Annotated in this window: 111 protein-coding genes, 1 tRNA gene and 3 pseudogenes; 73 read left to right on the top strand and 42 right to left on the bottom strand. The window is 62.2% G+C overall.

From position 1 onward, the window contains the following. Positions 1-112: 112 nt before the first annotated feature. Together NKH33_RS20905 and NKH33_RS20900 are read right to left on the bottom strand one after the other, a co-directional pair. Positions 113-550, bottom strand: coding sequence for a hypothetical protein (locus NKH33_RS20905; protein ID WP_352471736.1), 438 nt, complete (start codon positions 548-550; stop codon positions 113-115). Positions 551-676: 126 nt separating this feature from the next. Further along, positions 677-1,456 carry an SDR family oxidoreductase gene (locus NKH33_RS20900; RefSeq protein ID WP_352471735.1) on the bottom strand — a complete coding sequence of 260 codons (780 nt, stop codon included), beginning with the start codon at positions 1,454-1,456 and terminating at the stop codon, positions 677-679. Positions 1,457-1,576: 120 nt separating this feature from the next. Here NKH33_RS20900 and NKH33_RS20895 point away from each other — a divergent pair, with 120 nt between their 5' ends. Both NKH33_RS20895 and NKH33_RS20890 read left to right on the top strand, forming a co-directional pair. Continuing rightward, complete coding sequence (locus NKH33_RS20895; RefSeq protein ID WP_502896459.1) at positions 1,577-2,398, top strand: UDP-2,3-diacylglucosamine diphosphatase; 822 nt, start codon at positions 1,577-1,579, stop codon at positions 2,396-2,398. 127 nt (positions 2,399-2,525) lie between these two features. Next, the gene (locus tag NKH33_RS20890; protein ID WP_352921241.1) at positions 2,526-3,743 is read left to right on the top strand and encodes an MFS transporter; all 1,218 of its coding nucleotides are present in this window, start codon (positions 2,526-2,528) and stop codon (positions 3,741-3,743) included. Here NKH33_RS20890 and dgcA read toward each other — a convergent pair. After that, positions 3,714-4,697: an N-acetyl-D-Glu racemase DgcA gene (dgcA, locus tag NKH33_RS20885; RefSeq protein WP_352921239.1), complete on the bottom strand. Its 984-nt coding sequence runs from the start codon at positions 4,695-4,697 to the stop codon at positions 3,714-3,716. The genes NKH33_RS20890 and dgcA overlap by 30 nt on opposite strands. 78 nt (positions 4,698-4,775) lie before the next feature. Here dgcA and NKH33_RS20880 point away from each other — a divergent pair, with 78 nt between their 5' ends. From NKH33_RS20880 to NKH33_RS20865, 4 genes are read left to right on the top strand one after another with little or no spacing between them, the layout of a single operon-like run. Further along, positions 4,776-5,960 carry an ABC transporter permease gene (locus NKH33_RS20880; protein ID WP_352613793.1) on the top strand — a complete coding sequence of 395 codons (1,185 nt, stop codon included), beginning with the start codon at positions 4,776-4,778 and terminating at the stop codon, positions 5,958-5,960. A 1-nt stretch (position 5,961) separates the two neighbouring features. After that, positions 5,962-6,780, top strand: a complete 819-nt coding sequence (locus NKH33_RS20875; protein WP_352613792.1) for an ABC transporter ATP-binding protein — start codon at positions 5,962-5,964, stop codon at positions 6,778-6,780. Positions 6,781-6,793: 13 nt separating this feature from the next. Further along, positions 6,794-8,167 (top strand): MlaD family protein, encoded by a 1,374-nt coding sequence (locus tag NKH33_RS20870; protein ID WP_352816443.1) that lies wholly within the window; start codon positions 6,794-6,796, stop codon positions 8,165-8,167. A 37-nt stretch (positions 8,168-8,204) separates the two neighbouring features. Further along, a complete protein-coding gene (locus NKH33_RS20865) occupies positions 8,205-8,861 on the top strand; it encodes an ABC-type transport auxiliary lipoprotein family protein (RefSeq protein WP_352471800.1) in 657 nt (218 codons plus the stop codon). Between the two features lie 41 nt (positions 8,862-8,902). Here the strand turns inward: NKH33_RS20865 and NKH33_RS20860 are convergent, their stop codons facing one another. Beyond that, positions 8,903-9,358, bottom strand: coding sequence for a macro domain-containing protein (locus NKH33_RS20860; protein ID WP_352448960.1), 456 nt, complete (start codon positions 9,356-9,358; stop codon positions 8,903-8,905). A 131-nt stretch (positions 9,359-9,489) separates the two neighbouring features. Continuing rightward, complete coding sequence (locus NKH33_RS20855) at positions 9,490-15,876, bottom strand: apolipoprotein A-IV repeat region-like domain-containing protein (protein ID WP_352921236.1); 6,387 nt, start codon at positions 15,874-15,876, stop codon at positions 9,490-9,492. Positions 15,877-16,191: 315 nt separating this feature from the next. Between NKH33_RS20855 and NKH33_RS20850 the strand changes: the two genes are divergently transcribed. The 3 genes from NKH33_RS20850 to NKH33_RS20840 all read left to right on the top strand — a co-directional run bounded on the left by NKH33_RS20850 (position 16,192) and on the right by NKH33_RS20840 (position 18,059). Continuing rightward, on the top strand, positions 16,192-16,530 hold the full coding sequence (locus tag NKH33_RS20850) for an Hpt domain-containing protein (protein WP_352921244.1): 339 nt from the start codon (positions 16,192-16,194) through the stop codon (positions 16,528-16,530). 97 nt (positions 16,531-16,627) lie between these two features. Next, complete coding sequence (locus NKH33_RS20845) at positions 16,628-16,948, top strand: 2Fe-2S iron-sulfur cluster-binding protein (protein WP_023674833.1); 321 nt, start codon at positions 16,628-16,630, stop codon at positions 16,946-16,948. A gap of 82 nt (positions 16,949-17,030) precedes the next feature. Then, positions 17,031-18,059 (top strand): NAD(P)/FAD-dependent oxidoreductase, encoded by a 1,029-nt coding sequence (locus NKH33_RS20840; RefSeq protein WP_352613789.1) that lies wholly within the window; start codon positions 17,031-17,033, stop codon positions 18,057-18,059. A 26-nt stretch (positions 18,060-18,085) separates the two neighbouring features. Here NKH33_RS20840 and NKH33_RS20835 read toward each other — a convergent pair whose 3' ends face one another. Further along, a complete protein-coding gene (locus NKH33_RS20835) occupies positions 18,086-19,567 on the bottom strand; it encodes an MDR family MFS transporter (protein WP_352613788.1) in 1,482 nt (493 codons plus the stop codon). A 200-nt stretch (positions 19,568-19,767) separates the two neighbouring features. Beyond that, positions 19,768-20,385, bottom strand: a complete 618-nt coding sequence (locus tag NKH33_RS20830) for a DUF922 domain-containing Zn-dependent protease (protein ID WP_352766681.1) — start codon at positions 20,383-20,385, stop codon at positions 19,768-19,770. A gap of 96 nt (positions 20,386-20,481) precedes the next feature. Between NKH33_RS20830 and folP the strand changes: the two genes are divergently transcribed. The 3 genes from folP to folK are packed head-to-tail and all read left to right on the top strand — an operon-like array spanning position 20,482 to position 22,195. Then, on the top strand, positions 20,482-21,327 hold the full coding sequence (folP, locus tag NKH33_RS20825) for a dihydropteroate synthase (RefSeq protein ID WP_352540612.1): 846 nt from the start codon (positions 20,482-20,484) through the stop codon (positions 21,325-21,327). Between the two features lie 3 nt (positions 21,328-21,330). After that, a complete protein-coding gene (folB, locus tag NKH33_RS20820; protein ID WP_352471721.1) occupies positions 21,331-21,690 on the top strand; it encodes a dihydroneopterin aldolase in 360 nt (119 codons plus the stop codon). Beyond that, entirely contained in the window at positions 21,674-22,195 is a 522-nt protein-coding gene (folK, locus tag NKH33_RS20815) for a 2-amino-4-hydroxy-6-hydroxymethyldihydropteridine diphosphokinase (protein WP_352921233.1), read from the top strand. The genes folB and folK overlap by 17 nt, the downstream gene beginning before the upstream one ends. A 24-nt stretch (positions 22,196-22,219) precedes the next feature. Here folK and NKH33_RS20810 read toward each other — a convergent pair whose 3' ends face one another. Both NKH33_RS20810 and NKH33_RS20805 read right to left on the bottom strand, forming a co-directional pair. After that, on the bottom strand, positions 22,220-22,768 hold the full coding sequence (locus NKH33_RS20810; RefSeq protein WP_352471797.1) for a DUF924 family protein: 549 nt from the start codon (positions 22,766-22,768) through the stop codon (positions 22,220-22,222). A gap of 20 nt (positions 22,769-22,788) precedes the next feature. Next, on the bottom strand, positions 22,789-24,624 hold the full coding sequence (locus NKH33_RS20805; protein WP_352682898.1) for a monovalent cation:proton antiporter-2 (CPA2) family protein: 1,836 nt from the start codon (positions 24,622-24,624) through the stop codon (positions 22,789-22,791). Between the two features lie 134 nt (positions 24,625-24,758). On the opposite strand from NKH33_RS20805, the gene NKH33_RS20800 reads away from it, so the two are divergent. Beyond that, positions 24,759-24,923, top strand: coding sequence for a hypothetical protein (locus NKH33_RS20800; RefSeq protein WP_352921231.1), 165 nt, complete (start codon positions 24,759-24,761; stop codon positions 24,921-24,923). 63 nt (positions 24,924-24,986) lie between these two features. Here the strand turns inward: NKH33_RS20800 and NKH33_RS20795 are convergent, their stop codons facing one another. The 4 genes from NKH33_RS20795 to NKH33_RS20780 all read right to left on the bottom strand — a co-directional run bounded on the left by NKH33_RS20795 (position 24,987) and on the right by NKH33_RS20780 (position 28,764). Continuing rightward, entirely contained in the window at positions 24,987-25,541 is a 555-nt protein-coding gene (locus NKH33_RS20795; RefSeq protein WP_023674843.1) for a hypothetical protein, read from the bottom strand. Between the two features lie 87 nt (positions 25,542-25,628). Next, complete coding sequence (locus NKH33_RS20790) at positions 25,629-26,723, bottom strand: YcjF family protein (protein ID WP_352770349.1); 1,095 nt, start codon at positions 26,721-26,723, stop codon at positions 25,629-25,631. Next, a complete protein-coding gene (locus NKH33_RS20785; protein WP_352921228.1) occupies positions 26,720-28,198 on the bottom strand; it encodes a YcjX family GTP-binding protein in 1,479 nt (492 codons plus the stop codon). The genes NKH33_RS20790 and NKH33_RS20785 overlap by 4 nt, the downstream gene beginning before the upstream one ends. A gap of 62 nt (positions 28,199-28,260) precedes the next feature. Continuing rightward, complete coding sequence (locus tag NKH33_RS20780) at positions 28,261-28,764, bottom strand: SixA phosphatase family protein (protein WP_352471715.1); 504 nt, start codon at positions 28,762-28,764, stop codon at positions 28,261-28,263. A gap of 260 nt (positions 28,765-29,024) precedes the next feature. Here NKH33_RS20780 and dksA point away from each other — a divergent pair, with 260 nt between their 5' ends. After that, positions 29,025-29,441 (top strand): RNA polymerase-binding protein DksA, encoded by a 417-nt coding sequence (gene dksA, locus NKH33_RS20775; protein WP_023674847.1) that lies wholly within the window; start codon positions 29,025-29,027, stop codon positions 29,439-29,441. Positions 29,442-29,524: 83 nt separating this feature from the next. Here the strand turns inward: dksA and NKH33_RS20770 are convergent, their stop codons facing one another. Beyond that, a complete protein-coding gene (locus tag NKH33_RS20770; protein ID WP_352502494.1) occupies positions 29,525-30,277 on the bottom strand; it encodes a hypothetical protein in 753 nt (250 codons plus the stop codon). 203 nt (positions 30,278-30,480) lie between these two features. On the opposite strand from NKH33_RS20770, the gene cckA reads away from it, so the two are divergent. Both cckA and NKH33_RS20760 read left to right on the top strand, forming a co-directional pair. Then, on the top strand, positions 30,481-33,054 hold the full coding sequence (cckA, locus tag NKH33_RS20765; protein ID WP_352921226.1) for a cell cycle histidine kinase CckA: 2,574 nt from the start codon (positions 30,481-30,483) through the stop codon (positions 33,052-33,054). Between the two features lie 83 nt (positions 33,055-33,137). Beyond that, a complete protein-coding gene (locus NKH33_RS20760; RefSeq protein WP_352448746.1) occupies positions 33,138-33,848 on the top strand; it encodes a purine-nucleoside phosphorylase in 711 nt (236 codons plus the stop codon). A 46-nt stretch (positions 33,849-33,894) separates the two neighbouring features. Here NKH33_RS20760 and NKH33_RS20755 read toward each other — a convergent pair whose 3' ends face one another. Then, on the bottom strand, positions 33,895-34,290 hold the full coding sequence (locus NKH33_RS20755; RefSeq protein ID WP_352448747.1) for a hypothetical protein: 396 nt from the start codon (positions 34,288-34,290) through the stop codon (positions 33,895-33,897). 301 nt (positions 34,291-34,591) lie between these two features. Between NKH33_RS20755 and urtA the strand changes: the two genes are divergently transcribed. The 6 genes from urtA to NKH33_RS20725 all read left to right on the top strand — a co-directional run bounded on the left by urtA (position 34,592) and on the right by NKH33_RS20725 (position 40,779). Continuing rightward, positions 34,592-35,902: an urea ABC transporter substrate-binding protein gene (gene urtA / locus NKH33_RS20750; protein ID WP_352770357.1), complete on the top strand. Its 1,311-nt coding sequence runs from the start codon at positions 34,592-34,594 to the stop codon at positions 35,900-35,902. Positions 35,903-36,002: 100 nt separating this feature from the next. Next, entirely contained in the window at positions 36,003-37,619 is a 1,617-nt protein-coding gene (urtB, locus tag NKH33_RS20745; RefSeq protein WP_352921223.1) for an urea ABC transporter permease subunit UrtB, read from the top strand. Continuing rightward, the gene (gene urtC / locus NKH33_RS20740) at positions 37,616-38,848 is read left to right on the top strand and encodes an urea ABC transporter permease subunit UrtC (RefSeq protein ID WP_352921221.1); all 1,233 of its coding nucleotides are present in this window, start codon (positions 37,616-37,618) and stop codon (positions 38,846-38,848) included. Before urtB ends, urtC begins: the two co-directional genes overlap by 4 nt. Positions 38,849-38,855: 7 nt before the next feature. Further along, positions 38,856-39,602, top strand: a complete 747-nt coding sequence (gene urtD / locus NKH33_RS20735) for an urea ABC transporter ATP-binding protein UrtD (protein ID WP_023674855.1) — start codon at positions 38,856-38,858, stop codon at positions 39,600-39,602. Positions 39,603-39,672: 70 nt separating this feature from the next. Then, positions 39,673-40,368: an urea ABC transporter ATP-binding subunit UrtE gene (gene urtE, locus NKH33_RS20730; protein ID WP_352921219.1), complete on the top strand. Its 696-nt coding sequence runs from the start codon at positions 39,673-39,675 to the stop codon at positions 40,366-40,368. Positions 40,369-40,578: 210 nt separating this feature from the next. After that, positions 40,579-40,779 (top strand): hypothetical protein, encoded by a 201-nt coding sequence (locus NKH33_RS20725; protein WP_023674857.1) that lies wholly within the window; start codon positions 40,579-40,581, stop codon positions 40,777-40,779. A gap of 45 nt (positions 40,780-40,824) precedes the next feature. Here NKH33_RS20725 and NKH33_RS20720 read toward each other — a convergent pair whose 3' ends face one another. From NKH33_RS20720 to NKH33_RS20680, 9 genes are all read right to left on the bottom strand, one after another. Continuing rightward, positions 40,825-41,631, bottom strand: coding sequence for a DUF72 domain-containing protein (locus NKH33_RS20720; protein WP_352478977.1), 807 nt, complete (start codon positions 41,629-41,631; stop codon positions 40,825-40,827). Positions 41,632-41,659: 28 nt separating this feature from the next. Then, positions 41,660-42,130, bottom strand: coding sequence for a GNAT family N-acetyltransferase (locus tag NKH33_RS20715; RefSeq protein WP_352921217.1), 471 nt, complete (start codon positions 42,128-42,130; stop codon positions 41,660-41,662). After that, the gene (locus NKH33_RS20710; RefSeq protein ID WP_352593519.1) at positions 42,127-42,537 is read right to left on the bottom strand and encodes a DUF302 domain-containing protein; all 411 of its coding nucleotides are present in this window, start codon (positions 42,535-42,537) and stop codon (positions 42,127-42,129) included. Before NKH33_RS20710 ends, NKH33_RS20715 begins: the two co-directional genes overlap by 4 nt. Further along, entirely contained in the window at positions 42,537-45,458 is a 2,922-nt protein-coding gene (gene uvrA, locus NKH33_RS20705; RefSeq protein ID WP_352770370.1) for an excinuclease ABC subunit UvrA, read from the bottom strand. The genes NKH33_RS20710 and uvrA overlap by 1 nt, the downstream gene beginning before the upstream one ends. A 696-nt stretch (positions 45,459-46,154) precedes the next feature. Then, positions 46,155-46,553, bottom strand: coding sequence for a hypothetical protein (locus tag NKH33_RS20700; RefSeq protein ID WP_352770373.1), 399 nt, complete (start codon positions 46,551-46,553; stop codon positions 46,155-46,157). Beyond that, positions 46,550-47,155, bottom strand: a complete 606-nt coding sequence (locus tag NKH33_RS20695; protein ID WP_352455702.1) for an ATP-dependent Clp protease proteolytic subunit — start codon at positions 47,153-47,155, stop codon at positions 46,550-46,552. The genes NKH33_RS20700 and NKH33_RS20695 overlap by 4 nt, the downstream gene beginning before the upstream one ends. Before the next feature lie 26 nt (positions 47,156-47,181). Beyond that, positions 47,182-47,706, bottom strand: a complete 525-nt coding sequence (locus NKH33_RS20690; protein ID WP_352921214.1) for an SRPBCC family protein — start codon at positions 47,704-47,706, stop codon at positions 47,182-47,184. Then, positions 47,703-48,017: an ArsR/SmtB family transcription factor gene (locus NKH33_RS20685; RefSeq protein ID WP_352448759.1), complete on the bottom strand. Its 315-nt coding sequence runs from the start codon at positions 48,015-48,017 to the stop codon at positions 47,703-47,705. Before NKH33_RS20685 ends, NKH33_RS20690 begins: the two co-directional genes overlap by 4 nt. A gap of 82 nt (positions 48,018-48,099) precedes the next feature. After that, positions 48,100-48,489: a cupin domain-containing protein gene (locus NKH33_RS20680; RefSeq protein ID WP_352471700.1), complete on the bottom strand. Its 390-nt coding sequence runs from the start codon at positions 48,487-48,489 to the stop codon at positions 48,100-48,102. A gap of 208 nt (positions 48,490-48,697) precedes the next feature. Between NKH33_RS20680 and NKH33_RS20675 the strand changes: the two genes are divergently transcribed. Both NKH33_RS20675 and NKH33_RS20670 read left to right on the top strand, forming a co-directional pair. Continuing rightward, positions 48,698-49,210, top strand: coding sequence for a single-stranded DNA-binding protein (locus NKH33_RS20675; RefSeq protein ID WP_352448761.1), 513 nt, complete (start codon positions 48,698-48,700; stop codon positions 49,208-49,210). 122 nt (positions 49,211-49,332) lie between these two features. Then, positions 49,333-49,758 (top strand): OsmC family protein, encoded by a 426-nt coding sequence (locus tag NKH33_RS20670; protein WP_352770376.1) that lies wholly within the window; start codon positions 49,333-49,335, stop codon positions 49,756-49,758. Between the two features lie 8 nt (positions 49,759-49,766). On the opposite strand, the gene NKH33_RS20665 is transcribed toward NKH33_RS20670, so the two are convergent. Further along, a complete protein-coding gene (locus tag NKH33_RS20665) occupies positions 49,767-50,396 on the bottom strand; it encodes a MarC family protein (protein ID WP_023674869.1) in 630 nt (209 codons plus the stop codon). A 74-nt stretch (positions 50,397-50,470) separates the two neighbouring features. Next, entirely contained in the window at positions 50,471-51,001 is a 531-nt protein-coding gene (locus NKH33_RS20660) for a hypothetical protein (RefSeq protein WP_352471699.1), read from the bottom strand. A gap of 86 nt (positions 51,002-51,087) precedes the next feature. Here NKH33_RS20660 and NKH33_RS20655 point away from each other — a divergent pair, with 86 nt between their 5' ends. Beyond that, positions 51,088-51,915, top strand: coding sequence for a helix-turn-helix transcriptional regulator (locus NKH33_RS20655; protein WP_352471698.1), 828 nt, complete (start codon positions 51,088-51,090; stop codon positions 51,913-51,915). 147 nt (positions 51,916-52,062) lie between these two features. Then, a complete protein-coding gene (gene gyrA / locus NKH33_RS20650) occupies positions 52,063-54,867 on the top strand; it encodes a DNA gyrase subunit A (protein ID WP_352471697.1) in 2,805 nt (934 codons plus the stop codon). 53 nt (positions 54,868-54,920) lie between these two features. Here gyrA and NKH33_RS20645 read toward each other — a convergent pair whose 3' ends face one another. Beyond that, positions 54,921-55,073, bottom strand: coding sequence for a hypothetical protein (locus NKH33_RS20645; RefSeq protein ID WP_352502504.1), 153 nt, complete (start codon positions 55,071-55,073; stop codon positions 54,921-54,923). 195 nt (positions 55,074-55,268) lie between these two features. Between NKH33_RS20645 and coaD the strand changes: the two genes are divergently transcribed. The 8 genes and pseudogenes from coaD (at position 55,269) to NKH33_RS20605 (ending at position 61,470) form a co-directional block, all read left to right on the top strand. Beyond that, the gene (gene coaD / locus NKH33_RS20640) at positions 55,269-55,769 is read left to right on the top strand and encodes a pantetheine-phosphate adenylyltransferase (RefSeq protein ID WP_352448768.1); all 501 of its coding nucleotides are present in this window, start codon (positions 55,269-55,271) and stop codon (positions 55,767-55,769) included. A 75-nt stretch (positions 55,770-55,844) separates the two neighbouring features. Next, positions 55,845-56,435 (top strand): peptidylprolyl isomerase, encoded by a 591-nt coding sequence (locus tag NKH33_RS20635; protein WP_352471695.1) that lies wholly within the window; start codon positions 55,845-55,847, stop codon positions 56,433-56,435. 29 nt (positions 56,436-56,464) lie between these two features. Continuing rightward, on the top strand, positions 56,465-56,977 hold the full coding sequence (locus NKH33_RS20630) for a peptidylprolyl isomerase (protein WP_352471694.1): 513 nt from the start codon (positions 56,465-56,467) through the stop codon (positions 56,975-56,977). Beyond that, a complete protein-coding gene (locus NKH33_RS20625; protein ID WP_352682863.1) occupies positions 56,974-57,372 on the top strand; it encodes a hypothetical protein in 399 nt (132 codons plus the stop codon). Before NKH33_RS20630 ends, NKH33_RS20625 begins: the two co-directional genes overlap by 4 nt. 12 nt (positions 57,373-57,384) lie before the next feature. Beyond that, positions 57,385-58,470, top strand: a complete 1,086-nt coding sequence (queA, locus tag NKH33_RS20620; protein WP_352540593.1) for a tRNA preQ1(34) S-adenosylmethionine ribosyltransferase-isomerase QueA — start codon at positions 57,385-57,387, stop codon at positions 58,468-58,470. Continuing rightward, positions 58,460-58,730, top strand: a pseudogene (locus NKH33_RS20615) (hypothetical protein). Before queA ends, NKH33_RS20615 begins: the two are co-directional and overlap by 11 nt. Positions 58,731-58,738: 8 nt before the next feature. Then, entirely contained in the window at positions 58,739-59,869 is a 1,131-nt protein-coding gene (tgt, locus tag NKH33_RS20610; RefSeq protein ID WP_352921210.1) for a tRNA guanosine(34) transglycosylase Tgt, read from the top strand. Positions 59,870-60,090: 221 nt separating this feature from the next. Next, positions 60,091-61,470: a glycosyltransferase family protein gene (locus tag NKH33_RS20605; RefSeq protein ID WP_352921208.1), complete on the top strand. Its 1,380-nt coding sequence runs from the start codon at positions 60,091-60,093 to the stop codon at positions 61,468-61,470. A gap of 9 nt (positions 61,471-61,479) precedes the next feature. Here NKH33_RS20605 and NKH33_RS20600 read toward each other — a convergent pair whose 3' ends face one another. Beyond that, positions 61,480-61,899 carry a DUF4864 domain-containing protein gene (locus NKH33_RS20600; RefSeq protein WP_352471688.1) on the bottom strand — a complete coding sequence of 140 codons (420 nt, stop codon included), beginning with the start codon at positions 61,897-61,899 and terminating at the stop codon, positions 61,480-61,482. Between the two features lie 238 nt (positions 61,900-62,137). On the opposite strand from NKH33_RS20600, the gene NKH33_RS20595 reads away from it, so the two are divergent. The 15 genes and pseudogenes from NKH33_RS20595 to glpK all read left to right on the top strand — a co-directional run bounded on the left by NKH33_RS20595 (position 62,138) and on the right by glpK (position 78,605). Continuing rightward, entirely contained in the window at positions 62,138-62,374 is a 237-nt protein-coding gene (locus tag NKH33_RS20595; RefSeq protein WP_023674883.1) for an Lrp/AsnC ligand binding domain-containing protein, read from the top strand. Positions 62,375-62,546: 172 nt separating this feature from the next. Then, positions 62,547-63,959, top strand: coding sequence for a circularly permuted type 2 ATP-grasp protein (locus NKH33_RS20590; RefSeq protein ID WP_352770389.1), 1,413 nt, complete (start codon positions 62,547-62,549; stop codon positions 63,957-63,959). Positions 63,960-64,137: 178 nt separating this feature from the next. Further along, entirely contained in the window at positions 64,138-65,079 is a 942-nt protein-coding gene (locus tag NKH33_RS20585; RefSeq protein WP_352540590.1) for an alpha-E domain-containing protein, read from the top strand. A 61-nt stretch (positions 65,080-65,140) separates the two neighbouring features. Beyond that, a complete protein-coding gene (locus NKH33_RS20580) occupies positions 65,141-65,935 on the top strand; it encodes a transglutaminase family protein (protein WP_352455718.1) in 795 nt (264 codons plus the stop codon). 31 nt (positions 65,936-65,966) lie between these two features. Further along, the gene (locus NKH33_RS20575; protein ID WP_352540589.1) at positions 65,967-66,698 is read left to right on the top strand and encodes a proteasome-type protease; all 732 of its coding nucleotides are present in this window, start codon (positions 65,967-65,969) and stop codon (positions 66,696-66,698) included. A 58-nt stretch (positions 66,699-66,756) separates the two neighbouring features. Then, a pseudogene (locus tag NKH33_RS20570) lies at positions 66,757-68,167 on the top strand (pyridoxal phosphate-dependent decarboxylase family protein). 128 nt (positions 68,168-68,295) lie between these two features. Further along, positions 68,296-69,063, top strand: a complete 768-nt coding sequence (locus NKH33_RS20565) for a DeoR/GlpR family DNA-binding transcription regulator (RefSeq protein WP_023674889.1) — start codon at positions 68,296-68,298, stop codon at positions 69,061-69,063. A gap of 125 nt (positions 69,064-69,188) precedes the next feature. Continuing rightward, positions 69,189-70,715: a glycerol-3-phosphate dehydrogenase gene (gene glpD, locus NKH33_RS20560; protein WP_352921205.1), complete on the top strand. Its 1,527-nt coding sequence runs from the start codon at positions 69,189-69,191 to the stop codon at positions 70,713-70,715. Between the two features lie 39 nt (positions 70,716-70,754). Next, a complete protein-coding gene (locus NKH33_RS20555; protein ID WP_352540586.1) occupies positions 70,755-71,834 on the top strand; it encodes an ABC transporter ATP-binding protein in 1,080 nt (359 codons plus the stop codon). 9 nt (positions 71,835-71,843) lie between these two features. Continuing rightward, positions 71,844-72,911 (top strand): ABC transporter ATP-binding protein, encoded by a 1,068-nt coding sequence (locus tag NKH33_RS20550; protein WP_352471682.1) that lies wholly within the window; start codon positions 71,844-71,846, stop codon positions 72,909-72,911. A gap of 1 nt (position 72,912) precedes the next feature. Then, a complete protein-coding gene (locus NKH33_RS20545; protein ID WP_023674893.1) occupies positions 72,913-73,779 on the top strand; it encodes a carbohydrate ABC transporter permease in 867 nt (288 codons plus the stop codon). A 1-nt stretch (position 73,780) separates the two neighbouring features. After that, a complete protein-coding gene (locus NKH33_RS20540; RefSeq protein ID WP_352448784.1) occupies positions 73,781-74,695 on the top strand; it encodes a carbohydrate ABC transporter permease in 915 nt (304 codons plus the stop codon). 173 nt (positions 74,696-74,868) lie between these two features. Continuing rightward, positions 74,869-75,135, top strand: coding sequence for a DUF2160 domain-containing protein (locus NKH33_RS20535; RefSeq protein ID WP_031211283.1), 267 nt, complete (start codon positions 74,869-74,871; stop codon positions 75,133-75,135). A 78-nt stretch (positions 75,136-75,213) separates the two neighbouring features. Then, entirely contained in the window at positions 75,214-76,941 is a 1,728-nt protein-coding gene (locus tag NKH33_RS20530) for an ABC transporter substrate-binding protein (protein WP_352540584.1), read from the top strand. A gap of 146 nt (positions 76,942-77,087) precedes the next feature. Beyond that, positions 77,088-78,605, top strand: coding sequence for a glycerol kinase GlpK (glpK, locus tag NKH33_RS20525; protein WP_352613760.1), 1,518 nt, complete (start codon positions 77,088-77,090; stop codon positions 78,603-78,605). A gap of 51 nt (positions 78,606-78,656) precedes the next feature. On the opposite strand, the gene NKH33_RS20520 is transcribed toward glpK, so the two are convergent. Next, complete coding sequence (locus tag NKH33_RS20520; RefSeq protein WP_352540674.1) at positions 78,657-79,130, bottom strand: BA14K family protein; 474 nt, start codon at positions 79,128-79,130, stop codon at positions 78,657-78,659. A 308-nt stretch (positions 79,131-79,438) separates the two neighbouring features. Between NKH33_RS20520 and NKH33_RS20515 the strand changes: the two genes are divergently transcribed. Continuing rightward, a tRNA-Lys gene (locus NKH33_RS20515) sits at positions 79,439-79,514 on the top strand. Positions 79,515-79,601: 87 nt separating this feature from the next. Here NKH33_RS20515 and NKH33_RS20510 read toward each other — a convergent pair. From NKH33_RS20510 to NKH33_RS20490, 5 genes and pseudogenes are all read right to left on the bottom strand, one after another. Further along, the gene (locus NKH33_RS20510; protein ID WP_352540582.1) at positions 79,602-79,997 is read right to left on the bottom strand and encodes a hypothetical protein; all 396 of its coding nucleotides are present in this window, start codon (positions 79,995-79,997) and stop codon (positions 79,602-79,604) included. Between the two features lie 45 nt (positions 79,998-80,042). After that, positions 80,043-81,166 (bottom strand): annotated as a pseudogene (gene dprA / locus NKH33_RS20505) (DNA-processing protein DprA). Further along, positions 81,163-81,750, bottom strand: coding sequence for a glycerol-3-phosphate 1-O-acyltransferase PlsY (gene plsY / locus NKH33_RS20500; RefSeq protein ID WP_352682860.1), 588 nt, complete (start codon positions 81,748-81,750; stop codon positions 81,163-81,165). The pseudogene dprA and the gene plsY overlap by 4 nt, the downstream one beginning before the upstream one ends. 58 nt (positions 81,751-81,808) lie before the next feature. Then, positions 81,809-83,095, bottom strand: a complete 1,287-nt coding sequence (locus tag NKH33_RS20495) for a dihydroorotase (protein WP_352540579.1) — start codon at positions 83,093-83,095, stop codon at positions 81,809-81,811. Then, on the bottom strand, positions 83,095-84,057 hold the full coding sequence (locus NKH33_RS20490) for an aspartate carbamoyltransferase catalytic subunit (protein ID WP_352502370.1): 963 nt from the start codon (positions 84,055-84,057) through the stop codon (positions 83,095-83,097). The genes NKH33_RS20495 and NKH33_RS20490 overlap by 1 nt, the downstream gene beginning before the upstream one ends. A gap of 155 nt (positions 84,058-84,212) precedes the next feature. Between NKH33_RS20490 and NKH33_RS20485 the strand changes: the two genes are divergently transcribed. The 3 genes from NKH33_RS20485 to NKH33_RS20475 all read left to right on the top strand — a co-directional run bounded on the left by NKH33_RS20485 (position 84,213) and on the right by NKH33_RS20475 (position 86,881). Continuing rightward, the gene (locus tag NKH33_RS20485; protein ID WP_352471675.1) at positions 84,213-85,841 is read left to right on the top strand and encodes a DNA alkylation response protein; all 1,629 of its coding nucleotides are present in this window, start codon (positions 84,213-84,215) and stop codon (positions 85,839-85,841) included. Positions 85,842-86,000: 159 nt separating this feature from the next. Continuing rightward, positions 86,001-86,570 (top strand): hypothetical protein, encoded by a 570-nt coding sequence (locus NKH33_RS20480; RefSeq protein ID WP_352921201.1) that lies wholly within the window; start codon positions 86,001-86,003, stop codon positions 86,568-86,570. Next, positions 86,570-86,881 carry a DUF6105 family protein gene (locus tag NKH33_RS20475; RefSeq protein WP_352471672.1) on the top strand — a complete coding sequence of 104 codons (312 nt, stop codon included), beginning with the start codon at positions 86,570-86,572 and terminating at the stop codon, positions 86,879-86,881. The genes NKH33_RS20480 and NKH33_RS20475 overlap by 1 nt, the downstream gene beginning before the upstream one ends. Here the strand turns inward: NKH33_RS20475 and ruvX are convergent. Further along, positions 86,848-87,333, bottom strand: a complete 486-nt coding sequence (gene ruvX, locus NKH33_RS20470) for a Holliday junction resolvase RuvX (protein WP_352471671.1) — start codon at positions 87,331-87,333, stop codon at positions 86,848-86,850. The two genes, NKH33_RS20475 and ruvX, sit on opposite strands and share 34 nt — an antisense overlap. Before the next feature lie 116 nt (positions 87,334-87,449). Here ruvX and NKH33_RS20465 point away from each other — a divergent pair, with 116 nt between their 5' ends. The 6 genes from NKH33_RS20465 (at position 87,450) to NKH33_RS20440 (ending at position 91,830) form a co-directional block, all read left to right on the top strand. Next, a complete protein-coding gene (locus NKH33_RS20465) occupies positions 87,450-88,157 on the top strand; it encodes a metal-dependent hydrolase (protein WP_352816514.1) in 708 nt (235 codons plus the stop codon). 24 nt (positions 88,158-88,181) lie between these two features. Continuing rightward, positions 88,182-88,598: a hypothetical protein gene (locus NKH33_RS20460; protein WP_352471669.1), complete on the top strand. Its 417-nt coding sequence runs from the start codon at positions 88,182-88,184 to the stop codon at positions 88,596-88,598. Between the two features lie 75 nt (positions 88,599-88,673). Next, positions 88,674-88,961: an Asp-tRNA(Asn)/Glu-tRNA(Gln) amidotransferase subunit GatC gene (gatC, locus tag NKH33_RS20455; RefSeq protein WP_023674910.1), complete on the top strand. Its 288-nt coding sequence runs from the start codon at positions 88,674-88,676 to the stop codon at positions 88,959-88,961. Between the two features lie 7 nt (positions 88,962-88,968). Beyond that, positions 88,969-89,427: a GNAT family N-acetyltransferase gene (locus tag NKH33_RS20450; RefSeq protein WP_352471668.1), complete on the top strand. Its 459-nt coding sequence runs from the start codon at positions 88,969-88,971 to the stop codon at positions 89,425-89,427. Beyond that, positions 89,427-90,992 carry an amidase gene (locus tag NKH33_RS20445; protein WP_352613757.1) on the top strand — a complete coding sequence of 522 codons (1,566 nt, stop codon included), beginning with the start codon at positions 89,427-89,429 and terminating at the stop codon, positions 90,990-90,992. Before NKH33_RS20450 ends, NKH33_RS20445 begins: the two co-directional genes overlap by 1 nt. 28 nt (positions 90,993-91,020) lie before the next feature. Continuing rightward, positions 91,021-91,830 (top strand): YdcF family protein, encoded by an 810-nt coding sequence (locus tag NKH33_RS20440; RefSeq protein ID WP_352921198.1) that lies wholly within the window; start codon positions 91,021-91,023, stop codon positions 91,828-91,830. On the opposite strand, the gene NKH33_RS20435 is transcribed toward NKH33_RS20440, so the two are convergent. Continuing rightward, complete coding sequence (locus tag NKH33_RS20435; RefSeq protein WP_352502377.1) at positions 91,767-92,522, bottom strand: DUF599 domain-containing protein; 756 nt, start codon at positions 92,520-92,522, stop codon at positions 91,767-91,769. The genes NKH33_RS20440 and NKH33_RS20435 overlap by 64 nt on opposite strands. A gap of 170 nt (positions 92,523-92,692) precedes the next feature. Between NKH33_RS20435 and NKH33_RS20430 the strand changes: the two genes are divergently transcribed. The 4 genes from NKH33_RS20430 (at position 92,693) to NKH33_RS20415 (ending at position 96,173) form a co-directional block, all read left to right on the top strand. After that, positions 92,693-94,096 (top strand): L-serine ammonia-lyase, encoded by a 1,404-nt coding sequence (locus NKH33_RS20430; RefSeq protein WP_352502378.1) that lies wholly within the window; start codon positions 92,693-92,695, stop codon positions 94,094-94,096. Positions 94,097-94,181: 85 nt separating this feature from the next. Next, a complete protein-coding gene (locus NKH33_RS20425) occupies positions 94,182-94,619 on the top strand; it encodes a DUF1489 family protein (protein WP_352466463.1) in 438 nt (145 codons plus the stop codon). A gap of 124 nt (positions 94,620-94,743) precedes the next feature. Then, on the top strand, positions 94,744-95,475 hold the full coding sequence (locus tag NKH33_RS20420) for a vWA domain-containing protein (protein ID WP_352613752.1): 732 nt from the start codon (positions 94,744-94,746) through the stop codon (positions 95,473-95,475). Beyond that, positions 95,475-96,173: a DnaJ domain-containing protein gene (locus tag NKH33_RS20415; protein ID WP_352448805.1), complete on the top strand. Its 699-nt coding sequence runs from the start codon at positions 95,475-95,477 to the stop codon at positions 96,171-96,173. The genes NKH33_RS20420 and NKH33_RS20415 overlap by 1 nt, the downstream gene beginning before the upstream one ends. 48 nt (positions 96,174-96,221) lie before the next feature. On the opposite strand, the gene NKH33_RS20410 is transcribed toward NKH33_RS20415, so the two are convergent. Continuing rightward, positions 96,222-97,610: an SPOR domain-containing protein gene (locus NKH33_RS20410; RefSeq protein WP_352540574.1), complete on the bottom strand. Its 1,389-nt coding sequence runs from the start codon at positions 97,608-97,610 to the stop codon at positions 96,222-96,224. Positions 97,611-97,908: 298 nt separating this feature from the next. Between NKH33_RS20410 and NKH33_RS20405 the strand changes: the two genes are divergently transcribed. The 3 genes from NKH33_RS20405 (at position 97,909) to clpA (ending at position 101,314) form a co-directional block, all read left to right on the top strand. Continuing rightward, positions 97,909-98,238, top strand: coding sequence for a phasin family protein (locus NKH33_RS20405; RefSeq protein WP_352471661.1), 330 nt, complete (start codon positions 97,909-97,911; stop codon positions 98,236-98,238). A 274-nt stretch (positions 98,239-98,512) separates the two neighbouring features. Then, entirely contained in the window at positions 98,513-98,839 is a 327-nt protein-coding gene (gene clpS / locus NKH33_RS20400) for an ATP-dependent Clp protease adapter ClpS (RefSeq protein ID WP_023717744.1), read from the top strand. Between the two features lie 6 nt (positions 98,840-98,845). Continuing rightward, positions 98,846-101,314 (top strand): ATP-dependent Clp protease ATP-binding subunit ClpA, encoded by a 2,469-nt coding sequence (clpA, locus tag NKH33_RS20395; RefSeq protein ID WP_352448808.1) that lies wholly within the window; start codon positions 98,846-98,848, stop codon positions 101,312-101,314. 93 nt (positions 101,315-101,407) lie between these two features. Here the strand turns inward: clpA and NKH33_RS20390 are convergent, their stop codons facing one another. The 4 genes from NKH33_RS20390 to NKH33_RS20375 form a co-directional block, all read right to left on the bottom strand. After that, entirely contained in the window at positions 101,408-101,839 is a 432-nt protein-coding gene (locus NKH33_RS20390) for an HIT family protein (protein WP_352613747.1), read from the bottom strand. Between the two features lie 120 nt (positions 101,840-101,959). Next, on the bottom strand, positions 101,960-103,174 hold the full coding sequence (locus NKH33_RS20385; protein ID WP_352682816.1) for a GNAT family N-acetyltransferase: 1,215 nt from the start codon (positions 103,172-103,174) through the stop codon (positions 101,960-101,962). A 40-nt stretch (positions 103,175-103,214) separates the two neighbouring features. After that, a complete protein-coding gene (locus NKH33_RS20380) occupies positions 103,215-103,943 on the bottom strand; it encodes a glycerophosphodiester phosphodiesterase (protein ID WP_023674925.1) in 729 nt (242 codons plus the stop codon). A 14-nt stretch (positions 103,944-103,957) separates the two neighbouring features. Continuing rightward, positions 103,958-104,422 carry a RidA family protein gene (locus NKH33_RS20375; protein WP_352448812.1) on the bottom strand — a complete coding sequence of 155 codons (465 nt, stop codon included), beginning with the start codon at positions 104,420-104,422 and terminating at the stop codon, positions 103,958-103,960. Positions 104,423-104,560: 138 nt separating this feature from the next. On the opposite strand from NKH33_RS20375, the gene NKH33_RS20370 reads away from it, so the two are divergent. From NKH33_RS20370 to tsf, 5 genes are all read left to right on the top strand, one after another. Beyond that, positions 104,561-105,388, top strand: a complete 828-nt coding sequence (locus NKH33_RS20370) for a cell envelope integrity EipB family protein (RefSeq protein ID WP_023674927.1) — start codon at positions 104,561-104,563, stop codon at positions 105,386-105,388. 135 nt (positions 105,389-105,523) lie between these two features. Next, a complete protein-coding gene (locus tag NKH33_RS20365) occupies positions 105,524-106,822 on the top strand; it encodes a lysophospholipid acyltransferase family protein (RefSeq protein WP_352921194.1) in 1,299 nt (432 codons plus the stop codon). Positions 106,823-106,864: 42 nt separating this feature from the next. After that, the gene (locus NKH33_RS20360; protein WP_352682960.1) at positions 106,865-107,143 is read left to right on the top strand and encodes a DUF4031 domain-containing protein; all 279 of its coding nucleotides are present in this window, start codon (positions 106,865-106,867) and stop codon (positions 107,141-107,143) included. A gap of 204 nt (positions 107,144-107,347) precedes the next feature. Then, on the top strand, positions 107,348-108,145 hold the full coding sequence (rpsB, locus tag NKH33_RS20355; protein WP_031211288.1) for a 30S ribosomal protein S2: 798 nt from the start codon (positions 107,348-107,350) through the stop codon (positions 108,143-108,145). 119 nt (positions 108,146-108,264) lie between these two features. Next, positions 108,265-109,188: a translation elongation factor Ts gene (tsf, locus tag NKH33_RS20350; protein ID WP_352471655.1), complete on the top strand. Its 924-nt coding sequence runs from the start codon at positions 108,265-108,267 to the stop codon at positions 109,186-109,188. On the opposite strand, the gene NKH33_RS20345 is transcribed toward tsf, so the two are convergent. Continuing rightward, positions 109,189-110,127, bottom strand: coding sequence for a LysR family transcriptional regulator (locus NKH33_RS20345; protein ID WP_352921192.1), 939 nt, complete (start codon positions 110,125-110,127; stop codon positions 109,189-109,191). Between the two features lie 113 nt (positions 110,128-110,240). Between NKH33_RS20345 and NKH33_RS20340 the strand changes: the two genes are divergently transcribed. Together NKH33_RS20340 and NKH33_RS20335 are read left to right on the top strand one after the other, a co-directional pair. Continuing rightward, positions 110,241-110,669 (top strand): nuclear transport factor 2 family protein, encoded by a 429-nt coding sequence (locus tag NKH33_RS20340; protein WP_352921190.1) that lies wholly within the window; start codon positions 110,241-110,243, stop codon positions 110,667-110,669. Positions 110,670-110,724: 55 nt separating this feature from the next. Next, positions 110,725-111,831 carry an aldo/keto reductase gene (locus tag NKH33_RS20335; protein WP_352921188.1) on the top strand — a complete coding sequence of 369 codons (1,107 nt, stop codon included), beginning with the start codon at positions 110,725-110,727 and terminating at the stop codon, positions 111,829-111,831. The last annotated feature ends 125 nt before the right edge of the window (positions 111,832-111,956 follow it).

Here is a 111,956-nt window from a genome sequence, read left to right as displayed (position 1 = left end):
AGCTCGAAAGCGCTTGACCTCAACATGCCGAATAGAGAAGTGCTTCAGGACTGCTGCAACCCGGACTTTTTCAACACTATCGGTGGTTTGCGGACGATTAGGTATTCTTTCGCTAGTTCGCTGTGGGGCTGTTGCTCCTATAAAGTGCACGAAAGAAACTCTTGGAATAGCGATCGTACCAAGCGGCAGCCCACTCGCCGACAAGTCGCTCTGTCGACGACACCCTACGCCGGTAGTCGACTGTTCGGCGGATACCTCCTTCTTCCTCAAGCTCGATGTCCAGGTGAGTAAACTTTGGGGCCGCATCCGAAAACCTGAGATACATGTATGCAAACACCGCGATATGACGTTTACCCATTGATAAGCAACGATTTTCAATCGCCACCACCGCAGACTGGACTGTGGCGAAATCCTCTAGCCTAACCGCTCGTTCTAGACGAACGAAGTCAAGGAACAATCTCCGGTCGGTAATTGCAAGGTTGCCGTCGGCCGTGTCTCGAACCCCGTGCGACAGCAGTTTTTGCGCAACAAAGCGATAAATAGACGCCATTCGCCGGTCTCATTTTCATTTGCGAGGCAGGACATAGCATGCGGACTAACCCTAGTTCTTGTGAACTGGGCGCCCTTTTTGAGGTCGTCTCCCACTATTCAGTGGGCATTAAGCATTGGATTCTCGCTAGAACGCACTGACATAGAGGCCGCCGTCGACCGGTATGTTCTGACCGGTCAGGTAACCGGCATGGACCGAGCACAGGAAGGCGCAGATCTGGCCGAATTCCTCCGGTGTACCGAGCCGTTTGGCCGGAACGTTGGCTGCTGCTTGCGCTTTGCGCGCGGCGGCGGCGGCTGGATCTTCGGGCGTGCCGGCCTCGTGCGGGCCGCGCAGCCGGTCGGTGTCGAGTTTTCCCGGCAGCATGTTGTTGATCGTCACATTGCGGTCGATCACCGTCCGCGCGACGCCGGCAAGCAACGAAGTGAGGCCGGCGCGGGCGCCGGACGACAGGTCGAGGCCGGGGATAGGCACATAGACCGACAGCGAGGTGATGTTGACGATGCGGCCGAAGCCGCGCACCGCCATGCCGTCGATCACGGCCTGAACCAGTTCGACAGGGGTCACCATGTTCTGGGTGACGCCCTCGAGGATCTTTTCGCGGTCGAGCGCGCGGAAATCGCGAAACGGCGGACCGCCATTGTTGTTGACGAGGATGTCGGGATCGGGGCAGGCGGCAAGCAGCGCCTTCTGGACATCGGGCTTGGATACGTCGCCGACGATTTCGGTCACCTTGACGCCGAATTTCTCGCGCAGTTCAGCGGCGGTTTTGGCCAGCACGTCGGCGTTGCGGCCATTGATCACCAGATCGCAACCTGCCTCTGCCAGTGCCATGGCGCAGCCGCGTCCCAAGCCTTTGCTCGAAGCGCAGACGATGGCCTTCTTGCCGCGAATGCCGAGATCCATGGTGATTTTCTCCTCTGATTGCCGCGGCAACCTATCCGGATGGCTGGACCAATCGCAACCGTCATACGGTTGTTGCATGAATCGGGGCATAGGCTCAGGCGAAAGCAACGGTGACAAATGATGTACGGCGCAGAGCCTCGCACTTTCCGCAGCATGTTCATCTCCGACGTCCATCTCGGATCGAAGGCGGCGAAGGCCGAATTCCTGATCGATTTCCTGCGCCATCACGATGCCGATATCATCTATCTCGTCGGCGACATCGTCGACGGCTGGCGCCTGAGACGAAGCTGGCATTGGCCGCAAAGCCATAACGACGTGATCCAGAAATTGCTGCGCAAGGCGCGCAAGGGCGCCAGCATCACCTACATCGCCGGCAACCATGACGAGTTCGCGCGACAGTTCCAGGGCGTTCATTTCGGCGGCATTGTCGTCGCCGACCGCGCCATCCACGACACCGCCGATGGCAAACGCCTTCTTGTCATCCATGGCGACCAGTTCGACACCGTCGTCCATAATGCGCGCTGGCTGGCCTATCTCGGCGACTATGCCTACGACGCGGCGATGCTGCTCAACCGCGTCATCACACGTCTGCGCCAGGTGCTCGGCTTGCCTTATTGGTCGTTCTCGTCCTGGGCCAAGGTCAAGGTCAAGAAGGCGGTGAATTTCATCGGCTCGTTCCAGACCGTGCTGACCGAGGAGGCGCGCCGCTCGCATGTCGACGGCGTGATCTGCGGGCACATCCACCATGCCGCGATCGAAAGCTATGAGGACGTGCAATACATCAACACGGGCGACTGGGTGGAGAGCTGCACGGCGGTGGTCGAGCATTTTGACGGCAGGATGGAGATCCTGCACTGGGCGCATGTCCTGCCGGAGACTCCGGTCGGCAGCGAGGTGCTCGTGCCGATCGACATCAAGGGCAGGGCAGTCCAGGCGGCTTGACCAAATCCGGCCGCATCTCGCTTCAATCGGTTAGTCCAGCGGTTTCATCGACTTTTTCGCCGTGTTAAGCAGCGGCAGGTGTGGCGGGCCGACCCGGCTGAATGCCGTGCCGTCGGATCGCCTGTCAATGTCCTCGCTGCCGCCGCTTTCGCCCGAACAGCTCGTCAAGCCACGCCATTTCGAACTGCGCATGAGCTTGATCTTCTTTACGCTCTTTGTTCCGCTCGGGACGCATGTGCCGTATTTCCCGCTGTGGCTGCAGGCGAAGGGGTTCCATGCCGAACAGATAGCCGTGATCCTCGCCGCGCCGATGTTCCTGCGCGTGGCGACGACGCCTTTTCTTACTGCGCTGGCAGACAAAGCGAGCGACCGCGCCAATGTCTATGTTGCGCTGGTCGCCGCATCGCTGATCCTGTCCGCCGGCTACCTCCTGCCGCCGACCTACGCAACGGTACTTGCCGTGTCGCTGGCCCTGACGGTCGTCTGGACGCCGCATTCGCCGATTGCCGATTCGCTCGCCCTTTCAGGTGTTCGCCGCTTCGGCTCGAATTACGCAAGCATGCGCAAATGGGGCTCGATCTCCTATCTCTGCGCCAATCTCGCCGGCGGTTTCATCCTGTCGGCGAGCGGTGCCCAGGCTGTCCCGGCGATCATCTTCGCGGCGCTGTGTGCCGCGCTAGCCGCCGGACTGATTGCGCCGCGCCTCGGCCGTCCACGCCGCGCCTCGCCGCTTTCGGCCGCCGATATCCAGCAATCGGCACCGAAACTCCTCAACCGGTACTTCCTCTATTTTTCGACGGGCGTCGGCGTCATCACCGCCAGCCACGCATTTCTCTACGGTTTCGTGTCGATCTACTGGAAATCGATCGGCATCAGCGATTCGGTTGTCGGGCTTCTGTGGGGGTGGGGCGTCATCGCCGAGATATGCATGTTCGTCGTTTTCACCCGCGCTTTCGCCTCCTTCTCGGTCGTCTCGATCATGCTGATTGCCGGGATTGGCGCGATCGTGCGCTGGTTCGCCTTTCCGCTGATCTGGCCGCTTGGGCTTGGCGTTGGCGGGTTTTTCGCGATCCAGACGCTGCACGCGGTTTCGGTGGCGCTGGTGCTGATCGGCCTGCAAAAGATGATCGGTGAGACGGTCGCGGAAGAACGCACCGGGGCGGCGCAAGGCATCGCCTACTTCTCCAATGGCTTCTTCATGGCGGCGGCGACGCTGATTTCCGGTCCTCTTTACGACCGCTTCGGCGCGAATGGCTTCTTTGCGATGATCCCGATCGCCCTGACGGGCCTGGCTCTGATCGGGCTTGCCGCGCGTTCAGCCCCACAGCGCCCGCTCGGGCGGTGACACCAGCGAACCTTGGTAGACGAGACCGGGAACGCGGTCGCTGGCCAGCAGCAGCGGACCGTCGAGATCGACGAAATCGGCATCCTGCGCCAACAGCACGGCCGGCGCAATCGCAAGCGATGTGCCGACCATACAGCCGACCATGACACCAAGACCCAGTTCCCGGGCGCGGTCGCGAAGCACGAGTGCAGCGGTCAGGCCACCCGATTTGTCGAGCTTGATGTTGACGGCGTCGTAAAGGCCGACAAGCGCTTCAAGGTCCTTCGCCTCGTGCACGCTTTCGTCGGCACAGATCGGTACCGGATGTGCGATGTGGCGAAGAATACCGTCATGTCCCGCCGGCAGCGGCTGTTCGATCAAGGCGATACCGTGCTCGGCGGCAAAGGCGAGGTTTGCGACGATATTGTCGACATTCCAGCCCTCGTTGGCGTCGAGAATGATTCGGCTGTCGGGTGCTGCCGCCGTCACTGCACGGATGCGCGCGATGTCGTTGTCGCCGCCGATCTTGACCTTGAGTAGCGGGCGCTGGGCGTTGGCGCGGGCCTGCGCCGCCATCGCCTCCGGCTCGGCGAGCGACAATGTATACGCCGTCTCAAGCGATCGTAACGGAACGGTTCGTATCGTATGCGCCACCGGTGTTCCGCTGATCTTCGCTTCCAGGTCCCAGAGCGCGCAGTCGATGGCACTGCGTGCCGCGCCGGCAGGCATGGCATCGAGCAGGGCGATGCGGCTGATGCCGCGCGCGATCTCGCTGCGCATCGCCTCGATCGCGTCGCGCACACACTCCATGGTCTCGCCATAGCGCTTGTAAGGGACGCATTCGCCGCGTCCTGTACGGCCGTTTTCGGTGATGGCGCAGGAAATCACCTCCGCTTCGGTCTTCGAGCCGCGCGAAATGGTAAAGGTCCCGGCTATCGGAAAGCGCTCGGCCTCGACCGAAATGACACGCGCCATATTTTTCTGCTCCGGCTGTGCAACAAGGAGGATATCGGCAAATCGACAGGTCGGCCCCGTCAGGCTAAACAGGACGCCATGTTGACCATCCGCAAACGCGACGCAAGCGGCCCTGCCAAGGAGCCCGATCACCAGCCGCGCATCGCGATCGGCGAGGAGGGCGGCGTTCTCGGCTGCGCTTTCTCGGGAACCTGGACGACGCGCACCGTGGCGCTGGTCGATGCCGAGATGCGCAAGATCGAGAAGCGCAGCGGCTTCAAGACGCTGGCGCTCGACCTTTCACAAATCGAGAAGATGGACACAGCCGGGGCGTGGCTGATCGACCGCCTGGTCAGCAGCTTCGAAAAGAAGGGCGTCGAGATCACGATGCAGGGGCAGAGCGAGATAGCCTCGATCCTGCTTGGCGCCGTCGGGGACGCCGTTCGTCGCGAGCCCGAATCAGGTCCGGCAAAGCCGCCCAACTTCATCATTCGCGGGCTCGAGGCGGTAGGTCGGCGCGTTTATGAGATGCGCGACGATTTCCTGGCCGCAATGAATATCCTCGGCGCCACGATACGCGGCTCTCAGATGAAGCTTGGCCGCGGCCATGCCGTCAACATGGCGGCGATCTTCAACCAGATCGATCGCATGGGTGTCGGCGCTATACCGGTAGTCGTGCTGATGTCGGCCATCGTCGGTGCGATCGTCGCCCAGCAAGGCGCCTATCAGCTCAGTTATTTCGGCGCCGACATCTTCGTCGTCGACCTGGTCGGCGTGCTGATCCTGCGCGAGCTCGGCGTTTTGATGACGGCGATCATGATCGCCGGCCGCTCCGGTAGCGCGATCACCGCCGAGATCGGCTCGATGAAGATGCGCGAGGAGGTCGATGCGCTGAAGGTGATCGGCCTTAATCCAATCGGCGTGCTGGTGTTTCCGCGGCTGGTCGCGCTGGTCGTCGCGTTGCCTTGCCTGACGATCATCGCCAACTTTGCCGCACTGGGCGGCGGCATTTTGGCTGCATGGCTCTACTCCGATATTGCACCGGCAGCGTTCATCGACCGGCTGCGTGTCGCAATCGATCTCAGCACCATCTTTGCCGGCCTGATCAAGGCGCCGTTCATGGCCATGATCATCGGCATAATTGCCTCGGTCGAGGGCATGAAGGTTGGCGGCAGCGCCGAATCGCTTGGCCAGCATGTGACCGCCTCCGTGGTGAAGTCGATCTTCGTGGTCATTATCCTCGACGGGCTTTTCGCCATGTTCTATGCAGCGATCGAGTTCTGAGATGGCGCTGCCGGGCACAAACACGACCAAGGTGGCGGCGAAAGCCAAAGAAGACGAGATCGTGCTGTCGGCGCACGACGTCACGGTGTCGTTCGCCGATCAGGTCGTTCTCGACAAACTGTCGCTCGATATCTGGCGCGGGGAGATTCTCGGCTTCGTCGGTGCCTCCGGTGCCGGCAAATCTGTTCTCTTGCGCACCATCCTTGGCTTGACGCGCAAGCAATCGGGAACAATCAAACTGTTCGGCGTCGACGTCGAGAAGGCAACCGAAAGGGAGCGCCTTCGCATCGACATGCGGCTTGGCGTGCTGTTCCAGCATGGCGCCCTTTTTTCGGCGCTGACGGTCCTCGAAAACGTTCAGGTGCCGATGCGCGAATATCTCGATTTGCCGAAGAAGCTGATGGACGAACTTGCCATGCTCAAGGTCGAGCTGGTCGGACTGCCGCCGGATGCGGCGCAGAAATTCCCCTCCGAGCTCTCGGGCGGCATGATCAAGCGTGCTGCGCTGGCGCGCGCCCTGGCACTCGACCCGGACATCGTTTTTCTCGACGAACCGACGTCCGGGCTCGATCCGATCAGCGCGGCTGAGTTCGACGAATTGGTCGTCAAGCTGCGCGATACCATGGATTTGACCGTGTATATGGTCACGCACGATCTCGACACGCTGTTTACGGCGTGCGACCGCGTGGCGGTGCTTGGCAAAAAGAAAGTGCTGGTCGAGGGCACGATCGACGACATGCTCAGGAGCGAGGAACCCTGGGTAAAATCCTATTTCCGCGGAAAACGCGCCCGGCAACTTGATCTTGCGGCGCGCGCATAGCCATAAGTGAGCAATGGAAACCAGGGCCAACTACGTCATTGTCGGCATTTTCACGCTGGCCGCGATCCTCGCGGCTTTCGCTTTCGTCTATTGGACGGCGGCAATCGGCGAAAAGGGTGAGACGACGGTGCTGCGCGTGCGCATTCCAGGCTCCGCTTCGGGGCTCGGCCGTGGCAGTTTCGTGCTGTTCAATGGCGTCAAAGTCGGCGACGTGCGCCGTGTCTATATCGACGTCGACAATCCGACCGCTGCTATCGCCGACACCGAAATAGACCGGAATACACCTATCACCAAGTCGACGCAGGCCGATATCGGGCTTGCCGGCCTCACCGGCCAGGCCAACATCGAGCTCAAGGGCGCCGACCCCAAGGAGCCAAAACTTCTCGACGAGGCGGAAAAGGAAGGCCGTGTCGCCGAGATCGTCGCCAATCCGTCGGCGGTCACCAACCTGCTGCAGACGGCGCAGAACATCTTCACCCGCGCCGACAAGGTTCTTTCGGAGCTCGAAGGCTTCACCAAGGATGTTCGCGGGCCGCTGACGCAGACCGTCAACAATGTCCAGACCTTCTCCGATGCACTGGCCAGGAACGCGGACGGCGTCGACAAGTTCCTGGCTAGCGTCAGCTCGCTGGCGGACGAACTGAAGGGTGTTTCGGGCAAGCTCGACGGCACCCTGAAGGCGGCGGAAGGGCTACTCAACGCCGTCGACAAGGACCAGATCAAGAGCATCGTCGCCAATGTCGACACAGTCACTTCCAACCTGAAGGAAACCAGCAAGCAGTTCGACACGGTCATCAAGAACGTGGACACCGCGGTCGGCTCGATCAACGACTTCGCCCAGAAGACGCAGGGCACGCTGGCCAAGGTCGACGGCGTTCTCGACGGCATCGATCCGGCTGAGGTTCGCACCGCGCTGGCCAATATCCAGAAGGCCAGCGAAAACGCCAACGAGGCTGCCGCCGACATCGCCAAGGTGACCAACAAGTTCGCAAACCGAGCCGACGACATCGATGAAACCATCAAAGACGCGCACCAGCTCGCAGGACGCCTCAACGATGCCTCGGTGCGAGTCGACGGTATCCTTGCCAAGGTCGACAAACTGCTCGGCTCCGGTCAGGCCGACGGCGTCATGGCCGATGCGAGGGCGACGCTCAAATCGTTCAAGCAGGTCGCCGACACGCTGAACGCCCGCCTCGGCACCATTACCGACAATCTGGCGCGGTTCTCGGGACAGGGGCTGCAAAACGTCGAAGCGCTGGTCCAGGACAGCCGCCGTTCGATCAACCGCATCGAAGAGGCGGTAACCGATCTCAGCCGCAACCCACAACGGATTTTGTCCGGCGGCGAGGGCGAGGTCCGGCAGTTCGACGGCAGGGTGCGCCGTTGACTTCGGCCTGCGCCCACCGCAAGAACAAAGCTTGCAGATGCGCGTTGTTTCCACGATCCGGGGGGGATCGCGTTTGAAGTCGATCAGTTCAGGCAGCATCACATCGGGTGGGTCTAAGGTTGGGGCGGTGTTGCTGGCGCTTTCGCTAGCAAGCTGCGCGGCTTTGCCAGGCGGCCGACCGGCGCCGCTGGATACGTTCGAGCTTTCGGCGCCGTCGCTGGAAGCGCGTGCCCACAGCCGCCGCCAGATCCTCATCGCCCAGCCATCGGCGCTCAAGGCGCTGGACAGCCAGAACATCGTCATCAAGCCATCGCCGCGATCGATCCAGTATCTCAAGGGCGCGCAATGGGCCGACCGGCTGCCGATGATCGTACAGGCGCGGCTGGCAGAGACGTTCCAGCGCTCGGGCAGCTTCACCGGCGTCGGCAAGCCAGGCGAGGGGCTGGCGATCGACTATCAGGTGATCGTTGAGATCCGCTCGTTTGAGGTGCGTGTCGATGGCGGCGAACATGCCGAGGTCGAGCTGTTCGTGCGCCTATTGAATGACCGCAACGGTGAAGTGCGCGCTTCGAAGACGTTTAGCGCCATCGCGCCCGTTTCGGGCAATGGCAACCAGGCCTATGTCGGCGCGCTCGATGCCGCGTTCGGCGATGCGGCCGGGCAAATCGTCCGCTGGACGGACACCGTGATCTGAACCGGGCTAGCTGCTGTGAGGCGGCTGGAGACCGAAGCAGCTCACGGAGCGTATTCGACAAGCGTATGATCTTCGCCCGCGAGTTCATCGTTGATGATTGAGGCTATGGTTTCCCAATCACCTCCAGCCAGCCCTGCGCCAATTTTCGGGTAGCCGATTCTTTTGCCCGCGAATTTACCTTTGACGGCCTGCATGACTTTTCGAATTGCCTGGTAGTCGGCTTTCACGCCTTTGCCCTGCCAATGGAACTGAGTGTAGCCATTGACAACATGGAAAATGCGGCTGCCTCGCTTGATTTCGGCAACGGATATGCTTCCCAGCTTGGCTGGGTCACCCTTCAATGTCGCGCAATCCGCAGCATATGCTTCGGGAAAACGCTGCTTTATGGAAAGAGCAATTCCTTTGCCCATCTGGCACTGGCAGTTGCATCCATGCACAATGACATCGAACGTTCCGTCGAGCGCAAGCTGAAGCAGATCACCGCGAATTGTCTGCATTGCCACGAGATACCGGCCTCTGCTCTGGGCGCAAACATCCGACCAAATCAGGAGATTTGCGGACTATCTTTTTCAGTATCGGGTCTAAGCAGAAAGGGCAGAGTGCACTTTCTGTTTTCCTGTCCCGCCGCTTAGTGCAGACGGCCGCTGGCATGGGCAAGCATGGTGTAGACCTTGCCGGTGTCCGACGTCAGGTAGGTCTGCGCCATGATGTTGTCGCGGTCGTTGCGCGACACGTCCTTGAGCAGCTTTTCGAAATCGTCGCAGTAACGATCGACAGCAGCGCGGAACTCCGCCTCTGACTGATATTTGCGGCGGATCTCGTCGAACGTCTGCTGGCCCTTCAGCGTGTAAAGTCGGCGCGTGAAGACGTCGCGCTCGCCGCGCCGGTAGCGGTTCCACAACTCGATCGAGGCGTCGTGATCGATGGCGCGTGCGATATCGACCGAGAGCGAGTTCAGCGATTCCACGACATGAAGCGGCGAACGCGCAGCGGGAGCCGGGCGCGGCGCTTCGGCAGGCGCTGCCGGCTTGGCGTCGTCTTCGCGCGATGCACCGGTCAGGAGGTCGCGCACCCAACCGCCCTGCGGCGTGCGGCCGTTGGGGTCGCGCTGGCGCGGCGCTTGGTCTGCCGGACGTTCGAGGTCGAGCGTGCCGCGCAGCGCCGTCTCGCCCGAAGGCGCCTGCGGTGCACGGCGCTGTTCGGGAGCCGGAGCCGGGCGACGTGGCGGTTCGGCGGGGCGTGCGGCAGGCGCTTGCGGCGCCGGACGCAGGTTGCGCTGTTCCGAACTGTCGGCGCTGCGGCCAGATTTCGCAACGATTTCAGAAAGTTCCTTCAGCGCGTTGATCTGCTCTGAAACTGCACGGCGGATAGCCGTGGTTGATTCCTTTGCCTCTTCCGGCATCTCGATGACGCCTTTCTTAAGCTCGGCCCGGGTGAGGTCGAGCTCGCTCTTGATCGAGCCGGCGGTACGCCGCATCTCCTCGGTCGCATCGGCAAAGCGCTTGGTTGCCGAATCGACCACTTCGGAAATCGCGGTACGGATCTTGTCGGCGGATTCCAGCGTCTTGCCCTCGGCGTTCTGCAGCGTCTGGCCGACCAAATTCTCGAACGAGCGCATGACCCTTTCGAGATCTTCCGACTTCTTGACAAGGCCGACGGCGAGGTCCTCCAGCGACGATTGCCTTTCGAGCGTGTGCTCAAGATTGCTCTGGGCCGAGCTCAACAGGTCCGAGGCACTGGAAAGCAACCGGCTGTGCTCGTCGAACTTGGTGGCGATTGAAGCAACCTCGCGTAAGGTCGACGACGACAGCTCGGTGAGCCGCGTCGTGTTCGAATCGACCAGACGCGCCGAACTGGCGAAGGTCTGCGCGGTCTTTTCCGTGGTCGCCGCGAAGCTTTGCGTGCTCCCGGTCAGGCGTTCGTCGACCTGGCCGAGATTGGTCGCCGCCTGCTCGATCAATTGACCGAGCTGCGAGCTGGAGGTGGTCATGCGGCCGATGAGGTCGGCAACGCTGTCGGCAAGCGTCGAGCGCGCGCCTTCGACGGCCGACAGGGTTTCGGCCGTGCGGCTGGCGATGGCGTCGACGAGGGCGGCGTTTTGATTGCGCAGCTTCTCGGTCGCACGTTCGGTGACCTCTTCCATGCTCTTTTGCAGCTCGGAGCCGCCCTGGGCGAAGCGCTCGACCAGAGGCCGCGCCGTCTCGTCCAGGATTTTCGATATTTCTGCCGAACGGGCCGCAAGCATCGTACTGAGCTCGCGAGTATTGGCACCGATGGTCTTTGCAGCGTCATTGGTGCTCTGACCGATATGCTGGCCGACCGCGGTGAAGGTTTCGGCGATGGTGTTGGCACGCGAGACCAGTTGCGCTTCGGCACCCGAGACTTGTTCGTTGAGCTTTTGGCCCATTGTCTCGGCGGAGTAAGCGAGGCGGTTCTCGACGCTGGCGACCTGCTCCTCGACGCGGGCCGCAGTGGCGGCAGCACTCGATGCCAGGCGTTCGTCGGCACCGGCAAGCAGTTGCTCGATTTCACGGGCATGGACTGCGAGTTCATGGCCAGTCTGCCTGGCGCGTTCGGCAACCCGCTGCTCGGTGCTGGTGAAGGCACCGACAATGGTGTCGGCATGTTCGCCGATTGCGGTGCTGCTGTCAGCGATACGGGACACCAGGCGATGATCGGCCTCCTCGAAGATGCGGCCGATCTCGGACGCACGGGCCGAAAGTGCTTCGGAGCCCTCGGCAATGCGCGAAATAAGTTGCTGGTCGGCGGCATCGAAAATGCGGCCGAGATCCGACGCACGTGCCGCGAGCGCTTCGGCGGATTCGCCGATGCGCACGCCCAGCCGCTCGTCGGCTGTTTCGAAATTGCGCAGGATGTCGCCGGCACGTGCCGCCAGCGACTGGGCCGTTTCGATGGCGCGAGAGACCAGCCTGTGGTCCGCCGCGTCGAAGGTGCCGGCAATCTCACTTGCTCTGGCTGCCAGCTGATCGGCCGTTTCCTGGGCACGCGCGAGCAAGCTGTTCGACGTGTCGTCGACGCGGGCAATCAGTGCGCTCGACGTATCCTCGGCGCGGGCGGCGAGGCGACGATCCGCCTCTTCAAAGGTGCGGGCGATGTCCTCCGCCCTGGCGAGCAGGGCGGCCGAGGTCTGCTCGGCGCGCTCGGCGATCTTGCGGTCGGCATCGCTGAATGCCGCGCCCGCCTGCTCATGCAGCGCGCTGGTAACTTCCATGACCTTCTCGCGCAGCGCGCCGGCGACGAAGACCGCGCTTCTTTCGAGCACACTGCGCACATTGTCGACACCCGTCGACAGCGCCCGCTCCATTGTGCTGGCGCGCTCTTCAATGATGCCTGTCTGCCGGCTGAACGCCTGCTCGATCTTTTCTACGTCCGCAGCGATCGCATCAGAGATGTCGGTGCTCCTGGCGGCGATCTGATCGATATGGCCGGACAGCGAACGGTCGACATCCTTGCGCGTCTCGGCGAGCCTGGAGAGATCGTCCTGCAATGCGCGGGTCAGCATGTCGCGGCCCTCGCTCAGCTTGCCGACATGACCGGCGACAATCTCGTCGACCTCGCTGCGGCTCATTGCAAGCCTCTCCAGGTCGGCTTCCAACGCGCGCCTGAGGATGTCGCGGCCTTCCGCCAGTTTCTCGACCTGGCCGGCGACCAGCCCATCGATGCTCGAGCGGCTTTCGGCCAGCTTGGCGAGATCGTCCTCGAGCGCCTTCGACAGGGTCGAGCGGTCCTGGACGAGCTTCTCTGCGTGGGTTGCGACAAGGCTGTTGACGTTGCCGAGATCGGCTTCCAGCGCACGCGAAAACTGCGCGCGATTATCGGTCAATAGCTGCGACTGATCGGCGATGGCGCCCCTGATCGTGTTGAGATCGGCCTCCAAGGCGCGCTTGAGGATATCGCGGCCTTCGGCCAGTTTCTCGACCTGGCCGGAAACCAGTCCGTCGATGCTCGAGCGGCTTTCGGCCAGCTTGGCAAGATCGTCTTCCAAGGCGCGCTTGAGGATGTCGCGACCCTCAGCCAGCTTCTCGACCTGGCCGGCGACCAGCCCGTCGATGCTCGAACGGCTCTCTGCCAGCCTGGCAAGATCGTCCTCGAGCGCTTTCGACAGGGCCGAACGGTCTTCGGCAAGCTTGTTCATATGTTCGGAGACGACGCCCCGCACGGTCTCGAGATCGGTCTCCAGTGCCCGCGACAGCTGACCACGGTCTTCCGCCAGCTTTTCGGACTGGCTGGCGATGACGCCCTTGACGGTGCTCAGATCGGCTTCGAGCGCACGCTTGAGGATGTCGCGGCCCTCTGCCAGCTTTTCGACCTGGCCGGCAACCATCACATCGATGCTCGAGCGGCTTTCTGCCAACTTGGCGAGATCGTCTTCGAGCGCCTTCGAAAGGGTCGAACGGTCTTCGGCGAGCTTGTTCATGTGATCGGAGACAACGCCCCCCACGGCCTGCAGGTCGCTCTCCAGTGCCCGCGACAACTGGCCACGATCTTCCGCCAGCTTTTCGGACTGGCCGGCGATGACGCCCTTGATAGCGTTCAGGTCCGATTCCAGCGCGCGCTTGAGGATGTCGCGGCCTTCGGCCAGCTTCTCGACCTGGCCGGCAACCAGCCCGTCGATGCTCGACCGACTTTCGGCCAGCTTGGCAAGATCGTCTTCAAGCGTCTTCGAAAGCAGGCTGCGATCATCGGCGAGCCTGCCCGAATGATCGGCGATCAGGCTCCTGATGTCGGACAGGTCGTTATCGAGTGACTGGGAAAGCCCGCTGCGGTCTTGCGCCAATTTCGCCGAATGGGCCTCGATGAGGCCATTGATGCCGGCAATGTCGGCTTCCAGCGCACTGGCGAGTATGGCGCGGCCCTCGGCGATCTTTTCGACCTGACCGGCGACGAGGCCGTCGATGCTGGCGCGACTCTCTGCCAGTTTGCCGAGGTCGGCCTCGAGCGCGCGCGAAAGGATGCTGCGGCCTTCGGCGAGCTTGCCGACATGCCCGGCAACCATTTCATCAATTATCGTGCGGGCTTGCACGAGTTTTCCAGAGTCTTCGTTCAAGGCCTGGGCAAGCCTGTTGCGACCCTCTTCAAGGCTTTCGAGATGGCTGCCCAGCGAAGCGTCGATCGCTGCGCGCGATTCATTGACCTTGCGCAGATCCTCTTCAAGGGCGCGCGAGATCAGGCCGCGGCCTTCGGCTAGCTTCTGCACCTGGTTAGCCACCGCTGCGTCGATTTCGGCGCGACCTTCGGCGAACTTCGCCAGATCGGCCTGCATTGCCGCCGCCATCCGGTCGCGGCTTTCGGAAAGCTTGCGGCTGTGGTTCTCGACGGCTTCCTCGATGCCGGCGCGAGCATCGGCAAGCCGCTCGATGTCCGTATCGAACGAACGCGATACGACATGGCGCGCCGCTTCCATGCGCCCGGCGAAATCGCCGGCGCGGGCTTCAAGCATGGTCGAGGTCGATGAAATGATATCGGCCATGTCGGCGCCGATCTGGGTCTTGCCCTGATCGATCATCGCCGACAGCGTCTCCTTGCTATCCTGGAAGGTGTGGGCGATTTCGCGCGCGCGCTCGACCAGCGTCTCGTTGATCTGGCGTGCGCGAGCCTCCAGCGCGGCGTTGAGCTTCTGCGTGCCGGTGTCGAGCGCCTCGGCGCGGGTCTGGAACTCGCTGATCAGCGCCTGGCCACGTTCAGCAAGCGTCCGTTCGATGCCGTTGAGACTGGCTTCGAATTCCGAATTGAGTGTGCGAGCGGCACCGCCGAGCAGCGACACCATGCCGCTCGTGCGGTCGTCGAGCAGGTCGGTCAGTGACCGCGTCAGGCCGTCGGTGGTGTCCGTCAGCTTGGCGATCCGGGTGTCGAGCAGGCTGGCGAAGGCCTCGCCCGACGTCGACAGCCGATCGGTGATCGATTCGAGCCGGCCTTCCACCGAATCGAAGATTGACATCGAGCTTCCGTTGATCCTGTCGATCAGCGTGTCGCCGGATTCGTTGATCGTCATCGACAGCTTGGTCGAGGCGTTGAGAATGCTGTCGCGAATGATATCGCTGGCGGCGTTGATCTCGTCTTTCAGTGTCTCGTGGGCGCCGGTGATCGAGGCGCGCACGCGCTCGGCATGGGTGACGACCGCTTCGCGCTCGCTGCCCAGCCCGTCGACCAGCGAGCGGATGCGGGACTCGTTCTCTGAATAGGAGCGCTCGATCTGGTTCACCTCGCTGTGGACCAGCGTTTCGAGCTCGACGGCACGCGCAAGCGTGCGTTCGATGCCTTCGCCCATGGCTGCCACCTCGCGGCGAACCGCTTGGCCGATCATCATGACGCGATCCTGGGCAAGATTTTCCGGCTCGGCCAGACGGAAGGCCACCTCGGTCATCGACTGCGCGGCAAGGCGCATCTCCTGAGCGCGGCGAATCATCACTGCGAATGCCCAGAACAGGATGACGGGCACGATTGCCGCGACCGCCAGGCCGATCAGCTCGGGACGGGCGAAAAACTGATCGAAGGTGCGGATGTTCCAGATGCCAGGTCCGAACAACAGGTTCGCAAGGCCGCCAGCGCCGGCGATCCAGGCCAGCGAAACGAGAGCCACGACCCAGTAGATCGTGTTCGAGGCGCGCCGATTGAGGGTGTGCAGGAGCGTCTTATAGTCTTTTTGACGATCGTCGTTGGCCGGCGAGAAAGCTGCCGGCTGGGAGCCATTGCGCGTTGCGACAGGACGCAACTCAGCCGGCTTGGTCTTTGGCGCGGGATTTGCGATCTGGCCTTGATTGGCGGCAGGTGCCGCGTTCTGGGTCTGGTCCGGGGCAGGCGCTTCGTTCTGGCTGCGACCTTCGCGCGCCAGCTCGTCGGCGGCTTGCGATATTTGCGCTTCGAGATCTTCCATGGATGCAGCCATGTCGAAGTCGCCGCCGGCATCGCCGCTCAGATCGATATCAAGTGCCTTTTCAAGTTCCCTGGCTACGTCGCTGTCGAGCGTTCTTGTCGTCGTTGGTTTCTTCGCCATGCCTTCGCTACCCTGTACAAGCTGCCGCGGGACCTATGGTTGTGCTTATTGATTCTGCCTAACGTGTCCCGCGCAGGAGGCTGAAAATGGACCTGTCGTATCGTAATGACACAGCCGGGTAAAGAAAACATGCATTCCGCCCGATACGTAAAACTTTAAATATAAGGTTAACACAGCCGTGATTCCGGCGCCGTTATCGCGACATTTTTCCGGGCCAATCATTAACCCGTTGTCCACCGGATACGCCTAGTTTTTGCGGCGGTCGAAGAACGGAGTCTCAAAGTGAAACGTGGCGAAAACGGCATTGCCTTCTCGATGCCCGGCGGCGACGTGTCGGGGACAGCCGGGGCGCGGCCGATCGACCTGGCGCATCTTGCGCGCCAGACGATGGGCGATCGGAGCCTCGAGCAGGAGGTGCTGGCTCTGTTCGTGCAGCAGGCGCTGTCGGTGCGCGACAAGATCGTCGATGCGGATGTCAGGCAGCGGCTGCTATTGGCACACGGGCTCAAAGGCTCGGCGCGCGGGGTCGGCGCCTTCGCCATTGCCGATTGCGCCAGCGCGATCGAATGCCGGCCCGAAGACGCCAGCACGCTGAAGCGGCTTGGCTCGCTGATCGAAGAAGTGCGCGACTTCGTCGCCGCCATCAGCCGATAGCGCTTATTCCCAAAACGCCACACAGCGGCGCTTTGGCGCCGCAGTTGACTTGTCCGGCAGAGTGATTATGTCGGCTCAGACTCCCTTCAGGTGACAAATGACCAAGCTGACCTTCATCGCCCATGACGGCACGCATTTTGACGTGGATGCCGAAAACGGCTCGACCGTCATGGAAAATGCGATCCGCAATGCGGTGCCGGGAATAGAAGCGGAATGCGGCGGCGCCTGCGCCTGCGCGACCTGCCATGTTTATGTCGACGAAGCCTGGACGGCGGAGGTCGGCGAGCCGGAAGCCATGGAAGAGGACATGCTGGATTTCGCCTACGAGGTCCAGCCGAACTCGCGGCTGTCATGCCAGATCAAGGTGCGCGACGCTCTCGACGGGCTGGTCGTGCGCGTGCCGGCCCGCCAGGGCTGAAGCCGATTTTTGCGGCTGCCGCTTGGCAGCGGACCAATGGTCATGCAGTGTCGCGCCGTTTTCCCATAAAGGCGCATGCTTCATGACCGCTATCACCAAGACGGACGTACTCATTGTCGGGGCAGGGCCTGTCGGCCTGTTTGCCGTATTCGAGCTCGGCCTCTTCGACATGAAGTGCCATCTGATCGACATACTCGACCGGCCCGGCGGGCAATGCGCCGAACTCTACCCGGAAAAGCCGATCTACGACATTCCGGGCTGGCCCTCGATCTCGGCGCAAGGCCTGGTCGACAAGCTGCTTGAGCAGATCGCGCCGTTCAAGCCCGAATTCACCTATAGCCGCATGGTTTCGAGCCTGGAAAGGCTGGACGACGGCAGCTTCCGCGTCATTACCGACGAAAACGAGGTGTTCGAAGCCAAAATTGTGGTGATTGCCGCCGGCGGCGGTTCGTTCCAGCCGAAGCGGCCGCCGATTCCAGGCATCGAACCCTATGAAGGCAAGAGCGTGTTCTACTCGGTGCGCCGGATGGAGGACTTTCGCGGCCATGACCTCGTCATCGTCGGCGGCGGCGATTCGGCGCTCGATTGGACGCTGAACCTGCAGCCGGTCGCCAAGAGCGTGACGCTGGTGCACCGGCGGCCCGAATTCCGCGCAGCGCCCGACAGTGTCAACAAGATGTATGCCATGCAGGAGATGAAGCAGCTGGAATTCCAGGTTGGACAGGTGACTGGCCTGACCGGCAGCGACGGCCAGCTAGTCTCGGCCACGATCAAGGGGCCGGAGGGCGATGTCGAAGTGCCGTGCACGCGGATGCTGCCGTTCTTCGGCCTGACGATGAAGCTCGGCCCAATCGCCGAATGGGGGCTCAACCTCCACGAGAACCTGATCCCGGTCGACACCGAAAAATTCCAGACGTCGGTTCCCGGCATCTTCGCCGTCGGCGACATCAACTGGTACCCCGGCAAGCTGAAGCTGATCCTGTCGGGCTTCCACGAGGTCGCCTTGATGGCGCAAGCGGCCAAGCGCATCGTCAGCCCCGGCGAGCGCATCGTTTTTCAGTATACGACCTCGTCGACCAGCCTGCACAAGAAGCTCGGCGTGGTCGACTGAAGCTCGCCGGATTTCGCCGGACAGGTCTATTCGGCCAGGGTTGGGGCCACAGCCTCGGCATGGCCGCGAAGCGTTTTCTCCGGCATCAGCCAGAGCGTGATGAGCGACAACAGCAAGATCGCGGCCGCGGCAAGAAAGATCATCACGAACGGCATGGCCGAGGCGATATGGCCGGCCGGCTGCGTGCCTTCGCTGGCCAGCGGCAGCCCGTAACCAAGGGCGACGGCACCGAGCATAGCGACGCCAAGCGCGCTGCCCAGCGAGCGCAGGAAGGTGAGAACGCCGGTCGCCACGCCAAGGTGCATACGATCGACGGCGTTCTGGACCGAGACGGTGGCAACCGGAAAGGTCGTGCCTGTGCCCAGGCCTACGCAGGTCGTCAACACCTCGACGAGCAACAGTGAGGCATGCCCGGCGACCAGGCTGAGCACGCCGAGGCACAGGATCGAGAAAACAGTTCCGATCATGGCAATGCGTTTATAGTGAAAAAAGCGCGGGATCATTCGCGCGCTGAAGGTCGCACCGGCCACCGTGCCGAGCATCAGCCCAAGCAATGCGGTGCCCGATTGACTGACCGACAGGGCGACGACCGACTGCAGGTAGACCGGCAGATAGACCGACAAGCCGACATTGGCGGCCTGCAGCAGGAACATCGACAATGTGCCGGCGAGAACGATCGGATTGCCGAGGACTTCGAGCGAAATCAGCGGTTCGGCCGCGCGCATGAGCCGCAGCGCGAACGCGCTCCAGAACACCGCCGAGCAGGCGAGCAGTCCAAGGATTTCAGGCGACAGCCACGGATACTCGCTGCCGCCCCAGTTCAAGGCAAGCAGCAGCAGCGAGGTGGCCGCGACCAGAAGCAGCGCGCCGAGGCCGTCGATGCGGTGATGTTTTGCGGCGATCGGCAGCTTCTTGAGCGGGTTGTTGATGATCGCCATGGCCAGCAGGCCGAGCGGAATGTTGATCCAGAAGATCAGCGACCAATGCAGATGTTCGGCGAAGGTGCCGCCGAGCAGCGGCCCGGCGATGCTGGCGACGGCCCATGTGCCCGAGATCCAGGCGGCGTATCGGGCCCGCTCGCGCGGCGGCACGAGGTCGCCGATCACGGTCTGCGTCAGGGCGAACAGGCCACCGCCACCGGCGCCCTGGATCGCCCGGCCGACAACCAGGACCAGCATGTTAGGGGCCGTGGCGCTGACCAGCGAGCCGGCGAGAAAGATCAGGATTGCAGCATAGACGGTCGGCCGGCGACCATAAATATCGGAGATCTTGCCGTAGAGCGGCGCCACGGCGGTCGCGGTCAGAAGATAGCCGGTCACGATCCATGGCAGATATTCGGCATGCCCGAGCAGACGTGCCATCGTCGGCATCGCCGGCGCGACGATGGTCTGGTCGAGCGCCGCCAGCAACATCGACAAAAGCACGCCGCCGATGATGGCGTTTTTCTCGGTTTCGGTCAGCGGCGCGCTGGTTTCCACCATCGTTTGCTTGTCGACAGCCTGGTCCATATCCGTTCATCCATTATGCCTGCGTGCACGTCCGCGACGGGCTGGGAAGCATCTAGTACGCCGATTGGCGTTGCCGGAGGCTGATCCCTGCGAACCTGGCATATGTCGTTCGCTATAGGCCGATTTCGACAGCGGCTCGAAAGTTTTCCGAAGCTGGCACTATGTTTCGGCAAAATTGGCTTTGCCCGACGACGCGGAGTTCAGCCGGGAGAGAGCCGGCCGTTCTCAATGCGCTCGATGCGATAGTGCAAAAGCCGCAGGATGCGGCTTTGGAAATTGGCGCTTTCGACACGATCGAAGCGCATCTGGTCCTGGTCGTGTTTGGCAAGCATGGCCGCAGTGATTTTTGCGGCCTTGGTCTTTGCCAGTTCGCAGGTCTTTTCCGGGTAGCTCGCCTTCAAGGCGTCTTCTAGTTCGCGGCCGTGGTTCTTCGCAATCTCGACGTGGCGTTCCTCATGGCGCTTGATGTCGGCGGACAACGTATCCCAGAACAGCCTGACGCCGGCATCGGCTTTGCGCGGGCGGCGCCACTCAGGAAGGATGACCTTGACCTTGACGGTGACGACAGCGTCGGCAATCCAGCACGAGCCCGGCTTTTGCGCATAGCTGACGCGGGTGGTGAACGCCATCTGGGTAGCTCCCGGATGCCGCGACCCGGTGCTTTTCACCTGAGGCCCGAGTTTCGACAGCTGGGTCTCGATGTCGTCGAGCGTCCTGCCGCCGATCGGGAAATAACTATATGTCTTGACGAGCGTTGCAGCGCCGGCCGGGAATGCGGTCAGGGCGAGCACCAGGGCGCAAAGGAGGGATCGTTTCATCGTGTTGCCTCTTTGCCCACCTTGCTTTACCGCCGTCCTCGGCGCAACGGAATTGATCCCCCGCCACGCCGCGGGATCGAACATGGTTGATGGGCAATGATGACAGGGCGATGGCAGTTGGCGCACGGACGCCATCTCGACCTTGGCGGCAAGGCCGTGGTCGTCGGCATCCTCAACATCACGCCGGACAGTTTTTCCGACGGCGGCCTGTTCGATGCGCCGGAAAAAGCAGTGGCCCAGGCGCGCCGCATGGTCGAGGAGGGGGCCTCTGTCATCGACATCGGCGGAGAATCGACACGTCCCGGGGCGTCTGCGGTCTCCGCAAAGGAGGAACAAACCCGCATACTGCCCGTCATCGAGGCGCTGGTGAAGGCCGGCGGAACGCTGATCTCGGTCGATACCTATCGCGAGGATACGGCCCGGCTTGCCGTCCAAGCCGGCGCGCATATCGTCAATGACGTCTGGGGCCTGCAGCGCGAACCGGGCATTGCCCGCGTCGCGGCCGAAACCGGCGCTGGCCTTGTCGTCATGCACACGGGACGGGACCGGCAGAAACTGCCCGACGTGATTGCCGATCAGCTCTTCTTCCTCAGGAAGTCGCTGGAAATCGCGCGGCGGAGCGGTGTTGCCGACGATCATATCGTGCTCGATCCGGGCTTCGGCTTTGCCAAGGAGACGGCAGCGGAAAATCTTGACCTGATGGCACGGTTTTCCGAACTTCATGCGCTGGGTTTTCCACTGATGGCCGGCACATCGCGAAAGCGCTTTATCGGCACCGTCACCGGCCGCGACGCAGCCGCAAGAGGCGCCGGGACCGCGGCCACCAGCGTCATCCTGAGGCTCAAAGGCGCGCATCTCTTTCGCGTCCACGATGTCGCAATCAACGTGGATGCGCTGGCCATCGCCGATGCTATGCTGGCACGTGAGATCGGGGAAAGCTGAGCCATGTATGTCATCCGCATGAAGAACTGCGCCTTCTTTGCCCGGCACGGTGTGCTGGACGAAGAAGAGACGCTCGGCCAGCGCTTTTATGTCGATGCGGCACTCATGGTGGATCCCGGGCGGGCGCTGGTCGAGGATTCCATCGAGGACACCGTCAATTACGGCATCGCCTTTGCGGTCATCGAGAAGATCATTACCGGCGAACGGCGCTTTCTGATCGAAGCGCTGGCGCTCGAAGTGGCGAGGGCGCTGACGGCGCGGTTTCCGCAGATCAAAAAGGCCGAGATCACCGTGCGCAAGCCGAACGCCCCGGTGCCGGGTGTGCTCGATCATGTCGAGGTGACCGTTGTCTGGCCAGAATAGTAACAACAACACCGTCTATCTCAGCCTTGGCGGCAATCTCGGTGATCCGGCGAAGTCAATGGCTGCGGCACTGGGCATTCTGGATGCCAACGAGAGAACGCGCGTCGTTGCCGTTTCGTCGCTCTACCGCACGCCGCCCTGGGGCAAGCTCGATCAGCCGGATTTCCTCAACGCGGCGGCCGAAATCTCGACCGCGCTCGCGCCACGGGCTTTGCTCGACCTTTGCCTCGACGCCGAGCGAAAACTGAAGCGGGTGCGCGAGGAGCGCTGGGGTCCACGCCTGATCGATATCGACATTCTGGTGTTCGGCGACCGCATCATCCACGAGACCGGACTGGAGGTGCCGCATCCGCGCATGCTGGAGCGCGCCTTCGTGCTGGCGCCGCTGGCAGAAATTGCGCCGGAGCTTGTGGTCGACGGCAAGAGCGTATCGGAGCGGCTGGCCGCCGTCGACACATCGGGCATTGAACGGCTGGCGTCAGGCCGGGATTGGTGGAAAACCTGATGCTGTCGCCATCGGTGCCTGAAATCAGCCGGAGAACCCACCTCCGTCGAGGAACATTTGTTCGTCCGGTGTCGTCTCGCGGCCAAGCATCCTGTTTCGATGCGGAAAGCGGCCGAAGCGCTGGATGATGTCGCGATGCTCGATCGCATATTTCAGATAGATCGGGGCTTTGGCGGCGGTAAGCTCTACCGATTTGAGCTGATCGGCGAGGTCCTCCGAATGCTCATAGGGCAGATAGAGAAAAACGCGGAGCTCTTCGTCGAGTGCCAGGTCATGGCCGGCAGCGATCGCTTTCCCGGCGAAATGCCGCGCCAGCGGGTCCGTGGCGTACATGTGGCCGGTGGCGCGAAAGCAGTTTCGCGGAAACTGGTCGAGCAGGATCATCAGTGCCAGCGACCCTTCGGCGTGTTCGGACCAGCCGTCGCATTCGCGGCGGGCGGCGGCAAAGTGCAGATCGAGAAACCGGGTGCGGAAGTCGGCATCAAAGGCGTCGTTCTTCTCGAACCACGCGTCCTCCCCGGCGTCGCGCCAGAATCTGGTGATGGAGACAGCGCGGTCGTCCAGTTCGTTCATCATTCGCGTCTTTCCAACGTTTAATCGGCCGGTTCGGATTTCTGCAGCACGCCGGCGGTCTCCTCGTTGAGCGCCTGGCCCACGCGCCGTGGCGTGCTGAGCGGCGTCGGGATGGGGGTGCCGATATTGCCTTTGAGGAAGCGCCGCCCGGCGCGGATGCCTTCTGCCTGTTGAAGTTCGAAACGGGCAGCATCGCGGCGGCGGACGTCCTCGACTACCTCGGCGACCTCTTCCGGATCGACGCCGAGAGCTTCCAGTGTCGAGCCGCCGAAGACAAGCGCCGATTCGAACGTCTCGCGGAGCTGATAGTCGACGCCGGCACGAATGAGCTGCAATGCCGTGCCGCGGTCGAAAGCCCGCGCCAGCACCGTCAGCAACGGAAACTCCGCCTTGATGAGCTCGGCGATGCGCACGGCGGCATCGGGCTTGTCAACGCAGATCAGCACGGCGCGTGCGCGCCCGGCTCCCGCGGCACGCAGGATGTCCAGCCGCGTGCCGTCGCCGTAATAGACCTTGAAGCCGAAATCGGCCGCCGCCTGGATCATCTCGACCTCATTGTCGATGATCGACACATCAATCCCGCGCAACAAAAGCGGCTGGCTGGCGATCTGGCCGAACCGGCCAAAGCCGATGATCAGCACGCTGCCGGTCAGGCCTTCGGCGACATCGACGCCTTCAAGCGACTGCTCGTCGCGTGGCGTCAGATACCGCAATGCTATGATCGCTAAGGGCGTCAGCACCATGGAAATGATGACGATGGCGGTCAGCATCGCATTGGCCTGGCTATCGATGATACCGACAGCCGCCGCTGCGGAATAGAGGACGAAGGCGAATTCGCCGCCTTGCGCCATGAAGACCGCGCGCTCGAGCGCTTCCCGGTGGCCGGTTTTGAGAATGCGGGCGACGATATAGATGCCGATCGCCTTCATCATCATGTAGGCGACGACATAGATGGCAATGAGCTGCCAGTTGACGACGACCACATGCAGGTCGAGCGACATGCCGACGGCGAGGAAGAACAGTCCGAGCAGAATGCCACGGAACGGTTCGATGTCCGCCTCCAGCTGATGGCGGAAGGTCGATTCCGACAAAAGCACGCCGGCCAGGAAGGCGCCCATCGCCATGGACAGGCCGGAAAGCTGCATGGCGAGCGCCGACCCGAGCACGACCAGAAGGGCGGCTGCGGTCATCACCTCACGGGCGCGCGCATCCGCCAGGATACGGAAGAACGGATTGAGCAGATAGCGTCCTGCAAGCACCAGCCCGACGATCGCGGCAAGGCCGATGCCGACCTCCGTCAACCGATCCGACAGACTCATGTCGGCGCCGCCCGGCGCGAGGAAGGCGATCAGCGCCAGCAGCGGCACGATGGCCAGGTCTTCCAAAAGCAGGACCGAGACGATGCGCTGGCCCTTGGGCGTGGCCAGGTCGCCGCGTTCTTCCAGCAATTGCATGACGATTGCCGTCGAGGTGAGTACGAAACCGGCGCCGGCGACGAAGGATTGCGCGATCGGGAAACCTCCCGCCAGGCCGACGCCGGTCAGCAGGACCGCGCAGACGCCGACCTGCAGCGCGCCAAGCCCGAAAATCTCGCGGCGCATGCCCCATAGCCGTGACGGCTGCATCTCCAGCCCGATAATGAACAGGAACATGACGACGCCGAGTTCGGCGACATGAAGAATGGCTTCCGATTCGGAAAAAATGCGCAGCCCGAACGGACCGATCACGACGCCGGCCGTCAAATAGCCGAGGATGGAGCCAAGTCCGATACGCCTGAAGATCGGCACCGCAACGACGCCGGCGGCAAGCAGCGCCACCACCTGGATCAGATCGCCGTTCGATGCCTCTGCCGCCATGCCTGCCGTTCCGCTCTCTTGCAACAAGCGGCCAAGATAGGGGCTTCGGGGCGGATCGAACAGTGCGAATCCGGCGCGTTGTGAAGGCGATATTGCAGGCGCACTGAACAGGATAATGGGCTCCCGCGCGTTGCTTGTTCCAGCAATCCGGCGCTAAGGACCCGGCTTCGGCCAGTGAAGGGCGAGCGACGATCAAGTCGCGGCCCTTTCAGGCGGTGACAACCAAGTATCAGGGCGGCACGACAGCAGCCCAGGCCTGCAAGGCCTATGACGAGGTGATTGCCGCGATCAAAGGCTGAGCATTTATTTGCAAATCAAAAGAGGGCGGCGCCGTTTGGCCGCCGCCCTTCTCACGCTGAAAGTCAGTTCGGAGTTATGGAGCCGACCTCGACTGCATCGATCCGCTTCAGCTTCATGCCGATGACCGGGACCAGCTGCTGGTCGACGCGCACGGCAACGGTCACTGTCATCGAATTGTCGTCGGGGACAAGCGCCTGCATCACGCCGCGCAACTGATTGCGATTGATGGTGAAAACCACCTTGTGCGCATCGACGACATTGCCGCCGATAATGTCGAGGCCGGAGCCGGCGGCCCCGCCCATAAAGCTGCCCTTGTAGCCCTGCCGGCCCTTGTGTTCGATCGTTGCCGACATCTGCTGGGTGAACATGCCTACCCGACAGCCGCCGTCGAGCGACATGCCGACCTTGCCGTCAGGCGTCGAGCCGATGAAGCTGCAGGTGAATTTCGTGCCCTTGTATTTGCCGGCAACGATTTCCCCGGGGCCGACCCATTTGCCTTCGACCGACCGAAAGAACTGCTTGTCCGGTTCCGCCGCCGAGGTCTTTCCGGCAATGCCGACGGTTGCGACAAGCGCGAGCGCCACGGGCAGCCCGCTGGACAGAATAACGCTTTTCATCGACGACACCCGGCAACAAAGAGACTGGTTTGGACGCTTCCGACCATGGACAAGATTGGTTAATGCTTTGTCACCCCAAGGCAATAGTCACGTTCCGGAAGCGGATGTTTCTTTTTCTTTCTTTGCTGCAAAGGAGGTCAGCGCGGAGAGGAAATCGCCCAATCCGGGCCGCCTGACCGCGTAAAAGGGCAGGGGCCTTGCGGTTTCCATCGCTGCAATGCCGATGCGCGCAGTCATCATGCCGTTGACGACGCCTTCGCCGAGCTTGGCCGAGAGCCGGGCGGCAAGGCCGTGGCCGACGATCTGCTGGACGAAACTGTCGCCGACGGCGATCGACCCGGTGACCGCGAGATGGGCCAGAACGCTGCGCGCCAGGCGAAAAAAGCCAAGCGTGCCGGGGCGGCCGCCATAAAGCTCCGACAGCCGGCGAATCAACCGGCCGGCTTCGAACACGACATAAGCGACGTCGACCAGCGCGCGGGGGCTGACCGCGGTCACCAGGGAGACGCGCTTCGCCGCTTCGAGGATCATCACCCTGGCGCGGGCATCGAGCGGGCCGAGTATCTCGGTCTCGGCCAGCCGCACCAGATTGCCGCCGTCAATGATCTCGCCGCGCAATTCGGCCAGCGAGCGCCTGCCGGCCGCGGTTTCAGGCTTGGCCGAGACAAAGACCGACAACTCGTCGGCCACGGCGCGGGCGGCCTTCGGATCGTCGCGGGCAATCGCATCGAGCGCCCGCTTCTGCAACTTTTCGACCTCGGCAAGGCGGGCAATCGCCATGAATTCGCGCACGAGGATGATCAGAAGCGCCAGGATGGCGATCGCGGCCATAGCGGCAGCCAGCCAGCCCAGCCACTCGGCGCGCTCGAACAGGTCGCGAATCAGCTGGTCGGTCCAGAGGCCGACGGCGAGCGAAACCAGAACGCCCAGCGCGCCGAAGAACAGGCTGCCAAGCAGCGAACGTTTTCGCGGCGCAATCGCCGGCGGCGGTTCGGCGGCGACGATATCAGGCTCGTCGAAGACGTCGATCTCCGCCGGTGTGACCACGGCAAGATCCGCCGTCACGGTACGCGGCTTTCGCGCCGGCGCGGCCCCGGACGCAGCATGGTGAGCCGTCGAATCTTCCTTCTGCTGGGGCTCCGGCTCTATGCGAAAGGCCGCCGGTCTGCGGGGCGCACTCATGCGAGATGATCTCCGATCAGGAACTGCAGCGCGCGGTCGAGCCTGATATGTGGCAGCGACAGCGTCACGCCCTCGGCGGTGCGCTCGAGTTTCGGCGGGCGAAAGCGCACGAAGCGGATCGCGGGGTCGTCATTGTTCTGCCGGCGGGTCGATTCGGAAACATCGAACACCGCATCAACTTTCTCCGGCAAATCACCGGGAAATATGGCTGTTTCGGTCTTTCCGTCAAAGGTTTCGCCATCGATGTTTTCGCCGCGCAATGGCATGCCGATAATGACCGGCAAAGTCTCGCGGCCCTGCTTGACCGTGCCTTCCCGGGTCGCGCGCATGGCAGCCATAGCGACGACGTTGACGTCGGCGCCGGTGAAATTCGCCCGCGCCACGGCTCGGTCGGCTAGCCGCCGCACGATCGCCTGCAGCCGGTCGTGGCTTTCGTGGTGCAGATGGTCGGCCTTGGTCGCGGCCACCAATATACGGTCGATACGCCTCGAAAACAGGTCGGTCAGGAAATTGCCCCGGCCGGGCCGGAAACAGGACAGGATTTCGGTGACCGCGCGCTCTAGATCGGCCATCGCACCGGGGCCGGCATTCAATGCCTGCAATGCGTCGATCAGCACGATCTGGCGGTCGAGACGCGTGATGTGTTCGCGAAAAAACGGTTTGACGACATGCGTCTTGTAAGCCTCGTAGCGCCGCTCCATCATAGCCTGCAGCGATCCCGAGCGGGCGCGCCGGCCGCCCAGATTCGGCAGCGGCGCGAAGGTGAGAGCGGGCGAGCCTTCAAGATCGCCGGGCATCAGGAAGCGGCCGGGCGGCAAGGTCGAAAGCGCCCGCTCGTCGAGTTTACAGGCCTTGAGATAGGCCGCGAAGCTCTCAGCGAGACGGCGCGCCGTCATCTCGTCGGCCTCGGCGTTGGGGTCGACCGGATCGGAGAGCGCCCGCCATTCCCGCGAAAGGTCGACACGCACCGCCAACACGGCCATCTCGAAGGCCTCACGCGAAAAATCGGCGTAGGACTTGCCGAGCAGCGGCAGGTCGAGCAGCCATTCGCCGGGATAATCGACGATGTCGACCGACAATTTGCCGGCGGAAAACATGCGGCTCCAGCCAGAGGCCGATTCGTATTCGATGGTGAGCCTCAGTTCGGAAATCGCACGCGTCGAATCCGGCCAGACGCGATCGTCGACAAGAGCTGCGATGTGATCCTCGTACTGGAAGCGTGGGACCGCGTCGTCCGGCTGCTCTTCGAGAAAAGCCCGGGCGATGCGCCCCGATTTTTGTGCCTCAAACAGCGGCAAGCGTCCGCCATGGACGAGATTGTGCACAAGGGCCGAGATGAACACCGTCTTGCCGGCGCGGGACAGCCCGGTCACGCCAAGACGCAGTGACGGAGCGAAAAGCCCGGCAGCGCGGCCTGACAACGTATCCAAGGCAATCTTCGCCTCGTCGGTAAAAGTCGTCAGCGCTGATGGCAAATCTGTTCTCGCGGGCCGGTCAGGATCCGATATAGGCTTTGATGCGCGGCTTTGAAATGGCCTCAGATATCGGCAGGCGTCAGGAAGGCTTCGAGATAGCCGGTGCCTGGCGCAGCCTCGGCAAGTCTGCCGTTGAACCGGACCACCGCAAGTGCGGAGGTCGGGAAGCCGTGGTTCAGCATGGCCCGCGCGGTCTCGTCGCCGTCGCCCGAGAGCGCCATGGCGAGATCCTCAATCATCGGATTGTGGCCGATGACGAGCAAGGCATCCAGCCCGCCATTCTGCCGGATGGCAGTGAGGTACGCGGCGGCATCGTCGCTGTAGAGGGTGTCACAGAACAGCACCCGGCCCGTGTCCGTGTGGCCAGCCAGGCTTTCCAGCGTCTGACGGGCGCGCTTGGCGCTTGAGCAAAGGGTGAGGGCCGGTGCGTATTTGCGGGAACGCATCAGGACGCCCATCGCTTCGGCATCGGCGAAGCCGGATGGATCGAGCGGGCGGTCGAAGTCAGCCACGCCAGGCAGCGCCCAGCCGGCCTTCGCATGCCTCAGCAGGTACAGTCTGGTCACCGGATCCCCGTTGTGCCGGGCACCGAACCCGTCAGCACGCCGCAGGATTTGCCATCAGAAGAGCTCCGTGCGCAATGGCAAGCGCCCCTCAAGCATAGCGAATCATGTACGGATTCGGTCGTATTCTTCGCAAAAAGGGCATCGCCGATGCCGTTTTGTCCGAGACTAACAATTGCGTGAAACTGTCGTCGATTGACCTTGTGCAGCTTTCGGTCCGCGAATATATAGGCGCCAAATTTGGGGTTTGTTGGGTGAGTCGAATGAACGACATCGTTACCGCCGATTACGTACCCTCCGAAGACGAGCCGTTCATGAACGAGCGGCAGAAATCCTACTTTCGCATGAAGCTCGTCACCTGGAAGAACGACATCTTGCGCGAAGCGCGCGAAACTCTCGAAATCCTGCAGCAGGAAAACGCCAACCACCCCGACCTCGCCGATCGCGCCTCCTCAGAAACCGACCGCGCCATCGAACTTCGCGCCCGCGATCGCCAGCGAAAACTCATCTCCAAGATCGATTCGGCCCTCCAGCGCCTTGACGAAGGCACTTACGGTTATTGCGAGGAGACGGGCGAGCCGATCGCGCTGAAGCGGCTCGACGCGCGCCCGATCGCCACCTTGTCGATCGAGGCACAGGAGCGCCATGAGCGGCGCGAGAAGGTCTACCGCGACGACTGAATCGCCGGGAAAAACAGCGGCATCGGTAAAGCGTTCACAATGGCCGGTTTTCCGGCCATTTTCATTGGCCGTTCGCTATCGGCCTATCTTTTCTGATTGGACAACTCGCCGAGGAGCTTCGTCATCTCGTCGTCGAGAGAGGGTGATGCCTTCGCCACCGGCTTGCTCGGCGTTTGGCTGAAGCGTGGCTCGTCGAGGGAAACCTCCAGCTCCTTCATCAGCGCATCGTCAATCGACTCGTGCTGTGCCGGCGGCTCGTATCTTGCCGGGGAGTCCTGTCTTGCCGGCGGCTGCGCATGCCGCGAGGCACTGGCGTTGACGGATCCATAACTTGGCAACGGCGTGACGTTCGATGCCGGTTTCGGCGCCGGCGCCGGCATTGTTGCCGGCATCGTCGCCGTCTGGCGGGCTCGGACAGGGGTCGCGGTTACGCTTGCCGGCTGCGGTGGCGCTTGCCTCACCGGCGCGGCTGTGGTCGAAGCAGACCTTGCTGCCGGCTGGTGGCCGTTGTCTCCGGTCAATGCCGGGCGCCGCAACGCCGAGAGCCTGATGTCGCGCTCGACGACGACGTCGGTCGGACCACCGATCAAGAGCAGGTGCTCGATATCGTCACGGCGCACCAGCACCAGCCGCCGGTGACTGTCGACCGCTGTGGCATCCATGACAGCCAGCCGCGTCTTGCGGTTCCTGCCGCCGGCGACGAATGTCCCGAACGTCAGGCTGCGGATCAGCCTGATGATAAGAAGAATGATGAGCAGAAGGACAAGTACTGCAAACGTCCATAGGATTGCTGCGGCATAACCAGGACCCGCCACGCCATCCAGCCATTGCAGCATTGGTTCCCCCAAAATCAGCTTTCGAAGAGAAGCGACACTAGACTGTTGCGGCAGGCCACCGCAAGTTGCCTTTCACGCTTCGTGAACAGCTTGAAACGCCGGGAGCCGAACGGCGTCATTTTTAGCGGACATCTGCAGCCGGGCCTTTTCCCAACCCTGAGAATATGATTCAACCGACACCGGAATTCACGAGCAGGGGGCACATGGCCAAGGAAGCGCGCGGCGATTTCTATCCGGTACCTATCGTCGACCAGAACACGCGACCGGGAGCGGTCACCCGGCTCATCGTCTTCATCGTCGTCCTGACTGGGGCAGCGATCGTCTTCGGCCTTTTCCGCGAGCGCCTTGGCGATCCATTCCTGCTTGGCATGCTTGGCGTGCTGGCGATGATCGGCGTCGGCTTTCTATTCGCCACTGCGATCGGCTTCGTGCACATCACGCCGCGCTCGACAAGCGACGAACTGTCGAAAGCTTTCGTCGATTCGATGTCGCAAGGTCTCCTGGTCACCGACACCAAAGGCCGTATCATCTACGCCAACCGGACCTATGCCGATATGACGGGTGCCGAGTCGGCCGCCGACCTCAAGACCGTCGAAGGTTTGCTTTCAGACGCTCCCGAGGCCTCGGTGACCATATACCGGCTGGCGTCAGGCCTGCGGGACGGCCAGCCGGGCGACGGCGAGTTTCGGCTCGCGCAGTCCATTCGGCCAGGCGCCGAACCGGGCGCGCGCTGGTACCGCGTTCGGGCACGCGCCTTCAGCGTTCCCGGCCAGCGGCTGCCCATGCTTGCCTGGCAGCTTGCCGATATCTCGCGGGAACGGGCCGAGCAGGAGCGGTTCTTTCTCGACCTCCAAAAGGCGATCGATCACCTCGACCATGCGCCGGCCGGTTTCTTTTCGGCCGACCAGGAAGGCCGCGTGACCTATATCAACGCGACTCTTGCGGAGTGGCTGGGCATCGACCTGGCCAGCTTCACTCCCGGCGCCATCACGCTGCCGGAGATCGTCGCCGGGGACGGCATGGCGCTGGTCCGTTCGGTCAAGGCCGACGCTGGTACCACGCGCAATGCCGTTATCGACCTCGATCTGACGACGATGACCGGCGAGGCGCTGCCGGTGCGCTTCATGCATCGTGTCTCGGCCAGCCGAGAGGGTCTCAACGGCCCGACTCGCACCATCGTGCTCAACCGGACGCAAGGCGAGGACGCTTCGGCCGACCTCCGCGCATCGGAAATACGCTTCACGCGGTTCTTCAACTCGACGCCGATGGCGATAGCCGGCGTCGACCATGCCGGCCGCATCCTGCGCACCAATGCGCCATTCCTGTCGCTGTTTTCCTCGGTCGTCGACCGCGACGCGGTCGATCGGCGTGTGCGGCTGGATACGGTGATCCACGAGCGCGACCGGCCGGCTTTCGCCGCGGCCTTTGAAAAGGCACGCCAGCAACAGGCTGACATCGAGCCGATCGATACGGTGCTGCCCGGCAATGAGGAGCGCCACATACGCTTCTACGTCAACGCGGTCGCAGACGGTACCGGTGGCGAGGGCGCCGAGGAATCGGCCATCGTCTATGCCGTGGAGACTACTGAGCAAAAGGCCCTCGAGGGCCAGATGGCGCAGAGCCAGAAGATGCAGGCGGTCGGCCAACTCGCCGGCGGCATCGCGCATGATTTCAACAATGTGCTGACCGCCATCATCATGGCCTCGGACCTGCTGTTGACCAACCACCGGCCGTCCGATCCGTCATTCCCGGACATCATGAACATCAAGCAGAATGCCAACCGGGCGGCCTCGCTGGTGCGGCAGTTGCTGGCCTTCTCGCGCAAGCAGACGCTGCGGCCGGAGGTGCTCAACCTGACCGACGTGCTCGCCGATCTCAGAATGCTGCTTGCCCGGCTGGTCGGCAACGATATCAAGCTCAAGATCGACCATGGCCGCGACCTGTGGCCGGTCAGGGTCGATATCGGGCAGTTCGAGCAAGTGGTGGTCAATCTTGTGGTCAATGCGCGCGATGCGATGCCGGCCGGCGGCGACCTCACGGTGCGCACCCGCAATGTCAGCGCCGGGGAATGCAAGACCTTTTCCTACCGCGAACTTACTCCCGCCGACTATGTGCTGGTCGAGGTCGAGGACAGCGGCAGCGGCATCGCGCCTGATGTGCTGAAAAAGATCTTCGAGCCCTTCTTCACGACAAAGGAGGTTGGCAAGGGAACCGGACTCGGCCTGTCCATGGTCTATGGCATCATCAAGCAGACAGGCGGCTTCATCTTCTGCGATTCCGAAGTCGGCAAGGGATCCGTGTTCCGCATCTTCCTGCCGCGGCACATTGCGGAGGCAAGGAAGGCGGGCGAGGCTGGAGAAGTGCCGGCCGCTCCTGCCAAGATCGCCGACTCAGCCAAGGATCTGTCGGGCTCGGCCACGGTGCTGCTGGTCGAGGACGAGGACGCCGTGCGCATGGGCGGCATGCGGGCGCTGAAATCGCGCGGCTACACCGTCCACGAGGCGTCGTCGGGCGTCGAGGCGCTTGAAGTCTACGAAGCGCTCGGCGGCAAGGTCGACGTCGTGGTGTCGGACGTGGTGATGCCGGAAATGGATGGTCCGACGCTGCTTGGCGAATTGCGCAAACGGCAACCCGACATCAAGTTTATCTTCGTGTCCGGCTATGCCGAAGACGCGTTCGCCAAGAACTTGCCGGCCGACGCGCATTTCGGCTTCTTGCCGAAGCCGTTTTCGCTCAAGCAATTGGCCACGATCGTAAAGGACATGCTGGAATCCTGACCCTTCCAACGCTCCGCTTGCGCAATGTCGTGAGACTGCCATGATTGCAGGCGAAACGGGCGACGGGTTTTGGAAAGCATGCCGTGACGCCACACAACGAGGCTAGCAAAGGCGACTACGCAAGCACGGTGCTGCTGCCGGGCGACCCGCAGCGCGCTGAATGGATGGCGGAGACCTTTCTGGAAGCGCCGCGCTGCGTCAACCGCCGCCGCGGCGCGCTCGGCTTTACCGGGTTGTTTCGCGGCAAGCCTGTCAGCGTCCAGTCCACCGGCATTGGCGTCCCGTCATTCCTGGTCTACGTGCACGAGCTGCTGGATTTCTACGGTGCGAAAACGTTGATCCGCACCGGCACCTGCGGCGGCCTGACCGCTGAGGTGGTGCTGCGCAGCCTGGTGATCGCGCAATCGGTGCGCGGCGAAAATGCGGAGAGCGGCCAGGTTTTTGGGCTCTATCGTGCCGATGCCGGCCCCGATCCTGCATTGTTGGCCCAGGCGTTGGCCCGGGCTGCGGAACTCGGCATCGACCATCGGGCCGGGCTGACCATCTGCAGCGATATTTTTTATCATCCGCTGGGGCGCGAACGCTTTGCCGAAGCACAGGCACAGGGGGCGCTCGCCGTGGATATGGAAACCAGCGCACTCTACCGCATTGCGGCCGATTTCGGCGCCCGGGCGCTGTCGATCCTGACCGTCGTCGACAATGTGGCAACCGGCGAGCAGACCGACTATTCCGAACGCCAGGGCCTTTTCACCGATATGACCCGGCTGGCGCTCGACATGGCGGCGGAGAGCTAGGCGGCTTCTACTTCGGAGTACGGAAGCTCGCCAGGTTCCGTACTTTTCAACGCTTCGTGCAGGTCGAGGCGGTAAAGGCGCCGTCTGGCTGCTTCATGATGATGTCGAAGGACGGGGTGGTTCCGCTTTCCAGCGTCGCCTGCGTAAGCGAGATCGAGTTGCCACCGCTGGTGTAGCCGCCCAGCGGACCCAGCCAGGTAATCACCCCGTCTGCATCCATCTGGTAGTTATAACTCTGCGGCGCGGTGCCGAAGCTAACCGGACCGCTATAGACGTTTCCCTTGATGGCGATGTCGCCGAGGCTGAGGAACATGCCTAGCAGATAGACTTCGCAATGATAGGAGCCGTCCGGCAGCTTGCCGTCGCTGAAGCCGGCGCGCGCTACGGTCGTCGTCGCCAGCAGAAGCATGGTGATGAAAATGCAAGACGTTCGGAAGGCCATGGCGTCGCTCGTTTAAGGGTTCGAACTTGCCCCATTTCGCTGCGGCGCTGCAATCCTCGCCAGCGCTCATATGATGCTGCTCAAAATTCGGGCATTGGCCTGTATATGAGTAAAACTTAGGCTGATACGAGTGATCTTTTCTCATTTCAAACTTGGCAAGCGAGGTTCATCTCCTGCGGCTAATACATTAACCGACTGACAGGGCTGGGAAATCTCAAACCCTCCGATCTTTCGCCGGTGATTGGCACAGCCGTTGCATGGTCTGTTCCGATGCAGTTAACCAGCTTGGGAGTTTAAAAGTATGAGGGGCAGTTTCTCGACAATAACAAAAATGTTTTCGGCCGGCGTGATCACCGCCGGCCTGCTGATGAGCGTTCCCGCCAAGGCGGCCGACGACACCATCAAGGTCGGCATCCTCCATTCGCTGTCGGGAACCATGGCGATCTCGGAGACAACGCTGAAGGACGCCATGCTGATGCTCATCGAAGAGCAGAATGCCAAGGGCGGCCTGCTCGGCAAGAAGCTCGAGGCGGTGGTCGTCGATCCGGCTTCCAACTGGCCGCTATTCGCCGAAAAGGCGCGCGAGCTGATCTCGAAGGACAAGGTCGCGGCGGTGTTCGGCTGCTGGACCTCGGTGTCGCGCAAATCGGTGCTGCCCGTGTTCAGCGAGCTCGACAACATCCTGTTCTACCCCGTCCAGTACGAAGGCGAGGAAAGCGAGCGCAACGTGTTCTACACCGGTGCGGCGCCGAACCAGCAGGCCATTCCCGCGGTCGACTATTTGATGAGCGAGGACGGCGGTTCGGTGAAGCGCTGGGTTCTCGAAGGCACCGACTACGTCTACCCGCGCACCACCAACAAAATCCTCGAGGCCTATCTGAAGGCCAAGGGCGTCGCTGCGGAAGACATCATGGTCAACTACACGCCGTTCGGCTTCTCCGACTGGCAGACCGAAGTTTCGGCGATCAAGAAGTTCGGCTCGGCCGGCAAGAAGACCGCCGTGGTCTCGACCGTCAATGGCGACGCCAACGTGCCGTTCTACAAGGAGCTCGGCAACCAGGGCATCAAGGCCGAGGACATCCCGGTCATGGCCTTCTCGGTCGGCGAGGAAGAGCTTGCCGGTCTGGACACTGCGCCGCTGGTCGGCCATCTCGCCGCCTGGAACTATTTCGAGAGCGTCGACACGCCCGAGAACGCGAAGTTCATCGCCGACTGGCACAAATTCATCAAGAACGACAAGCGCACCACCAACGACCCGATGGAAGCCCATTATATCGGCTTCAACATGTGGGTGAAGGCGGTCGAGAAGGCCGGCACCACCGATCCGGACAAGGTAATCGACGCCATGGTCGGCGTCTCGGTGCCGAACCTGACCGGCGGTTATTCGACGATGATGCCGAACCATCACATTACCAAGCCGGTGCTGATCGGCGAAATCCAGGCCGACGGCCAGTTCGAAACCGTTTCGCAGACGCCCGGCCTGGTGATGGGCGACGAGTGGTCCGACTATCTGCCTGACTCCAAGGACCTGATCTCCGATTGGCGCGCGCCTCTGTCCTGCGGCAACTTCAACGTTGCCACCGGCAAATGCGGCGGCAAGGGAACCAACTGATCCTCCCGGTCTGTCCTCCCAGACCCGCAAGCCTCCGGGCAGGCTCCTCCTCCAGCCTGCCCGGAGGCGACATTCAATCTTCAAGAGCCACCAGAAACCAATGATCCTGATCCGCGCGATTGGCCTGATGCTGCTCCTTCTCCTGGGGACGCTGCTGCCGTCGAACGCCAGCGAAGCAGATCTGCGCGTGGTCATCGCCAAATTCGCCACCGCCGCCAATTTTCCGGCGATAGAAGCCGTTGTGCGGGAGCTTGCGGCTTCCGGCGATCCGGCCGTAGAACGGCCGCTTGCCGCGCTTGCGGAGGGCAGCCTTTACGTGCGCAAGGCCGATTCACTGGTTTTTGTCGGCAAGGAGAGCGGCGACGGTATCGAGCTGCTCGATGCGCTTACCGGCGAAGGATCGGGCGAAGCTGCCAAGGCCGACATCACCAAGATCAAGGTCAACAACACGCTGCGCCGCGTCATTCGCGATGCGTTGGGCACGCTGACGCTCGGCTCCAAGGACCCGGCCGTGCGCATTGCCGCCGCCGACACAATGTTCAAGACGCCGGACGCGGCAAACATCGAGCCGGTCGACACCGCGATCGCCAATGAGAGCGTGGCAAGCGTCAAGGCGCTGCTAGAACAGGCCCGCGCCGCGTCGATTCTCGTTTCCGACAGGCCGGAGGCCGACAAACTGGCGGCAATCGCGCTCATCAGTGCGCGCGGCGACCGCGATGCGGTGTCGCTGCTCACGTCGGTAGAGGCCAGTTCCGAAGGTGCGGTGAAGGACGCGGCGACCGCGGCGATCGCCGACATCAACTCGACGCTGGCGCTGTGGGATGCCGGCCAGAACATCTGGTACGGCATATCGCTCGGATCGGTGCTGCTGCTGGCGGCGATTGGCCTTGCCATCACCTTCGGCGTCATGGGCGTCATCAACATGGCGCATGGCGAGATGGTCATGCTCGGCGCCTACACGACCTTCGTCGTGCAGGAGGTTATTCGCAATTCCTTTCCCGGCCTGTTCGACTGGTCGCTGGTCATCGCCCTGCCGCTGGCCTTCCTGGTGGCGGCGCTCGTCGGCCTTGTCATCGAGCGCGGGCTGATCCGCTATCTCTACGGTCGGCCACTGGAAACCCTGCTGGCGACATGGGGTGTGTCGCTGATCCTGCAGCAGGCCGTACGCACCATCTTCGGGCCGACCAACCAGGAGGTAGGCAACCCGTCATGGATGTCCGGCTCGTTCAATATCGGCCAGCTTGCCGTGACCTGGAACCGGCTCTGGATCCTGGTATTCGCGCTCGGCGTGTTCGCGGTGCTGCTCTACGTGATGAAACGCACGCCCTGGGGGCTGCAGATGCGTGCCGTCACCGCCAATCGCCGCATGGCCGCCTCGATGGGCATCAGGACGCCTTGGGTCGATGCGCTAACGTTTGCACTCGGCTCCGGCATTGCCGGCATCGCCGGTGTCGCGCTCAGCCAGATCGACAACGTCTCGCCCAATCTCGGCCGCGGCTACATCATCGACAGCTTCATGGTCGTCGTTTTCGGCGGTGTCGGCAATCTTTGGGGCACGCTGGTCGGCGCTTTCTCGCTCGGCATCGTCAACAAGTTCCTCGAACCTTATGCCGGAGCAGTGCTCGGCAAGATCGTCGTCCTGGTGCTGATCATCCTGTTCATCCAGAAACGCCCGCGCGGTCTGTTCGCGCTAAAGGGCCGGTCGGTGGAAGCATGATCACGGGACGCTTCTTTGCCGCCGGCGCCGACCGCCGCGTCGCCATCACCATCTTCATCCTGCTGGCGGTTGCAATCGTCGTGCCGCTGCTCAATCTTGCGGTCTCGCCGACAAGTGCGTTTTACGTGCCGTCCTATATCGTCGCGCTCACCGGCAAATACCTCTGCTATGCACTGCTCGCCTTGGCGCTCGATCTCGTCTGGGGCTATTGCGGCATCCTCTCGCTCGGCCACGGCGCCTTCTTCGCACTCGGCGGCTATGCGATGGGCATGTATCTGATGCGCCAGATCGGGTCGCGGGGCGTCTACGGCAATCCGCTGCTGCCGGATTTCATGGTGTTCCTTAACTACAAGGAATTGCCATGGTTCTGGTATGGCTTCGACCACTTCTGGTTTGCCGCGGTCATGGTGCTTGCGGTGCCCGGCCTGCTCGCCTTCGTCTTCGGCTGGTTTGCCTTCCGCAGCCGCGTCACCGGCGTCTACCTGTCGATCATCACCCAGGCGATGACCTATGCGCTGCTGCTTGCCTTTTTCCGCAACGACATGGGTTTCGGCGGCAATAACGGCCTGACTGATTTCAAGGACATTTTGAGCTTCAACGTGCAGGCCGACATGACGCGCTCGGCGCTGTTCGCGGCCAGCGCCGTCATGCTGGCGTTTGCCGTCTTCGTCACCTGGGCAATCGTCGGTTCCAAGTACGGCAAGCTTTTGATGGCGGTGCGCGACGCCGAAAGCCGCACACGCTTCCTCGGCTGGCGGGCGGAGAACGTCAAACTGTTCGCCTTCACCGTGTCGGCGGTGATGGCCGGCATCGCCGGTGCGCTTTACGTGCCACAGGTCGGCATCATCAACCCTGGCGAATTCGAGCCGTCCAATTCGATCGAGGTGGTGGTGTGGGCGGCCGTCGGCGGGCGCGGCACCATCGTCGGGCCGATCATCGGCGCGCTTCTGGTCAATGCCGGTAAATCCTGGTTCACCGGCGTGCTGCCTGAATTCTGGCTGTTTGCGCTGGGCGGACTGTTTGTCGCCGTCACGCTGTTCCTGCCCAAGGGCATCATCGGCATGTGGGATTCCTGGCGCGGCAACGCCAAGGCGCTGCGGGCGGCCTCGGTTGCCGAAGAAGCCGGCATCGATCCCGATGCGCCGGTGCCGCCGAAAACCGACCGCTCGGCGGCGAGAAGGCCGGGCGACTGGTCGGCCTCCGGCGCCGAACCGCAGCCGGCGGAGTGATGGCCTGATGTCGAAGAGCAACACCATCCTCTATCTCGACGGCGTGTCGGTTTCCTTCGACGGGTTTCGCGCCATCAACAACCTTTCGCTGGTGCTCGACAAGGGCGAGATGCGGGCGATCATCGGCCCCAACGGCGCCGGAAAGACGACGATGATGGACATCGTCACCGGCAAGACGCGGCCCGACGCGGGTGAAGTTTTCTTCAACGGTGAGGTCGACCTAACCAAACACGACGAGGCCGAAATCGCCATGATGGGCATCGGCCGTAAATTCCAGAAGCCGACCGTCTTCGAAAGCCACACGATCGAGGACAATCTGATGCTGGCGCTGAAAGGCCCGCGCTCGATCTTCCCGGCACTGTTCCATCGTCGCTCGGCCGCGGACGTGCGGCAGATCGACGACATCCTCGGCATCATCCGGCTTGGCGACAAGCGTGACGAACTCGCCGCCAATCTGAGCCACGGCCAAAAGCAATGGCTCGAGATCGGCATGCTTCTGGCGCAGGATCCGAAGCTGCTGCTGGTCGACGAACCGGTTGCCGGCATGACCGACGCCGAGACCGAGGAAACCGCGCGGCTGCTCAGGGATATCGCGCGCGACCATTCGGTCATCGTCGTCGAGCACGACATGCATTTCGTGCGCGAGCTCGGCGTCAAGGTTACCTGCCTGCACGAAGGCTCGGTGCTTTCCGAGGGCAGCCTCGACTTCGTTTCGGCCGACGAGCGCGTCGTCGAAGTCTATCTGGGGAGATGAACATGGTCTGGCGCGTTCCGTTCCATCATTTCGACCTTTCGTTCTTCACGCGTTGGAGAAAGCGCTGACCATGCTCGAAGTCTCCAATGCCACGCTGCACTACGGCGCTGCCCAGGCGCTGCGCGGCGTCTCGCTGAAGGCCGGCGCCGGCAAGATCACCTGCGTGCTCGGCCGCAACGGCGTCGGCAAGACCAGTTTGATGAGATCGATCGTCGGCCATGACCGGCTGACGAGCGGAAGCGTTGCCTTCGAGGGGAAGGCGCTCGACCGGAGCGCGGCGTATGATCGCGCCCGGTCGGGCATCGCATTCGTGCCGCAGGGCAGGGAGATATTTCCGCTGCTTACGGTGCGGGAAAACCTCGAATCGGGTTTTGCGCCGTTGAAGCGCGCCGATCGCAACATTCCCGGTCACGTCTTCGAATTGTTTCCGGTGCTGAAGCAGATGCTCGCGCGCCGCGGCGGCGATCTTTCCGGCGGCCAGCAGCAGCAGCTTGCCATCGGCAGGGCGCTGGTGATGCGGCCGAAGCTGCTGGTGCTCGACGAGCCGACCGAAGGCATCCAGCCGTCGATCATCAAGGACATCGGCCGCGCCATCCGCTATCTGCGCGACCAGGCCGGTATCGCCGTGCTTCTGGTCGAACAATATCTCGACTTCTGCCGGGAATTGGCCGACGAGGTCAACATCATGGACCGCGGTCAGATCGTCCATACCGGCCCCGCCGAGGATCTCGACCGGGCGGACGTCCGCAAATTCCTGACTGTCTGAATTCTTATTGATTCCATTACTTTGCAACTCTGGCGCGCTGCAGATTGCGTGCTAGATTTTGCTTGGCTTGGTGAGTCGGCCGCTTTCCGTAGCAGTTTCAACTTGGCAGATCAGGGGAAGGCGCGGCTGCGTCCGCACGCTTGCGCGCAGGCCCTTCCAGCGATCTGTTGTCGTCCAACATTTCGGGTGCTTGGGAGCCAGGGCCAGACGATGGAGCGCTATGTCGAGGACTACCAGAAACGACGGCTCACGGAGCGCGTCGATATCCTGACAGCCATCAACATTCTGAAATCGCAGGGGTATGACCATGACGAACTCATCGCGGAGATCACCAAGGTCTTCTATGTCGATCTCGATGCTTTCAACGAGATCGTCAGGGTTGATCGGCGTCCGGACGAACGCGCCGCATAGCCGGTAGTTTAGGACCAAGCCAGGCGGACCACCGACAGCGGGGCGTCAGCCTGCGACCCGCTTCATCAGCGCGATGGCGCCGAATGGAGCGCGGACCTTGCCCTCGGTGATGAAGTAGACAAACACATCGCGTGGCTTGACTGGCGCGTCGGTTGAAGGATCGGCGCGCGACAGGTCGGCCGGCACCTTGCCTTCCGCCCAGGTTTTTGCGCGCGCCGCCCATTCGTCGAGCGCCTTTGGCGTGTAGCAATCGGGATTGTCGTCGCTGCCGGTCTGCAGCCGCGCATAGATGAAATCGCCGGTAACGTCGGCAATCCCCGGATATTTGGCGTGGTCCGCATAGACGATGGCGGCCTTATGCTTTCGCGCCAAGGCGGCGAACTCCGGCACGACGAAGCTGTCGTTGCGCACCTCGACCGCGTGGCGCAGCGCAACGCCGTCCTGCTTTTCCGGCAACAGCTTGAGGAAGGCCTCGAAATCGTCTGGGTCGAATTTCTTGGTCGGCGCGAACTGCCACAGGATCGGCCCGAGCTTGTCGCCAAGTGCCGCGACGCCCGACCCGAGGAAGCGCATGATCGATTCCCCGGCCTCGCCGAGCACGCGGCGGTTGGTGACGAAGCGGTTGCCCTTCAGCGAATAGACGAAACCATCCGGCGCCTCGTTGGCCCATTTGACGAAGGTCGGCTCCTTGAAGCTCGAATAATAGGTGCCGTTGACCTCGATAGTGGGCACCTGCCGGCTGGCATAATGCAGTTGCTTGGCCTTCGACAATTTGTCCGGGTAGAAGGACGTGTCCCACGGCTCGAAGGTCCAGCCGCCCATGCCGGCGCGGATTGTTCCTGATTGAGTCATGGTCGTCCTCCCGGTTTGCAGAAAAGGATCACGCGGTGGCGGTCGTCTCGACGGCTTTCGCCATGTCGACGACCGTCCATCCTGGCCGATATGGATTGGGCCGGCGACCCGTTTCGCGAAAGCCGTAGGCCTTATACAACGAAACGTTCCGTTCCATTCTGGCATTGGTGTAGAGTCGGATTTCAGGCAAGCTCCACAGGCGCGTCTGCTGCTCGGCCCAGTCGAGCAGCCCGATGCCGAAACCCTTGCCCTGAAAGGCGGGCGCAACGGCGACGCTGAAGATCATTGTATGGTCCGCATGTCGTTCGAGAACGATCAAGCCGGCCGGCTGTCCGTCCTGCTCCGAAAGCCAGACCTCGCCGCGTTCTATGCGCGGCGCATAGTCCTCGGTGACGGGGATCGGCGGCGCTCCGAACAGGGCAGTGTAGGGCGCGTAGGCGTCGGTGGTGAGCGAGATCACCATGGGGAGATCATCGGCCCGAGCGGCTCTCATGATCAAAACTGGCCCGCGCCGGCAGCGGCCGCAATCACCTTGTCCATACCGGCCGCTATCGCGGCGACGGCATTGCGACTGGCGTCGCCCAAGCCGTGGCGCTCAGCGAGCCAGTGCGCGTCATTGTAGGAGAGCCAGACCTTGCCTTGCTCGTCCTCCCAAGCCAGTGCCTTGACCGGCAGATCGATGCCGGCAAGCTGCCGGTCCTGCATCAGCGGCGTGCCGCCTTTCGGGTTGCCAAAAATCAGAAGCTGGGTCGGACGCAGGGAAGCTTCGACACTGCGCGCACCGGCGGCGTGGTCAATGCGGGCGAAGACCAGCAATCCTGCACGTTCCACAGTCCCGACCAGGCGATCGATCGTTTCGGCCACGCCGAAGCGGCTTTGGACCGTGATGAGACCGTTCTTTGCCATCACTCCGCCGCTTCGCGCTTGCCTCCGGGGCGCCGCTCCAGCAAGTCCCTCAGGAACTGCCCGGTATAGCTGCGTTTTTCGCGGACGATGTCCTCCGGCGTGCCGGACGCCACCAGCTCACCGCCGCCGTCACCACCTTCGGGGCCAAGATCGAGTACCCAGTCAGCCGTCTTGATCACCTCGAGATTGTGCTCGATGACGACGACCGTGTTGCCCTGGTCGACCAGCTCGTGCAGCACTTCGAGCAGCTTGGCTACGTCGTGGAAATGCAGGCCGGTGGTTGGCTCGTCGAGGATGTAGAGCGTCTTGCCGGTCGCCTTGCGTGATAGTTCCTTGGCGAGCTTGATGCGCTGCGCCTCGCCGCCCGACAAAGTCGTTGCCTGCTGGCCAACATGGATGTAGCCGAGGCCGACCCGTTTCAGCGTCTCCAGCTTGTCGCGCACGCCAGGCACGGCGGCGAAGAAATCGACGCCTTCCTCGACCGTCATGTCGAGAACGTCGGCGATCGACTTGCCCTTGAACAGCACGTCCAGCGTTTCGCGGTTGTAACGCTTGCCGTGGCAGACGTCGCAGGTGACGTAGACGTCGGGCAGGAAGTGCATCTCGATCTTGATGACGCCGTCGCCCTGGCAGGCCTCGCAGCGGCCGCCCTTGACGTTGAACGAGAAGCGCCCCGGCTGGTAGCCGCGCGCCTTGGCCTCCGGCAGGCCGGCGAACCAGTCGCGAATCGGCGTGAAGGCGCCGGTATAGGTGGCAGGGTTGGAACGCGGGGTGCGCCCGATCGGCGACTGGTCGATGTCGATGACCTTGTCGAGGAATTCCAACCCCTCGATGCGGTCGTGCTCGGCCGGATGCTCGCGCGAGCCCATGATGCGGCGCGACGCCGCCTTGAACAGGGTCTCGATCAGGAAGGTCGACTTGCCGCCGCCGGATACGCCGGTGACGGCGGTAAACGTGCCGAGCGGGATTTCGGCGGTGACGTTCTTCAGGTTGTTGCCGCGCGCGCCGACGACCTTCAGCCGGCGGTTCTTCTTGGCCTCGCGGCGCCGTGCCGGCGTCGCCACTTCGAGCTCGCCCGACAGGTATTTGCCGGTGATCGAAGCGGGCGTCGCCATGATCTGCTGCGGCGTGCCCTGGGCGATGATGTGGCCGCCATGAATGCCGGCAGCCGGGCCGATATCGACGACATAGTCGGCATGCAGGATGGCGTCCTCGTCGTGCTCGACGACGATGACCGTGTTGCCGATGTCGCGCAGATGCTTCAGCGTGTCGAGCAGGCGGGCGTTGTCGCGCTGGTGCAGACCGATCGACGGCTCGTCCAGCACGTAAAGTACGCCGGTCAGGCCGGAGCCGATCTGCGAGGCAAGACGGATGCGCTGGCTCTCACCGCCTGAAAGCGTGCCGGAGTTGCGCGACAGCGTCAGATAGTCGAGACCGACATCGTTGAGGAAGCGCAGCCGCTCTCGGATTTCCTTGAGCACGCGCACCGCAATCTCGTTCTGCTTGTCGTTGAGCGAAGCGGGCAGATCGGTGAACCACTGGTCGGCCTTGCGGATGGACAGCTCGGTGACCTCGCCAATGTGCTTGCCGGCGATCTTGACCGCGAGCGCCTCGGGCTTCAGCCGATAGCCGCGGCAGGCCGGGCAGGGCGTGGCCGACATGAAGCGCTCGATCTCCTCGCGCATCCAGGCGGATTCCGTTTCCTTCCAGCGGCGCTCGAGGTTGGGGATGACGCCCTCGAAGGTTTTCGTCGTCTTGTAGGAGCGCAGGCCGTCATCGTAATGGAAGGTGATTTCGCGCTCGCCGGTGCCGTGCAGGACGGCTTGCCTTGCCTCCTCGCTCAAATCCTTGAACTTGTCGCCGAGCTTGAAGCCATAGGCGACGCCCAGCGCTTCCAGCGTCTGCGCATAATAGGGCGAGCTCGACTTCGCCCAAGGGCTGACGGCGCCGGCGCGCAGCGAGACATTCTCGTCGGGCACGACCAGGCTGGCATCAATGGCGCGTTGGCTGCCGAGCCCGTCGCAGGTCGGGCAGGCGCCGAACGGATTGTTGAAGGAGAACAGCCTGGGCTCGATCTCGGGAATGGTGAAGCCGGACACCGGGCAGGCGAACTTTTCCGAGAACAGCATGCGTTCATGCGTCTCGTTCTTCGATTTGTTGACCGAATCCTCGCCGGTCTGGCTGGCGTCGAGCGGCTTGTCGGCAAATTCCGCCACCGCCAGCCCGTCGGCCAGCTTCAGCGCGGTCTCGATGGAATCGGCGAGCCGCGTCGCCAGATCGCCGCGCACGACGATGCGGTCGACGACGACGTCGATGTCGTGCTTGTACTTCTTGTCCAGCGCCGGCACGTCTGCGATCTCATAGAAGACGCCATCGACCTTGACGCGCTGAAAACCCTTCTTCTGCAGCTCCAGCAGTTCCTTGCGGTACTCGCCTTTGCGGCCGCGCACCATCGGCGCCAGAATGAACAGCCGGGTGCCTTCCTCGACCGCAAGCACCCGGTCGACCATCTGCGAGACCGTCTGGCTCTCGATCGGCAGGCCGGTGGCCGGCGAATAGGGTACACCGACGCGGGCGAACAAAAGCCGCATATAATCGTAGATCTCGGTGACGGTGCCGACCGTCGAACGAGGGTTCTTCGAGGTGGTCTTCTGCTCGATGGAGATGGCCGGCGACAGGCCGTCGATCTGGTCGACGTCCGGCTTCTGCATCATTTCGAGGAATTGCCGTGCATAGGCCGAAAGGCTCTCGACATAGCGGCGCTGGCCCTCGGCGTAGATGGTGTCGAAGGCAAGCGACGACTTGCCCGACCCCGACAGGCCGGTCATGACGATCAGGCTGTCACGCGGCAGGTCGAGATCGACATTCTTCAGATTGTGTTCGCGTGCCCCGCGAATGGAGAGATATTTATGGTCGGCCATCGCCGGTCGCCGCCTCAGAATCTGGAATTCGTGGGATGGGCGGGTTTTCCCGACCACCCCCTATGTAGGTAATTTCGCCGCCTTTTCGAGAGACGCCACAACTCTCGACCAAAGCGTTTAACCGCCTTTCGCGCGAACGGGCAAGCGGAAAGAACAAAGGCCGAACACGCTCCTGACAAAAGCTGCCCGTGAGGCCGGCTTCACAAAGCGTCTCGCGATCACATTTTTCGGCAACCCGGCTATTCAAGGTTGACGTCCCCGCGTCATGGGGGCAGAATCCAATTGTCAACGAAGCCGGCCGTCTTTCGATGGCCTCGCGGCCTGGGGCTAGCCTGCGAGACGCCGCGGGTTATGCGATGAGCGCTTCGACGACAGTCGCAACGAACAGAAGGAGAGCAGAGGCATGACTCCACCGGATTGTTCCTTGAGGCTCCACGTGTCGCTGGAGCCGCGGCAGGTATAAGTAGCCAGGTCAGGCGTTTAGCGCTACCTGCCCACGTTGACCTGCCGATCCCCACAACAATCAGAGACTGCTAGTCGGATCGTCGGCTGAACGCCGCGAAGCATCCGAAATAAAAAGCCGGCAGTACACTCCCGGCAATTTGGATTTCAGATCCAAGAAGGCCCCGTCAGTTGCAAAGCAATGGCGGGGCTGTTCGTTTGAAGCGCAATATTTGTGGTTCACACCAGGCGAACTTAGCGGCTGGAGGGCCTGATCCTGCCGGTAGCGACATCAATGGTGATGCTACCGGAAATCCGAACGTCGGTATCGCCAATCTTGAAGGTGCCGTTGCCGCTGCCTAGAGCCATATCGTCAGGCTCAGGCCGCGGCGCTGGCTCGGCGATGCGATAATCGCTGGTCACACCGGGCAGAGCGCCCTTTTGCGAAGACGTCGAATTATCTTGGGCAAGTGCCATACCCACCAGCATGTTCGTGCCGGCAACGGTAGCGATGGCAAGGCATAGCAGGCTGGATGAGCGGCTGGCGGTCATCGCCGGACTATAGTGCCGCGATAGCGGCAAGACCAGACCGATGGCGCTGAAATTGCGGGCGCTCAATCGCCTCAGTTCCGTCCGCCGGCCCGGCACGTTCATGCGGCCTGCTTGCGAGTGTCGAAGACATGGTCGACGAGGCCCCAATCCTTGGCCTCCTGCGCGGTCATGAAAAAGTCGCGGTCGAGCGTGCGTTCCACTTCTTCGTAGGTGCGGCCGCAATGGCGGGCGTAAAGATCGGTCATGCGCCGCTTGGTGCGAAGGATGCCCTCGGCATGGCGCTGGATATCGGAGGCCTGGCCCTGGAAACCGCCGAGAGGCTGATGCAGCACGATGCTGGTGTTGGGTAGCGCGATGCGCCGCCCCGGTGTGCCGGCCATCAAAAGGAACGAGGCCATCGAGGCGGCGAAGCCCATACAAACCGTGGAGACCGGGCAACTGATATACTGCATCGTATCGTAGATCGCGAAACCGCTGGTCACCACGCCGCCCGGCGAGTTGATGTAGAGCGAGACCTCCTTGTCGGGATTGTCGGATTCCAACGACAGAAGCTGGGCGCAGACCAGCGCTGAGGTGCCGTCATCGATTGGGCCGTTGATGAAGACGATGCGCTCGCGCAGCAGCCGCGAAAATATGTCGAAGGCACGTTCGCCGCGGCTCGACTGCTCGATCACCATCGGCACCAGATTGGCAAGGCCGCTCATCGGTTGTCTCCGTTGACTGTTGTCGTTCAGGCCGCGCGCAGGAAGAGGCGCGGGGTGTTTGCGGCGATCTGCTTGTGCCTGGGAGTGCGCGCGTCAAAGGAAAGCCGGCAACCGGCGCCTGCCATCGCGATCTCCGGCACTGCTGCCCGAGCAAAACCATCATGGACGATGCGCAGATGCGTGCCGCCGGAAACGGTGCGGTCGAGCGTAAAGGTGACGATGCTGTCCACTGGGCTGTCGTTCATTGCGCTGTCCAGGGGACCGCCGGGCGGCACCTGCGTATCGCCGGGCGCCGGCCGCTCCCGCCAGGAATAGCGCAGCAGCCGTCCGGGATCCGCGTCGAGGATTTCGCACTCGATCGGCGCATTCGGCGCTTTAAAGGCAAAGCGGTTGCCGATTTCGGGCTTGATGTCGTTCGGCATCATCCAGGCCGCGAGCAGGTCCGGCACCGTCAGCGCCCGCCACACCTGTTCCGGCGGTTCGGGCAGCTCGCACTCGAACTCGATCTTGTCTGCGGCCATTTCGGCGCGTTCTTTGCCTCGGTTGGTCATTGGTCCATGTCCTTCAAAACCGTCTTGAGCCTTTCGATGCGCTCTGGCCAGAACGCACGGTAGCGTTCGATCCAGCCGAGCAGTGGCGCAAGCCCCTTCGGATCGACGCGGTAATAGGCGTTGCGACCGGCCCGGCGCTCGACCACGAGGCCGGCGCCGCGCAGCACTGCGAGATGTTGCGATACCGCCGGCTGCGATACCGGTATGCCAGTGCGCAGTTCCGACACCGTCATCTCGCCGTCGGCGAGCCGCTCATAGACGGCGCGACGCGTTGGATCCGCTAGTGCCCGAAAAATGTCTGCTTCGATCATGCCGAAAGCATAAGTCAATACTTATCGGTTTGGCAAGCCGTGTTTTTTAAGACAGGCGGTATTTTTTAAGACAGGCGAGGTTTTACAAACTCGCTGGAAGCCAGCGTCTCACCATGTCGGGGGATCCGTTGAACGTCGCCTCGAAAACTGGTGACGCGAGCACAGCATGAATATGAAGCAATTCGGAGCCGACGTTTCGGAAGCCATGTTGCCTGTACGCGGCGACAACAAGCGACTGTCCGGCAGTCAAGACGAGATGCTCTTCGTCGATCCACATCTCGGCCCTGCCAGCGATGACGGTAAGTACTTCCTCGACCGGGTGCCAATGTGTCGGGGCGCCAACGGTGGGTTCGACCCATTGTTCAAACATGCAAAGTTGAGTTGCGCCGTTGCGGGCAGAGACATGCATGCGGGTCTTTACTCCCGTCCGCCACTCTTCTTGCGGCTGATCGTTATGCGCAACCATCTTCATGCGTTCGCCTCGATCCCATGGTCTGTGGAAATTCGACGCCAAGACACTACTTCTTACTGACAACTATTGACAGTGCAGGGCCTCTCCTATAGAACGAAAAGAGAACAAAAACCTTGTGGGAAAAGGCAGCGACGGCAGGCAGGGATTGTCCATAGCCTGTAAGGTGCGGCGACAAAAATTCGGTTTCGGATGAGCGCGGAGAAGTATCATGGCGGGTAGCGTCAACAAGGTCATTCTGGTGGGCAACCTCGGGGCGGACCCTGAAATCCGCCGCCTGAATTCGGGTGACCCGGTCGTCAACATCCGCATCGCGACGTCGGAAAGCTGGCGCGACAAGACGTCCGGAGAGCGCAAGGAAAAGACCGAGTGGCACAATGTCGTGATCTTCAACGACCAGATCGCCAAGGTGGCCGAGCAGTATCTGAAGAAGGGCATGAAGGTCTATGTCGAGGGCCAGCTGCAGACGCGCAAATGGCAGGACCAGACCGGCAATGACCGCTATACGACCGAAATCGTGTTGCAGAAATTCCGCGGCGAGCTGCAGATGCTCGATGCGCGGGGCGAGGGCGGCGGCCAGGTCGGCAACTATGCCGGTGGTGGTGCGAGCCGCGGTTCCGATTTCGGCCAGTCCGGCCCGGGCGAAAGTTTCAATCGCGGTGGCGCCAACAAGGGCGGCGGCGGTGGTTCGTCGCGCGAGCTGGACGACGAAATCCCGTTCTGATTTCTCGGGCGGACTGCCCTTGCGGCGAAAAGCGCCGGCACCTTGGCCACGAAATGGCGTCCCGAAAATCTGTCTTGGATTTTCGGGACGTTGTGCGTTTGAGCGGTGAAAGGACGTATCAGGTGAAGGCAAGGGTCAAATGGGTCGAGGAGCGCACTTTCGTTGGCGAGTCCGCCAATGGGCACAAGCTGGTGCTAGGCACTGCGTTCGGGCCGGAGGGCAAGACGCCGGGGCCGAGCCCAATGGAACTGGTGCTGATCGGCACTGGCGGCTGCTCGGCCTATGACGTGGTCCATATCCTCGAAAAGGGGCGCGAGGCGGTCGAAGATTGCGTGGTCGAACTCGATGCCGACCGTGCAGAAGCCGATCCCAGGGTGTTCACCCGCATTCACATGCATTTTGTCGTCAAGGGCCGGGCGCTATCACACGCCAAGGTGAAGCGGGCGATCGGGCTTTCGATCGAGAAATACTGCTCGGCCTCGGCAATGATGGCCAAGACTGCCGAGATTACCCACGACTTCGAAGTCATTGAAACGACAGCGAAGTAGGGCTGTTCCTACGTCGCCATCAGCGCCTTGATGCCGTCGGCGACGAACTGTACGGCGAGCGCCGCCAGGATGACGCCGAGCAGCCTTGTCAGGATCGAACGGCCGGTTTGGCCGAGGATACGGTCGATGCGCTCTGACAGCACGAACACCAGGTAGGTGATGACGAGGCAGATGGCGATGATGCCGACAAGGGCTGTCTGCGCACCCAAACCCTGAAACGAGCTTGAGAGCAGGACGGTCGCCGAAATCGCGCCGGGACCGGCAATGAGCGGGATCGCCAGCGGAAAGGCGGCGATGTTGTGGATCATGTCCCTGGTGATGGCGACGTCGCCGATCTTCTCCTTGCGGTCCTGCCGGCGCTCGAACACCATTTCGAAGGCGATGAAGAACAGCAGAAAGCCGCCGGCGACGCGGAAGGCCGGCAGAGTGATGCCGAAGACTGACAGGATCGACGCGCCGGCGATTGCGAACAACGCCATTACCAGGAAGGCGATGACCGAGGCGCGCACGGAGACCTGGTTGCGCTCCTCGCGGTTCATGCCGCGGGTCACGGCGAGGAAGAGCGGCGCCAGGCCGGGCGGATCGATCGTCACCAGTATGGTGACGAAAGCGTTGAACAGGCTGTCGAAGCTCGGCATGCTGACCCTCCCCGCCGGCAAAGCCGGATAACGGGATTGGTAGAGCAAAGCGGAGCCAGTGGAAACCGTGCGGATCAGGGGCTGACGGCCCGGCGCGCCAGAAACTCGACTTCAAGACGCCAGGTAGCGCCGTCGTCCTGTGAGCGTTCGCCCAGCCAGCGGAACGAATTTTCGGTGATGCGCGAAAAGCTCCAGCGCACAGCAGATCCGGTGCCGTCTGCGCCTTGCTGGATGATGGTGTCGCCCTCGGCACGGCCGAGCTGGCGGCTGTAGTACTGATTGCGCGGATCGCTCCAGAAGATGTGCCAGGCGTCAACGCCGGGATCGTAGACGCGCAACGTCGTGCCATAGAAGGTCCATTTGCCGAGCGAGGGCGAGGGGCCGGCGTCACGGGCAGGCAGGATCCATACGTCCTGGATCGCGCGGCCTTCGAGCACCCAGCCGAAATGCACTTCGCCGCGCCCGGTCAGCACCTGACCGTCCTCGAGATGGCGCGTGGCGTCGAACGTCCAGGCGCCGACGAAGCGGCCATAAAGATTCAGTTTCTCGGCAAGGGCCGGTACGGGCCCATCGCTGTGCAGGACCTTGGCAAAGGAATTGGACATGGCTTCGCTCTCATCTTGTCAGGAGACCGGCAAGCATAGACGCCGACAGGGGTTCTGCGCTTGGGAAAAGTTGCTATGTTTCGGCGATGACGACGAGCGCGCACAGGCTGGCGTCGGGCCGAGGCTGGCAGGTGTCGGATGTCATCTGCACCGCCAGCGCCGCCGACAGGCCATTCGAGGAGGAGCATCGGGATTTCTGCGTTGCCGCCGTAACCAACGGCACCTTCCGCTATCGTGCGCGCGAGGGCACGGCGATGCTGGCGCCGGGCGCGCTCCTGCTCGGCAATCCCGGCACATGCTACGAATGCGGGCACGAGCATGGCGCCGGCGACCGTTGCCTCTCCTTCCATTTCGGACCGGCCTATATGGAGCGGATCGTCGCCGACGTGCCGGGCGCCAAGACGCTCGATTTCGGAACGCCGCGCCTGCCGCCCTTGCCGGCGCTGGTGCCGCTGCTTGCCGAAGCGGAGGCGGCGCGCGAGATGGCCGACACCGGCGTGTTCGAGGAACTCGCCCTGCGCATTGCCGGTGCCGCGGTAACTGCGGCTTGCAGCGCTACGGATCGGGGACGGACGCCGAGCCGCCGTGACCAGAAGCGTGTCGCCGAAGCGGTGCGGCGCATCGAAGTCGATGCCGACCGGCCGATCTCGCTTGCCGAACTCGCCGACGAGACCGCCACCAGCCCTTACCATTTCCTGCGCACCTTCCGGCACGTTGCCGGTATGACGCCCTACCAATTCCTGCTGAGAGCGCGGCTGCACAGGGCAGCCGTGCGGCTGCGGACGTCGGATCAGACGATTTCGGCGATTGCCTTTTCGGCGGGATTCAACGATCTATCAACCTTCAATCGCCGTTTCCGGCGGCTGATGGGCGAGGCGCCGGGTACTTATCGCGCCCGCCGGCGACGCCCGTGAAAGGGTACACGGCCATATCGTCGCAATTGGTTTATCCTTTTGAATTTGCCGCTAAAAACCACACTGGAAAACTGCCGCGATTGTTGGAGTTTCAGGCTGGCTTCCTATATAAGCACCAAGTGATTCCTGATTAGATTGTGATCCGATTTGACCGACCAAAAGACACCGCGCGGCGCCGACGGCGGCCCCACCGGCATCGAGCCGATATCCATCATCGAGGAGATGCAGCGCTCCTATCTCGACTACGCCATGAGCGTGATCGTCAGCCGCGCATTGCCGGACGTGCGCGATGGCCTCAAGCCGGTGCATCGCCGCATCCTCTACGCCGCCTATGAGAGCGGCTATCACTGGAACCGCAAATATGTGAAATCGGCACGCCCGGTCGCCGACGTGATGGGTAAATACCATCCGCATGGCGACGCCTCTATCTACGACGCTTTGGTGCGCATGGCGCAGGATTGGTCGCTGCGCGTGCCGCTGATCGACGGGCAGGGCAATTTCGGCTCGATCGACGGCGATCCGCCGGCGGCGATGCGCTACACGGAATCGCGGCTGACCAAGGTCGCGCATGAGTTGCTGGAAGACATCGACAAGGACACCGTCGATTTCCAGGACACTTACGATGCGTCGGGCAGCGAACCGAAAGTCCTGCCGGCGCGCTTCCCGAACCTGTTGGTCAACGGCTCCGGCGGTATCGCCGTCGGCATGGCCACCAACATCCCGCCGCACAATCTGGGCGAGGTCTGCAACGGCGCCATTGCCCTCATCGATAATCCGGCGATCGACCTTCCGGCGCTGATGGAGATCATTCCGGGACCGGATTTCCCGACCGGCGGCATCGTGCTTGGCCGTTCCGGCATCTACAGCGCCTATTCGACCGGCCGCGGCTCCATCGTCATGCGCGGCCGCGTCAACGTCGAGGCGCGCGGCAACGATCGGGAATCGATAGTCATCACCGAGGTTCCCTATCAGGTAAATAAGGCGTCGATGATCGAGAAGATGGCCGAGCTGGTGCGCGACAAGCGCATCGAAGGCATTTCCGACATTCGCGACGAGAGCGACCGCCAGGGCTACCGCGTCGTCATCGAACTGAAGCGCGACGCGGTCGCCGATGTCATTCTCAACCAGCTTTACCGCTTCACCCCGCTGCAGACGTCCTTCGGCGCCAACATGGTGGCACTGAACGGCGGCAAGCCGGAATTGCTGACTCTGACCGACATGCTGAAGGCGTTCGTCGCCTTCCGTGAGGAGGTGATCAGCCGGCGCACGAAATTCCTGCTGCGCAAGGCGCGCGACCGCGCCCATGTGCTGGTCGGCCTTGCCATCGCTGTTGCCAACATCGATGAAGTCATCAAGCTGATCCGCAGCGCTCCGGACCCGCAGACGGCGCGCGAGCAGTTGATGGAGCGGCGCTGGCCTTCGGGCGACGTGGAATCGCTGATTCTTCTGATCGACGATCCGCGCCATCGCATCAACGAGGATGGCACCTACAATCTCTCCGAGGAGCAGGCGCGCGCCATCCTCGAACTGCGCCTGCAGCGCCTGACCGCGCTCGGCCGCGACGAGATCGCCGACGAGCTGAACACGATCGGCGACGAGATCAAGGACTACCTGGACATCCTCTCGTCCCGCGCCCGCGTCCAGCAGATCGTCAAGGACGAGCTCATCGCCGTTCGCGACGAGTTCGGCACGCCGCGCCGTACCGAGCTCGCCGAGGGCGGGGCGGACATGGAAGACGAGGACCTGATCCAGCGCGAGGACATGGTCGTCACGGTCAGCCATTCCGGCTACATCAAGCGCGTGCCGCTGTCGCTCTACCGGGCGCAGCGCCGCGGCGGCAAGGGCCGCTCCGGCATGTCGACCAAGGAAGAGGATTTCGTCACCCGGCTGTTCGTCGCCAACACGCACACGCCGGTGCTGTTCTTCTCCTCGCGCGGTATCGTCTACAAGGAAAAGGTCTGGCGCCTGCCGATCGGCAACCCACAATCGCGCGGCAAGGCGCTGATCAATATGCTGCCGCTCGAACAGGGCGAGCGCATCACCACGATCATGCCGCTGCCGGAGGATGAGACGAGTTGGGGCGAGCTCGACGTCATGTTTGCCACCACGCGCGGTACCGTGCGTCGCAACAAGCTGTCGGACTTCGTCCAGGTCAACCGCAACGGCAAGATCGCCATGAAGCTGGACGAGGAAGGCGACGAGATCCTCGGCGTCGAGACCTGCACCGACAATGACGACGTGCTTTTGACGGCAAGTTCCGGCCAGTGCATCCGCTTTCCGGTCAGCGACGTACGCGTCTTCCAGAGCCGCAATTCGGTCGGCGTGCGCGGCATTGCGATGGCCGATGGCGACCGGGTGATCTCGATGGCGGTGATCGAGCATGTCGATGCGCCGCCGGCGGAGCGTGCCGCCTACCTCAAGCGGGTGGTGGCCGAACGCCGGCTCGCTGCTGACATCGCGGCCGGCGAGGAGGAAGAAATCCAGCTCACCAATGAAGAGGTCGGCGAAGAGGCAGAGCTTTCCGACGACCGCTATGAATTCCTCAAGGCGCACGAGCAGTTCGTGTTGACGGTGACGGAATATGGCTACGGCAAGCGTTCATCGTCCTACGATTTCCGCCTGACTGGCCGTGGCGGCAAGGGTATTCGCGCCACCGACGTCTCGAAAACGGCCGAAATCGGCCGCCTGGTGGCGACCTTCCCGGTCGGCAATGACGATCAGATCATGCTGGTTTCGGATGGCGGCACCGTTATCCGTGTTCCAGTGAACGGCATTCGTTTCGCCAGCCGCGCCACCAAGGGCGTTACCATCTTCAATACCGCAGAGGGCGAGAAGGTCGTTTCGGTGGAGCGAATTTCAGAACCGCAAGCGGATGAAGAGATCGAAGAGAATGCTGAAAGCGGCGCTGTTGCCGATGCCGATGGTAGGGAGCCCGATACTTCCGTCGAGTGAGTTTGGCACGACGACGCCAGCCCTGTGGGCCGGCGTGTGAAGACACCCGCAATCTAGAAGCGGCGATAAGGCCTGCGGTTGCCGAAGCCCTCGAACCGCTTGGTATTGGCCTTGGCGCGGACGCGCTGTGCTTCCTGATGCAACCCGAATAGGGTGGCGATCAGCATGGCGACGGTCATTGCGGTGGCGAGCATGTAGATCAGCATGTGCGTGTTCTCCTGCGCCTAACAACGATTAGATGGGTGTTTGGTTTCATCTCCTGCAGCTGCAACTTAGTGAACACTGCGTGAAGCTGTTGTGGGCGGCACATTCATCTGTCGTTCACGTCGGCCAAAAGGTTCACGGCGCGGGCTGGCGATCGGATTTGCCTTTAGGAGAGAGGCTCGCTAGAAGCACCTGCCATGACCGAACGCATCGCCCTTTATGCCGGCTCTTTCGACCCGCTGACCAACGGCCATCTCGACGTGCTGAAGGCGTCGCTGGCCGTGGCGGATACAATCTATGCGGCGATCGGCATCCATCCCGGCAAGAAGCCGTTATTTTCCTTCGAGGAACGGGTTGGCCTGATCGAAACGGCCGCGAAGGCGGAATTCGGCAGCGACGGTGCGCGTATCAAAGTAGTCGCCTTCGACGGGTTGGTAATCGACGCGGCCAGGAAGCATGGCGCCTCGATCATGATCCGCGGCCTGCGCGACGGCACCGACCTTGACTATGAGATGCAGATGGCCGGCATGAACGAGACCATGGCGCCGGAGCTGCAGACGGTGTTCCTGCCCGCCAGCCCTTCGGTGCGCACCATTACCGCCACACTTGTGCGCCAGATAGCTTCGATGGGAGGCGACATCCGTCCCTTCGTGCCGGCGGCCGTGGCCGGCGCGCTCACCGCCAAATTCGCGAAATAAATGCATGTCACCCAAAAGTGGAACCCGGCTTTGGGTAACGACATGCATGAACGAAGATATTCGGAGAAAGATCCCATGCAGCTGAAAAAGCTTGCCTTCTTGCTTGCCGTGCTTGCCGGTCTTGTGACCGCATCCGTGTCGGCCTTTGCCGCCGATCCGGAAAACACCATGATCGTAACGCTGAAGGACGGCGACGTGACCATCGCGCTGAGGCCCGACCTTGCGCCGAAGCACGTCGCGCAGATCAAAAAGCTGGTGCGCCAGGGCGCCTACGACAACGTCGCCTTTCACCGCGTCATTGACGGGTTCATGGCGCAGACCGGCGACGTCAAGTTCGGCAACATGAAGAGCGGCTTCAATGCCGACGCTGTCGGCACCGGCGGCTCCGATCTTCCTGACCTGCCGGCCGAATTCTCCAGCACCGAGCACTACCAGCGCGGCGTGGTCGGCATGGCCCGCTCCGACGATCCGAATTCCGCCAATTCGCAATTCTTCATCATGTTCGCGCCGGCACCGCCGCTCGATGGCCAGTACACCATCGTTGGCAATGTCGTCAGCGGCATGGAGTTGGTGGACCACATCAAGAAAGGCGACGAGGCGCAGAACGGCACGGTGACCGACCCCGATCGCATGATCAAGGTGCGCATCGCCGCGGACGGCAAGTAACCTCAATTGTTCAAAAGGATATTTCTGACATGGCCGAAATCAAGGACCGCGAGAACGCGCTTATCATGGACACGACCAAGGGCAAGGTCGTCATCGAATTGTTTCCAGATCTGGCGCCCGGCCATGTCGACCGTATCAAGGAGCTGGCGCGCGAAGGCGCCTATGACGGCGTGGTCTTCCACCGCGTCATCGACGGCTTCATGGCGCAGACCGGCGACGTGAAGTTCGGCAATTCCAACAAGCCGTCTTTCGCGCCATCGCGCGCCGGCACTGGCGGTTCCGACAAACCCGATCTGAAGGCCGAGTTCTCCAACGCCAACCACGGCCGCGGCACCTGCTCGATGGCGCGCTCGCAGAACCCGAACTCGGCCAATTCGCAGTTCTTCATCTGCTTCGACGATGCCGCCTTCCTCAACCGCCAGTACACGGTATGGGGCCAGGTCATCGAAGGCATGGACAACGTCGACAAGATCAAGCGCGGCGAACCGGTGCAGGATCCTGACAAGATCGTGTCGCTCAAGGTCGCGGCCGACGTGAAATGACCGGCCGGGCTGTCGCGGCAATCGCATTTGTGCTCGTCGCGGCGGCCACTCCGGCGCTGGCAACGGAATCGATCGTCTGCAGCGCCGACGGCGGCGCGGCATCGATCGACGTTTTGATGGGACACACGGCCGTCATTGCGGTCGCGCGTGTGTGGCTGGATGCCGGCGGCAAGACATGGACCACGGATGGACAGCCAGGCTCAACGAAAGTCATCGTTGGACAGGCATTCGAAGACGACGAGCGCATGCTGATCGACCTCACCGACGAAGGCATCAGCTCGATCGTCGCCAAATTGCGGCTGGTCAAGGCCAGCGAGCAGTCCAGCTTCGCGATGGGCGGCACATTGAGCATAGACGGTGTCGGCGCCTGGGCGGTGACCTGCCCGGAACCTTGAGGCGGGGATCTCTTGCGCGTCGACCTTTTCGACTTCGATCTGCCGGAGGAGCGCATCGCGCTTCGCCCAGCCGAGCCGCGCGACAGTGCCAGGATGCTGGTGGTCAGGCCGGGTGAGGGGCTCGAAGACCGGACGGTGCGCGACCTGCCGGCCCTGCTCAAGGCCGGTGATGTGCTGGTCTTCAACGACACCAAGGTCATTCCGGCACAGCTGAAAGGCATCAGGCGGCGCGGCGAGGCGGCGGCGCAGGTCGAAGCCACGCTGCATATGCGGATGGCGCCCGACCGCTGGCTGGCCTTCATGCGTCCGGGCAAGCGCATCGCCGCCGGCGATCGTATCCATTTCGGTCATGACGCCAATTCCTGCCTTCTCGGCCAGCTCGACGCGACCGTGATCGAGAAGGGAGAAGGCGGCGAGGTGCTGCTCGGCTTCGACCTGTCAGGTCCGTTCCTCGACGAGGCGCTGCATGCAGTCGGCCACATCCCGCTGCCGCCCTACATCGCCTCCAAGCGTGACGACGACGAACGCGACCGCAGCGACTATCAGACCATTTATGCGAGGGAGGAGGGCGCGGTCGCCGCGCCGACGGCAGGGCTGCATTTCACGCCGGAGCTGTTTGCGACGCTCGACGCCAAGGGCATAGAGCGCCGTTTCGTCACGCTGCATGTCGGCGCCGGCACGTTCCTGCCGGTGAAGGCGGACGACACCGCCGACCACAAGATGCACGCCGAAACCGGTTCGGTCAGCCCGGAAACCGCCGAGGCGCTGAATGCGGCGAAAGCAAAAGGAGGGCGCATTATCGCCGTCGGCACGACATCGCTGCGCTTATTGGAGAGCGCGGCTGGCGAGGACGGCAGGCTGGCCGCATGGTCAGGCCCGACAGACATCTTCATCACGCCCGGCTATCGTTTCAAGACCGCTGACTTGCTGATGACCAATTTCCATCTGCCGCGTTCGACGCTGTTCATGCTGGTTTCGGCCTTCTGCGGTTTGCAGACGATGCGGGCGGCCTATGCGCATGCCATCGAGAATCGCTACAGGTTTTATTCCTATGGAGACGCAAGTCTTCTGTTCAGGGAGGATACCGATGGACGATGACCTGGAAACCTTCGACCGGGAAGCCTTGATCGCCGAGGTCAGGAAACTGCGCGCCGGCATCCGCCAACACCGCGACGCCACCGGCCATGATCTGTGCTGGCACCATCCCGACCTCTGGTCACTTTTGCCCGAAAAAGACCGACCCGGCGATTGCCGTGCCGCCGTGGCCGAAATTCATGCGCGGCTGCATCCGCTACCGGCAATCACTCGACAAGCAGGCCCCGGACGCGCCGGTATTCGACAAGGAGTTCGATGGCTAGGGAATTCAATGACTGACGCATTCACCTTCAAGGTGCTGGCGACCGACGGCAGGGCGCGGCGTGGTGCAATCACCATGCCGCGCGGGGAAATCCGCACGCCTGCCTTCATGCCGGTCGGTACCGGCGGCACGGTGAAGGCCATGTATATGGATCAGGTGCGCGGCGTCGGCTCGGACATTATCCTCGGCAACACCTACCACCTGATGCTAAGACCCGGCGCCGAGCGCGTGGCGCGGCTCGGCGGCCTGCATGAATTCGCCCGCTGGCCGCATCCAATCCTGACCGACAGCGGCGGCTTCCAGGTGATGTCGCTGTCGAAGCTGCGGAAACTGACCGAGAACGGCGTTACCTTCCGTTCGCCTATCGACGGCGGCGCCTACGAGATGTCGCCGGAGCGTTCGATAGAGATCCAGGGGCTGCTCGATTCCGACATCCAGATGCAGCTCGACGAATGCACGGCTCTGCCGGCCAAGCAGAACGAGATCGAGCGTGCCATGGAGTTGTCGTTGCGCTGGGCCGAGCGTTGCAAGACGGCATTCGGCGAGCAGCCCGGCAAGGCGATGTTCGGCATTGTGCAAGGCGGCGACGTGCCGGATCTGCGGCTGCGCTCGGCGCAGGCACTGAAGGCAATGGAGCTGAAGGGCTACGCGATCGGCGGGCTGGCTGTCGGCGAGCCGCAAGCGGTGATGCTGGAGATGCTCGACATCACTTGCCCGGAGCTGCCGGCTGACCGGCCGCGCTACCTGATGGGCGTCGGCACCCCGGACGACATTTTGAAGTCGGTGGCGCGCGGCATCGACATGTTCGACTGCGTGATGCCGACGCGGGCAGGGCGCCACGGCCTAGCCTACACACGGCGCGGCAAGGTCAATCTGCGCAACGCCCGCCATGCCGACGATCCGCGTCCGCTCGATGAGGCAAGCGACTGCCCGGCCGCACGCGACTATTCGCGGGCCTATTTGCATCATCTGGTGCGCTCGCAAGAGGCGCTTGGGGCGATGCTCCTGACCTGGAACAATCTGTCCTATTACCAGCAGCTGATGCGCGACATTCGTGAAGCGATCGAGGCTGGCAGGTTCGCCGAAGAAGCCGAGATCATGACGCAGCAATGGGCAAACGGTGACCTCGCCGTCCGGTAGGCATGCTCGCCAGGAATCCGGCTCCAGGGAGGAGTTGTCCCTGCCATGAACTGTTTTGAAACGACTGCCCAATAAGCATTGCCGGACGACATCGGGCGAGGATCAAGAACCTGTTCGTTTCGCGGCAAGTTTCAGTTCCTGGCACGACGGTGCGGACGAACGGCATCGCCGAGCCTTCGCCTTCGACCCCCATCGCGGTTCAGCGATGGACGGCTGGGTCGTTGCTTGCGATTCTGGCGATCGCAGTGACCGGCCTGGTCTTGCGCTTGCTTGGCGCGCGCGGCGACCTTTGGCTGGACGAGATCTGGAGCTTTGCGCTGATCAAGCCGCTGACGTCGATCGACCAGATATTCTGGCACGTCAATCACGACAACAATCATTTCCTCAACTCGGTCTATCTCTATCTCATTGGCCCCGATGCTTCGCCGCTGATCCAGCGAGGTCTGTCGATAGCATTAGGTGTTGCCACGATCGGTGCGGCGGCAGCGAGCGCCGCATCGCGCGGACGACAGGCGATGATTGCCACAAGCCTGTTGTTTGCCGTGAGCTACCCAATGGTCCATTACGGCTCGGAGGCGCGCGGCTATGCCGGCCTTGTGCTGTTCACGCTGCTCTCGGTGGTTTTTCTGGAGCGCCGGCTCGACAATAGACGGTGGTCTGGCGCGGCCTTGGCAGCGGCGATCCTTTTCGGCTTCCTGTGCCATCTCACAATGATCGGAATGGTGGCGGTCCTCGCAATCTGGACCGCCTGGCTCGCCTGGCAGCGTACGGCGAAGGTCGGCCGCGTCGTTGCGGACCTGGCGTCGATCTTCCTGCCGGGCTTGCTTGCCGTGCTGCCGCTGGCTGTCGGCGTGTTTGTCGGCTGCAGGCTGTTCGGCTTCAGTGTCGGTGGTGTTTCGCCATTCTCGATTGCCGCCTTCGCGCAGGGCTATGGCGGGATGATCCGCTCTCTGTTCGGCCTGCCACCCTGGTTTGGCGACGGGCCCTATATCGTTGCCGCCTGCGGTCTTGTCGGCCTCTCCGCCGGTGTCTGGCGCGGTCGTCGAGCCAGCCTTTATGCCATCGGGATTATCGGACTGCCTTTGCTCATGGCGGCGGCGCATCTGCCCAACCTTGAGTTCCCGCGCTATTTCATCATCAGCGGAACATTGCTGCTGCTCTGGGCCGGCGAGATGATTGGCCGCGGCCTGGATGCTCGCGGAACTGCCAGGCTGCTTGCGATGGGAGCGCTGGCGATCGTGGTGAGTGGAAGCATTTCGTCGCTGCTTCAGTTCTATCAATATGGACGCGGCTCCTACGCCGCTATCGTTGATGAAATGACCAGGAACGGCGCAACCACCTATGCCAGCGACGGTAATTTCCGCACCCCCATTGTCGTCAACTATTTTGCGGCGCGAATGGATCGTCGGGCATTGCTGGTCACAGACGACGGGATGTGCACCGAACGGCCCGCCTGGCTGGTCCTCGAAGGGGACGTGGACAAACAAGCCGAACATGTCCAACCTACGGCCGCATGCGCTCTGGCGTATGAACGGGCCGATGCGTCGAGGCATTGGGGGTTTTCAGGCCTGAGCTGGACGCTCTACCGGCGACAGGATTGAAACACCCCTTTAGGTGCTGAGCGACGTGGACGCACGCAGGCTGCAGCCGGTGATCCGAAAGCTGCCGTCAGGCTGTAGTTCGAGCGTGTAGACCGCCTCGTAGTCCTTGCCATCCGGGCCGACGATCAGCACTTGCTGGATGATCGAGGTCGGGCTCGTCTCGCGAACTTTGCCGAAGGAGTAGGTCTGCGGTTGGCGCACCGGCGGATAGCCTTTTGTCACCATGTTCATGAAGGTATCGACGGTCGGAAAGATGCGTTTCACATTCGGTGCGGCAAAGCTGTAGGCCGTCATTCCGTCATTGGCGATGAACGCCCTCAACTGCCCATCGATGACTGTCTGCGCCGCTTTGACTTCGGCGTCGCCAGCAAAGGCCTGGGATGCGAAAATGAATGGAATGACTGCGAATGCGAAAAACGCGCGGCGCATGGCCTGTCTCTCCGTTGTCCCTGACAAATCGCTGCCTGAAGGTACATGATACCATACGCTTTGCAGTGCTTCAGGGTTTCAGCCGAGCGCAAACATTCGGCGTGGCAGTCCGTGTCCGAGCCGAGAAAGCATTGTCGAGGCGAGAACAGCCTGAGCGATTGCCGATGCTTGAAAGCCGGGCGGCAGTCTGCCACAAGGGCCGCTCGATTAGAGCGTGCGATGTGAGCAGGACCAGGCAATGAAGGCATTTTTCGTGCAGATAAAATGCGATCTGGGCAAGGCCTACGACGTTGCCAGCGCCCTGGCCGATGCCGAGATCGCTTCGGAAATCTACTCGACAGCCGGAAACTACGACCTGCTCGCCAAATTCTATGTCGACGACGAGGAAGACATCGGCCACTTCGTCAACGAGAAAGTGCAGATTCTTCCCGGCATCAAGGACACGTTCACGGTCGTCACCTTTCGCGCGTTTTGATCCGCATCCGGCATGTGCCCGGACACCAGGCAAAGCCTGATCAAGGCCCTATTGGTGCTGCCTTAATTTTAGGCAAGTGCGATATACTGATCGCCGGCGCCCAACAAATCACCGATTGCGCTTGATTTTCTCCAGCCAGGCCAGTGAAATGGCGCCACAGGGGAGTATGCGATTGGCAGCGTTCGATGAAATGCTTCCGGAAGTTTCCGGGCTGAGAAAACCGTATTCGGCTTACGATCGCTGGCTGAAGGAACAGGACCCCGCCAGACTTACCGAGAAGATGCAGGACGCCGAACGCGTCTTTCGCAAGACAGGCATCACTTTCGCCGTCTACGGTGAGCAGGAAGCATCGGAGCGGCTGATACCCTTCGATATCGTTCCGCGCATCATTTCGGGCAACGAATGGCGACGGCTGACGCAAGGCATCGAGCAGCGCGTCCAGGCGCTGAACGCCTTTCTCGACGACATCTACCATCGCCAGGAGATCTTACGCGCCGGCCGGGTGCCGAAGGAGTTGATCGCCAAGAACGAGGCGTTCCTGCCCGAGATGATCGGGGTGCGGCCGCCGGCCGGCGTCTATACCCACATCATCGGCGTCGACATCGTACGCATCAGCGAGAACGAGTTCTACGTGCTGGAGGACAACGCGCGCACGCCGTCCGGCGTCTCCTACATGCTGGAGAACCGCGAGACGATGATGCAGCTCTTTCCCGAGCTGTTCCAGCAGATCAAGGTGCGGCCGGTTGAGAATTACCCGCAGCTCTTGCGCCAGTCGCTGGCGGCAGTGCGGCCGCAAAGCACCAAGGGCGCGCCGACCATTGCCGTGCTGACGCCGGGCAGCTTCAACTCGGCCTATTTCGAACATGCTTTCCTTGCCGACCAGATGGGCGTGCAGCTTGTCGAGGGGCAGGATCTGCGCGTCGTCGATGGCCATGTCGCGATGCGCACCACCGAGGGCTACAAGCAGATCGACGTGCTTTACCGTCGTGTCGACGACTCGTTCCTCGATCCGCTGACCTTCCGCCCCGACTCGGCACTTGGCGTGCCGGGCATTATGGACGTCTACCGCGCCGGCAACATCACGATCGCCAATGCGCCGGGAACCGGCATCGCCGACGACAAGGCGATCTATTCCTACATGCCCGAGATCGTCGAATTCTACACCGGCCGCAAGGCGATCCTCGGCAACATCCCGACCTGGCGCTGCTCGGAGCTGGACAGCCTGAAATACGTGCTCGAGCATATCGATGAATTGGTGATCAAGGAAGTCCACGGCTCCGGCGGTTACGGCATGCTGGTCGGCCCGGCGGCGACCAAGAAGGAATGCGAAGAGTTTTCCAAAAAGGTCGCGGCAAAACCGTCGAACTACATCGCCCAGCCGACGCTTGCGCTGTCGACCTGTCCGATCCTGACGGACAAGGGGCTGGCGCCGCGCCATGTCGATCTGCGCCCCTATGTGCTGGTTTCCGACCGTATCCAGATCGTGCCCGGCGGGCTGACCCGAGTAGCGCTCAAGGAAGGCTCGCTGGTCGTCAATTCCTCGCAAGGCGGGGGCACGAAGGATACGTGGGTGTTGGATGATTAGAGTGAAAGTAGTGAATAGTGAATAGTGAATAGTGAATAGTGAATAGTGAATAGGTAAGGATGTGGGTCGTTGATGTTGGTGAAATGCCCTGAAGTGAAGCGCGCGGAATCGTGCCCTGGAATCCGGATAGTCACCATTCACCATTCACCTTTCACTATTCACCACAGGACCGCCTGACATGCTTCTCGGCCGCACCGCCAACGGGCTCTACTGGATGAACCGCTACATCGAGCGGGCGGAAAACATGGCGCGGCTGGTGGATGCCGGCTTGCGCATGGCGCTGACTCGTACTCAGAACGCTTCGGAGGAGTGGAATTCGGTGCTGCTCAGCGCCGGTTCGGACGCCAGCTTCACGCAGAAATATTCCGACTACACCGCCGCCAATGTCGCCGACTATCTGCTGCGCGACACATCGAACCCGTCGAGCACGATGTCGTCTATCGAAACGGCCCGTAACAATGCCCGCATGGTGCGTACCGCACTGACGCGTGAGACCTGGGAAAGCATCAACGAAGCCTGGATGTCGCTGAAGCGGATACTGGCCAAGCCGATCGACGAGCGCGACCTGCCCAACGCGCTCGACGCAATCAAACGCGAGACGGCGCTGATCCGCGGCTCGTTCTACGGCACGATGCTGCGCAACGAAATTTTCGATTTTTCGCAGCTCGGCACGTATGTCGAACGCGCCGACAACACCGCGCGCATCCTGGATGTGAAATACTACGTGCTGTTGCCGTCGATCTCCTGGGTCGGCTCGACGCTCGACAACTACCAGTGGGAATCGATCCTGCGCTCGGTGTCGGCGCACCGTTCCTATCGCTGGGTCTATGATGCCGACTACAAGCCGAGCAACATCGCCGATTATCTGATCCTCAACGTCCGCATGCCGCGCTCGCTGACCTTTTGCTACCGCTTCCTGACGGAGCATCTCAAATTCCTGGGTGACGACTATGGGGAGCGCCACGCCTGTCATGCGACGGCTGCCAAGACCCAGGCCATGCTGACGGCCGGGTCGATCAAGGATATTTTCGACGCCGGCCTGCACGAATTCCTGGCCAATTTCATCCGCGACAACACCAGGCTCGGCGACGAGATCGCGCAGGATTACAGGTTCTATTGAGCATGATCCCAAAAAGCGGAGACCGGTTTTCGGAAAAGCTCATGCTCCAGGGACGAGTGCGATGCGGCTGAAGATCACCCACCGGACCGAATACCGCTACGATGCGCCGGTGCACTATCTGTTGCAGCGTTTGCGGCTGCTCCCGGTGAACGGGCGCACCCAGACGGTACTGTCCTGGGCGCTGAAGATCGAAGGCGCACGCGAGGAAGTGCGCTTCACCGACCATTTCGGCAATGATACCCGGCTGTTGAGCGTCGAGGGCGAGCGCGACTTCATCACCGTCGAAGCAGCCGGCGAAGTGGTGACGCGCGACACCGCTGGCGTCTGCGGACCGCACCAGGGTTTCGCGCCGCTCTGGCTGTTCGGCCAGGAAACGCCGCTGACGACGATCGGCAGCGGCATTCGCGAGCTTGCTGCCTCGGTCGGCAAGGGTACCGACATCGAAAGGCTGCACCGGTTGATGGCGGTGATCGGCGAGCGCGTCGCTTATACGCCGGACACCACCAACGTGACGACGCCGGCCGAAGAGGCCCTGGCGCTCAAGACCGGCGTTTGCCAGGACCACAGCCACATCTTCGTTGCCGCGGCGCGTGCCATGGATTTTCCGGCCCGCTATATCAGCGGCTACCTGATGATGGATGCGGCCATCGAGCAGGCGGCAAGCCACGCCTGGGCCGAGGCGCATGTCTCGGGCCTCGGCTGGGTCGCCTTCGATGTCGCCAACGGCATTTCTCCGGACGAGCGTTATGTGAAGGTGGCGACCGGCCGCGATTATCGCGACGCCACGCCGGTATCTGGAATTCGGCTGGGACAGGCGGAAGAACAGCTTGCGGTCACCGTCACCGTGGAGCAGTAATCCCCGGCAAGATTGTTGCCAAAGAGATTCGATGACCTATTGCGTCGGCCTGAAGATCGATCGCGGGCTCGTGTTCATGTCGGACACGCGCACCAACGCCGGCATGGATTCGATCTCGACCTTCAGGAAGATGCATGTCTGGGAAGAGCCGGGCGAGCGCGTCATCGTTTTGATGTCGGCCGGCAATCTGGCGACGACGCAGGCCGTGGTCAGCCTGCTCGACGAACGCACCAAGGCAGTGGCGGAGCGCCGTGCCACACTGCTCGAAACGCCCTCCATGTACCAGACAGTCCGGTTGGTCGGAGACACCGTCAAGGAGGTCATCGCCAGTTCGTCGCCGGCGGGCGAAAAGGCGGATTCCTACTTCAACGCCTCCTTCATCCTCGGCGGTCAGATCAAGGGCAGCGCGCCGCGCCTGTTCATGATCTATCCGGAAGGCAATTTCATCGAATCCACCGAGGACACGCCGTTCTTCCAGATCGGTGAGACCAAATACGGCAAGCCGATCATTATCCGCGCTTATGAAAGGACGATGAGTTTCGCCGAGACGGTGAAGTTACTGCTGGTGTCGTTCGACTCGACGCTGAAGTCGAACCTGTCGGTCGGCCTGCCGCTCGACCTGCTGTTCTATGAAAAGGACACTTTCAAGGTCGGCCTCAAAAAGCGAATAACCCAGGACGATCAATATTATCGTACGATCTCGGATAGCTGGTCGAACGCGCTGAAGACCGCCTTTGCCAGTCTGCCTGATTTTCCCGAATGAAAACCTTCGTTTTTCGTGCTCTTTGATCGCGGCTCGATGAGGCGCTACGGAGGCGAAGATGAATAGCAACGAATTCCGCGAATGGTCGCTGCGAGCGGCTGAATGGGGCGCCGACTACAGAAACAGCCTTCGCGAAAAACCGGTGCGGCCGCTTGTCGAGCCGGGCGAAATCTTCAAAAGCATCGATGCCGCGCCGCCGGAAGACGGCGAAACGATGCAGGCAATCTTCGCCGATTTCGAACAAAAGATCTTGCCGGGCATGACGCACTGGCAGCATCCGCGTTTCTTCGCCTATTTCCCGGCTAACGCGGCACCGGTCTCCGTCGTGGCCGAGTATCTGGTTTCCGCGATGGCCGCGCAATGCATGCTCTGGCAGACCTCGCCGGCGGCAACCGAGCTCGAGACGCGTGTCGTCGACTGGATGCGGCAGGCGCTTGGTTTGCCGGAGGGATTTTCCGGCGTCATGCAGGATTCGGCTTCATCGGCGACGCTTGCCGCCGTGCTGACAATGCGCGAGCGCGCGCTCGACTGGCAAGGCAACAAGAACGGCTTGCAAGGGCAGCCGGTCGTGCGGATCTATTCTTCCGACCAGGTCCATACTTCTATCGACCGGGCGATCTGGGTGTCGGGCATCGGCGAGGCGAACCTCGTGCGCATTCCGGTCGCCGGACGCTTCCGCGCCATGCAGACGGCGGCTCTGGAAGCCGCGATCGTTACCGACCGCGAAAACGGCATGCTGCCGGCGGGCATCATCGCCAGCGTCGGCGGCACAAGTACCGGCGGCACCGACAATGTGGCGGCTGTTGCCGAGGTGGCGAAGCGGCACGGGCTCTACCTGCATGTCGATGCCGCATGGGCCGGCTCCGCCATGATCTGCCATGAGTTCCGGCATTTCTGGACCGGCGCCGAAAATGCCGATTCCATCGTCTTCAACCCGCATAAATGGTTGGGGGCACAGTTCGATTGCTCGATGCAGTTCATCCGCCAGCCGGAAGCTGGTCCGCACGCTGGCGATCAAGCCCGAATTCCTGAAAACGCATGGCCGCGACGGGGTCATCAACTACTCCGAATGGTCGGTGCCGCTCGGACGGAGGTTCCGCGCTCTGAAACTTTGGTTCCTGCTGCGTGCGTATGGCTTGGAAAATCTGCGGAACATGATCCGCAACCATGTTGCCTGGAGCGAGAGCCTCGCCGCGCGGCTGGCTCGGGAACCGGATTTCGAGATCGTCACGGAACCCATGCTGTCGCTATTCTCATTCCGCCATCTCGCGGCTGCGGCCATCGACTCTGACGAGCACAATTTGCGGTTGGTCAGCGCGATCAACGATGACGGCCGCATTTACCTGACGCAGACCCGGGTGGACGGGCAGGTGGCGATCCGCTTTCAGGTCGGGCAGTTCGAAACGACTGCGGCGGACGTCGATACTGCTTTCTCGGTCATCACTGAGATCGCGCGGGGGCTGAGTTGATAGCCTCGTCGAGATTGCACCGGAGCTTTTCTCGCTGCAGTCGCCCGATTTTCATTAGCCGGCCCATACCTGTTCATGGCTTTCGTTTTCAGCTATAGACGAGAAAAACGAAAATGAGAGGTTGCTAGATGTATCTGTCGCCGCGTCATTCCGAAATCATCCAGATGGCCAAGGACCATGGCCGCGTACTGGTCGAGGAGCTGGCGACGCATTTCAACGTGACGCCGCAGACGATCCGCAAGGATCTCAACGATCTCTGCGACCAGCGGCTTTTGTCCCGCATCCATGGCGGGGCATTGTTCCCCTCCGGCATCGAGAACATGGAATATGAGGCTCGGCGCAAGATCGCCGCCGAGGAGAAGGAGGCGATCGGCCGCGCAGCAGCCCGGCTGATCCCCGACAACGCGTCTCTGTTCATCAATATCGGGACAACGACGGAAGCTGTCAGCAAGTCGCTTCTCGATCACAGCGGCCTGATGGTCATCACCAATAACATCAATGTTGCCAACAGGATGCGCATATATCCTTCGATCGAGGTGGTGATCGCCGGCGGTGTCGTGCGCGGTTCCGACGGCGGTGTGGTCGGCGAGGCCGCGGTCGATTTCATCAGGCAGTTCAAGGTCGATTTTGCGGTGATCGGCGCCTCGGCCATCGACCATGACGGCGCACTGCTCGACTTTGATTTTCGCGAGGTGAAGGTGGCTCAGGCGATCATCGCCAACGCCCGACATGTGATCCTGGTGTCGGACCAGACCAAATTCGAGCGCACCGCGCCCGTCCGCATCGGCCATCTGTCGCAGGTCAACACCTTTATCACCGATCGTTGCGACATCCCGTCGGTGCGTAAGATCTGCCAGGAGGCAGAAGTTCAGCTGATCGAAACGTCGCTCTCCTAGAGATGCCGTAGCGGCATCTTCCGCCCATCATATTTCGTTTGACATTCGTTATCATTTCGAAATAATTCCGCTACGGTTTCGCAAGAACCCAAAAATGCTGCAATGCGAAGTCGAGGGAGGATTCTTTGAGCGCATCACCGATTCATGACATTTTCGTCATCGGTGGCGGCATCAATGGCTGCGGCATCGCCCGCGATGCCGTTGGACGTGGCTTTTCGGTTTTTCTTGCCGAGATGAACGATCTGGCCAGCGGGACCTCTTCCGGCTCGACCAAACTGATCCACGGCGGCTTGCGCTATCTCGAATTCTACGAATTCCGTCTGGTGCGCGAAGCGCTGATGGAACGCGAGGTCCTGTGGAGGAACGCGCCGCATATCATCTGGCCGATGCGCTTCGTGCTGCCATACGCCAAGGGACTGCGTCCGGCCTGGCTGATCCGGCTCGGGCTTTTCCTCTACGACCATATTGGCGGGCGCAAATTGCTGCCGCCGACGAAAACGCTGGACATGGCCAAGGATCCGGCCGGCAAGCCGCTGAAGCCGCTGTTTCGAAAGGCCTTCGAATATTCGGACGGTTGGGTCAACGATGCCCGGCTGGTTGTGTTGAACGCCCGCGACGCTGCCGAACGCGGCGCAACCATTCGAACCCGAACAAAGGTCGTCAGCGCGCGCCGCGAAGGCAATCTCTGGACGGTCAGGCTTGAAAATGTGCGGACCGGCGATACCGAGGAGGTCAAGGCGCGGCTGCTGGTCAATGCCGCCGGCCCATGGGTCGATCAGGTGCTGTCGGCCACCGTCGGCTTGAACGACGTGCACAATGTCCGCCTCGTACAAGGCAGCCATATCGTCGTGGGCAAGAAATTCGACGACCCACGCGCCTATTTCTTTCAGAACAAGGACGGGCGCATCATTTTCGCCATCCCTTACGAGGACGAATTCACGCTCATCGGCACGACCGATCGTGACTATCCCGGCGATCCGCACGACGTCTGGATCAATGACGCCGAGATCGACTATCTCTGCGCTGCGGCAAGCGAATATTTCGCGCAGCCGGTCAAGCCGTCGGATATCGTCTGGACCTATTCCGCGGTGCGACCGCTCTACGACGATGGCGCCTCAAAGGCGCAGGAAGCCACCCGAGACTATGTGCTGAAGGCCGATGGAGGCGAGGGTGCCGCCCCGATCGTCAACGCCTTTGGCGGCAAGATCACGACCTACCGCCGATTGTCGGAATCGATGCTCGAGAAGATCGAGGGTTTTCTCGGCAAGCGCGGCAAACCATGGACGGCAAACGCGCCGCTGCCCGGCGGTGACTTTCCCGTCACCGGCTTCGATGCCGAGGTGGCGAAATTGAAAACGGCGTACCCGTTCCTCGACGCCCGGCTGGCCCGCCGGTTGACCCGGCTCTACGGCACCCGCGCAAGGAAGCTGCTGGGCCTCGCCAAGTCGAACGTCGATCTTGGCCGCAACTTCGGCGCCGATCTCTACGAAGCCGAGGTGCGCTACCTCGTCGAAAACGAATGGGCGATGACTGCCGAGGATGTATTGTGGCGCCGGACCAAGCGCGGCCTGCGTCTCAGCCGTGAGCAGGCGGCAGTGCTCGACGAGTTCATGCGCGGAATAAGCCGGCAGCACGTAGCGGCTGCCGAATAGGAACGGCCGACTGATGCAGAAAGCCTGGGAGGAGGCATCATGCTTGAACTGAGAAACGTGACGAAGACGGTGGGTGCGGCGGAACATATCCGCGACGTCTCGCTGACGCTTCAGCACGGCTCGCTCAACGTCCTGCTCGGGCCGACGCTCTCCGGCAAGACCAGCCTGATGCGGCTGATGGCGGGCCTCGACGTGCCGACCTCGGGCTCGGTCTGGTTTGATGGCAAGGATGTCACCGGCATGCCGGTGCAAAAGCGCAACGTCGCCATGGTCTACCAGCAATTCATCAATTATCCGGCGATGACGGTCTACGAAAACATCGCCTCACCGCTGCGGGTGGCCGGCACGGATCAGGCAACGATCGACAGGGAGGTGCGCAATGCCGCCGCCCTTCTCAAACTAACGCCCTATCTCGACCGGACGCCTCTCAGTCTGTCGGGCGGCCAGCAGCAGCGCACCGCGCTGGCCCGCGCGATCGTCAAGAATGCCAGCCTCGTGCTGCTCGACGAGCCGCTCGCCAATCTCGACTACAAGCTGCGCGAAGAATTACGCGCGGAACTGCCGAAAGTCTTCGCGGCCGCCGGTACAATCTTTGTTTATGCCACGACCGAGCCGCACGAAGCCTTGCTGCTCGGCGGCAACACGGCGACGCTTTCCGAAGGCAGCATCACCCAGTTCGGGCCGACCATCGAAGTGTTCCGCAAACCGGTTGATCTGGTGACGGCGAGAACCTTCGCCGATCCGCCGCTCAACACCATCGTGCTTGCCAAGAAGGGTCTGGATTTCCTGCTCGAGGGCGGCGTGAAATTGCCGGTGCCGGCGGAACTCTTCGGCATTGCCGATGCGATCTATACGATCGGGTTCCAGCCGCATCATCTGTCCCTCGATCGGCCCAACGCCGCCGCAGTGCCGGTGCGCGCAAAGGTGACGATCACCGAGATCACCGGATCGGAAAGCTTCGTCCATCTCGATTTTGCCGATGCGCGCTGGGTCATGCTGACCCATGGCATTCGCGACTTCGAGCCGGACGAGGAGGTCGAGGTGTTCATCGACCCGCGCCACATCATGGTCTTTGACGAGCACGGCCGTGCCGTGGCCGCGCCGAAGCTGGCGGCCTAGGAGGAAGCGATGGCGCGCATCGATGTCAATCATATCCGCCACTCCTATCTGCAGAACCCGCGCACGGATGCCGATTTCGCGCTGAAGGAAGTGCACCACACGTTCGAGGATGGCGGCGCTTATGCGCTGCTCGGCCCATCCGGCTGCGGCAAGACCACGCTGCTCAACATCATTTCGGGATTGCTGCATCCCTCGCATGGCCAGCTGCTGTTCAACGGCAGGGACGTGACCAATCTGTCGACCCAAGAGCGCAACATCGCCCAGGTCTTCCAGTTCCCGGTGATCTACGACACGATGACCGTCTACGACAATCTGGCGTTCCCGCTGCGCAATCGCGGCGTGCCGGAGCCCGACGTCGACCGCAAGGTGCGCGAGACGCTGGAGATGACCGGGCTGGCCGATATGGCCAAACGAAAGGCGCGCGGACTGACCGCCGACCAGAAGCAGAAGATCTCGCTCGGGCGCGGGCTGGTGCGCTCCGACGTCAACGCCATCCTGTTCGACGAGCCTTTGACAGTCATCGACCCGCATATGAAATGGGTGCTGCGCTCGCAGTTGAAGCAGCTTCACCGCCGCTTCGGTTATACCATGGTCTATGTCACGCACGACCAGACCGAGGCGTTGACCTTCGCCGACAGGGTGGTCGTCATGTATGACGGCGAAATCGTGCAGATCGGCACACCGGCGGAGCTGTTCGAGCGCCCGCGCCACACCTTTGTCGGCTATTTCATCGGCTCGCCCGGCATGAATGTCATGCCGGTGGCGATCGACGGCAAGACAGCGAAGCTGGGCTCGCAGCAGATCGAACTGCCGGGCGTGCCCAAGGCGGGCGGCGGCGCCATCGAACTCGGCATCCGTCCCGAATATGTGCGCCTGGGCAGTAAGGGCATGGCCGTCCGGATCAGCAAGGTCGAGGACGTCGGCCGCCACAAGGTGGTCCGTGCCAATCTTGAAGGGCGCGAGATCGCCGCCGTCATCGGCGAGGACGAGACAGTTCCGGCTGATCCGAAGGTGCGGTTCGACCCGGCCGGCATCAACATCTATGCCAATTCCTGGCGCGTCGAGATGGGAGCCTGAAGTGGAAAAGACCTGGAACAACAGAGCCTGGTTCCTGGTGCTGCCGGTGCTGCTGCTGGTGGCGTTCTCGGCGGTCATACCGCTGATGACGGTCGTCAATTATTCGGTGCAGGACACTTTCGGCAATAACGTCTTCTTCTGGGCCGGCACGGAATGGTTCGAGGAACTGCTTTCCTCCAGCCGCTTCTGGCAGGCGATGATCCGCAACCTTGTCTTCTCCTTCATCATCCTGGCGATCGAAGTGCCGCTCGGCATCTTCATTGCGCTCAATATGCCGAAGAAGGGTTGGGGCGTGCCTGTTTGCCTTGTTTTGATGGCGTTGCCGCTGCTGATCCCGTGGAACGTCGTCGGCACCATCTGGCAGGTGTTCGGGCGCAACGACATTGGCCTGCTCGGCTATTACGTCAACGCGCTCGGCATCGACTATAATTATGTGCAAGACCCATACGACGCCTGGGTCACGGTCATCATCATGGACGTCTGGCATTGGACCAGCCTCGTCGTTCTGCTCTGCTATGCCGGCCTGGTCTCGATCCCGGATGCCTTTTATCAGGCGGCCAAGATCGACGGTGCCTCGCGCTGGGCGGTGTTCCGCTACATCCAGCTGCCGAAGATGAACCGCGTGCTGCTGATCGCCGTGCTGCTGCGCTTCATGGATAGCTTCATGATCTACACCGAACCGTTCGTGGTGACCGGCGGCGGACCCGGCAACTCGACGACCTTTCTTTCGATCGATCTCGTCAAGACGGCGCTCGGCCAGTTCGACCTCGGCCCGGCGGCGGCGATGTCGCTGGTCTACTTCCTTATCGTCCTGTTGTTGTCATGGGTGTTCTACACCGTGATGACCAATTACGACGCGGAGCGCTGAGATGAGCCGCACCGAAGAGAGAGCCGATAGGGTGAGCGAGACGACAGCTTCGGAAGGGCTCGCCAGCACGCTACGGCAGGACGAGATCGCACGGCTGATGCGCCGTCGCGGCGAGGAGTCGCGTTGGTGGTGGATCGTGCCGACGCTCTACATCATCGTTCTGCTTTTGCCGATCTACTGGCTCATCAATATGAGCTTCAAGACCAATGGCGAGATCGTCTCGTCGCTGACGCTCTACCCGCACGCACCGACATTGGCGAATTACCGCACCATCTTCACCGACGCGTCCTGGTATTCGGGCTACATCAACTCGATCACCTATGTGGTTATGAACATGGTGATTTCGGTGGCTGCGGCACTGCCTGCTGCCTATGCCTTTTCGCGCTATCGCTTCCTCGGCGACAAGCATCTGTTCTTCTGGCTGCTGACCAACCGCATGGCGCCGCCGGCGGTGTTCGCGCTGCCATTCTTCCAGCTTTATTCGGCCTTCGGCCTTATCGACACCCACATCGCCGTGGCTCTGGCGCATTGCCTGTTCAACGTGCCGCTGGCGGTGTGGATCCTCGAAGGCTTCATGTCGGGCGTACCCAAGGAGATCGACGAGACCGCCTATATCGACGGCTATTCGTTCCCGCGCTTCTTCATCAAGATATTCATGCCGCTGATTGCGAGCGGCATCGGCGTGGCGTGCTTCTTCTGCTTCATGTTCTCGTGGGTCGAGCTGCTGATCGCCCGCACGCTGACGACCACCGACGCCAAGCCGATCGCCGCGACCATGACCCGCACCGTTTCGGCCGCCGGCATGGATTGGGGGCTGCTCGCCGCAGCCGGCGTGCTGACGCTGATTCCCGGCGCGCTCGTCATCTGGTTTGTGCGCAACTACATCGCCAAGGGCTTTGCCCTGGGGAGGGTATGATGGAGCAGGTCGACAGAAGCCCATGGTGGTGGGCCGTGCTGTTTCTCGCCCTGGTCGTCGTGGCCTGGGTGGCACTTCAAATCGATTTCGTGGCAATAACGGTGGGCTTCAGCGATCCGGCCAATATCCGCCTGTGGGGATTTAACCTCTCGTCCAACCTCGATTTTTCGTGGATGGCCTGGACGTGGCCGACCGCGGCCTTCTTTGGAACCATCTTTCTGCTGCTTTGCGGCATGGCGGCGTGGGAATACGTCTCGCCGGGCGGCAATCCGCGCGTCGGCGTGCTGCGGTTCGAAACGACGCGTGGCGACCGCCTGTTCCTGTCGCTGCTTGGCAGCGCCTTTATCCATCTCGCTTGGCTGGGTCTAGTCGGACCCAATCTGTGGTGGGCTCTCGCTCTCTCCGTGGTCTACGCCGTCGGCGTGTTCCGCTACGTATAGAGGGGGAAACTGTTGGAACGGCGGCGTGCCGGCCGCCGATCCAGATCGCACTTTGAACTTTAACAGTGGAGGAAATACATGCGACGGCAATTCTTGACATCAACAACTGCGCTTGTCCTATTGCTCGGGGCAAGCAATGCCTATGCCGGAATGGACGAGGCCAAGGCCTTCCTCGATAAGGAAATCGGGCCCCTTTCGACGCTTTCGCGCGCCGACCAGGAAGCCGAGATGCAATGGTTCATCGATGCCGCGAAACCTTTCGCCGGCATGGATATCAAGGTGGTTTCCGAAACCATCGCCACGCATCAGTATGAATCGCAGGTGCTGGCGCCGGCCTTTACGGCCATCACCGGCATCAAGGTTACGCATGACGTCATCCAGGAAGGCGACGTCGTCGAGAAGATCCAGACCCAGATGCAGACCGGCCAGAACCTCTATGACGGCTGGGTCAACGATTCCGATCTGATCGGCACGCACTGGCGCTACCAGCAGGTGCGCAACCTGACCGACTGGATGGCAGGCGACGGCAAGGATGTCACCAACCCGAATCTCGACCTGAAGGATTTCATCGGCACTTCGTTCACCACCGCGCCCGACAAGAAACTCTACCAACTTCCCGACCAGCAGTTCGCCAACCTCTACTGGTTCCGTTACGACTGGTTCAACGACGAGAAGAACAAGGCGGACTTCAAGGCCAAATACGGCTACGACCTCGGCGTGCCGGTGAACTGGTCGGCCTATGAGGACATTGCAGCGTTCTTCACCGGGCGTGAGATCGACGGCAAGAAGGTCTACGGCCATATGGACTATGGCAAGAAGGACCCCTCGCTCGGCTGGCGGTTCACCGACGCCTGGCTGTCGATGGCCGGCAATGGCGACAAGGGCATTCCGAACGGTCTGCCCGTCGACGAATGGGGCATCAAGGTCGACGAGAATTCGCGTCCGGTCGGTTCCTGCACGGCGCGCGGCGGCGACACCAATGGTCCGGCTTCTGTCTATGCCATCCAGAAGTACCTCGATTGGCTGAAGGCCTATGCACCGGCGGAAGCCCAAGGCATGACCTTCTCCGAATCGGGGCCAGTTCCGGCGCAGGGCGCGGTTGCCCAGCAGATCTTCTGGTACACCGCCTTCACCGCCAGCATGGTCGACGCCAGCGCCAAGGCGGTGCTGAACGACGACGGCACGCCGAAGTGGCGCATGGCGCCGTCGCCGCATGGCGTCTACTGGAAGGACGGCATGAAGCTTGGCTATCAGGACGTCGGTTCCTGGACGCTGATGAAGTCGACGCCGACCGACCGCGCCAAAGCCGCCTGGCTCTACGCGCAGTTCGTCACCTCGAAGACGGTCGACGTGAAGAAGAGCCATGTCGGCCTGACCTTCATCCGCGAGAGCACGATCCACGACAAGAGCTTCACCGAACGTGCGCCAAAGCTCGGCGGCTTGATCGAGTTCTACCGCTCGCCGGCGCGCGTCCAGTGGTCGCCGACCGGCACCAACGTGCCGGACTATCCGAAGCTGGCACAGCTCTGGTGGCAGGCGATCGGCGATGCTTCGTCGGGTGCCAAGAGCGCGCAGGAAGCGATGGACTCGCTCTGCGGCGAGCAGGAAAAGGTGATGAGCCGCATCGAGAAGTCGGGCGTCCAGGGCGATATTGGCCCGAAGATGGCCGAAGAGCATGACCTCGCCTACTGGAATGCGGACGCGGTCAAGAAGGGCAATCTCGCTCCTCAGCTCAAGATCGAGAACGAGAAGGAAAAGCCGGTCACCATCAACTACGACGAGCTGGTGAAGAGCTGGCAGCAATAGGACCGTTTGATGCGGGCGTCCGCGCCCGCATCGCCATGCTCAGGGGAGGCGGCATGTTGCCGTCTCCCCTGTTTGCGTGAACGGCTCCGCGCCATCTGGCGTCGAGACATCGCAGCACCTTTGAACTCGCTTCGACGGGAGAGAGAATGACCGGATATATCCTTGCAATCGACCAGGGGACGACATCGAGCCGGGCGATCCTGTTCGACGACAAGATGAAGGTCGTCGGCAGCGGGCAAAAGGAATTCACCCAATATTATCCGGCCTCCGGCTGGGTCGAGCACGATCCCGAGGAGATATGGGCAAGCGTCGTGGAAACGGTGAAAGCCGCGCTGAAGACAGCCGGCCGCAACGCAGCGGAAGTCGCCGCGATCGGCATCACCAACCAGCGCGAAACCGTCGTCATCTGGGACAAGGAGACCGGCAAGCCGATCCACAACGCGATTGTCTGGCAGGACCGCCGCACCGCGCCGCTATGCCAGAAACTGAAGAAGCTGGGGCTGGAGAAGAAATTCACGAAAAAGACCGGCCTGCTGCTCGATCCCTATTTCTCCGGCACCAAGATCGCCTGGATGCTGGACAAGGTGAAGGGCGCCAGAAAACGCGCCGAGAAGGGCGAACTGCTGGCCGGCACCATCGATAGTTTCCTGATTTGGCGCCTGACTGGCGGCAAGGTCCACGCCACTGACGCCACCAATGCCTCGCGCACACTGGTCTACAACATCGAACAAAACGCCTGGGACGACGAGCTGCTGGCCATTTTCGGCATACCTGCAAGAATGCTGCCGCAGGTGAAAGATTGTGCCGATGATTTTGGAATCACCGACAAAAGCCTGTTTGGTGCACAGATTAGAATCCTCGGTGTGGCCGGCGACCAGCATGCGGCGGCGATCGGCCAGGCCTGTTTCGAGCCAGGCATGATGAAATCCACCTACGGCACCGGTTGCTTCGCGCTGCTCAACACCGGCAGCGATCTGGTTCGTTCGAAGAACCGGCTTTTGACCACCATCGCCTACAGGCTGAACGGCAGGACCACCTACGCTCTGGAAGGCTCGATCTTTATCGCGGGCGCCGCCGTGCAATGGCTGCGCGACGGAATCAAGGTAATCGGCAGGGCCGAGCATAGCGGCAAATTGGCAGAGGAAGCCGATCCGACGCAGAACGTCTATCTGGTGCCGGCTTTCGTCGGGCTCGGCGCGCCCCATTGGGATGCCGAAGCGCGCGGCGCCATCTTCGGGCTGACCCGCAATTCGGGGCCGGCGGAATTTGCCCGCGCGGCACTGGAATCAGTCGCGTTCCAAACGCGCGACCTGCTTGATGCCATGCGCAAGGACTGGAAGGGCGCGTCGGCCAAGACCGTCCTCAGGGTCGATGGCGGCATGGTGGCGTCAGACTGGACCATGCAGCGGCTGGCCGACATTCTCGATGCGCCGGTAGACCGGCCGACAATTCTCGAGACGACAGCACTCGGTGCGGCTTGGCTGGCCGGCTCGAAGGCGGGTGTCTGGCCGAAGGCCGCGGAATTCGCCAGGAGTTGGGCGCTCGAGCGCCGGTTCAAGCCGGACATGGATGCTTCGACACGTGCCGCCAAGCTGGCAGGTTGGCGCCACGCTGTGCGCAGGACGCTAAGTACGCAGGCAGGGATGCCACCGGATTCGCACTAATGAAAAACCCGCGCCGTTTCGGGCGCGGGCTTGCAGCCTCTAATCTGGGACTCAGTAAGGCGACCGGCACTGCCGGCGCGGACCGTAGTTGGGCTGGTAAGTGTTGTCAGAAGCGCGATAGCTCCGATAACGGTCATAGCACCACTGCACGTGGGCATCGCCACGATAGACACGATTCTGGTTGACGATCGCGCCGGTAATCAGCGCTCCAGTAGCAAACGCAGCCAGCGGGAACCAGAAATCGCCGTGACGGCGATAGCCGCGACGATATTCGCGATAGCCGCGATGGCCACGCCAGTACATGCCGTCGTCACGCGAAAAATTGCGACGGAAATCGCGACGCGAGAAATCGCGATTGAAATTCCGGTGCCTCCGCCACGGCTCGTACTGGACGGTCTGGACATTCGAGGTGAGCCCCTCGGCAGGGGGCGCATAGCTGGGCTGAGCGTTGACTGGCACGATCTCCGCGGCAGCGAATGAGATCGAAAGAGTGGTCGCCAGCAGGCCCGACATGATCCTATTCATGGTCTTCTCCTTGAAACGCATGTCCCTTATCGCGGGAAACGGGCAGGCTGCGCAAATTGTTCCGCCAAAAATCCCAAGTTGCTGATCCGCAAAGGTTCTTCCGATTTGCTGCTTGCCTTTGTCGGCATAGAGGGCGAGCTTCGGCCTTGCGCGAGAGGGAGGCAGTTCCGTCAACGCCGAAGCGCTTCGCCAGGCATGATGACGCGGCAGGAAAGTCCGGTTTGGGAGCCGTCTTTTTCCGGTTGACCGGCAGAGGCACTCTCCCTATGTTCCGCGCAATTTCGAGGGCGGCCTTTCTGAGCCCGCGGGAGCGCGTAGCTCAGCCGGTAGAGCAACTGACTTTTAATCAGTAGGTCATGGGTTCGAATCCCATCGCGCTCACCACAATCAAGATGTACGGCCCGGAGACATGGGTAACAGTTTGTACCTAAGACATGGGTGACAACCTCGTGCCGAACGCATCCAGTGGCTTTAGCCGCCCGCCCCATCGTCCATCATCGTGCCGGTGAGTGCCTCATAGGCTCTGCTGCACAGCTGTGAATTCGGACAATCCTTCACGATAGGCACTGGCACCACGGTGAGAACTGCTGCGGCAAGGATTTGCGGGCACAGACCGACGGCGCTTACCTTTCTGCCGAACACGCCGGCCAGGAAAAAGTAGAGACCCTGGGCCATGCAGGCTGCCGTCAGAATGCCCAAAAGCGTGCTGGTTGCTCTTGCGAAGGGCGTTATGTAGCCGTCGGGAAAACCCAGCATGCCGAGATCCATCGACCATTTCAGCGCCAGCATGACGCTCAACGCTGCCCAAACGAGGGCCGTCGTACGAGTGAACAGCGTCTGCTTTGGCTTCTCACCTAGATCAGTCATGGAATCACGTCGGAATTGCGTGCCGGGACATGCGCAAGCTCTCGGTCAAATCAGCGAGACATTACCGCCGGCATGGCGCTCGAGCCGTCCGGCTAGGTCGAACTCCAGCAGCACCATGAACACTTGGGCGGGATGCAGGCCGGTGTGGCGGATGATCTCGTCTACCGCCACTGGCGTCGGGCCGAGCGCCTCGACGACGCGGTCGCGGTCGTCCTCGCGCGGCGGCGGCGTTGCCGAAAAGTCGGGCGGCTCCTCAAGCGGCGATGTCCTTGGGGCCCAGGCGCCGACCAGCGGGGCGATCGCACTGGTGATATCGGCGGCCTCGGTGACAAGGGTTGCGCCGTCCTTGAGCAGGCCATTGGCGCCGGCAGCGCGCGGATCGAGCGGCGAACCGGGAACGGCAAAGACCAGCCGGCCCATCTCGCCGGCAGGCGGGCGCTGATCAGCGAGCCGGAGCGCTGTGCGGCCTCGACCACCACCAATCCCAATGCAGCACCGGCGACGAGCCGGTTGCGGCGCGGAAAATCCTGTGCGCGCGGCTGCCACCCAAACGGCATTTCGGAGACGATGGCGCCGCCGCGCTCGGCAATCTCGTCGCACAGGCCGGCATTTTCGGGCGGGTAGGGCAAATCGAGGCCGCCGGCGAGCACGCCGATTGTGCCAGTCGCAAGGCTGCCATGGTGCGCGGCCGTATCGATGCCGCGCGCCAGGCCGGAGACGATGCCATAGCCGTCGCGGCCGAGATCCGCCGCCAGCATCCGCGCCATCTTGATGCCGGCCAGCGATGCGTTGCGAGCGCCGACGATGGCGACCGCTGGCAAGCGGAACACCGCGCTATTGCCCCTGACCGCGAGCAGCGGCGGCGGATGATCCATGCTTTTCATCAGCGGCGGATAATCCGCTTCGCCGATGCCGACGAAGCGGGCGCCAGCCCGCCGGGCGGTCTCCAGCTCCGCCTCGGTCTCGGCAATGGACGGGATGCGGACGATTTTTTTGGCGCCACCCGAAATCATCAGCTCGGGCAGCATCGATAGCGCTGCTTCGGCCGAACCGAACCGGTTGATCAGGTCGCGAAAGGAAGCCGGGCCGACATTCGGCGTGCGGATCAGACGAAGCCAGCTCAGCCGCTGCCGGTCGCTGAGGCGCGGCCCGGCGTCGGGCTCGCTCACTCCTTGGCCCCGATCTTACCCTCGGTGCCGGCAAGCAGCCGCGCAATGTTGGCGCGGTGCTTTACGATGACGATTAGGCTCATCGCCGCGAAAAGCCCGGCAATCTGCGGCGTGCTCAGGAAATACAGCGCCATGGGCACCACGACTGCTGCCGTCAGTGCCGCAAGCGAGGAGAAGCGGAACAGGAAGGCCACCGCCAGCCAGACGACGGCGAAGATCAGCGCCGCCTGCCAGGCAAGGCCGATCAGCACGCCAAGGTAAGTGGCGACACCCTTGCCCCCCTTGAAGCCGAGCCAGACCGGAAAGAGATGACCTAAAAACGCGCCGAAGCCGGCCCAAAGTCCGAACTCGGGCGCAAAGCGGCCTGCGATCAGCACCGCCGCGGTGCCTTTAAGGGCGTCGAGCAGAAGCGTGGCCGCGGCCAAGCTCTTGTTGCCGGTGCGCAGCACATTGGTGGCGCCGATGTTGCCGGAGCCGATGTTGCGCACGTCGCCGAGGCCGGCGGCACGGGTGATCAGCAGGCCAAACGGGATCGAGCCGAGAAGATAGCCGAACACCAATGCCAAGACGGGACTGTAAGCCATTGTTTCCCCGAACTTTCCTTGGCTGAGCGGATTTTAAGCCGTGACACCTGTTTTCGTCCTAGGCCGAAAACACTGTGCGGCCCGCCACCATCGTTTGCAAGACCTTGCCTTGCAGTCGTGCGCCTTCGAAACAGGTGTTTTTCGAGCGTGAGCGGATGCCGCTCTCGCTGACGACCCATGGCTCGTCCAGATCGACGAGCGAAAGGTCGGCCAATGCCCCCGGTTTCAGCGTGCCGCCGGGCAGGCCGAACAATCTTGCCGGCGCGGTCGACAGTGTCTCGACCAGCCGGAGCAGCGTCACGTCGCCATTGTGATAGAGCCGCAGCGCTGCGCCTAGCAGCGTTTCCAGGCCGATGGCGCCGGCCGCGGCATCGGCAAAGGGAAGGCGCTTGGTGTCGACGTCCTGCGGGTCGTGCGAGGAGACGATGAGATCGATGGTGCCGTCCTTGATCGCTTCGATCATCGCCAGCCGGTCTTCCTCGGCGCGCAGCGGCGGCGTCAGCCGGAAGAAGGTGCGGTACTCGCCGACATCATTCTCGTTGAGCGACAGATTGTGGATCGACACGCCTGATGTGACATTGGCGCCATCGGCTTTCGCGCGTGCTACCGCGCTTGCGGCCATAGCCGTCGAAATCTTGGCAGCGTGATAGGCGCCGCCGGTCAGGCGAGCCAACGCGAGATCGCGCTCCAAGGGGATCGATTCGGCTTCGCGCGGAATGCCGGCAAGGCCAAGCCAGCTTGCGTAAAGGCCTTCGTTCATCACGCCGGCCGAAGCGAGGTCGGCGTCTTGGGTTTCATGCGCGATGACGCCACCGAAATCGCGCGCATAGGTCAGCGCGCGGCGCATCACCAGCGCGCTGGCAATAGAATGCCGGCCATCGGTGAAGGCGACCGCGCCGGCCTCGCGCAGCAGGCCGAATTCGGTCATCTCGCGGCCTTCCAGCCCCTTGGTGATCGCTGCTGCCGGCAAGATGTTGACGATTGCGGTGTCCTTGGCGGTGCGCAGCACGAACTCGACCAGTGCGACATTGTCGATCACCGGGTCGGTATCGGGCATCATGACGATTGAGGTGACGCCGCCGGCCGCCGCAGCGATGCTCGCCGAAGCAATGGTCTCCCGGTGTTCGCCGCCGGGCTCGCCGATGAAGACGCGCGCGTCGATCAATCCGGGGATGATAGTCTTGCCGGCGCAGTCGATGATGGTGGCGCCGTCGGGCGCGCCCTGGTTCAAGGCCGCCTTGCCGGCGGCAACGATTTTGCGGCCTTCAACGATGACGGTGCCGACCTCATCGATGCCGCGCGACGGGTCGACGATGTGGGCCCGGCGGAAGACCGTAATGCTCATTAGGCGCGGCCCTCGTGATTTCGACGGGGGTCGAGCAGCGCTTCCATAACCGCCATGCGCACGGCGACGCCCATCTCAACCTGTTCCTGGATAACGCTTTGCGGGCCGTCGGCGATCTCGGAGGCGATCTCGACGCCGCGGTTCATCGGGCCGGGATGCATGACCAGCGCACCGTCCTTGGCCGCCTTCAGCTTCTCCGCGTCGAGGCCGAAATAGCGGAAATATTCGCGCACCGACGGTACGAAAGCGCCTTCCATGCGTTCGCGCTGTAGGCGCAGCATCATTACCACGTCGGCGTCCTTCAGACCCTCGGCCATGGAACGTGTGACGATGACGCCCATCCTCTCGATGCCGGCGGGCAAAAGCGTCGAAGGGGCGACGACCCTGACCTGGGCACCAAGCGCGTTGAGCAGGATGATGTTGGAGCGGGCCACGCGCGAATGCAGGATGTCGCCGCAGATCGCCACGATCAGCTTCGAGAGCGGACCCTTGACACGGCGGATGGTCAGTGCGTCGAGCAGCGCCTGGGTAGGGTGCTCATGGGCGCCGTCGCCGGCATTGACCACCGAACAGCCGACTTTTTGGGCAAGAAGTGCTGCCGCGCCGGCCGATTGATGGCGGATGATCAATATGTCGGGACGCATGGCATTCAGCGTCATCGCCGTATCGATCAGCGTCTCGCCCTTTTTCACCGACGAACTCGCTACGGACATGTTCATGACGTCGGCGCCGAGCCGTTTGCCGGCCAGCTCGAATGACGATTGGGTACGGGTCGAGGCTTCGTAGAAGAGATTGATTTGAGTGCGGCCGCGCAGCGTCGATGTCTTCTTGTCCGACTGCCGCGAGATGGCAACGGCCCTGTCCGCCCGGTCGAGCAGAAGCTCGATGTCGGCAGGGGAAAGGTCGCGGATGCCCAGAAGATGGCGGTGGGGATAAAGTGGCAGGGACGATGCGTCGGTCATCTCAAGTCGCTGCTATAGGGGGGAGGCTCCGCGGCTGCAAGCACCGGCTTGGGATTGGATTGGTTCTCCCCGGTATTTTCGTCGCGCGCCGCTGGCCATAGGCTATAAACCGCCTTGGCTTTGGATTCGCAGCCTTCAGGTGATAAGGACGAAGCGTGACCGACGACGTGACCAACCAGCCGCCGCCGCTGGCCGGCGGCAACGCCTGGCGGGGCGATCCGTTGCTGATCCAGCTTGCCGAGCGCTTTTCCGATCCGGTGCGCAAGGACCTCGACGGGCTTGGCCGGTTCGTTCTGACCCATGAGGCGCAGGAACTGGCCCGTCTTGCCAATGTCGAGATGCCGAAGCTCAGGACCCATGACCGCCAGGGCCGGCGCATCGACCAGGTCGAGTTCCATCCCGCCTATCACGCGCTCATGCGCCGCTCTGTTGCCAACGGGCTGCATTCGTCGGTCTGGGAGAATGGCGACGCCGAGATCGGCCGGCGCCACCAGGTGCGCGCTGCACGCTTTTACCTCACGGCTGAGCTCGAGACCGGACATCTCTGCCCGATCACCATGACCAGCGCTTCGCTGGCAGCGCTGATGGCCAGCCCGAAGCTGTTTCGCGAATGGGCGCCTCGGGTGACGACGCGCAAATACGATCAAAGCCAGAAGCCTCCGGTCGAAAAAGCCGGGCTGACGCTCGGCATGGGCATGACCGAGAAGCAAGGCGGCACCGATGTCCGTGCCAACGTCACCAGGGCCGAGCGCGCCGGCAGCGGGTTTTATCGCCTGACCGGCCACAAATGGTTCATGTCGGCGCCGATGTCGGATGCCTTCCTGGTGCTCGGACAGGTGCCGGAGGGACTGTCGTGCTTTCTCGTTCCCCGCCTGCTCGGCGACGGATCCGGCAACGGCTTCCGTTTTCAACGGCTGAAGGACAAGCTCGGCAACCGATCCAATGCCTCGTCGGAGGTGGAATTCGTCAATGCCATCGGCGAGATGGTCGGCGAGCCCGGCGCGGGCGTGAAGACGATCATGGACATGGTGACCCTGACGCGGCTCGACTGTGCCGTCGCCTCATCGGCGATCATGCGGGCCGGACTGGCCGAGGCCGTCCACCACACGCGCCACCGCAAGGTGTTCGGAACCAATCTGGTCGAGCAGCCGCTGATGCAGCGGGTGCTGGCCGATATGGCGCTCGACGTTGCCGCCGCTACTGCGCTGTCGTTCCGGCTGGCGCGCTCCTTCGACGAGGCGGCCGGCGACCGCGGCGAGGCGGCCTTCGCGCGCGCCATGACGCCGGTCGTCAAATACTGGGTCTGCAAGATTGCGCCGCCGCTGCTCTATGAAGCGATGGAGTGCCTCGGCGGCAATGGCTATGTCGAGGAGGGGCCGCTCGCCCGCTACTATCGCGAAGCTCCGGTCAACGCGATATGGGAGGGATCCGGCAACGTCATGGCGCTCGACGTGCTACGTGTGCTGGGGCGTGCACCCGGCCTGTTCGATGACGTGCTGGCCGGCATCGACCGCGATCTCGGCGCCGGCGGACGCGGCACCGTCGGCGTGCTCAAAGCGGCAATGCAGGTCGCTGCAACCGACGAGGGCTCGGCGCGGCTCTTGACCGAGCAATTGGCATTGTCGGCGGCGGCGGCAGAGCTTCGCAGGTTGGGGGCAGGGCGGATCGCCGACGCCTTCGTCGAAACGCGCCTCGCCGGCCAGTGGCGCAATACCTATGGCATGATCGATTCCCGCCATGATGCGCGCATGATCATCGATACGCTCTACCCGCCGATCAACTAAGGGCCGTCGCCCAATTCGCTGCCGCTCTCGCGACCCTGTGGATGGCCGTTAACCTTAACGAATGGTTTCCATTGCGGCGGCCGGTGGCAAAGCCCAGTGTTATGGTTAAGGCAAGGATTGTTCAGCTTGAGCGGCTTTGCCCTGCGAAGCAGGAGCGTCATGCGGCATATTCTGAGCTCTTTTCTGGCATTGCATTGGGCGGCCGTTTTCGCCCTGCTGGCGTTCATTTGCATCGACGGGAATCGAGGCGTGGCGACGGCCCTTGGCGTACTGGGCGTTCCCGTCCAGAACACTCGATTTGCCGATCTCGAAAACGCCGTCGTCGTGGCGCCGCTCGTCGTGGCGCCGCTCGCCGTGGCACTGCTTGTCGTCGCGGTGCTGTTCTGCTGGGCCTTCGTTGAAGCACTGACCAGCGACACGACCAACCCGGATCCCGCCGACAGCGTCATGCGAATCGCCTTCATTTCCGCCTTAGGCGTGCTGTCGCTGATCGTCATCGGCGGCGCCGCGCAAGGCATCAATGGGCTGTTCATGATTGTCGCGGTGCAATTGGCGGCACTTCTGGCGTCCTATGTCGCGGTGCTCGCGGAGCGGCGGTCGACCGTTGCCGCGGCAGCTCCAGGGACCGGCGAAATCCGAGCGGCCGCGCATGTCATGGCCAAGGCAGCGGCGCATAATTCCTCGCTTGCCCGCATTTCCGGCCGGCTGGATTCGAGGGATGACCGCTGATGCGCACCTTGTTCGCGCTGTGGGCGGCTCCGCTCCTCTTGTTTTGGGGCTGGTTCTTTCTGTCGCTCAACGACATCAATTTCGGCTATGTCATGCTGAGCCGCCAATTACACGATCTCGTCTTCCAGCTCTATGGACAGATGCTGGGCGTCGATCCGGCGCTCATTCCGGGCATGGTGGCGAAAGCTTGCGTATTCGACGGCGTGCTGCTGGTGGCGTTCTGGGCATTTCGCCGCCGCAAGACGATTGGTGGCTGGATCACGGCGATGCGCAACCGCTATTTCGACCAGGCATCGACGCCGAGCGCCTGAAGCCGGTCGAGAACGCCCTGGAGGATGAAAGCGGCCGCCGCTGAATCGATCTTGCCGGCGCGTTTCTTGCGGGAAAAATCCATCTCGATCAGTGTTCGCTCGGCCGCCACCGTCGACAGCCTTTCGTCCCAAAAGACGAACGGCAGATCGGTCAATCCAGCCATGTTGCGGACGAAAGCGCGGGATTTTTGGGCGCGCGGGCCTTCCGAGCCGTCCATGTTGATGGGAAGGCCGATTGCCACGGCGCCGGCATTCTCCTTCTGCAACAGGGCGAGCAGCACTGCGGCATCGAGCGAGAATTTCCTGCGCATGATGACGGGGCGCGGGTGCGCGAACGACAAGCCGCGGTCCGAAACCGCCACGCCGATCGTTTTGTCGCCAAGGTCGAGACCGGCCAGGGTCTTGCCGCCGCCCAGCCGGGCCGGCAACTCCTCGATGGTGATGATGCCCAACGGCTTTTCCTTTGACCGCGACGCCGCACGTCCTATACGCGCAAAGCGTGCGCGGCACTTTAATTTCGCCGTCGGCGTTCTATCCTCTACCGAAGCAAAAATCGAGGAAAGCATTGATGAAACTGACCTGGTACGGACATTCGGCATTCAGAATCGAAATCGAAGGCGCGAAAATCCTCATCGACCCCTATCTGGTCGGCAATCCGTCATGGGCGGGCGGCTGGGAAGGGCCGGCCGAAGGGATCACGCACGTGTTGCTCACCCATGGCCACAGTGACCACATCAGCGGCGCCGTCGAAGCGCTCAAGAAGAGCGGCGCGATGCTGGTCGCCAATTTCGAGATTTGCATGTACCTGGTCGGCAAGGGTGTCGGTGACAAGCAGATCAATCCCGGCAATATCGGCGGCACCGTCGATTGCGGCGGCTTCACCACCACCTTCGTTCAGGCTCTGCATTCATCGTCCTTTCCGGGCGAGGGTGGCCAGAATACCTATCTCGGCAATCCGGGCGGGCTCGTCCTGCACTTCCCCGAGGATAAGACGCTCTACCATATGGGCGACACCGACATTTTTTCCGACATGGCGCTGATCAACGAGTTGCACGAACCGAAGATCGGCATCGTGCCGATCGGCGACCGTTTCACCATGGGCGGCGCGGTGGCAGCGCTTGCCTGCCAGCGTTTCTTCAAGTTTGAGACGGTCGTTCCCGCCCACTTCGGCACATTTCCGATGATCGACCAGACCGCCGACAAATTCGTGGCCGGGCTGGATGGATCGGGTGTGAAAGTTGCGTTGCCGAAGATCGGCGAGACGATTACGCTGTAAAGAAAGCCGGTCCGGAACGATACGATGCGCTTGAGAAATTCTCTTTGCATTTCAATGCTGGTTGCCGCGTCGCCGACGCTGGCCGCGGAAAATTTCATCGAGGGCGTCTATCTGCAATCGGAGGACCTCTGCGCGCAGGCCAAAAAGGATACGCTGCAGACGGTGATCGAGGGCGGCAATATCGTGCTGTCGGCAAATGGCCTGGAAAGCATCGAATATAATTGTGAATTCCTGCAGATCACCAAAGCGACACGCTCACCGAGCTGGGCGGTGACCGCTATATGCCAGGAGCCGGGCTACGTCTTTCCCGATGTTCTCTCACTGACACAGATGAGCCCGAAGCAGATCGACCTGGTATCGGTTCGGCCTGCCGCCGACGAAGGCGAGCAGAGCGGCAACGGCGGCAGTTATTTCCTCTGCGACGGCGTGGCGATGCCATAGGGCAGTTGAAGGCACGATGCATGTTGCGTGGCACGCGCCGCGCCGCTATAGCGCTGGTTTTCCCGAGGCACAAACATGTCCGTTGATATAAAAACTGTGAAGCGCGTCGCGCATCTTGCCCGTATTGCGGTGAGCGAGGAGGATGCAGAGCGCATGACCGGCGAATTGAACGCCATTTTGGGCTTTGTCGAGCAGTTGAACGAGGTCGATGTTTCCGGCGTCGAGCCGATGACCTCGGTCACGCCGATGGCAATGAAAAAGCGCCAGGACGTCGTCACCGACGGCGGCAAGGCAGCCGACATCGTCGCCAATGCACCGGCGACCGAAGAAAATTTCTTCCTTGTGCCGAAGGTCGTGGAGTAGCAGGCCGATGGCAATCGACATCGCGGCTGAGACGCCGCTGCAGGACGATGTGCGTGGGCTGGTCGAGGAGCTCAACGCCACATTGCTGGAGCTGACGCCGCCGGAGCATTGCTACCATTTGACGGTCGAGCAGATGGCGGACCGCGACACGACCGTCTTCATCGCCCGCGACAACGGCCTTGCCATCGGTTGCGGCGCACTGAAGCGCCACGATGCTGTCGTCGGCGAGGTCAAGCGCATGTATACGCGACCTTCGCATCGCGGCCGCAAGATCGGCGCGAAGATTGTCGAGCGTATCGAGGCGCTGGCGCGCCAAGAAGGGCTTAAGCGTCTGGTTCTGGAGACGGGCGACCGTCATCCCGCCGCCTGGACCGTCTACGAACGCGCCGGTTTTTCGCGTTGCGGGCCGGTGCTGAATTATCCCGATTCCGAGTGGTCGGTGTTTTACGAAAAGAGCCTTGCCTGATGAGCGACCTTACCCAGCTGACGATTTCGCAGGCCCGCGCCAAATTGCGCTCCAGAGAGATCACAGCCACCGAAATCACCGAGGCTTATCTATCGGCGGTCGAGCGAGCCAATCCGGCGCTCAATGCCTACGTCGTGGTCACCGACGACAAGGCGCGCGACATGGCCAAGACCTCCGACGCGAAACTGGCCAAGGGCGAGGGCGGGTCGCTCGAGGGTATCCCGCTCGGCATCAAGGATTTGTTCGGCACCGAAGGCGTCCACACCCAGGCCTGCAGCCATGTGCTGGACGGCTTCAAGCCGCGCTACGAATCGACGGTCACCGCCAATCTGTGGGCGGATGGTGCCGTCATGCTCGGCAAGCTCAACATGGACGAGTTCGCCATGGGCTCGTCCAACGAGACCTCGCATTACGGGCCGGTCATCAACCCGTGGCGGCGTTCGCGCCTCGACACGGTTGTGATGCCGACGACACATCAGGGCGAGGGCGGCTTCGTTTCGGCGGGCGGCACCAGGACCGCGCGCACGTTGGACAATGCCCAACTGGTGCCGGGCGGTTCGTCCGGAGGCTCGGCATCAGCGGTCTCGGCCTTCCTGTGCGCCGGCGCCACCGCCACCGACACCGGCGGCTCGATCCGCCAGCCCGCCGCCTTCACTGGCACAGTCGGCATCAAGCCGACCTATGGCCGCTGCTCGCGCTGGGGGATCGTAGCTTTCGCCTCTTCGCTCGACCAGGCCGGGCCGATCGCGCGCGACGTCCGCGATGCCGCGATCCTGTTGAAGTCGATGGCTTCGGTCGACCCGAAGGACACGACGTCCGTCGACCTGCCGGTGCCGGACTACGAGGCGGCGATCGGCCGCCCGATCAAAGGCATGAAGGTCGGCATCCCAAAGGAATATCGTGTCGACGACATGCCCGCGGAGATCGAGGCGCTGTGGCAGAAAGGCATTGCCTGGCTGCGGGATGCTGGTGCCGAGATCGTCGATATCTCGCTGCCGCATACCAAATACGCGCTGCCGGCCTATTACATCGTGGCGCCGGCCGAAGCCTCGTCCAACCTCGCCCGTTACGACGGCGTCCGCTATGGCTTGCGCGTGCCCGGCAAGGACATTGTCGATATGTATGAAAAGACCCGCGCCGCCGGCTTCGGGCGGGAGGTCAAGCGCCGCATCATGATCGGCACCTATGTGCTTTCCGCCGGCTACTACGATGCCTACTATCTGCAGGCGCAGAAGGTTCGAACCCTGATCAAGCGTGACTTCGAAAATGTGTTTGCAGCAGGCGTCGACGTCATCCTGACGCCGGCAACACCTTCCGCTGCCTTCGGCATCGCCGACGAGGACATGGCCGCCGACCCGGTCAAGATGTATCTCAATGACATTTTTACGGTGACGGTGAACATGGCCGGCTTGCCCGGTATAGCGGTTCCAGCCGGGCTCGACGCCAAGGGGCTGCCGCTCGGCCTGCAGCTGATCGGCCGGCCTTTCGACGAGGAAACGCTGTTCCAGACTGCCCACGTCATCGAAAAGGCGGCCGGCACATTTCAGCCGGAAAAATGGTGGTAGGATCGTTTCTCATCTGAGGGGGTGAGGGATGTTCTTCTATGTCTCCAAGATTCTCTGGCTCTTCGTCCAGCCGCTTAATCTCGCGATCATCCTGCTGCTGGCTGGATTGCTTGCGGCATTGGTCGGGCGCAAGAGGCTGTTTGCCACCGGCAGCGTGCTGGCATTCCTTGTCCTTGCACTCTCGGCGTGGACCTCGCTCGGCGCAGTGATGCTTAATCCGCTCGAGGAGCGTTTCCCCAAGCCACCGCTGCCGGAACGAGTTGACGGAATCGTTGTGCTCGGCGGCGGTATGGAGAGCGCCATCAACTTCGTCCGCGGTGGCTATGAACTCAACGCCAGTGGCGACCGATTGGTCGAGGCAGCCGTGCTGGCACGGCGTTTTCCGACAGCGAGGGTCGTCATTTCAGGTGGCCCCATTGCAATGGTCCGCGAAGACGAGGGCGATGCGGCGACAGCTCCACGCCTGTTCACTGCGCTCGGCGTGACGGCCGATCGGCTGGTCCTTGAGGGCAAATCACGCAACACCTACGAGAATGCGGTCTTCACCAAGCAACTGATCACGCCAAAACCGGGCGAGACCTGGCTGCTGGTGACCTCGGCCTTCCACATGCCACGCGCCAAGGCGCTGTTCGACAAAGCCGGTTTTGCGACGGTTCCGTGGCCGGTCGACTACCGCACCTCCGGCAGGGAAGGCATCGGCCTGCTCCGCACGGATGCCAACGAAGCACTGCAGACCACAACCATCGCGACCCGTGAATGGATCGGGCTGATTGCCTACTGGCTGTCAGGCCGGATAGACCGGCCTTTTCCGGCGCCGGATGTTGGGCCGGGCGGCTGACCGAGCACCGCCTGCCGCGCCGCCGAGAAAAACTGGCGGCGCACCAGCACCGCCAGGAGCAGCAGCGTCGACAGGACGAACACCGCGGGATCGACGAACCAGCCAAGATAGCCAATCGAGAAGAACACGCCGCGCAGGCCCGAATTGAAATGCTTTCCGGCCAACATGTTCATGCGCGCGGCACGCCACACCGCCGTTTCGGTGACCGGATTGCGCGACGCCTCGCCATGTGGAATCGGCACGGCGCCGATCAGGATCGAGCAATAGTTGAACAGCCGGTAAGCCCAGCCGAACTTGAAGAAGGAAAAAGCCAGGATCAGCACCAGCCCGAATACCTTCGTCTGGAAGGCCGCGCGTGAAGACGTGGCGCCAAACGGCAGGTCGGTCAACACGGTCAGAACCTGATCGGAGGCGCCGAGCAGGGCAAAACAGCCGCCGATCGCAATCAGCGAACTCGAGGCAAAGAAGGCGGTTCCCTGCTGCAGGCCGCTCATGATGGCGGTGTCGACGATGCGGATCTCGCGCTCAGCCATGGTCCGCATCCAGGCCTCGCGCTGCGCGTTCATCGCCCTCGTCAGCGACATGCGGCTGACCAGCATTCCGTCGGCGGCGAGCGTATGCAGCACCCACGCGGCAAGGAAGAACCCCAGCGCCGCAAGGTCGGCCGTCGATAGGTGAAAGGAATCGCTCATGCGTTGCTTTTACCACAGGCGGCAGTAATGCTTCGATGGCCGAAGTTGGAATGTCGCTGCCGGAGCAAACAAGGTCGGCAGGCGCAGCGCCGCAATCTTCAAAACAGCGGAAAACATCATGGGAATTCCTATATGTAGACCTCAACAGGGTCCCAGGAGAAAACGCCCACGTGTTCCTTTCGGTTTTCGACTTGTTCAAGATCGGCATCGGCCCATCGAGTTCGCACACGATGGGGCCGATGACGGCCGCGCGGCGGTTTCTCGACGAGATTGCGGGAGACGACTGGCCGCGCCCGGCCGGCGCCAAGGTCGACCGGATCGCTGCCAGCCTGCATGGCTCGCTCGCCTACACCGGCATCGGCCATGGCTCCGACCGAGCCGTGGTGCTCGGCCTCGCGGGCCAGACGCCGCAGACGGTGGATCCCGACCTAGCAGACGGCATCGTCGCTGGCATCGCCGCCGAGAAACGGATTTCGCCGCCCGGCCATCCGTCCTACCGTTTCGACCCGGCAACGGATCTTGTGCTGGATCGCAAGACGCCGCTGCCGGGTCACGCCAACGGCATGGCCTTCTCTGCCCATGATGCCGGCGACCGGTTGCTGCTGAGGCGCGTCTATTATTCGATCGGCGGCGGCTTCGTAGTGTCCGAGGAAGAACTGCAGCGGATGAAAGCAAGGGGCTCGGCGACAACCGAAGGCAAGAAGGTTCCGTATCCGTTCAAGAACGCCGTCGAAATGCTGTCCATGGCAGCGAAAAGCGGGCTTTCCATTGCCGAGATGAAGCGCGTCAACGAGGAGACACAGATGTCGCGCGGGGAGCTCGACGCCGGCCTCGACGGCATCTGGAGCGCCATGAAGGGCTGCATCGAGCGCGGCCTGTCGCAAGACGGCATCATGCCAGGCGGACTCAAGGTGCGCCGCCGTGCCCGGATGCTGCACGACAAGCTGCAGGAGCAATGGCAGCAGAACCGGCCTAACCCGCTGCTCGCCAACGACTGGCTGTCGATCTATGCGATGGCGGTCAATGAGGAGAACGCTGCCGGCGGCCGTGTCGTCACCGCGCCAACCAATGGGGCGGCCGGCACTCTGCCCGCAGTGCTGCGCTACTGGTTGCATTTCCATCCCGAAGCCGACCAGCCCAGCATTCGCGATTTCCTGCTGACGGCGGCGGCCGTCGGCGGCATCATCAAAACCAATGCTTCGATCTCGGGGGCGGAAGTCGGCTGCCAAGGCGAGGTCGGTTCGGCTTCGGCAATGGCTGCGGCGGGATTGTGCGCCGTCATGGGCGGCACGCCCGAGCAGGTCGAGAATGCTGCCGAGATCGCGCTGGAACATCATCTCGGCATGACCTGCGATCCGGTCGGCGGCCTGGTGCAGGTGCCGTGTATCGAGCGCAACGCGCTTGGTGCCGTCAAGGCGGTGACCGCCGCTTCGCTGGCCATCAAGGGCGACGGCGTTCATTTCGTGCCGCTCGATGCCGCGATCGAGACGATGCGCCAGACCGGCCTCGACATGAACGAAAAGTACAAAGAAACCAGCCTTGGCGGATTGGCCGTCAATGTCGTGGAGTGCTGAGCGCCAATCTGGCGGCATGGACCACCACTGTGGAGAAGTCGATCAGGCCGTTGACGCGTTCGCGTGCTGGACTAAACCTTAAACGATGTCTCTCAATCTCATAAAGCTTTGCGTCGGCTGTGACAGCGTCGAGGATCTGGAAGAGTGGATTGCCTTCCGTCTCGACGAGCGGCGCCGCGCCGGCGAACCGGCCGAGCACTACCACACCACCCGCATGGTGCCGACGCGTGGCGCCGAGATTACCGACGGCGGCTCGCTCTACTGGGTGATCAAGGGCAATGTCCAATGCCGCCAGCTGATCACCGAAATCCGGCCCTTCACCGATGACGAGGGCATCGGCCGTTGCCATCTGATCCTCGATCCCGAGGTCGTGCGCACTGACTGGCAACCGCGCCGTGCATTCCAGGGGTGGCGCTACCTGAAGCCGGCGGACGCGCCGGCCGATCTCGGCAAGGGCAAAGCCGGGCTGATCGAGATGCCGCCGAAGCTCAGGCGTGAGCTTGCCGATCTCGGCCTGCTCTGACGCCGAGAAGCGCAACGCCAAGACCACCAGCCGAAGCGCTGTCCGCAGGTGCCATCATCACAGGTCCTCCAGGTCGCCTCATCTGGGCTTGCAAGCCGGGGGACAACGCCACATCTTGAATGTCATGAGCGACAAGAAGCAGCCCGTGCCTGCAAGGGCCAATCCTGCGCCGGTCGAGTCTCAATCGAGCACCGGCGAGATCGACGCGTTTCTCCGTCAGGCAAGGACGCTCGCTGCATCCGCCACCGGTTCAGGCAGGCTGATCCTGTCCCTCGACGCGACAATGAGCCGCCAGCCGACCTGGGATCTCGCCTGTGCGCTGCAGGCCGAGATGTTCGACGCCGTCGGCAAGGCCGGGGCGCTCAAGGTTCAACTTGTCTATTTTCGCGGCCTTGGCGAGTGCCGCTCATCCGCATTCGTCACCGATACCGCAGCTCTGAAACAGCTGATGACGCGCATCAACTGCCGCAGCGGCCGTACCCAGATCGGCAAGGTGCTCGCCCACGCGCTGAAACAGACGGCGGCGGCCAAGGTCAACGCGCTGGTCTATATCGGCGACGCGATGGAAGAAAACATAGATGATCTGGCCGAAAAGGCCGGCAGCCTCGGTCTGCACGGCGTTCCTGTCTTCGTCTTTCAGGAGGGCCATGATGCCGCTGCGGAAAAGGCGTTCAAGGAAATTGCGCGGCTGTCGAAAGGGGCCTGGTTCAGGTTCGATCGGCGGGCTGCCGCGACGTTGGCCGGCCTGCTTTCGTCCGTCGCCGTGTTTGCCACCGGCGGGCTGAAGGCACTGGAGGCCCGGGGCAGGCCGGAAGACCGACTGATGATCGAGCATATGCGGGGCGGCGGAAACTGATGGGCGCGATTATCGCTTTCGTAGCATTGCTTCTGGTGTTTCTCGGCATGCTCACCATCTTCCTGCGCGCCGATCCGGCGAAGCTTGCAGGCGGCATGAGGACGCTTGGACCTGTGCTGCTCGGGCTGGTCGGCGTCGCCGTGCTGCTGGTCGGGCGCGAGGGCATCGGGGGCTTGATCCTGTCGGCTGCGCTCGCCTGGTACGGCTCCATGCGCATGAATCGGCCGGCAGCCAAACTGGCGGCAGGCAAGCGTTCGACAGTTCGTACGGCGGCGCTTGAGATGGAACTCGATCACGATACCGGCGGCCTCGAAGGCCTTGTGCTGGCCGGGCGCCATGAAGGCAAGATGCTTGGCTCGATGGGGCTTGCCGAATTGCAGCAACTCTATCGCGAACTCTCCGGCGATCCGGAGAGCCGCCAATTGCTAGAGACGTATCTTGACGGCCGATTTCCCATCTGGCGCAAAGACGCTGATGCGAATGGTGGCGAAGGGCTGGGTGTTGCGCCAGGTTCTGGCGCCATGACTAAGGAGGAGGCCTACAAGATCCTTGGTCTTGAAGCGGGGGCTGCCGCGGCGGATGTCCGCAAGGCGCACCGCCGCCTGATGCAGCGCCTGCACCCCGATATCGGTGGCACGTCTTTCCTGGCGGCGCGGATCAATGAAGCCAAGGACGTCTTGCTCTCCAATCACAACTAGTCTCCTTCGACGCAAGAACTTCGGGACAGATATCGTTTCGCGCGCCGCTTACTGCTGGACGGCGTAGCACTCGATCTTCTTCTTTTTCAAAGCGTTGCAGGCTTTCCAGGCAGCCGTCTTCGAACCGAAACCACCGAACCGGGCGCGGTAGTAGGTGACACCGTCCTTGTCGAAGGCGACGGTGAAACCGGAGGCATCGGTCAGAACGGAGGGCGCCTGCTTCGTCGCTTTGTCGAGGAAAGCCTTCGCTTCGGCCTGTTTTGGCGAAGAGGCGACCTGTATTGCCCAGCCGGATGGCACCGACGCCGTGCTGACCGGATCGACCTCTGCCGCCGGTTCGGCATAGGCTGCGGCGACCCGGGCTGTCGCCACGTCGTCCACCGTCGACACAGCCGTCGTCTTGACCCTCTTGGCCTGAACGACCGGAGCGGTCTCTTCAACGACGGGCGCATTTTCCTCGACAAGAGAGGCAACGGCATCGTCGTCCGGCTTACTGTCCGGTGTCGGCGCGTCATGCTTCGGTAGAAGCACCTTGGCCAAGGCTGAAATCGGATTGCCGCCGCCGGCCTTGGCAATCAGCACGCCGCCGCCGCGCGACGACGCCTGCGGCATGTAGGCATTGATCAACCCGGCCATCTGGCTGTCGCGGCTGCCGCCGGACCTGCCGCCCATGACCACCGCTACGATGCGCCGATCGCCATCCGAGACCGAGGAGACCAGATTGTAACCGGAGGCGCGGGTGTAACCGGTCTTGATGCCGTCGACGCCCTTGATGCGTCCGAGCAGACGATTGTGGCCGTTGATGCGCTGCCGCCCGTAAAGAAAGGAGCGCTGCGAGAAATAGCCGTAATATTGCGGGAAATGCTCTCTCAGGGCGATGCCGAGCATCGCCATGTCGCGCGCGGTCGTGAACTGGCCGGGATCAGGCAAGCCGTTGGCGTTGCGGAAAACGGTTCCCCTCATGCCCAGCGCCCGCGCCTTGGCGGTCATCATGCGGGCGAAATTGGCTTCGTTGCCGCCGAGCGTCTCGCCAAGCGCCGTTGCGGAATCGTTTGCCGATTTGGTCACCATCGACAGGATCGCGGTCTCGACCGTGACCGAGCCGCCCCGCTTGACGCCGAGCTTCGTCGGCGGTTCGGCAGCGGCATTGGCCGAGAACACGACCGGGGAATTCTTGCTGATCCTGCCCTTCGCCAACGCCTCGAACGTCAGATAGAGCGTCATCATCTTGGTAAGCGAAGCCGGATAGCGCCGGCCATCGGCATCCGACGAATAAAGCACCTTGCCGGTCTTGGCATCGATGACGATGGCCGCCGACTTGGCCGCCATGGATGAAGCCGCGTCCGCGACGACGAAGCTCATCGCCATGGCGAGGATCATGATCGTTTTGAAGGGGGACACGGATTTGGAAACGAAGCCCGACAACGCCTTACGCACTGATAGTTCCTTTGAATTTCCGTTGCCTTGGAGGCGGCAAAGGGTCCTGCCTCACCTCCGGCCACGCTAACGCAGGCAGCGTTACCAATCCGTTTATGGTAACCGCCGCGTTCACCATTTTCTGTGGGATTGAGCTTCTCTTTATTCGAATCTTAGCGAATGCCGGCAGCTCACGATCCGCATTGCCGCGGGAATCTTGACTTTTGTGCACTGCACAATATATTTACACGCATTGCACAACGCGGCCCGGACAAGCCGCGTCTATCATCCAAGGCAACCGTTCAAGGGAATGCGTGAAATGACCCAGACCTATGAAGATTTCAGCAAATACGGCAAGGAATTTGCGGACACCGGATTGAAGAGCTTCGCCTCGCTGTCCAAGGGGGCGCAGGCTATCGCCGCCGAGGCGGGTGAGTACACCAAGAAAAGCTTCGAAGCCGGTAGCGCCGCTGTCGAGAAGCTCTTTTCCGCCAAGTCGCTGGACAAGGCGATCGATATCCAGTCCGACTATGCCAAGCAGTCCTATGAGAGCTTCGTCACCGAGGCCACCAAGCTTGGCGATCTCTATGCCGAACTCGCCAAGGAAGCTTACAAGCCGTTCGAATCGATCGTCGCCAAGGCGAAGTAAATTCGACGAACATTCCGAGCCGGCCCTTGGGCTTGCAAAGACAGACCCGGTCGCGAACGCGCGGCCGGGTTTTTTCATGCCGGCCCGAAATCGGGGGCCTGCGGTCTTCACGATTTGAAAAATCGGTCAAGTTTGGCCACCTAGCCATATTGTCAGCTAAACAGAAGGGCTTAAAATCGTCCATCGAACACCTACATGTCGAGCATGCATGAGGATTCGAAAGAGGCAGGACTACGTGACTATAGGTTTGACTGCCACGAGCTACGTGGTGCGAATGCAGAACGGCAGCAACGGCAATGAGGCCGGTCGCGGCACGGCCGTCATCACGCGCACAAAAACCAAGACCAAGAAGCCCAGTCTGTATCGGGTCCTCATTCTTAACGACGACTACACACCCATGGAATTCGTGGTCCACGTGCTGGAGCGCTTTTTCCAGAAGGACCGCGAAGCCGCCACACGCATAATGCTTCATGTTCACAATCATGGGGTGGGCGAGTGCGGGGTCTATACATTCGAAGTGGCCGAGACCAAAGTGTCTCAGGTCATGGATTTCGCCCGACAGAATCAGCATCCGCTGCAATGCGTGATGGAGAAGAAGTGAGGTAACATGCCGGCTTTCTCCCAAGGCCTGGAAAAGGCGCTTCACCAAGCGCTGACGCTCGCCAATGAGCGGCACCATGAATATGCAACCCTTGAACATTTGCTGCTCGCCCTGATCGACGACACCGAGGCGGCCGCTGTCATGCGTGCCTGCAACGTCGATCTCGACGAGTTGAAGCATACGGTCCTCACCTATATCGACACCGAGCTCGACAACCTCGTCACCGGCTACGATGAAGATTCCAAGCCGACTGCCGGTTTCCAGCGCGTCATCCAGCGCGCGGTGATCCACGTGCAGTCGTCAGGCCGCGAGGAAGTGTCCGGCGCCAACGTGCTCGTCGCCATCTTCGCCGAGCGCGAGAGCCACGCCGCTTACTTCCTGCAGGAACAGCAGATGACCCGCTACGACGCGGTCAACTACATCTCGCATGGCATCGCCAAGCGCCCCGGCGCTTCCGAGACGCGGACGCCGCGCGGCGCCGACGACGAGCAAGGCAGCCAGAGCGGAGCCGAGCCGCAAGAGGAAGGCGGCAAGAAGAAGCAGCAGCAGGACGCGCTGACTGCCTATTGCGTCAACCTGAACAACAAGGCCAAGGCCGGCAAGATCGATCCATTGATCGGTCGCGAGAGCGAGATCAACCGGACCATCCAGGTGCTGTGCCGCCGCTCCAAGAACAACCCGCTCTATGTCGGTGATCCTGGCGTCGGCAAGACGGCAATCGCCGAAGGCCTCGCCAAGCGCATCGTCGAGGGCGACGTTCCCGAAGTGCTGCACAATGCCACCATCTTCGCGCTCGACATGGGCACGTTGCTGGCCGGCACCCGCTATCGCGGCGATTTCGAGGAGCGGCTGAAGCAGGTCGTCAAGGAGCTCGAGGATTATCCCGGCGCCGTGCTGTTCATCGACGAAATCCACACCGTGATCGGGGCAGGGGCCACCTCCGGCGGCGCCATGGATGCGTCGAACCTGTTGAAGCCGGCGCTGTCTTCGGGCGCGATCCGCTGCATCGGCTCGACCACCTACAAGGAGTTCCGTCAGTTCTTCGAGAAGGACCGCGCGCTGGTGCGGCGCTTCCAGAAGATCGACGTCAACGAGCCGACCGTCGAGGACGCCATCGAGATCATGAAGGGCCTCAAGCCCTATTTCGAGGAGTTCCACAAGGTCCGCTACACGAGCGAGGCGATCAAGGCTTCGGTCGAACTCTCGGCGCGTTACATCAACGACCGCAAGCTGCCGGACAAGGCGATCGACGTGATCGACGAGACCGGCGCCTCGCAGATGCTGGTGCCGGAAGCCAAGCGCAAGAAGACCATCGGCATCAAGGAGATCGAAGCGACGATCGCCACCATGGCGCGCATCCCGCCGAAGACAGTTTCCGCCGACGACGAGAAGGTGCTGCAAGGCCTCGACATCGAGTTGAAGCGCGTCGTTTACGGCCAGGACACCGCGATCACAGCGCTGACCTCGGCCATCAAGCTGGCGCGGGCCGGCCTGCGCGAACCGGAAAAGCCGATCGGCTCGTACCTGTTCTCGGGTCCGACCGGTGTCGGCAAGACGGAAGTGGCCAAGCAGCTCGCCGCCTCGCTCGGCGTGGAGCTGATCCGCTTCGACATGTCGGAATATATGGAACGCCACACCGTTTCACGGCTGATCGGCGCGCCTCCCGGCTATGTCGGCTTCGACCAGGGCGGCCTTCTGACCGACGGCGTCGACCAGCATCCGCATTGCGTGCTGTTGCTGGACGAAGTGGAGAAGGCGCATCCGGATCTGTTCAACATCCTGTTGCAGGTCATGGATCACGGCAAGCTGACCGACCACAACGGCAAGCAGATCGACTTCCGCAATGTCATCCTGATTATGACCACCAATGCGGGCGCGTCCGACGCGCAGCGCGCGGCCATCGGTTTCGGTTCGACCAAGCGCGAAGGCGACGATGTCGAGGCGATCAACCGGCTGTTCACGCCGGAGTTCCGCAACCGTCTCGATGCGATCATTCCGTTCGGCTCGCTGCCGGTGCCGGTCATCCATCAGGTGGTGCAGAAGTTCGTCATGCAGCTGGAAGCACAGCTTTCCGAGCGTGGCGTGACCTTCGACTTGTCGCAGGATGCAATCGCATGGCTGGCCGACAAGGGCTATGACGAGCGCATGGGCGCCCGGCCGCTTGGCCGTGTCATCCAGGAGCACATCAAGAAGCCGCTGGCCGACGAGGTGCTGTTCGGCAAGCTCAAGAAGGGCGGCACGGTGCGTGTCACCGTCGAGAAGAAGGAAACCGGCGAGACCGGCCTGAAGCTCGAATCGCTCGCCGACGAGGCGCCGGTGAAGCCGAAGAAGGAAGAGCCGGACGACGCGCCGAAGGCCAAGAAGGCGGTGGCGAAAAAGCCCGCCGCGAAAAAGGCGGTGGCGCAGAAGCCGGAGCCCAAAGGTAAGGACGGCGGCAAGCGCAGCCTTGTGCCGCAACTGCCGCGTAAGAACTGACGAACCAGCCAGTAAAAAAGCCCCGGAAACGGGGCTTTTTTTGTGACACCTTCCGGTTAACCGCCCGGCGCCCGCCAGAGCGGTTGCACCGGTTCAGCTTGCCAGCGCCATCCGTATCTTGCCGGCGTTTTCGGCCAGGACTTCAGGCTTTTCCATCTGTCCGCTGTGCGGTTTCAGGGGAATGCCCTCGAAGCGCGGAATGACATGGACGTGAAGGTGAAAGATAGTCTGCCCCGAAGCTGGTTCGTTGAACTGCATAACCGTGACGCCATCGGCATCGAAGGCCTTCTTTACGGCCCGCGCAACTTTCTGGACGTGAGCGAAGAGCGGGCCAAGCACCGCCGGATCCGCGTCAAGCAAGTTGCGCGACGGCGCTTTCGGCACCACCAGCGTGTGACCCTGTCCTTGCGGCATCACATCCATGAAGACAATGACCGCGTCATCCTCGTAGACGTGGTGCGAAGGGATCTCTCCGCGCAGGATTTTGGCGAAGATGTTGCTGCTGTCGTAGGTTGCTTCGGCCATGCGGCGCGCTCCGGTTCTTGGCTCGCTGTCTGGTGTAGCGAAGCTATTCCGGGCGGGCAAGACGATCGGCCGACATCGGCCATGCGGCCCGTGCGGCTGAGCGAGTGGGGTCTCGCTGCTCTACTCCGCCATGTCCTTGCGGAACGGGGTGTGCTCTTCCAGATATTCGCTCATCCGCTCGACTTCGCGCCGCTCGCGCTGGAGGTAGTCGGCCACTGCATTGCGCAGACCTGGATGGGCGATGTAGTGCGCCGAATGCATCGTCACGGGCCGGTAGCCGCGCGCCAGCTTGTGCTCGCCCTGCGCACCGGCTTCAACCACCTTCAGCTTGCGCGAGATGGCGAAATCGATCGCCTGATGGTAGCAGACCTCGAAATGCAGGAACGGGTGGTCCTCGATGCAGCCCCAATTGCGGCCGTAGAGCGCGTCTGAACCGATGAAGTTGATGGCACCTGCAATGTAGCGCCCGCTGCGTTTGGCCATGACCAGCAGGATGTCGTCGGCCATGCGTTCGCCGATAAGTGAGAAGAAATCGCGGTTGAGGTAGGGCCGGCCCCATTTCCTGCTGCCGGTATCCATGTAGAACGCGAAAAAGTCGTCCCAGGCCTTTTCGGTCAGATCCTTGCCGGTCAGCCAGTCGATCGAGATGCCGTCGGCGAGGGCCTCGCGCCGCTCTTTCTTCATTGCCTTGCGCTTGCGCGAGGCTAACGTTGTGAGAAAATCGTCGTAGCTCGAAAAGCCTTCGTTGAAGAAGTGAAACTGCTGGTCGGTGCGATGCAGGAAGCCGGCCGCCGCCAATACCTGGACGTCGTCCTCCGGCGCGAAAGTAACATGCGCGGAAGACACGCCGAGCTTATCCGTCACCGCCTTCAGGCCGGTCGCAAGACCGGCCTTGACGGTGGGGATGTCCTCGCCCCTGCCGACCAGCAGGCGAGGGCCGGTGACGGGTGTGAACGGCACCGCGCATTGCAGCTTCGGATAGTAGCGCCCGCCGGCGCGTTCGAACGCGTCCGACCAGCCATGGTCGAAGACATATTCGCCCTGGCTGTGCGACTTCAGATAGCAGGGGACCGCTCCGAGCAACATGCCTCGCGCGGTTTCCAGCCTGAGGTGATGGCCTTGCCAGCCTGTGCGCCGAACAGCGCAGCCGGAATCTTCCAGCGCGCTCAAAAAAGCGAATGAGACAAGCGGGTTGTAGCCGTATTCTGCATCGCCGCGTGTAGTGCCGCCGAGGCTGTCCCATTCAGCGCTGGTAAAGGCGCCGATGCCCGCGGCGATGCGGATCGACAGCTCCGCATTCGCCGTTTGTCTTTCACAGTCGTCCCCTTGATCCATGAGGCTTACTTAAGCTCGCTGCGGACCCATACAAGCCCGCTCAGGCAAGCCGTACCAGATCGGGCTCGAATCCTTCGAACGTCATCTGGTCGGCATATTTGAAGGTCAGGTCGACGGCAGGCTGGTCGTGCACGGTCCAGGTGATCACCGGCATACCGAGTCTCTCTCGCACGAAGGAGACGAACCGGTTCGGCAGGTCGCCGGCAGCGTAGGAGGTGAAGGCGATGTCATGCGCCAGCATGGCGAAATGCGCCTCGATCAGGTGGTTGTCGTTGCCGTAGGCGGTCAACCCGCCGGGTATGCCGGGTGCATATTTCGGGAACTCGCGGATCAGCCAATGGTCGAACGACATGATCGCGGTCTTGCCCTTGTAATGCTTGAGCATCTTGCCGACGCTTTCGACCAGGCCTTCGTCATGCCCGGCAGCACCTTTCAGTTCGACAACCATCGGCACACGGCCGTCGACCAGATCAAGCGCCTGCTGCAGCGTCGGCAAATGGTCGGCGGTGCCGCCGACCTTCAGCGCCGTGATCTCTGCAGCCGTACGCTGCCAGACGAAGCCGTCCTCGCCGGTCAGCCGCCGCAGATCGCCATCGTGGATGATGACGGGGACGCCGTCGGATGACAGGTGCACATCGCATTCGATCGCGTAGCCGCGCTCGGCCGCCGCAGCGAAGGCGGAAAGGGTGTTCTCCCAGCGCGTCTTGTTCATGTCGTGGAGGCCGCGATGGGCGACGGGCCGGGCGGTCAGCCAGGAAAGATCGGTCATGGTTGCAGTCCCGGTCATTCGACTTCGAAGATCGCTTCGATTTCCACTGCGGCATTAAGCGGCAGGGAGGCGGTGCCGACGGCGGAGCGAGCGTGCTTGCCACGATCGCCGAGCACGGCGGCGAGAAAATCCGAGGCGCCGTTGGCAACCAGATGCTGTTCGACAAAATCCGGTGCCGAGGCGACGAAGACGGTGATCTTCACCAAGCGACGGATTTTCTCGAGATCGCCAAGTGCCGCCTGAGCCTGGGCCAATATGTTGATCGCACAGTATTTTGCGGCTTCCTTGCCGGTCGCGGTGTCGACATCGCGGCCAAGCAGTCCGCTCGCCTGGAGCTTGCCCTCCTTGAGCGGCAACTGCCCGGCGGTGAACAGCAGATTGCCGGTCCGGCAATAGGGCACGTAATTGGCGGCGGGCGCGGCGGCGGCCGGCAGCGTCACGCCGAGATCGCTTAGCCGCTTTTCGATTGTTTCGCTCATGCTATTTCCCTATTGCTTGAAGGTGCCGCGCAGGCCGGGCCGAAATTGCTATTTTTGCCTCGCTTCCGCCACGACTTTTTTTAAGCTGGACCATCTTTCCATGCGGCTTGCCATTAGCCGCGATGATCGGAGCACCCCATGCGCGCAACGCGCCTCGCATTCAACGCCGTTCTCTTGACAGCGGCTTCCTGGGCGGCTCCCGCTTTTGCGGTGCCTGCGCTGCAGGCGCATCGTGCTGTTTACGACATTTCACTCGACAAGGCTTCAGACCGTTCCGGCATTACCGGCATCACCGGCCGTATGGTCTACGAGTTCAACGGCTCGCCTTGCGAGGGCTATACGGTAAAGTTCCGTTTGGTGACCCAGATCGTAACCAGCGACAACACCAGGCTGACCGACCAGCAGATGACCACCTTCGAGGATGCCGAGGGCAAGACCTTCTCCTTCGTGAACAAATCCTTTGTCGACCAGAACCTCGACAAGGAGGTCAAGGGTACCGCAACGAAGGAAGCCAACGGTCTCAAGGTCGATATCGACAAGCCCGAGAAGAACAGCCTGGAACTCGCGCCGACCCAGTTCCCGACCCAGCAAATGGTCGAAATGATCGGCAAGGCGGAAAAGGGCGAGCGTTTCTACGAAACCAACCTGTTCGACGGCTCTGAGGATGCCAACAAGGTGGTGACCACCACCGTCGTCGTCGGCAAGCAAGCCGATGCCGACAATGCCGATCCGGAAGCGCCGGCGCTGGCCAAGCTCGCCACCGACAAATACTGGCCGGTCGACATCGCCTATTTCGATGATGCCGACAAAGGCGGCGAGGAGGTGCCGGAATACCGGATCAGCTTCAAGCTGCACAAGAACGGCATCACGCGCGATCTCGTCATGGACTATGGCGAGTTCTCGATGACCGGCAAACTGGTCAATCTGTCGCTGTTCGATCAGCCAAAGACCTGCCCGTCTAAATAAGCTCGAGTGAACGGCAAGCCGCCGGCCGCTATCCGGGATAGTAGCGCTTAATCTTGCGGGGCAAGTCGCATCGACTTGAGCATGCCGCAATTGCCTATCAACGTCTTATGACGGTATGCGCCGCGGGGGAGCAGGTTGAGCAGGATCGAGGTTTTTGTGGCGCCGCGGCCCAATGCGACGCTGATCAACGCTATGACATTCGTCAACCGGATTGTCATGCTGCACGGCATTCCAGGCTTTCGCGACCTGTTGCCATTCAACCGTCTGGCCGGTTTGCGCGGCGTCGCCAATGTCCGCCACATCGATTTTCCGGAGGATGACCGGCAAAGGCTGAAGGCTTGTTGCGGCGCGGGCAAGGCGACGTTCATCACGCCCAACCATCCCGAATTCTTTACCGACTGGATGATCGACAAGGAGGTCGTCTCGCGGGTAAGCCCGCTGGCGGCATCCTGGGCCACGCACGGCGTCGTCAACGGGCTTGGCCGGCTGATGCAGAAATTCTGGTTGGCCAACAATCTGATCGCGCAAATCCCGGGCAACAGCGCGGCCGCCAAGGAACATTCGGTGGCCTGGGCGCTGAAGGGGCACGGCGTGCTCCTGCATCCCGAAGGCGGTGTCGGCTGGCATGCCAACATCATTGCCCCGCTGCTGCCGGGCGCGGTCGAAATGGGGTTCGAGGCGTTGAAGCGCGGCCGCCTGACGGATCCGGATTTCAAGGTTTGGATCGCGCCCGTGATCTGGAAGCTTGCTTTTACGGGGAATGTCGAGGCAGCGCTGGCAAAGGAATGCGCCTATGTCGAGCACAGCCTGAAAATCGAACGCCGTGCCGCCGATTCGCTGCCGGAGCGCATCCATCATATCTATGCGACGTTGCTGTCTCGCGATGAGGCTGCATATGGCCTGCGGTCCGATGAGCGGGCTTCGTATGACGCACGTCAAAAGGACCTGCTGACCGAACTCGGCCGTCGCCTTGCCGAACTTGTCTCGGTCGACGCCGGCACGCTCGACAATGCCGACCTTTTGCGCCGTTCGCGGCGCTGGCTGCGGGAAAACACGGATGGCAGCGGAAGCCAGAAGCAGGTCCGAATGCTGGCGGATACAATCCAGCGCGTGCAGCGTGTCGGGCGGTGGGCTTCAGCCAACCCGCGCATCACGCAGGAGGAGATCGCCGAACATTTGAAGCGGATCCGCAACGATTATTGCAAGGGTACGCTGCGCGATACGATCAACCGTTTCGTGCCGCAGCCGGCAGGCCCACGCCGCGCCTATGTCCGGGTACCGGAGCCGCTAGGCTTGCACGCCTATCAAGGCTCCGTCGAGGAGGCACTCGCCGAACTGCACGACCGGATGCAGGAGACCGTCACCAAGACGATGACGCAACTCGAGGCTGGCGGCGGCTTCATTTTCTATGCCAATCCCTTCTATCATCGTTAGCGGTGTGTTGGTCGGCGCAAGATGAAGGAGTGCGGCAAGCCTGTGGCGGTCTATGTCGATGCGGCGATCTGGAAATGGGTCGGCCACCGCTGGTGTCATCTGCTGGCAGACGACACCGACGAGCTGCATCGCTTTGCCGGGCAGCTCGGCATCAAGCGCGCGTCCTACCAAGGACCGCCGAAGACATCGGCACCGCACTATGACATAACCGGGTTCGAGCGCGACCGCGCAGTGCGGTTAGGCGCCATCGAGTGCAGCCGCGAGGAGATCGTCGCCGTTTTCCGGCGTGTGCGGGTGCCGAAGGGGAAGATGCGGGGATGACACTGGTGCGCTGATCGCCGCGCGCTGAACCACAAGATGCCACAACGCTTGCGTTTGTCGCGCTTCCCCTCTATATGCGCGCTCATTCCACACACGGACTTTGGTGTCTGCCCGGGAGAAATCCGGCTGAAACCTCCGGTGGCGTTCGAGGACAAAGTCCAAAAATGCCTGTGTCCGTGGAGGCTAACCGGAAAGGAAATAAGAATGGCTCTGCCTGATTTCAGCATGCGCCAGCTATTGGAAGCTGGCATTCACTTCGGCCACCAGACCCACCGCTGGAACCCGAAAATGGCGCCCTATATCTACGGCGCCCGCAACAACATCCACATCATCGACCTCTCGCAGACGGTGCCTTTGCTGCACCAGGCGCTGAAGCAGGTTTCCGACACTGTTGCCAAGGGCGGCCGCGTGCTGTTCGTCGGCACCAAGCGCCAGGCCTCCGACATCGTCGCCGATGCCGCGCAGCGCTCGGCCCAGTACTATGTCAACTCGCGTTGGCTCGGCGGCATGCTGACCAACTGGAAGACGATCTCGAATTCCATCCAGCGCCTGCGCAAGCTGGACGAAATGCTGGCCGGCGAGGCTCAGGGCCTGACCAAGAAAGAGCGCCTCAACCTCGACCGCGAGCGTGAGAAGCTCGACAAGGCGCTGGGCGGCATCAAGGATATGGGTTCGACGCCCGATTTGATGTTCGTGATCGACACCAACAAGGAAGCGATCGCCATTCTCGAGGCCAAGCGTCTCGGCATCCCGGTCGTTGCCATCATCGATTCCAACTGCGACCCGGACAAGATCGACTTCCCGATCCCCGGCAATGACGACGCGGCCCGCGCCATCCAGCTGTATTGCGATTTGATCGCGAAGGCAGCTATCGACGGCATCGCCCGTCAGCAGGGCGCGCTCGGTGTCGATATCGGCGCATCGGTCGAGGCTCCGGTCGAGCCGGCGCTCGATCAGACCCCGGCCGCCGAGAGCCCGGCAGCCCAGACCCCGGAAGCATAGTAGCGAAGGCCGGCTGCGGCCTTCATCTTTCCAATATGTTGGCGCGGTAAGCGCTACCGGCACCAGGCGCATCATCGAAAATCGATGGTGCGTCAGTGCATTTAGACAAAGAGGCGACAATGAGCATTTCGGCTGCACAGGTCAAAGAACTCCGCGACTTGACCGGCGCGGGCATGATGGACTGCAAGGCGGCGTTGAACGAGACCAACGGCAATATGGAAGAAGCCATCGACTGGCTGCGCAAGAAGGGCATTTCCAAGGCCGACAAGAAGGCTGGCCGTACCGCTGCCGAAGGCCTGATCGGCGTAGATTCCGGCGTCCGCGAGGCAGCGATCGTCGAGGTCAATTCCGAGACGGACTTCGTTGCCCGCAATGCTGCGTTCCAGGAGATCGTCGCCAATGTCGCGAAGGTCGCGCTTGCCTATGGCGGCAAGACCGAGGCCGTTGCCGCCGCTCCCTATCCGGGCTCGGGCAAATCGGTCGCCGAGACCATCAAGGACGCTGTCGGCACCATTGGCGAGAATCTGGGCTTCCGCCGCTCGGCCAAGCTCACCGTCGAGCACGGCGCTGTCGCAACCTACGTTCACAATGCGGTCGCCGACGGCCTTGGCAAGCTCGGCGTGCTGGTGGCCATCGAGACGACAGGCAACGCGCATGCCGCCAACGCCTTCGCCCGTCAGGTTGCCATGCATGTCGCTGCCACCAATCCGATGGCCCTGACCACCGAAGAGCTCGATCCGGCCGCAGTGGAACGCGAGAAGGCGATCTTCGCCGACCAGGCGCGCCAGTCCGGCAAGCCGGAAGCGATCATCGAGAAGATGGTCGAAGGCCGTTTGCGCAAGTTCTATGAAGAGGTCGTGCTGCTCAAGCAGGCTTTCGTGCTCAATCCCGACATTACCGTCGAGAAGGCGCTGAAGGATGCCGAAAGCGAAATCGGCGCGCCAGCCAAAATCGCTGCCTATCTGCGCTTCGCGCTCGGTGAGGGCATCGAGAAGGAAGAGACCGATTTCGCGGCGGAAGTCGCGGCAGCGGTCAAGAAGTAACTATTCGTTTGAAAGGTTTTTTCGGCCGGGTATCCGCGAGGATGCCCGGCCGATTTCTTGCGCGGTGTCGATGAAGGCGCGGAGCTTCGGGGCCATCGAGGCGCGGCGCGGGAAATAGAGGAACAGTCCCGGTTCCTCGATCGATGCCTCGCCAAGGACTTCGACCAGCCGGCCTGCCTCGATGTCGGGCTTGACAAGCGGCTCGAACAGATAGGCGAGGCCGATACCGGCAAGCGCCATTTCCCTTGCCGACAGCGGATCGCTGACGACCACGCTGCCGCGTGTCTCCACGCTGATATCCTTGCCCTGATCGGACAGATCCCAGCGATAGAGCGCACGTGATCGCAGCAGCCGATAGCCGATGCAGTTGTGCGCGGCGAGATCGGCCAACGCCCATGGCCGCCCGCGCCGGCCGACATAGGCCGGCGAGGCAACGATGATGCTGCGGAAAGGCCCTGTCAGACGCACCGTCACCATATCCTCGGCGATCATCTCGCCCAGCCGGATGCCGGCGTCGAAACCCTCGCCGACGATATCGCTCAGACGTTCGTCGGTGACGATCTCCACCGTCACGTCAGGGTAACGTTCCGCCATCGCCGTCAGGATGGGCATCAGCGCCAGAGGCAGCGCCAAACGCGGCGCGTTGATCCTGAGCAGTCCGCTTGCCCGGCGTTTGACAGAGCGGATACGTTCGATCCGGTCGGCAATGTCTTCCAGCGCCGGCTCCGCCGCAGCGACAAGCGCGGTGCCAGCCTCGGTCAGCGAGACGCTGCGCGTGGTGCGGGCAAACAACGGCTGGCCGATTCGCTCCTCGACCAGCCGAACCGCATGGCTGACCGCTGACGGGCTCATGCCGAGCTCGGCGGCTGCCGGCGCGAAGCCGCCACGCCGCGCGACGGCAACGATTATAGGTAGGTGGCTAAGCAGATCGCGGTCCATTCATGCATGATATCGCATAGTCCATTCGGATAATGCAATCTTATCGGTGGGTAAAGGAGGGCGCATCTTTGGCTGCATCACACGGCAATCGCCGAGCAGCCAAGAGACGTCTAATGACCGACCTCGATTCCGAACGAACCCGCAATCTCGAGACCGTGCGTAAATTCTTTGATCTGATGCACCGCAAGGACATTGAGGCATGGGGCGACCTTTGGGCTGAAGATGGCCGTATACTTGTCTTCTACCCGCCGGCAGGATTTGGAAACAGCATCGATGGTAAGGCCGCGATCCTGGGGGCCTTCCGAGGTCTCTTCGGTAATTTCGAATCCTTCGATTCGCAGCTGACAGCCATCTATCCGGCAGCGGATTCGGACGCGATCGTCGTTGAGTACAAGAACCGCGCGGTGCTGATCGGCGGCACTGAATACACCAACAGCAATATCGCGATTTTCCACTTCAAGAGCGGTCTGATCAGCGCCTACCACGATTATTTCGATCCGCGCCGTTTCCAGGTGGTGGTCGATGCGCTGGCCAAAGCCTGACTGCGTATCCCAGGCAAGACCTCAACCCCGCTTTTCAAACTTCAGGAGAAAATCCATGACCATGTCCTACTACACGCTCGGCAACAGCGGGCTGCGTGTCACCCGCGTGGCGCTCGGCACCATGACGTTCGGCACGGAATGGGGCTGGGGCGCGGAGAAGGAAACCGCGCGCGCCTTGGTTGATGCCTATATCGAAGCCGGTGGCAATTTCTTCGATACCGCCGATCTCTATACCGGTGGCACGGCCGAAACCTGGCTCGGCGAATTCATCGCCGAGCGCGGGCTGCGCGACAAGGCGGTGATCAGTACCAAATTCACCTACAACGCCGAACCGGGCAACCCGAACGCCGGGGGCAACGGCCGCAAGAACATCCTGCGGGCGATAGACGGTTCGCTGAAGCGGCTCGGCACCGACTACATCGATCTCTACATCCTCCATACCTGGGACAGGCTGACGCCGCCGGAGGAGGTGATGCGGACGCTGGACGATCTGGTGCGCGCCGGAAAGATCCGGCATGTCGGTCTGTCCGACGTGCCGGCCTGGTACGCAAGCCGGGCGCAGGCCGTCGCCGAGCATCGCGGCTATGAACCGGTTTCGGCGCTTCAGCTCGAATATTCGCTGGCCGAGCGCAACATCGAGCACGAGTTCGTGCCGTTCGGCACGCGCTATGGCGCCGGAATCATGGTCTGGAGTCCGTTGGCCGGCGGTCTGCTCAGCGGAAAATACCGTTTCGATACAGTCGTCGAGGATGGTGGCCGGCTGGAGACAATGCGTGGTTCGACCAATCCCGGTTTCCAGAAATTCACCGATCGCAACTGGCAAATCGTCGCCGAACTGGAGAGGGTTGCCAGCCAGCTCGGCCGCAGCATGGCCCAGGTCGCCCTGAACTGGACGGCAAACAGGCCAGGCATTGCGTCCGTCATCGTCGGCGCTACCAGGCTTGACCAGCTCAAGGACAATCTCGGCGCGCTTGATTTCGACATTCCCGAAGATCTTCGGGCACGGCTCGATGCGGTGAGCCGGCCGGTCACGCCCTTTCCGTATTCGTTCTTCGGCCCTGAAATACAAGGCGGCCTGACCGGTGGGCAGGCGGTTGGCGGTAAGCCGGCAAGCTATCTGCCGGATCTGCTCACGCGAGGCACTTTTGCCGGCGTGAGCTGACAGCTATCCCGGTCCACGATCTCAACTTTCCGGCTCGGGGGGGGCAGGGCAGCCCCGACGGCCACGGCGATTGGAAGACCACCAAGTTAGTGGCGGCCCCCAAACCCGCCAACCAACCCAACCCA

The sequence above is a fragment of the Mesorhizobium sp. M1182 genome (assembly GCF_040318335.1).
Classification (GTDB): domain Bacteria; phylum Pseudomonadota; class Alphaproteobacteria; order Rhizobiales; family Rhizobiaceae; genus Mesorhizobium.
The sequence above is the reverse complement of the archived record's forward strand: the minus strand, read 5'-3'. Positions and strand labels throughout refer to the sequence as shown.

Bases quoted from the DNA above. Each gene is read 5' to 3' on its own strand.
- NKH33_RS20905 (WP_352471736.1), bottom strand. From the start codon at position 550: ATGGCGTCTATTTATCGCTTTGTTGCGCAAAAACTGCTGTCGCACGGG.
- NKH33_RS20900 (WP_352471735.1), bottom strand. From the start codon at position 1,456: ATGGATCTCGGCATTCGCGGCAAGAAGGCCATCGTCTGCGCTTCGAGC.
- NKH33_RS20895 (WP_502896459.1), top strand. From the start codon at position 1,577: ATGTACGGCGCAGAGCCTCGCACTTTCCGCAGCATGTTCATCTCCGAC.
- NKH33_RS20890 (WP_352921241.1), top strand. From the start codon at position 2,526: ATGTCCTCGCTGCCGCCGCTTTCGCCCGAACAGCTCGTCAAGCCACGC.
- dgcA (WP_352921239.1), bottom strand. From the start codon at position 4,697: ATGGCGCGTGTCATTTCGGTCGAGGCCGAGCGCTTTCCGATAGCCGGG.
- NKH33_RS20880 (WP_352613793.1), top strand. From the start codon at position 4,776: ATGTTGACCATCCGCAAACGCGACGCAAGCGGCCCTGCCAAGGAGCCC.
- NKH33_RS20875 (WP_352613792.1), top strand. From the start codon at position 5,962: ATGGCGCTGCCGGGCACAAACACGACCAAGGTGGCGGCGAAAGCCAAA.
- NKH33_RS20870 (WP_352816443.1), top strand. From the start codon at position 6,794: ATGGAAACCAGGGCCAACTACGTCATTGTCGGCATTTTCACGCTGGCC.
- NKH33_RS20865 (WP_352471800.1), top strand. From the start codon at position 8,205: ATGCGCGTTGTTTCCACGATCCGGGGGGGATCGCGTTTGAAGTCGATC.
- NKH33_RS20860 (WP_352448960.1), bottom strand. From the start codon at position 9,358: ATGCAGACAATTCGCGGTGATCTGCTTCAGCTTGCGCTCGACGGAACG.
- NKH33_RS20855 (WP_352921236.1), bottom strand. From the start codon at position 15,876: ATGGCGAAGAAACCAACGACGACAAGAACGCTCGACAGCGACGTAGCC.
- NKH33_RS20850 (WP_352921244.1), top strand. From the start codon at position 16,192: ATGCCCGGCGGCGACGTGTCGGGGACAGCCGGGGCGCGGCCGATCGAC.
- NKH33_RS20845 (WP_023674833.1), top strand. From the start codon at position 16,628: ATGACCAAGCTGACCTTCATCGCCCATGACGGCACGCATTTTGACGTG.
- NKH33_RS20840 (WP_352613789.1), top strand. From the start codon at position 17,031: ATGACCGCTATCACCAAGACGGACGTACTCATTGTCGGGGCAGGGCCT.
- NKH33_RS20835 (WP_352613788.1), bottom strand. From the start codon at position 19,567: ATGGACCAGGCTGTCGACAAGCAAACGATGGTGGAAACCAGCGCGCCG.
- NKH33_RS20830 (WP_352766681.1), bottom strand. From the start codon at position 20,385: ATGAAACGATCCCTCCTTTGCGCCCTGGTGCTCGCCCTGACCGCATTC.
- folP (WP_352540612.1), top strand. From the start codon at position 20,482: ATGATGACAGGGCGATGGCAGTTGGCGCACGGACGCCATCTCGACCTT.
- folB (WP_352471721.1), top strand. From the start codon at position 21,331: ATGTATGTCATCCGCATGAAGAACTGCGCCTTCTTTGCCCGGCACGGT.
- NKH33_RS20810 (WP_352471797.1), bottom strand. From the start codon at position 22,768: ATGAACGAACTGGACGACCGCGCTGTCTCCATCACCAGATTCTGGCGC.
- NKH33_RS20805 (WP_352682898.1), bottom strand. From the start codon at position 24,624: ATGGCGGCAGAGGCATCGAACGGCGATCTGATCCAGGTGGTGGCGCTG.
- NKH33_RS20795 (WP_023674843.1), bottom strand. From the start codon at position 25,541: ATGAAAAGCGTTATTCTGTCCAGCGGGCTGCCCGTGGCGCTCGCGCTT.
- NKH33_RS20790 (WP_352770349.1), bottom strand. From the start codon at position 26,723: ATGAGTGCGCCCCGCAGACCGGCGGCCTTTCGCATAGAGCCGGAGCCC.
- dksA (WP_023674847.1), top strand. From the start codon at position 29,025: ATGAACGACATCGTTACCGCCGATTACGTACCCTCCGAAGACGAGCCG.
- NKH33_RS20770 (WP_352502494.1), bottom strand. From the start codon at position 30,277: ATGCTGCAATGGCTGGATGGCGTGGCGGGTCCTGGTTATGCCGCAGCA.
- cckA (WP_352921226.1), top strand. From the start codon at position 30,481: ATGGCCAAGGAAGCGCGCGGCGATTTCTATCCGGTACCTATCGTCGAC.
- NKH33_RS20755 (WP_352448747.1), bottom strand. From the start codon at position 34,290: ATGGCCTTCCGAACGTCTTGCATTTTCATCACCATGCTTCTGCTGGCG.
- urtA (WP_352770357.1), top strand. From the start codon at position 34,592: ATGAGGGGCAGTTTCTCGACAATAACAAAAATGTTTTCGGCCGGCGTG.
- urtB (WP_352921223.1), top strand. From the start codon at position 36,003: ATGATCCTGATCCGCGCGATTGGCCTGATGCTGCTCCTTCTCCTGGGG.
- urtC (WP_352921221.1), top strand. From the start codon at position 37,616: ATGATCACGGGACGCTTCTTTGCCGCCGGCGCCGACCGCCGCGTCGCC.
- urtD (WP_023674855.1), top strand. From the start codon at position 38,856: ATGTCGAAGAGCAACACCATCCTCTATCTCGACGGCGTGTCGGTTTCC.
- urtE (WP_352921219.1), top strand. From the start codon at position 39,673: ATGCTCGAAGTCTCCAATGCCACGCTGCACTACGGCGCTGCCCAGGCG.
- NKH33_RS20725 (WP_023674857.1), top strand. From the start codon at position 40,579: ATGGAGCGCTATGTCGAGGACTACCAGAAACGACGGCTCACGGAGCGC.
- NKH33_RS20720 (WP_352478977.1), bottom strand. From the start codon at position 41,631: ATGACTCAATCAGGAACAATCCGCGCCGGCATGGGCGGCTGGACCTTC.
- NKH33_RS20710 (WP_352593519.1), bottom strand. From the start codon at position 42,537: ATGGCAAAGAACGGTCTCATCACGGTCCAAAGCCGCTTCGGCGTGGCC.
- uvrA (WP_352770370.1), bottom strand. From the start codon at position 45,458: ATGGCCGACCATAAATATCTCTCCATTCGCGGGGCACGCGAACACAAT.
- NKH33_RS20700 (WP_352770373.1), bottom strand. From the start codon at position 46,553: ATGAACGTGCCGGGCCGGCGGACGGAACTGAGGCGATTGAGCGCCCGC.
- NKH33_RS20695 (WP_352455702.1), bottom strand. From the start codon at position 47,155: ATGAGCGGCCTTGCCAATCTGGTGCCGATGGTGATCGAGCAGTCGAGC.
- NKH33_RS20690 (WP_352921214.1), bottom strand. From the start codon at position 47,706: ATGACCAACCGAGGCAAAGAACGCGCCGAAATGGCCGCAGACAAGATC.
- NKH33_RS20685 (WP_352448759.1), bottom strand. From the start codon at position 48,017: ATGATCGAAGCAGACATTTTTCGGGCACTAGCGGATCCAACGCGTCGC.
- NKH33_RS20680 (WP_352471700.1), bottom strand. From the start codon at position 48,489: ATGAAGATGGTTGCGCATAACGATCAGCCGCAAGAAGAGTGGCGGACG.
- NKH33_RS20675 (WP_352448761.1), top strand. From the start codon at position 48,698: ATGGCGGGTAGCGTCAACAAGGTCATTCTGGTGGGCAACCTCGGGGCG.
- NKH33_RS20665 (WP_023674869.1), bottom strand. From the start codon at position 50,396: ATGCCGAGCTTCGACAGCCTGTTCAACGCTTTCGTCACCATACTGGTG.
- NKH33_RS20660 (WP_352471699.1), bottom strand. From the start codon at position 51,001: ATGTCCAATTCCTTTGCCAAGGTCCTGCACAGCGATGGGCCCGTACCG.
- NKH33_RS20655 (WP_352471698.1), top strand. From the start codon at position 51,088: ATGACGACGAGCGCGCACAGGCTGGCGTCGGGCCGAGGCTGGCAGGTG.
- NKH33_RS20645 (WP_352502504.1), bottom strand. From the start codon at position 55,073: ATGCTGATCTACATGCTCGCCACCGCAATGACCGTCGCCATGCTGATC.
- coaD (WP_352448768.1), top strand. From the start codon at position 55,269: ATGACCGAACGCATCGCCCTTTATGCCGGCTCTTTCGACCCGCTGACC.
- NKH33_RS20635 (WP_352471695.1), top strand. From the start codon at position 55,845: ATGCAGCTGAAAAAGCTTGCCTTCTTGCTTGCCGTGCTTGCCGGTCTT.
- NKH33_RS20630 (WP_352471694.1), top strand. From the start codon at position 56,465: ATGGCCGAAATCAAGGACCGCGAGAACGCGCTTATCATGGACACGACC.
- NKH33_RS20625 (WP_352682863.1), top strand. From the start codon at position 56,974: ATGACCGGCCGGGCTGTCGCGGCAATCGCATTTGTGCTCGTCGCGGCG.
- tgt (WP_352921210.1), top strand. From the start codon at position 58,739: ATGACTGACGCATTCACCTTCAAGGTGCTGGCGACCGACGGCAGGGCG.
- NKH33_RS20600 (WP_352471688.1), bottom strand. From the start codon at position 61,899: ATGCGCCGCGCGTTTTTCGCATTCGCAGTCATTCCATTCATTTTCGCA.
- NKH33_RS20595 (WP_023674883.1), top strand. From the start codon at position 62,138: ATGAAGGCATTTTTCGTGCAGATAAAATGCGATCTGGGCAAGGCCTAC.
- NKH33_RS20585 (WP_352540590.1), top strand. From the start codon at position 64,138: ATGCTTCTCGGCCGCACCGCCAACGGGCTCTACTGGATGAACCGCTAC.
- NKH33_RS20580 (WP_352455718.1), top strand. From the start codon at position 65,141: ATGCGGCTGAAGATCACCCACCGGACCGAATACCGCTACGATGCGCCG.
- NKH33_RS20575 (WP_352540589.1), top strand. From the start codon at position 65,967: ATGACCTATTGCGTCGGCCTGAAGATCGATCGCGGGCTCGTGTTCATG.
- NKH33_RS20565 (WP_023674889.1), top strand. From the start codon at position 68,296: ATGTATCTGTCGCCGCGTCATTCCGAAATCATCCAGATGGCCAAGGAC.
- NKH33_RS20555 (WP_352540586.1), top strand. From the start codon at position 70,755: ATGCTTGAACTGAGAAACGTGACGAAGACGGTGGGTGCGGCGGAACAT.
- NKH33_RS20550 (WP_352471682.1), top strand. From the start codon at position 71,844: ATGGCGCGCATCGATGTCAATCATATCCGCCACTCCTATCTGCAGAAC.
- NKH33_RS20540 (WP_352448784.1), top strand. From the start codon at position 73,781: ATGAGCCGCACCGAAGAGAGAGCCGATAGGGTGAGCGAGACGACAGCT.
- NKH33_RS20535 (WP_031211283.1), top strand. From the start codon at position 74,869: ATGGCCTGGACGTGGCCGACCGCGGCCTTCTTTGGAACCATCTTTCTG.
- NKH33_RS20530 (WP_352540584.1), top strand. From the start codon at position 75,214: ATGCGACGGCAATTCTTGACATCAACAACTGCGCTTGTCCTATTGCTC.
- glpK (WP_352613760.1), top strand. From the start codon at position 77,088: ATGACCGGATATATCCTTGCAATCGACCAGGGGACGACATCGAGCCGG.
- NKH33_RS20520 (WP_352540674.1), bottom strand. From the start codon at position 79,130: ATGAATAGGATCATGTCGGGCCTGCTGGCGACCACTCTTTCGATCTCA.
- NKH33_RS20510 (WP_352540582.1), bottom strand. From the start codon at position 79,997: ATGACTGATCTAGGTGAGAAGCCAAAGCAGACGCTGTTCACTCGTACG.
- plsY (WP_352682860.1), bottom strand. From the start codon at position 81,750: ATGGCTTACAGTCCCGTCTTGGCATTGGTGTTCGGCTATCTTCTCGGC.
- NKH33_RS20495 (WP_352540579.1), bottom strand. From the start codon at position 83,095: ATGAGCATTACGGTCTTCCGCCGGGCCCACATCGTCGACCCGTCGCGC.
- NKH33_RS20490 (WP_352502370.1), bottom strand. From the start codon at position 84,057: ATGACCGACGCATCGTCCCTGCCACTTTATCCCCACCGCCATCTTCTG.
- NKH33_RS20480 (WP_352921201.1), top strand. From the start codon at position 86,001: ATGCGGCATATTCTGAGCTCTTTTCTGGCATTGCATTGGGCGGCCGTT.
- NKH33_RS20475 (WP_352471672.1), top strand. From the start codon at position 86,570: ATGCGCACCTTGTTCGCGCTGTGGGCGGCTCCGCTCCTCTTGTTTTGG.
- NKH33_RS20465 (WP_352816514.1), top strand. From the start codon at position 87,450: ATGAAACTGACCTGGTACGGACATTCGGCATTCAGAATCGAAATCGAA.
- NKH33_RS20460 (WP_352471669.1), top strand. From the start codon at position 88,182: ATGCGCTTGAGAAATTCTCTTTGCATTTCAATGCTGGTTGCCGCGTCG.
- gatC (WP_023674910.1), top strand. From the start codon at position 88,674: ATGTCCGTTGATATAAAAACTGTGAAGCGCGTCGCGCATCTTGCCCGT.
- NKH33_RS20450 (WP_352471668.1), top strand. From the start codon at position 88,969: ATGGCAATCGACATCGCGGCTGAGACGCCGCTGCAGGACGATGTGCGT.
- NKH33_RS20445 (WP_352613757.1), top strand. From the start codon at position 89,427: ATGAGCGACCTTACCCAGCTGACGATTTCGCAGGCCCGCGCCAAATTG.
- NKH33_RS20440 (WP_352921198.1), top strand. From the start codon at position 91,021: ATGTTCTTCTATGTCTCCAAGATTCTCTGGCTCTTCGTCCAGCCGCTT.
- NKH33_RS20435 (WP_352502377.1), bottom strand. From the start codon at position 92,522: ATGAGCGATTCCTTTCACCTATCGACGGCCGACCTTGCGGCGCTGGGG.
- NKH33_RS20425 (WP_352466463.1), top strand. From the start codon at position 94,182: ATGTCTCTCAATCTCATAAAGCTTTGCGTCGGCTGTGACAGCGTCGAG.
- NKH33_RS20420 (WP_352613752.1), top strand. From the start codon at position 94,744: ATGAGCGACAAGAAGCAGCCCGTGCCTGCAAGGGCCAATCCTGCGCCG.
- NKH33_RS20415 (WP_352448805.1), top strand. From the start codon at position 95,475: ATGGGCGCGATTATCGCTTTCGTAGCATTGCTTCTGGTGTTTCTCGGC.
- NKH33_RS20405 (WP_352471661.1), top strand. From the start codon at position 97,909: ATGACCCAGACCTATGAAGATTTCAGCAAATACGGCAAGGAATTTGCG.
- clpS (WP_023717744.1), top strand. From the start codon at position 98,513: ATGCAGAACGGCAGCAACGGCAATGAGGCCGGTCGCGGCACGGCCGTC.
- clpA (WP_352448808.1), top strand. From the start codon at position 98,846: ATGCCGGCTTTCTCCCAAGGCCTGGAAAAGGCGCTTCACCAAGCGCTG.
- NKH33_RS20390 (WP_352613747.1), bottom strand. From the start codon at position 101,839: ATGGCCGAAGCAACCTACGACAGCAGCAACATCTTCGCCAAAATCCTG.
- NKH33_RS20385 (WP_352682816.1), bottom strand. From the start codon at position 103,174: ATGGATCAAGGGGACGACTGTGAAAGACAAACGGCGAATGCGGAGCTG.
- NKH33_RS20380 (WP_023674925.1), bottom strand. From the start codon at position 103,943: ATGACCGATCTTTCCTGGCTGACCGCCCGGCCCGTCGCCCATCGCGGC.
- NKH33_RS20375 (WP_352448812.1), bottom strand. From the start codon at position 104,422: ATGAGCGAAACAATCGAAAAGCGGCTAAGCGATCTCGGCGTGACGCTG.
- NKH33_RS20370 (WP_023674927.1), top strand. From the start codon at position 104,561: ATGCGCGCAACGCGCCTCGCATTCAACGCCGTTCTCTTGACAGCGGCT.
- rpsB (WP_031211288.1), top strand. From the start codon at position 107,348: ATGGCTCTGCCTGATTTCAGCATGCGCCAGCTATTGGAAGCTGGCATT.
- tsf (WP_352471655.1), top strand. From the start codon at position 108,265: ATGAGCATTTCGGCTGCACAGGTCAAAGAACTCCGCGACTTGACCGGC.
- NKH33_RS20345 (WP_352921192.1), bottom strand. From the start codon at position 110,127: ATGGACCGCGATCTGCTTAGCCACCTACCTATAATCGTTGCCGTCGCG.
- NKH33_RS20340 (WP_352921190.1), top strand. From the start codon at position 110,241: ATGACCGACCTCGATTCCGAACGAACCCGCAATCTCGAGACCGTGCGT.
- NKH33_RS20335 (WP_352921188.1), top strand. From the start codon at position 110,725: ATGACCATGTCCTACTACACGCTCGGCAACAGCGGGCTGCGTGTCACC.